This window comes from Colwellia marinimaniae, from assembly GCF_002207865.1.
In the GTDB taxonomy this organism is placed as follows: Bacteria; Pseudomonadota; Gammaproteobacteria; order Enterobacterales; family Alteromonadaceae; genus Colwellia; species Colwellia marinimaniae.
In genome coordinates this window covers 1-115,343 of record NZ_BDQM01000006.1, presented here as the reverse complement: position 1 = coordinate 115,343, position 115,343 = coordinate 1, and the positions used below count along the sequence as shown (strand labels likewise).

At 37.5% G+C, this 115,343-nt stretch carries 100 protein-coding genes and 1 tRNA gene (1 of these 101 running past the window's edge); 42 read left to right on the top strand and 59 right to left on the bottom strand.

Annotation, left to right across the window (positions count from 1 at the left end; translation table 11 throughout):
• Nucleotides 1-234, top strand: the 3' portion of a protein-coding gene (locus MTCD1_RS05790; RefSeq protein WP_057183402.1) for a DUF4399 domain-containing protein. It extends 207 nt beyond the left edge of the window; only the last 234 of its 441 coding nucleotides appear in the window; its start codon lies off the left edge, out of view; it ends in the stop codon at nucleotides 232-234.
• Nucleotides 235-479: 245 nt separating this feature from the next.
• A complete protein-coding gene (locus MTCD1_RS05785) occupies nucleotides 480-1,241 on the top strand; it encodes a hypothetical protein (RefSeq protein ID WP_057183404.1) in 762 nt (253 codons plus the stop codon).
• Between the two features lie 130 nt (nucleotides 1,242-1,371).
• Here MTCD1_RS05785 and gorA read toward each other — a convergent pair whose 3' ends face one another.
• A complete protein-coding gene (gorA, locus tag MTCD1_RS05780; protein ID WP_057183597.1) occupies nucleotides 1,372-2,739 on the bottom strand; it encodes a glutathione-disulfide reductase in 1,368 nt (455 codons plus the stop codon).
• A 172-nt stretch (nucleotides 2,740-2,911) separates the two neighbouring features.
• Nucleotides 2,912-7,486: an EAL domain-containing protein gene (locus tag MTCD1_RS05775; protein WP_057183406.1), complete on the bottom strand. Its 4,575-nt coding sequence runs from the start codon at nucleotides 7,484-7,486 to the stop codon at nucleotides 2,912-2,914.
• A 249-nt stretch (nucleotides 7,487-7,735) separates the two neighbouring features.
• Between MTCD1_RS05775 and prlC the strand changes: the two genes are divergently transcribed.
• Nucleotides 7,736-9,787, top strand: a complete 2,052-nt coding sequence (prlC, locus tag MTCD1_RS05770) for an oligopeptidase A (RefSeq protein WP_057183408.1) — start codon at nucleotides 7,736-7,738, stop codon at nucleotides 9,785-9,787.
• 194 nt (nucleotides 9,788-9,981) lie between these two features.
• Nucleotides 9,982-10,710: a DNA-3-methyladenine glycosylase I gene (locus MTCD1_RS05765; RefSeq protein WP_057183410.1), complete on the top strand. Its 729-nt coding sequence runs from the start codon at nucleotides 9,982-9,984 to the stop codon at nucleotides 10,708-10,710.
• A gap of 91 nt (nucleotides 10,711-10,801) precedes the next feature.
• Here MTCD1_RS05765 and MTCD1_RS05760 read toward each other — a convergent pair whose 3' ends face one another.
• From MTCD1_RS05760 to MTCD1_RS05730, 7 genes are all read right to left on the bottom strand, one after another.
• Complete coding sequence (locus tag MTCD1_RS05760) at nucleotides 10,802-11,803, bottom strand: HipA domain-containing protein (protein WP_057183412.1); 1,002 nt, start codon at nucleotides 11,801-11,803, stop codon at nucleotides 10,802-10,804.
• Nucleotides 11,800-12,150, bottom strand: coding sequence for a HipA N-terminal domain-containing protein (locus tag MTCD1_RS05755; RefSeq protein ID WP_057183414.1), 351 nt, complete (start codon nucleotides 12,148-12,150; stop codon nucleotides 11,800-11,802). Before MTCD1_RS05755 ends, MTCD1_RS05760 begins: the two co-directional genes overlap by 4 nt.
• A complete protein-coding gene (locus tag MTCD1_RS05750; protein WP_057183416.1) occupies nucleotides 12,143-12,445 on the bottom strand; it encodes a hypothetical protein in 303 nt (100 codons plus the stop codon). Before MTCD1_RS05750 ends, MTCD1_RS05755 begins: the two co-directional genes overlap by 8 nt.
• A gap of 673 nt (nucleotides 12,446-13,118) precedes the next feature.
• Nucleotides 13,119-13,535, bottom strand: a complete 417-nt coding sequence (locus tag MTCD1_RS05745; protein WP_057183418.1) for a helix-turn-helix domain-containing protein — start codon at nucleotides 13,533-13,535, stop codon at nucleotides 13,119-13,121.
• Nucleotides 13,532-13,843 carry a type II toxin-antitoxin system HigB family toxin gene (locus tag MTCD1_RS05740; RefSeq protein ID WP_057183420.1) on the bottom strand — a complete coding sequence of 104 codons (312 nt, stop codon included), beginning with the start codon at nucleotides 13,841-13,843 and terminating at the stop codon, nucleotides 13,532-13,534. Before MTCD1_RS05740 ends, MTCD1_RS05745 begins: the two co-directional genes overlap by 4 nt.
• 141 nt (nucleotides 13,844-13,984) lie before the next feature.
• Nucleotides 13,985-15,415, bottom strand: a complete 1,431-nt coding sequence (locus MTCD1_RS05735) for a mannose-1-phosphate guanylyltransferase/mannose-6-phosphate isomerase (RefSeq protein WP_057183422.1) — start codon at nucleotides 15,413-15,415, stop codon at nucleotides 13,985-13,987.
• A gap of 167 nt (nucleotides 15,416-15,582) precedes the next feature.
• A complete protein-coding gene (locus MTCD1_RS05730) occupies nucleotides 15,583-16,719 on the bottom strand; it encodes a GNAT family N-acetyltransferase (protein WP_057183424.1) in 1,137 nt (378 codons plus the stop codon).
• Between the two features lie 269 nt (nucleotides 16,720-16,988).
• Here MTCD1_RS05730 and MTCD1_RS21165 point away from each other — a divergent pair, with 269 nt between their 5' ends.
• Nucleotides 16,989-17,129, top strand: a complete 141-nt coding sequence (locus tag MTCD1_RS21165) for a hypothetical protein (protein WP_159459900.1) — start codon at nucleotides 16,989-16,991, stop codon at nucleotides 17,127-17,129.
• Nucleotides 17,130-17,215: 86 nt separating this feature from the next.
• Here the strand turns inward: MTCD1_RS21165 and MTCD1_RS05725 are convergent, their stop codons facing one another.
• Nucleotides 17,216-18,118, bottom strand: coding sequence for a glycosyltransferase family 2 protein (locus MTCD1_RS05725; protein WP_057183426.1), 903 nt, complete (start codon nucleotides 18,116-18,118; stop codon nucleotides 17,216-17,218).
• A gap of 509 nt (nucleotides 18,119-18,627) precedes the next feature.
• Here MTCD1_RS05725 and MTCD1_RS05720 point away from each other — a divergent pair.
• The gene (locus tag MTCD1_RS05720; RefSeq protein WP_082606615.1) at nucleotides 18,628-19,599 is read left to right on the top strand and encodes a glycosyltransferase family 2 protein; all 972 of its coding nucleotides are present in this window, start codon (nucleotides 18,628-18,630) and stop codon (nucleotides 19,597-19,599) included.
• Between the two features lie 110 nt (nucleotides 19,600-19,709).
• Here MTCD1_RS05720 and MTCD1_RS05715 read toward each other — a convergent pair whose 3' ends face one another.
• The 4 genes from MTCD1_RS05715 to MTCD1_RS05700 form a co-directional block, all read right to left on the bottom strand.
• Nucleotides 19,710-20,456: a sulfotransferase family protein gene (locus MTCD1_RS05715; protein ID WP_057183429.1), complete on the bottom strand. Its 747-nt coding sequence runs from the start codon at nucleotides 20,454-20,456 to the stop codon at nucleotides 19,710-19,712.
• 89 nt (nucleotides 20,457-20,545) lie between these two features.
• The gene (locus tag MTCD1_RS05710) at nucleotides 20,546-21,130 is read right to left on the bottom strand and encodes an acyltransferase (protein WP_057183431.1); all 585 of its coding nucleotides are present in this window, start codon (nucleotides 21,128-21,130) and stop codon (nucleotides 20,546-20,548) included.
• A 98-nt stretch (nucleotides 21,131-21,228) separates the two neighbouring features.
• Nucleotides 21,229-22,437 carry a TIGR03087 family PEP-CTERM/XrtA system glycosyltransferase gene (locus MTCD1_RS05705; RefSeq protein WP_057183433.1) on the bottom strand — a complete coding sequence of 403 codons (1,209 nt, stop codon included), beginning with the start codon at nucleotides 22,435-22,437 and terminating at the stop codon, nucleotides 21,229-21,231.
• A 273-nt stretch (nucleotides 22,438-22,710) separates the two neighbouring features.
• Nucleotides 22,711-22,980 (bottom strand): hypothetical protein, encoded by a 270-nt coding sequence (locus tag MTCD1_RS05700; protein WP_057183435.1) that lies wholly within the window; start codon nucleotides 22,978-22,980, stop codon nucleotides 22,711-22,713.
• Here MTCD1_RS05700 and MTCD1_RS05695 point away from each other — a divergent pair.
• The 3 genes from MTCD1_RS05695 (at nucleotide 22,979) to MTCD1_RS05685 (ending at nucleotide 28,838) form a co-directional block, all read left to right on the top strand.
• Nucleotides 22,979-25,285, top strand: a complete 2,307-nt coding sequence (locus tag MTCD1_RS05695) for a PKD domain-containing protein (protein ID WP_057183437.1) — start codon at nucleotides 22,979-22,981, stop codon at nucleotides 25,283-25,285. The genes MTCD1_RS05700 and MTCD1_RS05695 overlap by 2 nt on opposite strands.
• Nucleotides 25,286-26,178: 893 nt before the next feature.
• The gene (locus tag MTCD1_RS05690; protein WP_057183440.1) at nucleotides 26,179-27,291 is read left to right on the top strand and encodes a glycosyltransferase family 4 protein; all 1,113 of its coding nucleotides are present in this window, start codon (nucleotides 26,179-26,181) and stop codon (nucleotides 27,289-27,291) included.
• Nucleotides 27,292-27,626: 335 nt separating this feature from the next.
• Nucleotides 27,627-28,838 carry a CDP-glycerol glycerophosphotransferase family protein gene (locus MTCD1_RS05685; RefSeq protein WP_057183442.1) on the top strand — a complete coding sequence of 404 codons (1,212 nt, stop codon included), beginning with the start codon at nucleotides 27,627-27,629 and terminating at the stop codon, nucleotides 28,836-28,838.
• Between the two features lie 89 nt (nucleotides 28,839-28,927).
• Here MTCD1_RS05685 and MTCD1_RS05680 read toward each other — a convergent pair whose 3' ends face one another.
• The 18 genes from MTCD1_RS05680 to MTCD1_RS05600 form a co-directional block, all read right to left on the bottom strand.
• The gene (locus MTCD1_RS05680) at nucleotides 28,928-29,443 is read right to left on the bottom strand and encodes a sulfotransferase family 2 domain-containing protein (RefSeq protein ID WP_057183444.1); all 516 of its coding nucleotides are present in this window, start codon (nucleotides 29,441-29,443) and stop codon (nucleotides 28,928-28,930) included.
• Nucleotides 29,444-29,603: 160 nt separating this feature from the next.
• A complete protein-coding gene (locus MTCD1_RS05675; protein WP_057183446.1) occupies nucleotides 29,604-29,849 on the bottom strand; it encodes a hypothetical protein in 246 nt (81 codons plus the stop codon).
• Nucleotides 29,850-29,901: 52 nt separating this feature from the next.
• On the bottom strand, nucleotides 29,902-30,288 hold the full coding sequence (locus MTCD1_RS05670) for a hypothetical protein (RefSeq protein WP_057183449.1): 387 nt from the start codon (nucleotides 30,286-30,288) through the stop codon (nucleotides 29,902-29,904).
• Nucleotides 30,289-30,377: 89 nt separating this feature from the next.
• Nucleotides 30,378-31,367, bottom strand: coding sequence for a glycosyltransferase family 2 protein (locus MTCD1_RS05665; RefSeq protein ID WP_082606617.1), 990 nt, complete (start codon nucleotides 31,365-31,367; stop codon nucleotides 30,378-30,380).
• Nucleotides 31,357-31,524: a hypothetical protein gene (locus MTCD1_RS21160; protein ID WP_157447823.1), complete on the bottom strand. Its 168-nt coding sequence runs from the start codon at nucleotides 31,522-31,524 to the stop codon at nucleotides 31,357-31,359. Before MTCD1_RS21160 ends, MTCD1_RS05665 begins: the two co-directional genes overlap by 11 nt.
• A gap of 80 nt (nucleotides 31,525-31,604) precedes the next feature.
• Nucleotides 31,605-33,080, bottom strand: a complete 1,476-nt coding sequence (locus MTCD1_RS05660) for an oligosaccharide flippase family protein (protein WP_057183450.1) — start codon at nucleotides 33,078-33,080, stop codon at nucleotides 31,605-31,607.
• Nucleotides 33,081-33,097: 17 nt separating this feature from the next.
• Nucleotides 33,098-33,946 (bottom strand): glycosyltransferase family 2 protein, encoded by an 849-nt coding sequence (locus MTCD1_RS05655; RefSeq protein ID WP_057183452.1) that lies wholly within the window; start codon nucleotides 33,944-33,946, stop codon nucleotides 33,098-33,100.
• Nucleotides 33,936-35,267 carry an O-antigen ligase family protein gene (locus tag MTCD1_RS05650; protein WP_057183454.1) on the bottom strand — a complete coding sequence of 444 codons (1,332 nt, stop codon included), beginning with the start codon at nucleotides 35,265-35,267 and terminating at the stop codon, nucleotides 33,936-33,938. The genes MTCD1_RS05655 and MTCD1_RS05650 overlap by 11 nt, the downstream gene beginning before the upstream one ends.
• Before the next feature lie 54 nt (nucleotides 35,268-35,321).
• The gene (locus tag MTCD1_RS05645; protein WP_057183456.1) at nucleotides 35,322-36,470 is read right to left on the bottom strand and encodes a glycosyltransferase family 4 protein; all 1,149 of its coding nucleotides are present in this window, start codon (nucleotides 36,468-36,470) and stop codon (nucleotides 35,322-35,324) included.
• On the bottom strand, nucleotides 36,467-37,708 hold the full coding sequence (locus MTCD1_RS05640) for a glycosyltransferase (protein WP_057183459.1): 1,242 nt from the start codon (nucleotides 37,706-37,708) through the stop codon (nucleotides 36,467-36,469). The genes MTCD1_RS05645 and MTCD1_RS05640 overlap by 4 nt, the downstream gene beginning before the upstream one ends.
• Before the next feature lie 4 nt (nucleotides 37,709-37,712).
• Entirely contained in the window at nucleotides 37,713-39,617 is a 1,905-nt protein-coding gene (gene asnB, locus MTCD1_RS05635) for an asparagine synthase (glutamine-hydrolyzing) (RefSeq protein WP_057183461.1), read from the bottom strand.
• A 55-nt stretch (nucleotides 39,618-39,672) separates the two neighbouring features.
• Nucleotides 39,673-40,722: a FemAB family XrtA/PEP-CTERM system-associated protein gene (locus MTCD1_RS05630; protein ID WP_057183463.1), complete on the bottom strand. Its 1,050-nt coding sequence runs from the start codon at nucleotides 40,720-40,722 to the stop codon at nucleotides 39,673-39,675.
• Nucleotides 40,722-41,726 (bottom strand): polysaccharide deacetylase family protein, encoded by a 1,005-nt coding sequence (locus MTCD1_RS05625; RefSeq protein WP_057183465.1) that lies wholly within the window; start codon nucleotides 41,724-41,726, stop codon nucleotides 40,722-40,724. Before MTCD1_RS05625 ends, MTCD1_RS05630 begins: the two co-directional genes overlap by 1 nt.
• A gap of 5 nt (nucleotides 41,727-41,731) precedes the next feature.
• Complete coding sequence (locus tag MTCD1_RS05620) at nucleotides 41,732-42,850, bottom strand: glycosyltransferase (protein WP_057183468.1); 1,119 nt, start codon at nucleotides 42,848-42,850, stop codon at nucleotides 41,732-41,734.
• The gene (locus MTCD1_RS05615) at nucleotides 42,851-45,445 is read right to left on the bottom strand and encodes an RIFT barrel domain-containing protein (RefSeq protein WP_057183470.1); all 2,595 of its coding nucleotides are present in this window, start codon (nucleotides 45,443-45,445) and stop codon (nucleotides 42,851-42,853) included.
• Nucleotides 45,446-45,450: 5 nt separating this feature from the next.
• Complete coding sequence (xrtA, locus tag MTCD1_RS05610; protein WP_057183472.1) at nucleotides 45,451-46,938, bottom strand: exosortase A; 1,488 nt, start codon at nucleotides 46,936-46,938, stop codon at nucleotides 45,451-45,453.
• Nucleotides 46,939-46,940: 2 nt separating this feature from the next.
• Nucleotides 46,941-47,795, bottom strand: coding sequence for an XrtA system polysaccharide deacetylase (locus MTCD1_RS05605; RefSeq protein ID WP_057183474.1), 855 nt, complete (start codon nucleotides 47,793-47,795; stop codon nucleotides 46,941-46,943).
• Nucleotides 47,796-47,800: 5 nt separating this feature from the next.
• Complete coding sequence (locus MTCD1_RS05600) at nucleotides 47,801-49,204, bottom strand: TIGR03013 family XrtA/PEP-CTERM system glycosyltransferase (protein ID WP_057183476.1); 1,404 nt, start codon at nucleotides 49,202-49,204, stop codon at nucleotides 47,801-47,803.
• Nucleotides 49,205-49,402: 198 nt separating this feature from the next.
• Between MTCD1_RS05600 and MTCD1_RS05595 the strand changes: the two genes are divergently transcribed.
• The 5 genes from MTCD1_RS05595 to MTCD1_RS05575 are packed head-to-tail and all read left to right on the top strand — an operon-like array spanning nucleotide 49,403 to nucleotide 55,190.
• The gene (locus MTCD1_RS05595; protein ID WP_057183479.1) at nucleotides 49,403-50,038 is read left to right on the top strand and encodes an XrtA/PEP-CTERM system exopolysaccharide export protein; all 636 of its coding nucleotides are present in this window, start codon (nucleotides 49,403-49,405) and stop codon (nucleotides 50,036-50,038) included.
• Between the two features lie 51 nt (nucleotides 50,039-50,089).
• A complete protein-coding gene (locus MTCD1_RS05590) occupies nucleotides 50,090-51,676 on the top strand; it encodes an XrtA system polysaccharide chain length determinant (RefSeq protein WP_057183481.1) in 1,587 nt (528 codons plus the stop codon).
• Between the two features lie 2 nt (nucleotides 51,677-51,678).
• On the top strand, nucleotides 51,679-52,575 hold the full coding sequence (locus MTCD1_RS05585; RefSeq protein WP_057183483.1) for an XrtA-associated tyrosine autokinase: 897 nt from the start codon (nucleotides 51,679-51,681) through the stop codon (nucleotides 52,573-52,575).
• On the top strand, nucleotides 52,535-54,148 hold the full coding sequence (locus MTCD1_RS05580) for a TIGR03016 family PEP-CTERM system-associated outer membrane protein (protein WP_088568914.1): 1,614 nt from the start codon (nucleotides 52,535-52,537) through the stop codon (nucleotides 54,146-54,148). Before MTCD1_RS05585 ends, MTCD1_RS05580 begins: the two co-directional genes overlap by 41 nt.
• Before the next feature lies 1 nt (nucleotide 54,149).
• On the top strand, nucleotides 54,150-55,190 hold the full coding sequence (locus MTCD1_RS05575) for an XrtA/PEP-CTERM system-associated ATPase (RefSeq protein WP_057183487.1): 1,041 nt from the start codon (nucleotides 54,150-54,152) through the stop codon (nucleotides 55,188-55,190).
• 37 nt (nucleotides 55,191-55,227) lie between these two features.
• Here the strand turns inward: MTCD1_RS05575 and prsR are convergent, their stop codons facing one another.
• The 4 genes from prsR to MTCD1_RS05555 form a co-directional block, all read right to left on the bottom strand.
• Nucleotides 55,228-56,577, bottom strand: coding sequence for a PEP-CTERM-box response regulator transcription factor (gene prsR, locus MTCD1_RS05570; RefSeq protein ID WP_057183489.1), 1,350 nt, complete (start codon nucleotides 56,575-56,577; stop codon nucleotides 55,228-55,230).
• 60 nt (nucleotides 56,578-56,637) lie between these two features.
• Entirely contained in the window at nucleotides 56,638-58,668 is a 2,031-nt protein-coding gene (prsK, locus tag MTCD1_RS05565; RefSeq protein WP_057183491.1) for an XrtA/PEP-CTERM system histidine kinase PrsK, read from the bottom strand.
• A 112-nt stretch (nucleotides 58,669-58,780) separates the two neighbouring features.
• Nucleotides 58,781-61,855: an efflux RND transporter permease subunit gene (locus tag MTCD1_RS05560; RefSeq protein WP_057183493.1), complete on the bottom strand. Its 3,075-nt coding sequence runs from the start codon at nucleotides 61,853-61,855 to the stop codon at nucleotides 58,781-58,783.
• 13 nt (nucleotides 61,856-61,868) lie between these two features.
• Nucleotides 61,869-62,933, bottom strand: a complete 1,065-nt coding sequence (locus MTCD1_RS05555) for an efflux RND transporter periplasmic adaptor subunit (protein WP_057183494.1) — start codon at nucleotides 62,931-62,933, stop codon at nucleotides 61,869-61,871.
• 227 nt (nucleotides 62,934-63,160) lie between these two features.
• Here MTCD1_RS05555 and MTCD1_RS05550 point away from each other — a divergent pair.
• The 6 genes from MTCD1_RS05550 to MTCD1_RS05525 all read left to right on the top strand — a co-directional run bounded on the left by MTCD1_RS05550 (nucleotide 63,161) and on the right by MTCD1_RS05525 (nucleotide 67,230).
• Nucleotides 63,161-63,237: transfer RNA gene (locus MTCD1_RS05550), tRNA-Arg, on the top strand.
• 183 nt (nucleotides 63,238-63,420) lie between these two features.
• Nucleotides 63,421-64,665: an integrase domain-containing protein gene (locus MTCD1_RS05545; protein WP_057183496.1), complete on the top strand. Its 1,245-nt coding sequence runs from the start codon at nucleotides 63,421-63,423 to the stop codon at nucleotides 64,663-64,665.
• A complete protein-coding gene (locus MTCD1_RS05540) occupies nucleotides 64,662-65,591 on the top strand; it encodes a RuvA C-terminal domain-containing protein (RefSeq protein WP_057183498.1) in 930 nt (309 codons plus the stop codon). Before MTCD1_RS05545 ends, MTCD1_RS05540 begins: the two co-directional genes overlap by 4 nt.
• Nucleotides 65,592-65,663: 72 nt before the next feature.
• A complete protein-coding gene (locus tag MTCD1_RS05535) occupies nucleotides 65,664-65,918 on the top strand; it encodes a helix-turn-helix transcriptional regulator (protein ID WP_057183500.1) in 255 nt (84 codons plus the stop codon).
• An 8-nt stretch (nucleotides 65,919-65,926) separates the two neighbouring features.
• A complete protein-coding gene (locus tag MTCD1_RS05530) occupies nucleotides 65,927-66,361 on the top strand; it encodes a hypothetical protein (RefSeq protein WP_231733109.1) in 435 nt (144 codons plus the stop codon).
• A 302-nt stretch (nucleotides 66,362-66,663) separates the two neighbouring features.
• On the top strand, nucleotides 66,664-67,230 hold the full coding sequence (locus MTCD1_RS05525) for a YagK/YfjJ domain-containing protein (protein WP_057183503.1): 567 nt from the start codon (nucleotides 66,664-66,666) through the stop codon (nucleotides 67,228-67,230).
• Nucleotides 67,231-67,261: 31 nt separating this feature from the next.
• On the opposite strand, the gene MTCD1_RS05520 is transcribed toward MTCD1_RS05525, so the two are convergent.
• Nucleotides 67,262-68,122 carry a DUF3037 domain-containing protein gene (locus MTCD1_RS05520; protein WP_057183505.1) on the bottom strand — a complete coding sequence of 287 codons (861 nt, stop codon included), beginning with the start codon at nucleotides 68,120-68,122 and terminating at the stop codon, nucleotides 67,262-67,264.
• Nucleotides 68,119-68,838, bottom strand: coding sequence for a HipA family kinase (locus tag MTCD1_RS05515; protein ID WP_057183506.1), 720 nt, complete (start codon nucleotides 68,836-68,838; stop codon nucleotides 68,119-68,121). Before MTCD1_RS05515 ends, MTCD1_RS05520 begins: the two co-directional genes overlap by 4 nt.
• Before the next feature lie 377 nt (nucleotides 68,839-69,215).
• On the opposite strand from MTCD1_RS05515, the gene MTCD1_RS05510 reads away from it, so the two are divergent.
• The 3 genes from MTCD1_RS05510 to MTCD1_RS05500 all read left to right on the top strand — a co-directional run bounded on the left by MTCD1_RS05510 (nucleotide 69,216) and on the right by MTCD1_RS05500 (nucleotide 70,715).
• Nucleotides 69,216-69,452, top strand: a complete 237-nt coding sequence (locus tag MTCD1_RS05510; RefSeq protein WP_057183508.1) for a hypothetical protein — start codon at nucleotides 69,216-69,218, stop codon at nucleotides 69,450-69,452.
• A 24-nt stretch (nucleotides 69,453-69,476) separates the two neighbouring features.
• Complete coding sequence (locus tag MTCD1_RS05505) at nucleotides 69,477-70,097, top strand: hypothetical protein (RefSeq protein ID WP_057183510.1); 621 nt, start codon at nucleotides 69,477-69,479, stop codon at nucleotides 70,095-70,097.
• 432 nt (nucleotides 70,098-70,529) lie between these two features.
• Nucleotides 70,530-70,715, top strand: a complete 186-nt coding sequence (locus tag MTCD1_RS05500) for a hypothetical protein (protein WP_057183511.1) — start codon at nucleotides 70,530-70,532, stop codon at nucleotides 70,713-70,715.
• Nucleotides 70,716-70,848: 133 nt separating this feature from the next.
• Here MTCD1_RS05500 and MTCD1_RS05495 read toward each other — a convergent pair whose 3' ends face one another.
• From MTCD1_RS05495 to MTCD1_RS05470, 6 genes are all read right to left on the bottom strand, one after another.
• Nucleotides 70,849-71,028 (bottom strand): hypothetical protein, encoded by a 180-nt coding sequence (locus tag MTCD1_RS05495; RefSeq protein WP_057183513.1) that lies wholly within the window; start codon nucleotides 71,026-71,028, stop codon nucleotides 70,849-70,851.
• A gap of 576 nt (nucleotides 71,029-71,604) precedes the next feature.
• On the bottom strand, nucleotides 71,605-72,501 hold the full coding sequence (locus MTCD1_RS05490; protein WP_057183514.1) for a ParB/RepB/Spo0J family partition protein: 897 nt from the start codon (nucleotides 72,499-72,501) through the stop codon (nucleotides 71,605-71,607).
• Nucleotides 72,502-72,515: 14 nt separating this feature from the next.
• A complete protein-coding gene (locus tag MTCD1_RS05485; RefSeq protein WP_057183515.1) occupies nucleotides 72,516-73,322 on the bottom strand; it encodes a ParA family protein in 807 nt (268 codons plus the stop codon).
• Between the two features lie 28 nt (nucleotides 73,323-73,350).
• Nucleotides 73,351-73,980: a 16S rRNA (guanine(527)-N(7))-methyltransferase RsmG gene (gene rsmG / locus MTCD1_RS05480; protein ID WP_057183516.1), complete on the bottom strand. Its 630-nt coding sequence runs from the start codon at nucleotides 73,978-73,980 to the stop codon at nucleotides 73,351-73,353.
• A 58-nt stretch (nucleotides 73,981-74,038) separates the two neighbouring features.
• Nucleotides 74,039-75,928 (bottom strand): tRNA uridine-5-carboxymethylaminomethyl(34) synthesis enzyme MnmG, encoded by a 1,890-nt coding sequence (gene mnmG, locus MTCD1_RS05475; protein WP_057183518.1) that lies wholly within the window; start codon nucleotides 75,926-75,928, stop codon nucleotides 74,039-74,041.
• A gap of 454 nt (nucleotides 75,929-76,382) precedes the next feature.
• The gene (locus tag MTCD1_RS05470; RefSeq protein WP_057183520.1) at nucleotides 76,383-76,874 is read right to left on the bottom strand and encodes a flavodoxin domain-containing protein; all 492 of its coding nucleotides are present in this window, start codon (nucleotides 76,872-76,874) and stop codon (nucleotides 76,383-76,385) included.
• A 166-nt stretch (nucleotides 76,875-77,040) separates the two neighbouring features.
• Between MTCD1_RS05470 and MTCD1_RS05465 the strand changes: the two genes are divergently transcribed.
• Complete coding sequence (locus MTCD1_RS05465; RefSeq protein ID WP_057183525.1) at nucleotides 77,041-77,223, top strand: hypothetical protein; 183 nt, start codon at nucleotides 77,041-77,043, stop codon at nucleotides 77,221-77,223.
• Nucleotides 77,224-77,340: 117 nt separating this feature from the next.
• Here MTCD1_RS05465 and mnmE read toward each other — a convergent pair whose 3' ends face one another.
• From mnmE to rpmH, 5 genes are all read right to left on the bottom strand, one after another.
• Nucleotides 77,341-78,756, bottom strand: coding sequence for a tRNA uridine-5-carboxymethylaminomethyl(34) synthesis GTPase MnmE (gene mnmE / locus MTCD1_RS05460; RefSeq protein WP_057183526.1), 1,416 nt, complete (start codon nucleotides 78,754-78,756; stop codon nucleotides 77,341-77,343).
• A gap of 173 nt (nucleotides 78,757-78,929) precedes the next feature.
• Nucleotides 78,930-80,561 (bottom strand): membrane protein insertase YidC, encoded by a 1,632-nt coding sequence (gene yidC / locus MTCD1_RS05455; RefSeq protein WP_057183528.1) that lies wholly within the window; start codon nucleotides 80,559-80,561, stop codon nucleotides 78,930-78,932.
• Between the two features lie 127 nt (nucleotides 80,562-80,688).
• Nucleotides 80,689-80,931: a membrane protein insertion efficiency factor YidD gene (gene yidD / locus MTCD1_RS05450; RefSeq protein ID WP_057183530.1), complete on the bottom strand. Its 243-nt coding sequence runs from the start codon at nucleotides 80,929-80,931 to the stop codon at nucleotides 80,689-80,691.
• Nucleotides 80,898-81,284, bottom strand: coding sequence for a ribonuclease P protein component (gene rnpA / locus MTCD1_RS05445; protein WP_057183532.1), 387 nt, complete (start codon nucleotides 81,282-81,284; stop codon nucleotides 80,898-80,900). The genes yidD and rnpA overlap by 34 nt, the downstream gene beginning before the upstream one ends.
• Before the next feature lie 43 nt (nucleotides 81,285-81,327).
• A complete protein-coding gene (gene rpmH / locus MTCD1_RS05440; RefSeq protein ID WP_057183533.1) occupies nucleotides 81,328-81,462 on the bottom strand; it encodes a 50S ribosomal protein L34 in 135 nt (44 codons plus the stop codon).
• Nucleotides 81,463-81,904: 442 nt separating this feature from the next.
• Here rpmH and dnaA point away from each other — a divergent pair, with 442 nt between their 5' ends.
• The 7 genes from dnaA to MTCD1_RS05405 all read left to right on the top strand — a co-directional run bounded on the left by dnaA (nucleotide 81,905) and on the right by MTCD1_RS05405 (nucleotide 91,691).
• A complete protein-coding gene (gene dnaA, locus MTCD1_RS05435; protein ID WP_057183534.1) occupies nucleotides 81,905-83,287 on the top strand; it encodes a chromosomal replication initiator protein DnaA in 1,383 nt (460 codons plus the stop codon).
• 43 nt (nucleotides 83,288-83,330) lie between these two features.
• Nucleotides 83,331-84,434 (top strand): DNA polymerase III subunit beta, encoded by a 1,104-nt coding sequence (gene dnaN, locus MTCD1_RS05430; RefSeq protein ID WP_057183536.1) that lies wholly within the window; start codon nucleotides 83,331-83,333, stop codon nucleotides 84,432-84,434.
• Nucleotides 84,435-84,461: 27 nt separating this feature from the next.
• Nucleotides 84,462-85,595, top strand: a complete 1,134-nt coding sequence (recF, locus tag MTCD1_RS05425) for a DNA replication/repair protein RecF (protein ID WP_057183538.1) — start codon at nucleotides 84,462-84,464, stop codon at nucleotides 85,593-85,595.
• Between the two features lie 9 nt (nucleotides 85,596-85,604).
• Nucleotides 85,605-88,049 (top strand): DNA topoisomerase (ATP-hydrolyzing) subunit B, encoded by a 2,445-nt coding sequence (gene gyrB, locus MTCD1_RS05420; RefSeq protein WP_057183540.1) that lies wholly within the window; start codon nucleotides 85,605-85,607, stop codon nucleotides 88,047-88,049.
• 151 nt (nucleotides 88,050-88,200) lie between these two features.
• Nucleotides 88,201-89,157, top strand: a complete 957-nt coding sequence (gene glyQ, locus MTCD1_RS05415) for a glycine--tRNA ligase subunit alpha (protein WP_057183542.1) — start codon at nucleotides 88,201-88,203, stop codon at nucleotides 89,155-89,157.
• On the top strand, nucleotides 89,157-91,223 hold the full coding sequence (gene glyS / locus MTCD1_RS05410) for a glycine--tRNA ligase subunit beta (RefSeq protein WP_057183544.1): 2,067 nt from the start codon (nucleotides 89,157-89,159) through the stop codon (nucleotides 91,221-91,223). The genes glyQ and glyS overlap by 1 nt, the downstream gene beginning before the upstream one ends.
• A gap of 153 nt (nucleotides 91,224-91,376) precedes the next feature.
• Nucleotides 91,377-91,691 carry a TraR/DksA family transcriptional regulator gene (locus MTCD1_RS05405; protein ID WP_057183546.1) on the top strand — a complete coding sequence of 105 codons (315 nt, stop codon included), beginning with the start codon at nucleotides 91,377-91,379 and terminating at the stop codon, nucleotides 91,689-91,691.
• A 466-nt stretch (nucleotides 91,692-92,157) separates the two neighbouring features.
• On the opposite strand, the gene lepB is transcribed toward MTCD1_RS05405, so the two are convergent.
• Nucleotides 92,158-92,850: a signal peptidase I gene (gene lepB / locus MTCD1_RS05395; RefSeq protein WP_057183548.1), complete on the bottom strand. Its 693-nt coding sequence runs from the start codon at nucleotides 92,848-92,850 to the stop codon at nucleotides 92,158-92,160.
• Nucleotides 92,851-93,195: 345 nt separating this feature from the next.
• Nucleotides 93,196-93,441 (bottom strand): sulfurtransferase TusA, encoded by a 246-nt coding sequence (gene tusA / locus MTCD1_RS05390; protein ID WP_057183550.1) that lies wholly within the window; start codon nucleotides 93,439-93,441, stop codon nucleotides 93,196-93,198.
• Between the two features lie 266 nt (nucleotides 93,442-93,707).
• On the opposite strand from tusA, the gene MTCD1_RS05385 reads away from it, so the two are divergent.
• From MTCD1_RS05385 to MTCD1_RS05370, 4 genes are all read left to right on the top strand, one after another.
• Nucleotides 93,708-95,552 carry a lytic transglycosylase domain-containing protein gene (locus MTCD1_RS05385; RefSeq protein WP_235013360.1) on the top strand — a complete coding sequence of 615 codons (1,845 nt, stop codon included), beginning with the start codon at nucleotides 93,708-93,710 and terminating at the stop codon, nucleotides 95,550-95,552.
• Between the two features lie 143 nt (nucleotides 95,553-95,695).
• Nucleotides 95,696-97,027, top strand: coding sequence for a Xaa-Pro dipeptidase (gene pepQ, locus MTCD1_RS05380; protein WP_057183554.1), 1,332 nt, complete (start codon nucleotides 95,696-95,698; stop codon nucleotides 97,025-97,027).
• A gap of 43 nt (nucleotides 97,028-97,070) precedes the next feature.
• On the top strand, nucleotides 97,071-97,688 hold the full coding sequence (locus MTCD1_RS05375; protein WP_057183556.1) for a YigZ family protein: 618 nt from the start codon (nucleotides 97,071-97,073) through the stop codon (nucleotides 97,686-97,688).
• Between the two features lie 21 nt (nucleotides 97,689-97,709).
• The gene (locus MTCD1_RS05370; RefSeq protein ID WP_057183559.1) at nucleotides 97,710-99,161 is read left to right on the top strand and encodes a TrkH family potassium uptake protein; all 1,452 of its coding nucleotides are present in this window, start codon (nucleotides 97,710-97,712) and stop codon (nucleotides 99,159-99,161) included.
• A gap of 84 nt (nucleotides 99,162-99,245) precedes the next feature.
• On the opposite strand, the gene MTCD1_RS05365 is transcribed toward MTCD1_RS05370, so the two are convergent.
• From MTCD1_RS05365 to def, 5 genes are all read right to left on the bottom strand, one after another.
• Nucleotides 99,246-102,185 carry a TolB family protein gene (locus tag MTCD1_RS05365; protein WP_057183561.1) on the bottom strand — a complete coding sequence of 980 codons (2,940 nt, stop codon included), beginning with the start codon at nucleotides 102,183-102,185 and terminating at the stop codon, nucleotides 99,246-99,248.
• Nucleotides 102,186-102,293: 108 nt separating this feature from the next.
• Entirely contained in the window at nucleotides 102,294-103,670 is a 1,377-nt protein-coding gene (gene trkA, locus MTCD1_RS05360) for a Trk system potassium transporter TrkA (protein ID WP_088568913.1), read from the bottom strand.
• Nucleotides 103,671-103,708: 38 nt separating this feature from the next.
• Entirely contained in the window at nucleotides 103,709-105,031 is a 1,323-nt protein-coding gene (gene rsmB / locus MTCD1_RS05355; protein ID WP_057183565.1) for a 16S rRNA (cytosine(967)-C(5))-methyltransferase RsmB, read from the bottom strand.
• A gap of 8 nt (nucleotides 105,032-105,039) precedes the next feature.
• Nucleotides 105,040-106,035, bottom strand: coding sequence for a methionyl-tRNA formyltransferase (gene fmt, locus MTCD1_RS05350; RefSeq protein WP_057183567.1), 996 nt, complete (start codon nucleotides 106,033-106,035; stop codon nucleotides 105,040-105,042).
• A 43-nt stretch (nucleotides 106,036-106,078) separates the two neighbouring features.
• The gene (gene def / locus MTCD1_RS05345; RefSeq protein WP_057183569.1) at nucleotides 106,079-106,585 is read right to left on the bottom strand and encodes a peptide deformylase; all 507 of its coding nucleotides are present in this window, start codon (nucleotides 106,583-106,585) and stop codon (nucleotides 106,079-106,081) included.
• A gap of 155 nt (nucleotides 106,586-106,740) precedes the next feature.
• Between def and MTCD1_RS05340 the strand changes: the two genes are divergently transcribed.
• The 4 genes from MTCD1_RS05340 to MTCD1_RS05325 all read left to right on the top strand — a co-directional run bounded on the left by MTCD1_RS05340 (nucleotide 106,741) and on the right by MTCD1_RS05325 (nucleotide 110,233).
• The gene (locus tag MTCD1_RS05340; protein ID WP_057183571.1) at nucleotides 106,741-107,829 is read left to right on the top strand and encodes a LysM peptidoglycan-binding domain-containing protein; all 1,089 of its coding nucleotides are present in this window, start codon (nucleotides 106,741-106,743) and stop codon (nucleotides 107,827-107,829) included.
• Between the two features lie 75 nt (nucleotides 107,830-107,904).
• A complete protein-coding gene (dprA, locus tag MTCD1_RS05335; protein WP_057183573.1) occupies nucleotides 107,905-109,056 on the top strand; it encodes a DNA-processing protein DprA in 1,152 nt (383 codons plus the stop codon).
• A gap of 19 nt (nucleotides 109,057-109,075) precedes the next feature.
• Nucleotides 109,076-109,549: a DUF494 family protein gene (locus MTCD1_RS05330; protein ID WP_057183575.1), complete on the top strand. Its 474-nt coding sequence runs from the start codon at nucleotides 109,076-109,078 to the stop codon at nucleotides 109,547-109,549.
• A gap of 123 nt (nucleotides 109,550-109,672) precedes the next feature.
• Nucleotides 109,673-110,233, top strand: coding sequence for a DNA topoisomerase family protein (locus MTCD1_RS05325; protein ID WP_057183601.1), 561 nt, complete (start codon nucleotides 109,673-109,675; stop codon nucleotides 110,231-110,233).
• A gap of 70 nt (nucleotides 110,234-110,303) precedes the next feature.
• Here MTCD1_RS05325 and MTCD1_RS05320 read toward each other — a convergent pair whose 3' ends face one another.
• Nucleotides 110,304-111,464, bottom strand: coding sequence for a 5-(carboxyamino)imidazole ribonucleotide synthase (locus MTCD1_RS05320; protein ID WP_057183577.1), 1,161 nt, complete (start codon nucleotides 111,462-111,464; stop codon nucleotides 110,304-110,306).
• Between the two features lie 10 nt (nucleotides 111,465-111,474).
• Nucleotides 111,475-111,957 (bottom strand): 5-(carboxyamino)imidazole ribonucleotide mutase, encoded by a 483-nt coding sequence (gene purE, locus MTCD1_RS05315; protein WP_057183579.1) that lies wholly within the window; start codon nucleotides 111,955-111,957, stop codon nucleotides 111,475-111,477.
• 194 nt (nucleotides 111,958-112,151) lie between these two features.
• Here purE and tsaC point away from each other — a divergent pair, with 194 nt between their 5' ends.
• The 3 genes from tsaC (at nucleotide 112,152) to MTCD1_RS05300 (ending at nucleotide 113,962) form a co-directional block, all read left to right on the top strand.
• Nucleotides 112,152-112,703: an L-threonylcarbamoyladenylate synthase type 1 TsaC gene (gene tsaC / locus MTCD1_RS05310; RefSeq protein ID WP_057183581.1), complete on the top strand. Its 552-nt coding sequence runs from the start codon at nucleotides 112,152-112,154 to the stop codon at nucleotides 112,701-112,703.
• Nucleotides 112,704-112,887: 184 nt separating this feature from the next.
• On the top strand, nucleotides 112,888-113,715 hold the full coding sequence (gene aroE, locus MTCD1_RS05305; RefSeq protein WP_057183583.1) for a shikimate dehydrogenase: 828 nt from the start codon (nucleotides 112,888-112,890) through the stop codon (nucleotides 113,713-113,715).
• 13 nt (nucleotides 113,716-113,728) lie between these two features.
• Nucleotides 113,729-113,962 (top strand): hypothetical protein, encoded by a 234-nt coding sequence (locus tag MTCD1_RS05300; protein WP_057183585.1) that lies wholly within the window; start codon nucleotides 113,729-113,731, stop codon nucleotides 113,960-113,962.
• A gap of 21 nt (nucleotides 113,963-113,983) precedes the next feature.
• On the opposite strand, the gene MTCD1_RS05295 is transcribed toward MTCD1_RS05300, so the two are convergent.
• Nucleotides 113,984-114,523, bottom strand: coding sequence for a gamma carbonic anhydrase family protein (locus MTCD1_RS05295; protein WP_057183587.1), 540 nt, complete (start codon nucleotides 114,521-114,523; stop codon nucleotides 113,984-113,986).
• Nucleotides 114,524-115,343 lie beyond the last annotated feature (820 nt).

Genomic DNA, 115,343 nt, shown 5'->3' with positions numbered 1-115,343 from the left:
GGTATGGAGAAAAAAAACACCGGTCATCATCACTTATTAATCGATAAAGACTCGCTGCCAGCCTTTGATATGCCTATGGGTGGTGACGTGAAACACTTCGGTGGCGGACAAACACAAACGACTTTAACTTTACCTAAAGGCAAACATACGCTACAGCTGATTTTAGGCGACCATCACCATATCCCTCATAAACCCGCGGTTGTTTCTAAAAAGATAACCATTACTGTTGAGTAAACTAGCTTTAAGTAAAAACCGTTAGAGATACAAAAGCCCCTAATACCTATGTTCAAATAAGTATTAGGGGCTTTTTCTTAAGCAAGATTAACTGGCTTTTATGGTATAAAATCAACAGCTTTATTTTATCTTAAATAAGAATTATTTGACTTGATAACATGTTAAATAATTGTTAACTTAGCCACGTTAAAATAAATACCCTGCGCCAATTCTCTTCACTTAGGCTCAGTTTAAAAGGAGGTTTTATGATTAGGATTAATACAGCTATGACACTGTTAATGGTGCTATTTTTAGCTGGCTGTTCTAATGGTGGTGTGTATGTATCTTTATCTAATACACGTTTAGATAACCCTGAGGTGAGCAGTAAACCATTACAAGTAAACCTTGCTTGGAGTAATGGCAATCGAAAATACTTAATGATAGAAAAAATTGCTGAGGGTGACTATGGTAATGAAGGCACGGGTTTTGTACGTGCTAGTATCACCACAATACCTGGATTAGCGTTATCCGTAAATGATGGCGCAGGCTCGGTATTACACTTTGCTGCTAAATATCAATTTTATGGCCAATATAGTGACCAATCAAAAACAGGTAATATTTCCCAAGCAATTACCTTAGGTTACGAGAAGAAAAAAACCAAGGGCACTAGTACTACTGGGATAGAAAGTGACTATGGCTATACTTATGATGATGATAGCTCTTGGCAGCATAACACTGGTATTTACGATGTTGCTTGGATTGTCGGTTATAAATTATCACCACACAACATTATTTACGGCGGCCCATTTTATCAATGGGGTACTTTAAAAGGCAGTAAAAACTTCTCTAGTGGTGTTAGCAAAAACCTCAATAGTAACGGCAGCAGTATCGGCGCGAATATAGCCATTGAACATCGATTTACTTACGGCTTGGGTGTCGGCGCCGAACTGCTTTATTCAAGTAGCAATTGGGCTGGTTATCACTCATCGGATAGCGCTTTTAACTTTAAAGTTGATTTTCAGTTTTAACCGTTAATACGGCGAGAAGTTATCCCACTTAGTAGCGAATGTTAACTGCATTCACTAAGACCATAATAGCTCAGCTCATGGATATATTTTCAGCATAAAGGCGAGCAAGCTTACCTTTATGCTCTGTTACTTAATTCAAGGTAACAAACTCTTCCGCACTGGTAGGATGTATGGCAACTGTGTTATCAAAATCAGCCTTGGTGGCGCCCATTTTCATCGCTACCGCAAAACCTTGTAATAATTCATCGCTACCAAAGCCAATACTATGCAAACCCACTACTTTTTCTTCACTGCCAGCACAAATTAATTTCATCCGAGTAGGATCACGATAATCCTCGGTAATAGCTTGATAAAGCGCGGTGAACTGTGAGTTATATACGGTAATATTTTCTTCACCGTACTCAGCAATAGCCTCATCTTCAGTTAAACCGACGGTAGCTATAACCGGATGACTAAATACCACGGTAGCGATGCCAGAATAATCTAGATGTTCATCGGGTTTATTATTGAATAAACGTTCACATAAACGGCGACCCGCAGCAACAGCTACCGGTGTTAACTGCGCACGGCCAGTGTTATCTCCGACCGCATAGATACCGGCAACATTAGTGTTTTGATATTTGTCAGTGATGATAAAGCCACGCTCGTCGAGTTCGACCCCGGCCGCTGCAAGGTTAATATTATTGGTAGCTGGCTCACGGCCTATGGCCCAGACTAAAGTGTCTACCGGCTCTAATGACTTACCATTAGTAAAATGAATAACTAAACGACCATCACTCATTTTTTCAATGCGCTCTGGTGTGCTGTGATTGTGTAGTCTAGGACCATGTTTAGCCATGTGCTCAACCAAGGTATCACTCAACATGTCATCAAAACCACGTAATGGTTTTTCTTTACGTACCACTAGGTGAGACTCTGTGCCCAACGCTTGAAAGACACCGGCTAATTCAACGGCAATATAACCAGCGCCAATAACAGCAACACTTTTAGGTTGCTCTGTTAAGGCAAAAAAGCCATCGGAATCGATACCATACTCGGCACCTTCGATATTAGGAATAGCAGGACGACCACCAGTGGCAATAGTAATGTGATCAGCGGTGATTAACTCACCATTGACTTCCACGGTGTTTTTATCAATAAACTTGGCAAAACCTTTAATGACAGTGACATTATTAGCATCAAAACCACGCTGATAGGCCGCATGAATTCGTTTTATATATGCTTCGCGATTTACAACCAACTTGGCCCAATCAAACTGAGATTCACCTTGATTTAGCTGCTGACCGAAACCGTAATCTTTGGCATATTTTAAGGCATCGGCTATCTGTCCGGCATACCACATGGCTTTTTTCGGCACACAACCAACATTTACACAGGTACCGCCAATGTGTTTTGCTTCGATAACGGCTGCTTTTTTACCTAATTTTGCTGCTCGGTTAGCCGATGCTATACCGCCACTGCCACCGCCAATGGCAAGGTAATCAAAATGTTGTGTCATGGTATTACTCATTAGTTAGTGTATTATTTAAATTAGTTAATGTATTACTTAAGTAGGATGTGGGCGCAAAAAAGACTTTATTCAAGGAGAAAAGCATAATATTTATAGCCGCTCTCAGTACTGGGCTGCTAACGTTTGTAAATTAACTAGGGATATTAGTTGTATCGAACGCTCAAAAACCCCGAGTAGTAGAGATAATTTCTGTTTTATTTAACAACAGATTTTGCATAATTTTCTCCGGCGGTATTGGCTTACTATATAAATACCCTTGTATATAATGGCATTGTTTGGCAACTAGATAGTGCAACTGCTCAACCGTTTCCACACCCTCAGCAATGCAGTACATGTTAAGCCTTTTGGCTAAAACTAACGTGGTATCAACAATCGCTTCATCGGCTTCATTAATGCCAATACCAGCAACAAAACTGCGATCTATTTTTATGATATCTAAGGGTAATTGTTTTAAATAAGATAATGACGAGAAGCCTGTGCCAAAATCATCTAGCGCTAAAATCACGCCAAGTTCCGATAATTTACGCATAGTGGTTATGGCATTTTCAGGTTGTAAAATTAACGTACTTTCTGTTATTTCAACGCGTAAACTTTTGGCTGGCAATTGGTAATCGGCCAATAATTCACGAATATATGAAACAATGTCCGCTTCAACAAAGTGTTGTACCGAAAGGTTTATCGACACGTAAAAATCTGCTCGTATGGCATGCCACTCTTTTAGATGTTTACAAGCCTGTTGAAGTGCAGACTCTGTCATAGTGATAATTAAATTTAGCTCCTCTGATAAAGGAATAAAGTCATTAGGTGGCACTAAACCCGTCGGTGTTTGCCAACGCATTAACATCTCTACACCTACCGCCTTACCGGTATGTGCATCAATTATTGGTTGGTAGTGATTAATGAACTCCTTATTTTTTACCGCTAATTTTAACGCCGACTCCTTACTTAAGCGCTCCATGGCATCAATGTTCATTTGTGCAGTATAAAACTTAAAGTTATTTTTCCCTGCTTGCTTGGCATGATACATAGCAACATCAGCATGGCGTAACAGCTCGTCTGAGTTATGACCATCATTAGGATATAAAGCAATACCAATACTGGCGCCAACACTGACAATATTCTTATCTAAATCTACGGGGTTACCAATGACACCAATAATTTTTTCAGCTATGCTGCCCAGTTGATTATTATTAGCAAAGCTCTCCAATAGAACAACAAATTCATCACCACCAATACGTGCCACCGTATCATCTATTCGTAAGACACCTTCTAAACGCTTAGTAATTTCTTGCAACAACAAATCACCTTTATCATGCCCTAAGGAATCATTCACTTGTTTAAAGCGATCTAAATCGATAAAAAACAGTGCCAATGATTTTGTTTTTCGGTGGGAAAAGTCTATTGCATGTTTAATACGTTCAAGCAATAAAGTACGATTAGGCAATCCCGTTAAATGATCATAATTTGCTAATAACCTTAATTCATTTTCAGCACTTTTTTGTGCACTAATATCAGTTAATACAAACAAATAATGCAAAGCGTTACTCACTGAGTTTCGGCCTACCGTCACATTGATAATAACGTGGTACTCGCCCTTATTAGGGGTCTCGATTAACTCCTCGCCACGCCAATGTTCACCTTCATTTAAAGACAGCATTAATTTATGGTAGAAACTGCGGCGTTTTTGACTAATACCTAATAATTTCGCATTAAAATCAAACTCTTCTTCGGGCCAATCAAAAACAACTCGCATTGATTTGTTTGCCGTTACTTTCGATATTTTTTCATCAATAATAAATACCCAGTCTTGAGTTTGCTGAAATGCATCACCGTAATATTGCGCGCGCTCTTCGTTAGCACGAGACTTGGTAATATTAGTATAAGAACCCGTAACTCTAATGGGGTTATTATTAGCATCTACCGCGACTGTTTTTCCTAAGTCTTTGTACCAAAGCCACTGACCATCTGCTGTTTTCAAACGATAGGTACAAGAAAAGTTATCCTCTAAACTGGCGCTGCTAATAAATAATTGCCAGCTACGAAGAAAATCATCATGATCCTCAGGATGAATAAGGGCAATATGCTTTGAAAAACTATAAAATAACGCTTCTTCTTTGTAGCCTAAATCTAACACAATGCGTTTACCGAACATTAGATTTTCATCAGCTTGCCAGTCCCAAACCTCACTATTACTACCCGTTAAGGCTAGTTGTAAACGATTTTCTCGATACTTAACTTGCTCATGCGCATCAAGCAACAACTGTTGCTGGCCTTTACGATAACGATACCAAGTTAGCGTCATTAGTAGGAACACCATGAAATAAAAAGCCAATGCCAAAGGTGAACGCCAAGGAGCAAAGCTGACGTTAAAGTTAATATGTACGGGCGTTGAATATTCTCCCGAGTAGGGTGACTTAGCCTGAATAGATAAGGTATGTTTGCCTGATGCTAGGCTAGGAAAGGTAATATGGCCTTCTCTAGTTGCGGGGTAGTCAATATTATTTATCCCCGTCACATGATACTTATAACTGATGTTTTTCTCATTGCCATAAGAAAAGGTGGAAAAATCAATGCGAATACCTACATCATCATAGTGAAGGTTAATAACGGCATTATCTTCAATGGTCAAAGGTAGGGCTAACTTGCGGGATAACAATGCTACAGCGGTCACTTTGACGTTAAAGTTTTCGCTATGGTGTACTTTTTTTAGTTTTAACGGCTCGAAAATACTAATACCTTCCATTGAACCATAGACAAAACGACCATTGGGTAATTTTGCATAAGCCCTACCATTAAATTCAGTTGCGCCAAGGCCATCTTTACGGGTGAAATGACTGATATTTTGACTATTGGAGTCCAACATAAATAAACCATTATGGCTAGAGAACCAGATATCTCCTGCCTCATCGGCCATTACACCGTAAATATTATTACCAATAATAGAATTGCCTTTATGGTAGAAATATTGCTCTTTAAAGTCAGGCAAGGTTAAACCAACCAGACCTTTACCACTAAAACTCAACCATAATATTTGATTTTTATCTATGGCCCAGTTATCGATAGAGGTATATTCTCCGGTTAATATGCCTGACAACTTATAAAGCTGTACAAACTCTCGTGTATTCGCATTAAAACCCCATAAACCATCATTGCTTGTTAGTAAAAACCAATCACTATCAGGTAAGGAACCTAATAAAGACAATAATTTTTCAGGAGGGAACTGTTCGGAAATTTCACTTAAAGTATCTATTTCATTGGTGCTTAAATTTATTTTAAAGAGTCCTTTTTCATTTACTAACCAAATAAATTCGTCTTCTTTTAATATGTCATACTGCTCCACTGCAAGCAGTTGATTAATTTCATTATTAAAGGGTAATGCTAATTCTATCCCTTGCTTTTTATCAAATAAATACACACCTTTAGCAGTAGAAATAAGTAGTTGCTCAGCTGTCAAAGCTAACAGGCTATAAATATGACTTTTGGTGTATATACTTTTAGAGTCATTATTCACTAAGTATCGGGTAACACGCTGTTTTGCCAAATCAATTAGATTCAAACCATTAGACGTTGCAACCCAGAGAAAATCATCATTTAAGTCATCAGGTAAAGTATGCCAAACTTCGTTATAACTTAAACTAGCTGCATTATTTTTTTTATAACCGTAATTTTTAACTAATTCTCTTCTGGGATTCCATTGATAGGCACCCATAGCCCTTGAACCTAACCAAAAAACACCTTGATTATCTTTAATCAAGGTTGGTATGTTGTCATCACTGATATTGTCAAAATAATCACTAAAACCAAACAAAAATTCACTGCTATTATCGACTGTATTGATCGAATACAAACCTTTATCAGCAGCTATATAAAGAGTATTGCCATCAGACAATGTTTGCCATGCCGCCATATTTTCAATAAGTCGTTGGTAGTTAGGTAATGATGATTCGCCGGTAATATATGCTTTAATATCAGTGACATTGATAGCAAAAAATCCATCGTTAGAGCCTAGGTATAAGGTCTGATTAATATCCGCGTGTACGGTATATATTTTGTTGAGCTCTTCAGTGTTCGACTGTGCAGTGATATCAGCGGGTATTTGAGGTAATTTTTTCCAGTGATTTTTCTCAATGTTATAGGCAAAAATGCCTATCTTTGAGCCTATATACATCACACCATCATGCAATGACATTTTAAATAATGCAAGGTCACCGGCTAATTCTGTTGCCAAGTCTATTACTTGCTGGTATTCATTGGTAACTTGATTATAAAACCCGAGTGTTTTAGAGGTTAATAGCCATATTTTATTGTCATTACTGTTAAGCAGATCGGCAATATAATAGTTTGAATTGGACGAGCTTTTTATTGGTATATGCCGATAGATATTAGTTTTAGGGTTATAGCTATAAAGTTTTCGACCATCAACATTTAACCAAATCAAACCATTTTTATCTTCAAGTAACGTATAGATAGCAACATCTTCAAAACTATTATTTGGCCCAGGCAATTGCCTAACTTTATTACCATCATAGATATTGACGCCATTTTCTGTGGCTAGCCATATGAAACCGGTTTTATCTTGGATAATTGCATGAATACTACCCTGTGATAAACCATCATCAACAGATAGGTGGTCTAAGGAGAGATTTTTTATTGCGGCATAACTGGTTGGCACCATGAAAATGGTAAGTAATACACTTAATATTAATAACAGGGTAATAAGTAACTTCTTAAACATAATCACTCAACAACAAACTTAACCAAAAAAACCCAACGATGCTACAAACTATAACGTCTTTGTGTTTTTGTGCAAATGAAAAGTTAACTAAAAAGCGGCTGTTAACAACAAGTTAACTTACTCAATAAAATAAAATGATAACAAGAGGTAATCGAGTAATAAATATTTTATAACTATTGCTGCAATTGCCTTGAATAAAGCCTCCCTCAGTCTTACATCACTAATAACATAAACTAATTTTTAAGTATCATGACCAATCCATTATTAGTATCTAGCGAACTGCCTGCCTTTGCAAAAATAAAACCTGAGCACGTAAAACCTGCTGTAGAACAAGCCATTAACGATTGTAAAAAAGTTATCGAGCAGGTTCTCGCTGACAATGAGCTATTTACCTGGCAAAACCTAGTGTTGCCCATTGATGAGGTAGACGATGTGTTAGCTAAGTTATGGTCACCGGTTTCCCATATGAACTCAGTGGTGAGTAGTGATGAATTGCGTGCAGCTTATGAGTCTTGTCTGCCACTTTTATCTGCATATGGTACTTTTGTTGGTCAACATGAAGGTTTATATCAAGCCTACCTTAGCGTTAAAAACAGTCAGCATTTTAAACAGCTAGATACCGCCCAGAAAAAAGTAATCACCAATGCTCTGCGCGACTTTAAATTATCGGGCATAGCGCTAAATGATAAAGATAAAAAACGTTATGGTGAAATAAAGACGCGTTTATCTGAACTCAGTTCAAGTTTTAGCAATAACGTACTCGACGCCACCCAGGCTTTTAGCATAACCATTGAAAATAAAGCGCAGCTAACCGGCTTACCTGAAAGCGCCTTAGCAGCAGCGCAAGAGTTAGCTAAAAGTAAAGATAAAACCGGTTACAGTTTCACCCTAGATATTCCAAGCTACCTACCAGTGATGATGTATTGTGATAATACTGACTTACGTGAACAGCTTTATACTGCCTTTGTTACCCGTGCCTCAGATCAAGGTCCTAACGCCGGTGAGTTTGATAACAGCAGCATTATGAATGAATTACTAAGCTTGAGACATGAGCTAGCGACTTTGCTCGATTTTGACAACTATGCCCAACACTCATTGGCAACAAAAATGGCAAAATCTACCAGTGAAGTGATGGCCTTCCTGGAGAACTTAGCCCTTAAATCACAACAGCAAGGTAAGCAAGATTTTAAAGAACTAAGCGACTTTGCTGCCAGTGAATTTAAGCAAGATAACTTACAGGCTTGGGATTTGCCTTATTACAGCGAGAAATTAAAACAAAGTCGCTATGCCATTTCAGACGAGCAATTACGGCCATACTTCCCGAAAGATAAAGTTGTCTCGGGTTTATTTGCCGTAGTGCATAAATTATTTGGCCTAACGATCAAACACCGAGCGGGTGTTGATGTCTGGCATGACGATGTTAACTTCTATGATGTATTTGATAAAGCCGGAGAAAAACGTGGTAGCTTTTATTTAGATCTGTATGCGCGCGAGAAAAAACGCGGTGGCGCTTGGATGGATGACTGTGTTGGTCGCAGCCAGAAAGCTGATGGTTCGATTCAATATCCGGTTGCCTATTTAACCTGTAACTTTAATGGTCCTGTCGGTGATAAGCCGGCGTTATTTACTCATGATGAAGTAGTTACCCTATTCCACGAGTTTGGTCACGGTCTTCACCATATGTTAAGCCAAATAAATGCCAGCAGTGTTGCCGGTATTAATGGTGTGCCTTGGGATGCGGTTGAGTTGCCGAGCCAATTTTTAGAAAACTGGTGCTGGCAACCCGAAGCACTAGCCTTTATTTCTGGCCATTATGAAAGTGGCGAGGCATTACCTCAGGAAATGTTAGATAAAATGTTAGCCGCCAAAAATTTCCAATCGGCTATGCAAATGTTACGTCAACTCGAGTTTAGTATCTTCGATTTTACTATGCATGAAAGTTATGACGCCAAAGCACCGAACAATGAACAACACATTCAACAAACCCTCAACAGTGTTAGAAGCCAATATTCGGTAGTACAAGCACCTGAATTTAATCGTTTCCAACATGGCTTTAGCCATATCTTTGGTGGTGGTTATTCCGCCGGCTATTACAGCTACAAGTGGGCAGAAGTATTATCCGCTGATGCCTTTAGCTTATTTGAAGAGCAAGGTATCTTCAATGAGCAAACCGGCCAGTCATTCTTAACGAATATCCTCGAGAAAGGTGGCAGTGAAGAGCCTAGTGCATTATTCCAAAAGTTCCGCGGTCGAGCACCTGAGATTGATGCCTTGTTACGTCATTGTGGTATTGAAGCGTAATAAAGACCTAGAGCCAGTATTTGTGGCATAAAATTCGTCATCTCCGAAGTGTTTTGTTGGAGACCCATGCATGATTGAAATCCAAACCATGCGCGATTAAAATCCCGCCTACGACATTCACTCGTAGGCGGGAACTTGTTCGCGCTTACTTATCTTTGCAATGGCAGAAAACTACTCATTTTAATTAAGAAACTATGACTCACGAATCATTTAAATCATTATTTAAACGCGCTGCCGAACGAAAAGGTGGTGTTCCGGCACTTAAAACTTTATTAGGGAAAAAAATCCTTGGTAAAAAGTTGCTCGATGATACCGCAGCACAACAAAGTATCGCCGAGTTAAGCGATGACCGTATCCTTGCCGCTTTTACCAAACAAATTTTCAAATCAGGTTTTGTCTGGCGGGTGGTCGAAAAAAAATGGCCTGACTTTGAAGAACATTTTTTCAATTTCAACCTAGAAAAAATAATGATGATGCCAGAAGAAATGTGGGAACGAAAAGCGGCTGATCCTAAAATAATTCGTAACTTTAATAAAGTTAAAACCATTCAAGCCAACGCACAAATGATGTTCGATCACCACATTGATACAAATACCAGTTTTGCTCAGTTTATCAACGACTGGCCAAGTACCGACATTATTGGTTTATGGGCTTACCTGAAAAAGCACGGTCAACGCTTAGGCGGTAATACCGGTCCTTATGCCTTGCGCTTATTAGGTAAAGATACTTTTATTTTAAGTAGCGATGTTGAAGCTTATTTAAGAGCCCAAGAAATTATTGATGGTGGTTTACAAAGTAAAAAAAGCTTAACCGCTATACAAGCACACTTTAATAAATTACAAAGTGAAAGCGGCTATAGCTTAACGCAACTGAGCCGCTTGATTGCTTTTTCTTGTGGTGATAATTATGTGCAGGTAGGTTAAACCGTAAAGCGTAGTGACTAGAACAGAAAGTCTTTATATTCTAGTCACCGCTATGGTAAATCTACATACTCTCTCTACTTTAGATCTCTGCCTACTCAATTATTTTTCTTTCCATTACCTTACACCGCTCGATGATACGATTCATAATGGTGTCCTGCATGTCACCACTTAGGCTTGAAAGTGTTAACACGTTAGGGGATACTTTTCTGATCCTAGCTACAAAATCTAAAATCACCTGCTCTGCAATAATTGAATCTACTCCTAACGAGGTTAACAATAAGATAAAGTCATGTTTGGTATAGTCGCTGTATATTTCATAACGGGAGCTGAATACACCATCAGTTTCAGATTCTAACAGCGATAATGAAAGGTATTCTGTGTCATATTTAGGGTACGGAGCCACACTTAACACATCATATAAAGGCGTAAAACCATCCATCATAGGCGATTTACTGGTTGGTTTTCGTTGCAGTGAAAAGTTTTTCAGGTGCAAGTCATTATTGCCAACAATATAAGAAAAGAGTACCAACCTTGTTGCATATACCGAGAGTGCAATTGCCCCGCCACAGGCATCAACCATTGTTTTTATACACCTTTCGTACGAAAGCGCATCACTGCCTTTATTCATAGGGTGTACATCACAAATACTGGCGCCATCTTCTACAAATATCTTTACGCCTTTCTTACTGGTTAAATCGAATCGTTTAGTGACATAGACCAGCTCACCATCTTCAAAGGGGGCAATAGAGCATTTAGCAACCTTAAAACCAAGCCTTGCTGCTATCTTCATGATGGCATGTTCATTTTCAGATAATTGTGAAAAATCTTTAGGTGTGGGTTTTACAATATACTCGCCTTGATTGCTCGGCACTAAAATTCCTTTTTCAAGGGTCATGAACATTTTGCGTTGCACACCTGAGATCGACATCCCTTGTGTATGGTCTATCACCATGTCGTTAAACGACTCCGACGTACCTTTTACGGTTACTGGCTTCGTTAACCCGTACATAGACTTAAGGTGTGCAGTTGAAAAGCCTTGTTGGAGATTTTTTTCAAGGGTAAGTTTTAAACTGCCTTTGCATCCCAAGTTCATACTTGCTCCTCTGTTCTGCTTGTTAATACAGAAATGGCACCAATCAACTCTTTACCGTTCGCCAAGAGCAAGCCAAATGAGTCTGTTATATCGAGTCTGGCTTTTTTTGCCTGATGAGTGCGTAACCATCCCTCAGAAATGAGGTTGGCAAAAAAAGTAGGGAAAGCATCAAACGCAAAGGGTTGCTCGCTTAATGGCAAGTGGTGCCCAATTGGTGCGCCATTTTTTAGATAAGCCGCATCATATTTGAAAAGGTAGCTCACTGTTTTTAAATCGTTAAATTCTTGCAACACGCCAGCAAAAGAGCCATTACAATAAATATATCCTTCGCGGCTTGGTTTAGACATTTTTACGTCCTATAAATAATTCAAAGCCAACAACCGCACCGATTGATACAATTGTGGTCATAGACGCTTTTTCAGGTTTTTTAAGTGCACTTGTCAGTGTCGTTGAGGAGATATTGGCCAGCAGACAGATATCGCTTTTCTTTATGCTATTATCGATACAAAAGCGATCTACATACTCACCTAACTCAGACAGCGTAAATAATTCTTTTGATTTATCCATGTCTGCTGCAATGTCTTTGAGCATACTTTTAACGGTGTCCAGTGCATTAACTGCTGACGCTATATTTTGCTTCACTATGAACTCCAAGAAAATCATGTTTCTGTCATTAAATATTAGAGTAATCTAAAATATCTTTGATGACAATATTGAATTCAAATATATGTGATTATTTTTGTATTTTTCTTTCTAAAATCAAAGATTATTATTAATAACCTAAGTAATTCAATTAATAGTATGAATAGTGAATGTTTGACCACTGAAATCTAAGTATTTTAGCATTAGATATTTAAAGAGGTTTTTTACGTGCTCGCCGTCCAAACCTTTTCATGTAATACCAGTTCCATTCATTAGGTGATCTATTTTATACGTAGAAAGAATTGCCAAATACAAGGCATTTACTTTAATAACTAGTTGTTCTAATTATTAAATAAATAACGAAGTAGTTGGTCATTTTAGCAAGTAGAAATGATCACATAGTTAGTGAGATTGGTATAAGGATCGATAGTGAGTCGGCCGCAACAACTTGATAGCAGTGAGCTAGTAAGTTGCTTATTGGGTCTTTGCGATATTTACTGTTAGTTTTAGTTACGCTGAGAAAGCGGTATTAGGTGATCGCGATGCATGAGAATAGCAATAGTTATGCCTACGGCAATGATAAATAGCCCTGTAGAGCCGCTTTTAGGCCATGTTCAATAATCCATGATTTCATTTCCTTATTATTGGATATTTGCAAAAGGGCTATTTCCCCTTAGATGAAAGTTTGTGGAGGAACGTTAAAACGTTCTGATAACTTACGAATATGATTAAGATTCAATGGACGTTTTTCATTTAATATCAGAGAAACAAGACTTTTTTTACCGATTTCATTTTCAAAATCAGTCGTATTAAGTTTGTGCTGATCCATTAAAACCGATAAAGCCGCAACGCCTGAATTAAGTTGCTTCAATCTATCATTAAATCCTTTAAATTCTTCGGCTGAATCTTCATATTTATCAATGCTAATACATAACATATCAATCAACGGCTCATGCTGATCATAATCTTCAATAAGCTGCTCCATTAGCTCTAATGCTTTAGCATGCTCAACTTCGTTGTTAATCCTTAAAATGAAACTCGCTTCTGCTGCAATGTGGCTTAATCCCTGCTCAATACGTTGTAAATTCATAAATCACCTCTTGCATATTTTTCACATAATTTATCGTAATCCGGGTGGTTAACAACATGCTTAACAAACATCTTCCCAGCCCTAAATTCAATGAATGCCATCAATCGAATGTTATTACCTGAAATATCGATCACGTACCATTTATCTTTATATTTGAAGTTATCTAAACTACTAAAATAAGCTTTTAAATCTTCTGGTGTCTTGCATTCCACCTTCCTTAATAGATCATAAGCTTGCATTATTGCCTTTGCATATTTTGGGTATTTATTCGCAGCATCTTTAAACGGTTTTTTTGAAATAACGTGCATTAAAATTCTTACTAAGTTTACAATATGCAAACTATAACGCACCTAATTTCGGTTTACAATATGTAAACCGAAATTGTTTACAAAGAGTTCCTGAGTTAACTACATAGTCATATAAATTTATATGACGCACCATTAGTTTGACTAAACTCGACCATACCTATCTTCAAAACGAACGATGTCATCTTCGCCTAAATAGCTACCCGATTGCACTTCAATCATTTCTAACGGTAATATTCCAGGATTTTCTAATGCATGCACAGCACCAACGGGGATATACGCCGATTGATTCTCTGTTAATAGCACTGTTTTATCATCTATGGTTACTTTTGCGGTGCCCGAAACAATAATCCAATGCTCAGCTCTATGATGATGCATTTGCACCGATAACTTAGCGCCAGGTTTTACCGTAATACGTTTTACTTGAAAACGCTCACCACTATCAACGCTATCGTATTTACCCCAAGGGCGATAAACTTCTCGGTGAATAACCGCTTCAGAACGTTGCTCTTTTTTCAGTTGTTCAACAATTTTTTTAACTTCTTGTACTTTATCTTTATTGGCAACCAAAATAGCATCAGGTGTATCGATTATCACTAAATTATCAACACCTATGGTAGCAATAAGCTTGTTTTGACTATGGATATAACTATTAGTGGTGGTCTGTGCAATAACATCGCCTTTAAGGACATTATTATCGTCATCTTTAGGACAAACTTCCCATAAGGCAGAATAAGAGCCGACATCACTCCAACCGGCATCAAGAGGAATAACTACGGCAGCATCAGTTTTCTCCATCACGGCATAATCAATGGATTCACTGGCACAAGCAAGAAAAGCATCCTTATCAGGACGTAAGAAGTCTAAATCTAGCTCAACATTTGCCATGGCTTTTTGACAGTTTTCTAAAATATCTGCACGATACTTAGCTAATTCCTCCAAATAACGTGAGGCTTTAAACAAAAACATGCCGCTATTCCATAAGTATTCACCTGAGGCTAAATACTCATCAGCTATATCCTGATTAGGTTTTTCGACAAATTGTGCAACATCAAAAACACCTGAACTTTGCTCAGCCCCTTTTTTAATATAACCGTAACCTGTTTCAGCATGCGTCGGTACAATACCAAAGGTAACTAACTTACCTTGCTGTGCTGCAATAGTTGCTTGCTCAACCGCTTGATGAAAAGCGACCTTGTCTTGAATAACATGATCGGCGGCTAATACCAGCAATAAGGCATCTTTATCTTTTTCTAAGGCATGAATAGCTGCTAAGGCTACAGCAGGGGCAGTATTTCGCCCTTCTGGTTCAAGTAAAATAGTACCTTGGCTTTGTGATAATTGCCTGACTTGCTCAGCTACTAAAAATCGATGTTCTTCATTACAAATGAAGACAGGATCACAGCTATTTTTAGGCAAGCGCAACAAGGTATCTTGTAGCATGCTGGTATCGTTTACTAGGGGCAGAAATTGCTTAGGGTAAAGCGCACGAGAAAGTGGCCAAAGGCGTGTACCACTACCGCCACACATTATTGCTGGGTAAATGGCTGCAAGAGAAGTTATTTTTGTACTCATATTTATTCCGTTGATGAGATTGAAGTTTAATAGAAAATAATGCGGATATAGTAAACGATACTAATGAATAGTAACACCGCTAGTATATACAGTGCTTTCTTCACGGTGATTTATAAGTTACAAAAAAGCGATAATGCATCATGATTGAAATCGTGTAGACAAAAATGTTATGACTTCAAATACTTAGAGAACATTTGAATTGATCTCATTTTAAAATCTTTTAACTGACGTTCAAGACGCAAAAGAAAATCATCTCGATAATAGCACTTCATTTCTAATCCATATTTTTTATTAGACAATGATTTTTTGTATCGGGCATCACCACCAAGAAAATCATAAGACTCAATCCCTTGTTCAGCATAATACCGAATCGCTTCTGAGTGTAAAGTCAGCCCTATTTTAATTTTATTGTCTGAATTTTGTTGTAAAGCAGACAAGTAAAAATAAACTTTATTGTTATAAACAAAATTGACTAAATAACCCAGCTCTACCTCATCTAAAGTTAACACGGAAATTTGCACCAAATTGTTGGTATTATTAATGGCCATTGATTGATGAAATCCTGCAAATATTGGATTTGAAAAACCACTACCTTCTTTGCTCGCTTGCCATTTATCAATATGAATACTGGCAATTTTAGGATATAGCTCAGCAAGTTTTTGAGGATTTGAAAACACCTCAAACCTTAACTGCCCTTGGCTCTGTAATATTTTTTTACTTCTGGATATTTGCAGGCGGGTATTTTTAGAGAGAACCTTATTTAAATAATCACCTTTAAAGCACGATAAAGAAACAAGATAACCGTTAGTTTGAACGATACTATCCTCTAAAAAATTTAATTTCGCAAAAGAGTTAGTAAAAAAATCAAGTTTTTCAAAGGCGGACAAACCTATAATGACTTCTTTAACAGACGGGTCAAAATCAGCTATAGCCTTAACCATTTCTTCTCTAACAGTTACAGAACAAGACTCATCTAACAGAAAATCATTATACTCAACCCATATTTGATCTTGTTGTTGAATGCCCGTTCGATGTAACCACCATTGTTTTATTGAAAAGCAGCCAAAAACTTTACGCGTTTTTTCAACAAAAAATCCTAAACCGACAACTTTGTCATCATGGTATGCTTCAATAAGAAATAATTTGTCAGTAACTAAATCAAGCCAATTGCCTATCCAATGCCAAGATAAAAAAACACTACAATCAGAATCCCTTTCTAATACCAGCCATTTCTCACCAAGCTTTTCTTTTTGGGATAGTTCAAATGGTTTGACTGTTGTGATATATGTTTTTTTTATAGACATCAATACTCTGTATGGTTAATTTTTTTACTAAATTTTAAAACTTTTTTTACATTTGAATACAATTAATGCAGAATATCACATCATTGATAAATGTTATGAACGTTTAATTCAAAACTAATAATATATCGTTAAGTGCGGTAATAATAAAAGAAAAAACAACCGATAATCTCCTTTATTATTCCTGCGTTTAATGAAAACACAGTGAAATAATAGGTTATCCTATCTGACAGTTACAAATTTCACATCGCACACTATACTAGGACACTAAATTGACTAAGAATAAACACGTCTCTTTTATTATCCCCCACAAAGGGCGAGAAGAGTTGCTTATACAGACAGTTACCTCAATTCTCAATCAAAGTGACGAACAAGCGACTTATGATATTATCGTAGTAAGTCAGAATAAGTAGCTAATGTTAAAAACCGCATTTCAAATTGAAATTTTCTAGTTAATAAAGCTTGAGTTATCCCCCTGTGTCAGGGTTGTTGTATTGTGTTATTGTTTTTTCCATTTACCGAATTGACTAAATATACCGTGCAATATGCCCGTTACTATCGATTTAGACTCTTTAATATGTCCATAACTTTTTAACTCTTTCATTAAATCAACGCTTCTGGTTATGTGCCAATATATTGCTTTGTATTTTTTCAATCCCTTAGTGCATTTTTTCCAAAATAATATTTCATTTCTAGCCATATAATAATAAAAATAGCCTGATCTTACTGTATTACCATCTTTGTTTCGTGATGAGGGGTGGTAAGCTATGGCATTACTTACGGTCCGACAATCATACCCCTCTACTAAAAGGCGTTGACATAGTTCAGTATCTTCCCAATAAGCAAAAAAGTCATCATCGAAACCGCCAACATTCGTTAATTTTTGGACAGAGCCCATTAACACAGTACCATGAATAATTAGCCCTTGCTTTTCTGTAGTATTTATTTGGCTAAGATTATCAATAGTTAAAGGTTCTAATTTAAGTTCTTCTAATCGTGGTTTCATTCCACAAAAATAGGGGACTCGTGAAATAGTATCGTGTAATACTGGAGAAACTAGTGCAGCATTGTATAAATCTAGTTCGGTCTTCATTTTATCAATAGTATCAGTTTCTAACTCTGCGTCTGTATTCAAAAATAAAACTTTATTGAAACCATTATGGTGTGCAAATTTAATTCCAATATTACATGCACCGCTAAAGCCTGTATTTTTTTCTTTACTTTCAAAATAATCAAAAAATTCATTATGCTTTAATAATGCTTCTTTGGAATTTGTAGTACTCTGGTTATCAATTAAAAATACAGAGTCGTTTTTACTTCGTAAAGGAAAAAGGTCCTTAAGACAGGATATTGTTTCATCTTCCCTACGCCAATTAATGACAATAATAAGTAGATCATTCATTATGTGTTCTCGTTTATCTGTTTATTTTCTGTTAGTTAAATACCCCCCCTGTGTCAGGATTGTTGTCGCCTCAATTAATTTTATAAATAAACAGGAGCGGTAAATTAACGTTAGTAGATTATCAAAGGTATTCAAGTCAGTTATAAAGTTTGCAGAGCAAAAAGGTATTAATCTTTCAACCCTGTATAGTTGGCAAAAACAATTCAACACCTAGGTTTAAAAGTGTTATAACAGACAAAAAGAAATGAACATCCTGAGCGATGGTCGAAAGAAGAACGACACTGGCAGCCAATAGGAGTTGTGGAGTTAAATCCAGAACAACATAAAGAAGCGGCTTAACAATTTAGACGACAACTATCTTGAAAAACACAGTTAACTTCCCTCTAATTTTAGTTGTTGATAATAACTACTCGACAATACGGTTGGAATTGTAATAATGAGGTGAAATAATAGGTTATTCTATCTGACAGTTACAAATTTAACATCGCACACTATACTAGGACACTAAATTGACTAAGAATAAACACGTCTCTTTTATTATCCCCCACAAAGGGCGAGAAGAGTTGCTTATACAGACAGTTACCTCAATTCTCAATCAAAGTGACGAACAAGCGACTTATGATATTATCGTAGTAAGTCAGAATAAGTCCCTAATTGAGTTATCAAAACTTGCTGAACAACACAGTAACGTAATCATATCCTTTCAGGAAGATAGCTTGACAATTTCGGCATTAAGAAATGTTGGTGCCGCCAAATCTACGGGTGAGTACCTTGCTTTTTTAGATGCTGACGTAGAACTATCCTCCAATTGGTTAAACGCCATGTTATCAACAATTGATGAGCAAAATAACTGTGTATTAGCTAGTGCCGCACAAGCTAATAGCAAAAATGCCCCTGCCTTAGAAAAAATAAGAACAGCATTGAGTAATGCAGATTTAGACTGCAACGTTAGTTTTTTGCCTGGGAGAAATTTATTTTTATCTCGGAAAATATTTGAAAAGGTCAACGGGTTTCCTGAGCACCTAATAACTTGTGAAGATTATTATTTCACCGACCAAGTAAATCAACTTGGTAACCTTTATTACACATCTGCAGCAACTTATGTACATTTAGGTGAAGATAAGAAATATAAAGAAATGTACAAAAAAGAAATTTGGCGGGGTCAGTCAAACTTACAATCAATTAGTGGGCGTGATATTCCTTTAAGAGAAATCCCGAGTTTCATTATTCCTATTTCTCTGCCTATCCTATTGATTATTTTTTTAGGTGCAATATTTATCAGCAATATGGAACTTGCACTTCTAGCTCTATTTTCCTTTCTGTTGCCGTTCGCACTATATAGCCTAAGGTTATATAAATTGGTTCGAAAAGAAATCAGTTTTTGGCGAGTACTTCAATTCTATGTTACTTACTTTCCAGCAAGAGTCATTGGCACATTAGCAGGTTTATTCAAGTCCTTCTCAAGTTCAAATGTTAAATAGAACCAAACCCTACTGTTTTTAATGTCTTTCTACAAAATTTAGTTAATATTTCGTAAACGTCTGGGTTTCAATGAGTTAAGGTAAAACGTTAAAATCCAGCCCTGAGATAACTACCGACTTTTCCAGGAATTAAAGTTATAGTTTTTTATATAAATTAAAATTGCCTTAATAAAGTTTTTCTTACTAAAGGTTTTACCCCCTATTTTACCTTTATATAAATCACGAAACATCTTTAACGTATAATTAGAATTTAGAAAATTATTTAGTCTGTGAATCTCAGTTTTTGGCTGTTCAACTAATTTATCATAATTCATAGTTATGCTAGGAAAATCACAATCACTCAAATAGCGAATTATTCTATCGTGTGAATCTCTTTCAGATACTTTAAGTTTTGAGTAACTCACAATTTGTCTTTTGTTTATCAAAGAAACCCATAAAGAAATGGGCTGCCGTGAAACAACAATATATTTAATATCACAACATTGGAGTAACTCCCCCCAAAAGCCCATGGTTATCCATAGCCTAGGGTCTTTCCATATCCACCTGCCATGTTGTTGGCAATAATTAATAAATTCAACAAATTTTTTAGTGTCTACTTCGTTGTTGCTTTTTCGAATACGCTCAAATAAATTTATGTCATACCATGATGATTCATTAAGCTCTACACCCAACGTAGCAAGCAATTCATTATTCAATTCAACTAATTTCTCATTTTCATATGTTTCATAATGTCCAGAGGCATTTGACTTAAAAATTGTTTTATCACCTAGCCAATAATCTTTTTGTGCAATAAACCCTGTAACTACCGAGCTACCACTTAGCCCTGTTGTTAAAACTACAATGTTACTTGTTGCCATGCTTTTCCTTTCAATGTTCAAGGGGGTTTTTATAAAAATGTTGCCTAAATGCAAAGAAAACAGATTAAAAATAAGAAAATAATATGCATTTATTCATCTAGCTTCTTAATAACCTTGGCAGGATTACCTGCGACAATAGAATAATCTTCTACATCATTAATAACAACAGCACCTGCAGCTACCACACAATGATTACCCACATTAGCCATAATGAGTGAACCATTACCAAGCCAAGAGCCACTGCCTATTGTTATTTTTTCGAATGAGCCGCCTTGATCTTTAATAGGTTTTGATAAATCTGAAAAATTATGCTGTCCTTTGCCACTCATAATATGTACACCACTACCAAGCAGGGTATCTTGGCCAATTTTACATTTACCAATATTACATTGAGGACCAATATAAACACCAGATTCAATTTGAGTATCGCGCTGAGAAAATAAAACGAGAAAAGATATTACAGCATCGGGGGCACATGTAGTAAGTGTAAATCGATAAAACCCAGCTCTAAGGTACACACCAAGTTTGCCCGGAATAAGGCATAAGAATTGACTAAAACCTGATAACAAGGCATCACCTTTCAAAACCATATTAAAAATAAAGTAAAGCAATGTTATTGGAGACATAGCAACAGCAGCAATAGTAAATAGAATTTTCTTAATTAATATTCTCAAAATAACTTGCGCCTTAATCTATAAATTCATGGTCAATTAATCTGAATGTAGGTCGTACTTTAGTGCGACAAATGTAATTTGTTAGCATAAATTCTAACCTACAACCGACCATTCAACACATCATCTAAAACTTGTAACTTACCTTGCCAAGAGTAATGTTGATGAATTAACGATAATGCATTTTTTTTAATTGTGGCACGAAACACTTGATCGTTTTCTAATTTTTCCACAGCGCTTAAAAACTCAACTTTATTATTAGCAATTAGTATATGTTCATCTTGAACACAATCTATACCTTCAGCACCCATAGACGTTGAAATTACCGGTAAGCCGCACGCAAACGCTTGTAACACTTTATTTTGCACACCACGAGCTAACCTAAACGGAGCAACAAAATAATCTGACTGATGATAATAAGGCAATATATCATCAACAAAACCGGTAACTTCAATACCGGTAATATTTGTTAATTCATTAACCGCCGAAGATGGATTCATTCCGGCAATAATAAACCGCGCTTTTTTATATTTAGACAAAATACTTGGCCAAACCGTTTCAATAAACCAAACCACAGCATCGATATTAGGTTTATAATCCATGACGCCGGTGAACAAAAATACAGGGTCTTCATTTTCAGGGGGGGTCTTTGCTGGAACAAAGGCAGTAGTATCCATACCGTTACCCATTGTTAGTACTTTTCCAACGTTGCTGCAGCGAGAGTTGAATAAGTCAACTTCTGCATCTGCGATGAAAAAACAAGTATCAAAGTCATGGGTTATTTGCTGTTCATATTTTGCTAAAATTCTAGCCTCTCGTTGATAAATCCATTTCATTGGCCAACTTGATGTTTGTGCATATTGACGCCATTTATCAGAATCTAAATCCATAAAGTCCATTAACAAGAGTGGTTTCTTTTCCAATTTTTGAATAGACTTACTTTGGTAGATATATTCTGCCATGGCAGAGCTGGTACAAATAACAACATCAAAACATTCTTGTTGTAATAAACAATCAAATTTATTTTGTAACTCGTTAACATAAAAGTTGGCGACGCTTAATGCTTGTCCTTTTAATAGCCCTTTAAGTAATCTAAGAGGTTTTACCGTTAATGCATGGTTCGTGATATTCTCACAATATTTATCCGCTAACTCTTTAAAATAATTAACATCTTCATGTTGCTCTAAAGGAGCACAAATACTTATTTTATGTTTCTGTTCCGCAAGGTGTTTTAATTGGTTAAAGGTACGGATTTTTTCGCCTTTATTTGGCGGAAAAGGAACGCGTTGAGCGAGAAAAAGAATATTCACGGTTTTTATTACCTAATTTTTCTTATGAACTATATATTTGTAATAAATGATATATTGTTTTTCATTAAAAAAGCAGGATAATTTTTCGTGTTATTGAAATATATTATCCACTCATTAGTCTCGATTTATATTTATTAGCGTATATAATGCATACTGAATCAAATTTGAATGAGCGCTTAGTTTATCGGATGAACTGCTCATATCATGATGTATTGAAAATAAATTAATAAAAGGACTTTTTATTATGTATAAAGGCTTAAACGTTAATATTTCTTATTGTTTATCTAGCTTTCTTTGTTTCATTTTACTTGGCTGTGGAGCCTCCGAAAGTGAAAGTGATGATGTAACACCTGTACCTGTAACACCTGTACCTGTAACACCTGTACCTGTAATACCTGTACCTGTAATACCTGTACCTGTAATACCTGTACCTGTAATACCTGTACCTGTAACACCTGTACCTGTAATACCTGTACCTGTAATACCTGTACCTGTAATACCTGTACCTGTAATACCTGTAACAGATGTTAATGCTCCTCCCATGGTTAGTGCGGGAGTAGATGCTGTTTACAATGAAAAAGATAATATTTTCCTTTACGGAGAAGCTAGTGATATTGATGGAACTGTTGTTTCAACATCTTGGTCTCAGTTAGAAGGTCCGAATGTCACTATTACTAATGATACATCTCTTAAAGCTGAGTTTGTTGCCCCTATTACGCAAGAAACGAAAGTTTTAGCCTTTAAATTATCTGTCACTGACAATTTAGGCGCTAAAAGTTCGTCAACTGTTAACATCACCGTTAATCCCGAGAACCCCGTGAATGAACCTCCTTTAGTGAGTGTAGGTTCTGATTTTGAAGTGAATGAGGAAAGCACTGTAACTCTTTCTGGCGAGGTAAGTGATACGGATGGGGAAGTATTATCAACTTATTGGAAGCAACTTGAAGGTATGAGTGTAGAACTAGATGATGCTTCCTCAGTTAATACAACTTTTATTGCGCCTGTATTATCGTTAGAAGAAGGAGCTCAAATATTAGTTTTTGAATTAACGGTTACAGATAATTTAGACGCGGTAAATACAGATTCAATTTCCATTACTATAAACCCAATTAATGAACCTCCTTCAGTTAGTGCTGGCTCAGATTTTGAAGATAATGAAGGAAACGTTGTAATACTTTATGGGGAGGTAAGTGATACGGATGGGGAAATAGTATCAACTTCCTGGAAGCAACTTGAAGGTCCAAGTGTTGAATTATATTATGCTTTATCAGTTAATCCAACTTTTCTTGCTCCTCCATTACCGTTAAAAGAAGCTCAAATATTGGTTTTTGAATTAACGGCCACAGACAATTTAGGAGCTGTAAATACAGATTCAATTTCCATAATTATAAATCCACTGAATGAAGCCCCCATCGCAAACGCCGGTATGGATAAGATACAAGAACCTAATACAGAAGTAACCCTAGATTGTAGTGAAAGTTATGATCCTGAAGGATTTGAACTGAGTGTCTCTTGGCTACAAATTTCTGGTAGTTATATTACACTTGGTGATAACTCTAGTTGCTTGATCACCTTTGATTTACCGAATACGGAAGACGATTTTGAGTTTTATCTAACTGTTACCGATGACAAAGGGGAAAGTAGCAGTGACACTATAAGCATTACATCAACTATTCTCCCATTATTAACACTCGATAATTTTGAATATCAAGGTGGCTTTCGCTTGTCAGCAGCTAGGTACGGTGTTTCGAATTACTCCAAGTTAGATTATTCTCCCGCAGTTATAGCACTCAGCGAGAGCAAAACATCTCTCTTTGTTGTCAGTCATGACTATGAGCAGGGAATAGCTGAATTTGAAATACCAGAAATAGTCAACACTACAGTCATTAGCGAAATGAATGTTGGTAGTAATGTACTCCAAAGCTTTGAAGCATTCTACGGTAATGCTAGGGACGTTACAGGTATTGATGAGAACTTCAGGCTTACAGGGATGCAGCTTATCAACTCAAAGTTAGTAGTGAACTACATAAATTGGTATGACGGTGACATGAGTGAAACCGACACCACCGTAGTTTTCCAAGATCCGTCTAACTTGGCAACTTCTCCGATAGTAGGCCCATTCCAGTTAGGGGGCGCGGCTCATACAGCAGGGTGGATGACTCCTATTCCTGAACATTGGAAAGACAAGCTAAACGGCAGTTACATTAGTGGCTGGTCGGGAGGTTCAATTAATGGGCGATTATCTATAGGCCCACCTGCATTTTTACTTAACCCTGAAACAGACTTAGTAAACAAAACATCAGGCGGTGCAGTGCCAACTATCCCTGTTTTAGATTTTAACATAGAGCATAAGTTGTATGACACCTCTGTATACACTTATGAAGAAAGCTTACTCCAACCTGTTTTCAATAATACTTATGACGGTAAAAACAACCTCTGGACTGTGCTTTCGGAGGCTACTTACGGGTTTATAGTACCCAATACAAACACCTACGTAACGCTAGGCCACAGCGCAGGACATGAATCGGGGATAGGCTATAAAATAACGCAGGATACAGGGCGGGTGTGCGGAGGCTATTGCCCCCCTATCGCAGCCGATAAATACAACTATGTTTGGTTTTGGAAAGTTAGTGATTTAGTCAAGGTTCAAAATGGTGAAATGCTTTCGTATGACGTAAGACCTTACAGCCATGCAGTATTTGGCACTATCGGTTCAAATGGCGAATTAATGGGCGGTGCTTTTGATCCTGAAAGTATGACCTTGTATGTTGCATTGAAGAAAGGTGATAACATAGCTCCATACGCTAGGCCACCGTTATTTTTAAAATATAAGATTAATGTTGAGTGACATTTTATTTTTGTGGCACCTAAGCAATGTGTAATTATCTAATTCATTTCGATTAAGTCATTACACATTTTCTATAATCAACAACATCAGAGTGGAAAAGTACTTCTGACGGAGTTACAAAAATTTTCACAAGGTTAACTATAAACGTCCGCTAAACCGCACATCTTAATAGTTAACATTCAATTATAAGGTTGCTCCTCATTTATACTGGAGCAACTTAGAACACTTGATGATTAGAAAACCCTTGTACAAGAGCAGATAACCAGTGGGTTATCTGTCTAATATTTTGTGCGTAACACAAGCTAAGAATGACATACTTTTACCGGCGAAAACCACAATGACTGCACAACAGCGCAAGCACTAATTTTATTCAAGCCTCAATTACTCAACAGTGCACGACAGTTACTTAAAAGCAACAACCAGCAACGTTCACTATCAAAACATCGAAGGCTGAATTATCCTTGCCTTCTGAGTAAGCACTTTACCAACTGCCATATTCCCTCACCAATAACATTCCCCTATGATCACTTTACTTATTTAAGGAGATCATCATGCGACGAACACCACAGCAATGGCTTACACTTTTTGAAACCCAAAGAGAAGGTGAGTTATCCGTGAAAAAGTTTTACCTTAGCAAGGCATAGCGACTTCCACCTTTTACAAATATAAAGCTACCTTCACATCTGAAAGTTCGTCTTATAATAATCTTGCCGTGGCTTGCACTGGTAATTTTTTAAAAAACACATACCTTGGGATACCGTTCCTGTTTATTAACGCTAAAATAGGTGACATTCTAATTAGCACGTTTATACTTAGCCCATAATACAGGAATGCATTCCTGAGTGACTCAGTATATATTAGTTAACGACCATACTTAACATAAAGGATTTTTTGTGATAAATGTCGCATATGTAGCCGTAGCACCATTTATTAGTGGTTCTGAACGTTGTTTACAGCTTATTTTAACTCATTGTCAAACGGTTGACATTAGCCCTATATTAATTACACCACATAGTTCTCCAATGAAACAATGGGCGAAAGATAATAATATTATCCATTATAGTTGCGACCTAAGCCCTTTCAGTATTAAAAGCTCGTTGCGTTGGTTATTAACGCAATTCAAGTTTTATAAAATATTAAAAAAAAATAAAATCAATGTTATTCACAGTAATCAAATCTGGAGCTATCAGGTAATAGCACCCATTGCTCAGTTACTAAAAATTAAGCGTGTTTGCCATTTTAGAGATCCTATTAATTCAGGCAGTAAATGGTGGTTAAAAGAGCCCCTTACCGTTGCTATTTGTATAAGCAAGCATATTCGTGCCGAATACGAAGCCATTTTCTCTAAAGGGCATGCAAAAAAAGTAACAACTTTGATTGATCCGGTAAGCTTTCATCCGCCATTGTTAGCCGCAGAACGAAAAGCCTACAAAATAATAGCGAAACAAAAAATGAACATCGATGAGAAATTATTCACTTTTGCTTTTATTGGACAAATAGCACCGATTAAAGGTCTATTGGAATTAATTGTTTTTTTAGCTAAATTACCTAATAAAGATTGGCAATTAATTGTTGCAGGTAAAGACCCTTCAATAGAACAAACGTATATAAACTTATGCACAGATAAAGTCGCAGAACTTAAGTTAGAAAAACATGTGAAATTTATTGGTTTTGTTGATGACACCCGTGATTTTTATCATGCGGTTGATATTATTACTATGTTTTCAATAGAAGAGCCCCTAGGGTTGATCCCATTAGAAGCTGCGGTTCATTACACCCCAACAATAGCAACCAACGTGGGCGGTTTACCTGAAACTATTATTGATGGAAAAACTGGGTGGTTAGTCGATGTTAATAATGAGGCGGATGTTATTGAAAAACTAACATCAGCAATGTCAGCAAATTTATTTGATTATGGTACGGCCGCAAGAACATGGGTTGAGTCTGTTTCGTTACCCGAAGTTCACTGCCAAGCGTTAAAAAAGTTATATATTGATAACCTTTAAGCATAAATAAAAAGTTCCGATTGAAAAATATTACCAATAAAAGCAATAGTTCAATAGAACAAGAAGTCACACGTTCACCATAAATATTGGCTCATAAACCATTACAGCTGTTAGCTGTGGCCTTACTCTGGGGACAGGTTTATGGTTTTAACATTCGCAATTGGTTTTGTTTTTTAAGTATATTTAAAAGCCTACGAAAACTTTTATGAATAATAATGGGTAAAAATATAGAATAGATGAATAAAGCGTTGTTAAGTCAAAGCTCTTAATGTAACTATCCGGTGATTTTATCATTATTTCATTAGATAGACCTTTTAATTTTAGAGATTCTAAAAATGAAAAAAGTATTATTAAATTGTGTACGTGCTTTAGATAATAGTATTTCCAATTCGTTTGGTGAAATACGTATACTCTTTATCGTTCGAAATACGATAGGTATGGCTTCTTTGTCGCCTTTAATTAAAGAATTTTTGAACCGGGGCAATACTCACCTTGCTATTACAGAGGAGTATTCCGGCTGCTACCAGTGGCCGGATGAGGGAGAGGTTAGTGAATGGAAGGAAAAGTATTTTATTAATTCAAAAGCAAGTACTTTCAAAAAGTGGCATTACGTTTTTATCAGTGATATTAGTTTATTATGGTTTATAAGAGATACAACAAAAGTTAAAATTTCACATGGCTGGGCTCATGGTACTTCAGACAAAAAAAGCTCAAAAAAAGGAGAGTTTCATTATTTAAAAAGTCTTATTGAAGACAACCCTGCAGATATATATTTTCATAACTCAGAATGTGACTATCAATTTTTAAAGCCTTTTTTTAAAGGCGAAAACTCCAAGGCACACTTTATAAGTGGCTATGCCAAAATCGATTCGTTAATAGCAGCTTTGGACTCTTCTTCAGAATCACAAATAGAAATTTTAGGTTTAGACTCTAGCAAACCTACCATCGTTATTTGTTCTCACTTTAATCCCAAGTCACTCTATAATACCTTTAATTATCATATTATAGAGTCAGTGCTTGCCAGTAATAATTATAATGTTTTAGCTTTAGGACATTGTAATTTATGGCGAGAGGGAAAAAACACTTTATATAATAATATAGAAAAACTATCTGAAAAATATACCAATTTTCGTTTCATCCCCAACTTAGACGATAATTCACCGATATTAAAGAGCGCTGATTTATTTATTGGTGATACTAGTTCTATTTTCTTTGAATTTTGCGTAGTGGATAAACCGATTTTGTTTTTTAAACATCCTGAATTTGAATTTGAAAGTGAAGATATAGCTAACTTTTATACCCAGGCAGCACTACCATTTTCTAAGATAGAAGACATTGACGAACTAATTAAGAAAGGGCTTTCTGAACCTCAAAAACAACAGCAAGAAAGGAGCCGCCTTATTAAAACATTCATACCAAGAAGAGGGGGTGTTTCTAAATATATTGTTGACACCATAGTGGAAATAGGGAGATTAAGTGGTCCTAATACCAAAAAATGGAATAAGGCTATTAGCTTGTCAGAAAAATCGGTTGTCGTTCAAATTTAACTGCATTGTGTGATTCATTACCTCCTTTTCTATACTTGATGAATCACGCCATTATGTGTACGCATTTACTTCAAAGTATATAGCAGCAATCATTCTCCGAAAACATAGCCAAACGTAGCAATATCTTTTGCATATAGGTCGCTTACGATGGCTAAAGTATCGTTATCATAATACTCTGTGTAATGGCGAGGTTTGTCTTGTTTTTTAAAAGACCATAGCTTCTTTATTTTTTCTATTATAGTTGGGCTATTATTTGATGAGTTAATGTGCGGGAGTTTGGACTCCTGAATATTGATTTTAGAACAGACATGATCAAACCCTTCCTGTAACGATTCGAATTTACCCACAAAATCAACAAGAAGAACACCCGACTTATCGTGTAGAAAATTATACTGAGGCTCTATATGACGATAAGCGTCAGTATAAGGGCTCTTTGGCAGCAATCCATTCAAGACAAAATCTCTGAAAGACATTCGGCGATGGAGCCCCTTAAATTTATATTCAGAAACTAGCCGCGCCCAAGAATTTCTTACAAATGTAAATTTGAAATAGCGATTAAACCGTTGTTGTTCAATATGTCCGTAACTCACATACTCGCTAGCCAAGAGATGCGCCAATCGCTCTGGGCCTTTATCTTTGTCTGAATTGTAGCTTTAGTAAAAGTGGAGCTCTGTCGTCCCAAGATAGACCATGCAAGCTTAAAAAAAGTGCTCAATGCTCTGTCCTGCAACTTTAGGAATATGTACGAATATGCAACTATATTTATCAGATATCATATTGTTCCACTTTAATTTCCAACACTACCGAGAACTTATTTGCTGAAGACCACTGCTCAGCATTCTTTCCATCGCCTGGCACTAGATGCCCCTTATTAATTGCTTGTTTACGCCAATTATACAAGGTTGATTCACCAATACCCATCTCGATAGATAATTGGGTGATCGATATATTACTCGGTGGCATCATCTTCTGAAGTGCCGATTCTTTTCTTTGTACTGAATAATGTTTCACAATTAGTCCACGCCCTCTACTTAATTTAATGATTAAATATTAAGCGCGACAACTAGCCTGACAGAAAGGGCAATTCAGACAAATCCTTAGCACCATGGTCCTGGAACATTGTATCTCTAGGCCAATCAGTGGAAAAGCATCTAATTTGATCAGAAAGAGTCTGAATGATATTCGCTCGATGTATAGGCTCACCCCATATCATTCTATCACCAGAAGTCATAATCATTCGCTGAAGAAGCGTTGAACCCGATCGCCACCCCGCAGATAATATAAAAACAGGAGCGTCATCACTCCCCACATTAGCACTTGGAAACCTTTGGCCTAATGATTTTATAGATTGCGGTAAGTTGTCATTTAAAACAAGCTGTTGATTTTTATCTTGCCGGGCAACTAAAGTACCTAAAAAAGCTGTGATTAACATTGAAAAATTATCAAGCATAAAATAGTCACCTTATGAAATTATAGTGAATTAATGCCCCAAGAAATCCATTTAATTATTAACGAGTTGATACGATAAGTATTTACTTATTACCTAAATATATTTAGCCAACTGATTAGAAATGTTTTCCAGTATTTTTTATTGAAAGGCTGGTACGAGATCCCTTTAAAGAACCATTGGTATGCCCTTAAATAACGACCACTTTTAAGATAGCATCCGTAACCGATCACCCAAAAACACAAATTACTAAGCCGGGAGTTATAGGCATTTCGCTCTTGCTTATTAAACATGCTTTTATGTTTATTTAACGTGGCGAGAGCTTGGTATGAGTTTAAATGGGCCTTAAGCTTATGAAGTTCACCTTGATTACTCTTTAATTCTCGAACAACCGTTCTATCATTGTGGTCAAATACCTCTAAATGGATATCCTCAATATAGCCAAATATCATTTTATGCATTAAAGCGTCTATCCAAAAAACGGTATCTTCGTGCATTCGGGCGTTGGGAAAAGCAACAACTTCAAATACTTTTTTTCTAAAGACTGATGAACCTAATGGCGCCATATGGCCATGAAGGATAGACGTTTGTATTAATAAAGGATCAACAACGACCTTAATACCCTTTAGGTTGGTCTGCTTAAGCTTTAACTCAGGGCGAGCACCATGTGAATTGAAACCATTTTCAATAAACACTTCGTTAGTGTCTAATTCAATAAAACGGTAATTTGCCGAAATCCAATCAATTGATGGGGTTACTTTTAAAATATCGATACACTTTTGTAGATGGAACGTTAACCAGCGATCGTCACTATCAAGAAAAGCAATATAATCACCTTTTGCTTTATTTATACCTGCATTTCTAGCACAGCCAACCCCTTGATTAATTTTTGCTTCGACAAAAATAACAGACTGGGTAACAGATTTAGAAAATTCATCAACAATTGCTTTTGTATTATCGGTGCTACCATCATCAGATACAATTATTTCCCAATCAGTATAAGTTTGTTGTGCGATAGAATCTAATGCAAACTGTAAAACATGCTCACGATTGAATACGGGGATTATTATACTAACTAGCATGATTTTCTTTCCCTGTAATAATTGTTGTTAGGGCTTTCTTTATTGGATATTTTTTAGTTTCACACCAATAGCCAATAATGATAACCGCTAGGATTCCTGCCATAAAAAATGGATTTTTGAGACTGATATTTTCTTTAATTACGCTTAATTTTCTCACTTCAGTAATCCTTAGCTGCTTTTTACAATTTGGAAATATCTACGGCGTACCCTATTTCTACGTCGCTGACTAGCTAATCATTATCTCTTTAAGACAATACTTTGTAATTGAGTTAACTGCTTTATTAATAGATGAGATATATGCCTTCCTTCCTCTGTTTTGTTGTAAAAAACTAGGTAGGAGCCAACAAGTGAGAGGATATAAGCAACAACGAATAGTCCCCCTCTTATGATTATTTCCAAAATCAAATGAGTTTCTACCAACAGAAAAAAGCCACTTAAAAAAGTTGCAATAAATACCGAGGCTAATAAAGGAAAGATGAGTGTTAGTAAATACCATAGCTGTTTCTTTAAAATGTAATAAGCAACAGCTAAAAATAACACTATGCAAAAACAGTTCTCCATTAAAACCCTTACCATGGTAAAGGTGTTTATATCTTCAATGCCAATACTGAGTAATGTTCCGTAAAGGCTTATAAAAGCGACCAATTCGTAATAAAAAACTAACTTTGTTTTTTCGAAAACAATTAATACACGTATACTTTGATGGAGTAAAACAACCGCTATTCCAAGTAATGCCATGTAGCCAAACAAGTTAGAATAAGGTAACCATTGATCACCAAGTAAGAGGCCAACAACTAAGTAATCAAATTGGAATAAAAAAATGGCCATTGGCAATGCCACGGCTAAAGTCACTAAAAAGCTAAGATTAAATTGATACCTAAAATCTTTGATATTATTTCTACTTTTAGCTAGCTCAGCCAAAAGTGGGCTAGTAGCGGGGGCAATTAATTCTGAGGATGGCATAAAAGCGATGTACTTCATTATATGGTATGAACCTAATTGCTTTTCGCCGTAAAAATTACTGACCAAAAACGTATCAAGTTGCGTTCTTAAGTACCCCAAACAAGCTTGCGGCATCATCCATGCTGAAAACCGCCACTGCTCTTTTATTTTAGTAAAACATAATCGAGGTCTATGGTTGTGAATAAAATAAGTACCAATAATCCTCGTTGATACAGAAACTAAATGACCAATGATGAGTGCCCAGTAGTTTTGATAAACAACGGCAATTGTAATTGTTACGATGACAGAAATAACTTTTGAAATAAGCGATATCTTAAAAATCGCTTTGTATTTTTGTTCTCTTTTAAATAAAAGTATTCCTGGATTACCCAGTGCGCCTAAAATAACTAAAAAGGATATTGCACGTATAATTCCCGTTAATTCTTCTTTTTGATAAAAATCGGCAACATAAGGCGCCGATACTAATAAAATAATAAACACTCCAGCCTTTAACAATAAATCTAAAGTCCAAGCTGAGTTTAAAATATCATCATTAACTGTATCTTTTTGAAGGATGTACTGCTCTGAGCCAGTGACGGATAAAACACTCGCAAAGCCAATGACTATCATTGCGATAGCGATAAGCCCAAAATCTTCAGGTGCTAGTATTCTAGCTAAAATTAAGGTGCTAATTAGGCCGATCAATCGTTTTAAAATGGCATCAGCAACAAGTGTTATTGCTCCTAGTAATGTCTTTGTGGCTTTACTCACACTATTCCCTGTATTAATTATAATTGTTTTTGTAAGCGTTTTAAAATACGACTTTTTAAATAGAATGGAATTCTTATTTTTCCATGTTGTATGGCTTCTAATATTTTTTGATTTATTTGGTTTAAATCTAATGGCCAGTCTTTAAAATCAAGTAGCTCTAAGTGCTTTTCTTGTAACTTCCCTGTGGCATACCGAGCTATTCGGCTAAAATAAAGATTTCTATCATCTTTTTTAAATGGGTTAAGGCTTTTAAATTTATAACCACATTCTACATCGTAAGTGACTCGTCCTGGAATGTTTTTATTTTGATGTTGAACGTCGCCATTAACGGCTTTTGTGATTGCCGAATCTATCCAACAGAGTCCTTTAGGTAATCTAAAGTTGTTCTTTTTTACTAAGTCTAGGAATTCTTTTTTTACTCCGTAACAATTACCAAACAAACAGCTTCGTTTAGTAACTAAACTGCGATAATATTTTTTGTTACGCCCAGAAAAAGGAAGGCCTGCAATAGCATTAGCTTGTGGTGTGGCAATCAGTTTTTTGAACAGCTTTGGAAAGACTTGTTCGGTAAACTGAACATCTGCATCTATAAAAAAATGTACATCACAATTTTTTGCAATATTGTGTGTGTATTCATTCCAAGCGTTACATTTATCACCAATACTTAATTCAACCACGCTTAGTTTTTTATGCTTTTCTTTAAGTATTTTTAACTTACCAATAGTATTATCGGTACAACCATTAGCAATCACAATTAAGTGAGTTAGTTTATCATCTATATTATCAAAAACACTGTTTACAGAGTTTTCAATGTTTTTCTCTTCGTTATAGGCAAACATAACGATAGAGTATGTTTTATTGGGCATATATTTTCTTCTTAGTGTTTTTTAGGCAATCTTTTTGTTCGGCTAGTAGCTTCTGCTCAAATACAGTTTGCTTTACTAATATCATTACAAGTAAGTAATAAAATGGTTCGAAAATTGCTAAGTTCAGAAATATTGAACAAATGAAAAAGCCAGCGAGCGAAGTAATTGTTGCTTTATTTACATAATCGATTAACGGGTATTTGCTTACATTATTGTTCACACAAAACCTATACTTTTTATAAGTTAACCAAAAAAGATAAAGATATACAAGGCCAACTAATACCCCTGATTCTGCAGCCAATGAAATAAAAGTATTATGTGCTACATGAGGTATAGATTCTGGAAAATACACCCTTGTAGCATGTGAGAATCGTTGTACGCCAACGCCAAGAATAGGATGGTTCTTCATGTGGCTTAAACCATGTAGCCATGAAGTGATACGTGGGTTGATTGGCTCTTCAATGGAACTGTCCTGGCTTATTTCGACAGTTTCGCTGGAGCGATTAAGCATCGAACCACCTTGAGTTATTAAGGCAACAACAAAACCTACAATCAATAGTTTATTAAATATTTTTGATTTTATAAGGCGAGAGGCAATGAATGTGGCAATAATTGAAGCCAGCATCGCGCCTCTTGAACCTGTTAAAAACAAACTGTGCCAAAGTAGCGGGATAATAATAATAGCAGAATATTTTAAAAGTATATTTTTGACATAAAAAAAGCTATAAAGAATAAAGGGCATTCCTACAATGAATACTGTCGCAAAAACATTTTCATCTTTATAGATACTTCCACTTGGTCCCATTAATCGTCCTTGGCTAAACTGATACCACCTACTGCTGAAATACTGATCATTCGACCAATATACGTAATAGACTATAGGAACAATAAGCCCTATGGATAAATATTTCAATGCTGTTTCTGACACCAGAAGTCCGATTGAAACAAAATATAAAATCATGATTGTATTAAGTACACTCAATACTATATCGGCGGGTATACTAGTTGAATATATAGGGAAAGGGCTGAAAATGTCGGATAGGTGAACCATGGCCCATATGAAAAGCAAAATAAAATTTTGTTTGTTTTTGTATATAGAAAAATCTACTTTTTTATTTAGTGCTGCAATGCACCAAGCCATTATTGTTAATATAGCAAGTATTTTCGATGGTGATACTGGCAGACTGCTAAAGTGCCAAAACCAAATATATTGTGGTTGCATTACTCCAAAAGCTAAATAAGCGACTGCAGCAACCCAAGGGGTTTTGAACATTGTTATAAAAATGTATGCTGCTATCAAGTAAACTAATATTGCGCCCAATGAATTTTTGCCTTTATTTTATGGTTAAGTATTGTATGTGTTTTTTTGAATCAATTACGAGAATAACTTTTCCGCTTTATTTTTATGAGCTTGCCAATCGAGAGTTTTAACAACGTGTTTTCGTCCATTATTACCCAGTTGCTCAATAATATCCGGGTGCTTAAATAGTTCAATTATTTTATTTGCAATAGGTTGTGGTTCGGTACAGTCGACGATAAATCCGGTCTTACCAATAACCATAGTTTCAGCGGTGCCACCAGAGTCACCTGCAATAACAGGTATACCACAAGATTGAGCTTCTACTAATACCATGCCAAAACCTTCAATATCTTTTCCTACGGTACGATTCGGTAATACAAACAGATCACATTGCTGGTAAGCTTGAATCATTTCTTCGTCACTAACTTCTGACATAAACATTACGTTATCTTGTAAATTAAGTTCATTCACTAGTTGTTCAAGCTTTAGTTTCTCTTCACCACCACCAATAATGGCGTACAATATATTTGGGGTAAACTGTTTAATTGCAGGGATGGCCCTTATTAACATGTCTTGGCCTTTACGCTCTTGTAAGCGACCGACTGTTAATATAACTTTTTTATTATGCCAACCTAATTTACTTTTAATATGCTCATTTGGCTCTGCAGGGATAAACTTATTAGTGTCACAACCAGGGTTTAGTATCTTTATTATTCTAGAGTCGGCTTGCCAATTATTTAATAATAAGTTAGCTGTATTTTGACTGTTACAAATAAGTGTTGTAGCACTTGCTAATACTTTCTTTACGATCCAGCTTAATTCACGACTGGTTGATGCTGCTTCTACGTCTTCACCATGTATGTAGCAAATATAAGGGATATTGAACATTTTATAAAAAAGGTAACCGATAAAACCTTCAGGTAAACAACGGCCGCAGTGAATAGTTGATATTTTTTCCTGTTTAATTAACTTTCTAACTTGATTGAATACTCGCCAATAAAACTTTAAGCCAGATAGGCTTTTTATACCCCAACTTGGAGAAGATAACTCTAACCGATGAATATTCAGGTCATGTGTCTTATCAAAAGCTTTGTCTCCTTCAGTTTTACCCACCGCAATAACATACTCACTACTTGGTAAACGGGTATAAAGTTCCCAGAACCAACGACCACTACCACCATTTATTGGCGGGAATATTTCTGAAATCAATAATGATTTATTCATTTATTTAACTTATCCAAGTAGAGTTGTTGGTATTTTTTATTCATAGATCGCTCTGAGAATAATGTGTCAAAACGATCTTTTGAAGCATGGCCTAAACCGTTTCCATTTTCGAGAGAATTGATAACTTGTATTACTCCTGCCGCAAACTCACTTGCAATACCATTTGTTGTAACAAATCCATTTTCTTTATCTGTTACTATTTCAGGATTACCACCGGCATTTGTTACCACGCAAGGTTTACTTAGCGACATGGCTTCGAGTAAAGTCATTGAAGTACCTTCGCTTAACGATGATAGCAAGTATATATCCATCAATGCTAAATAGTTGTGAGGTTTGTGCTGATAACCAATCAATAGGACATTATTTTGAATATTTAATTGATTTACACAAGTTTCAATGTTTTTACGTTCTTCGCCATCACCTACCATGATTAGTGTCGTTTTAGGTTGTTGCTCCAGTACTAATGCAAACGCTTTTAACATCATAGTATGGTTTTTTATTGGGTCGAAGCGAGCAATAGTACCGAGAACTATATGATTCTCTGGTATAGATAATTCTATTCTTAGTTTTTCTACATCAGATTGAATTACTTGCAAAGGAGATATACCGTTATAGACAACGTCTATCGATTTTTCTGGGATGCTTTCAAATTCAACTAGAGCTTGTTTAGTTGCCTTTGAAATTGCTGTTACCTGATCGGTGAACAAATTAAGTATTGGGTTTATTAGTTTACGTTTCCATGTGCTTGAGTCAGGGTAAAACCGGCCATGTTCGGTGAATATTACTTTGGTTTTGGTAAACGCTGCGGCAATAACACCATATACCCAAGGTGTATATTGATGGCAATGAATAATATCAACCGCGTTGTCTTTAATTGTTCGACGAATTTGTTTAATTAAATTTATGTCGAAGCCAGGTTGACGGTTCAATTCAAAAAATTCAATGCCGTTATTTTGTAATTCTTCTGCGAATGGCCCTAAAGGTGATTCGATGCAAAGCACAGACATTTTGAAATTTTCATCCCCATTGTGATTTAGCTGGGGGTCAAGTGATTCTGAATTCCCGACAAAATGATCTCGAGAATGACGGCTGGCGGAATCATGGTCGGTGTCATTTTCAGAATGGTGATTGGTATCACTTTTAGGTTGAGTTAGACCATCAATGATATTTTTAATCACCATTTCAGTGCCACCAATACGCATATCATAAGTGATGTGCATTACGTGAATTTTGCGCATAATATTAAGCTTGCTCTTCAGTCATATATTTATCCCACCACATTTGAAACATCAACATGCTCCACAATACTGTAGAATGATCGTTAACTTTTTCGATATGCTCTGTCCACAACTTATTGATTTCCGATGTTTTGAATATTTTTTTTAATCCTGATGGATTTTCGACAAGCTTAGCTTCAGTTAACTCCTTTAGTTCATTACGCAACCACGAAGCTAACGGCACAGAAAACCCCATTTTCTTTCGGTATAAAATGTCATCCGGTAGATATTTTTTAAATGCTTCTTTCAGTAAGTACTTCTTTTCACCTTTATTAAATTTATATTTTGAAGGCACAGTTGCGGCAAACTCTATCAATTTATAATCTAAAAGAGGCGCTCGAACTTCAAGTGAGTTAGCCATACTCATACGATCTACTTTCACCAAAATCCCCCCAGGCAAATAGGTTTTCATATCGGTATATAAAATACGCGACAAATGATCTTTGCCATCACATTTATGATAAAAATCTGTCGTTAATTTTGAAGGATGATAATCGCCAAGTTCAACTTTAGTTTTATCATTTATCAGTGTCTGCCAAGTAGTATCTTTAATAAATGAATTGGAGATATAAAATCCCATGGCAGGTTCAACACTTAAACTGGTTAATAAGGAACTGGCTCGTTGGCAGGCATTAATATTTATTGAACGAGCTACATTTGCCAGAGCAGGGAAAATATTTGTTCTTATCCAAGAGGGTATTTTATTACGTAAGTTGTTTTCCATATGATCGGCTGAATATTTTTCATAGCCAGCAAAAACCTCATCGCCACCGTCACCCGAGATTGCAACAGTCACTTTTTGTCTGGCAAGCTGTGAAACAAAATAAGTAGGTACTAAAGAAGGATCAGCAAAAGGTTCATCAAAAAACGAGACAATATGCTCCAGATTATCCTCTACATTCTCTTGTACGGTTAGTTTATGATGATTTGTGCCGTACTGCTTTGCGACGATAGCGGCATATTTGGTTTCATCAAACTTTTCCTCATCAAAGCCAATCGAGCAAGTAGTAATTGCTTCGCCATTTGTTTTCTCTGCTTGTTCTGCCATTAATGCGACAATACCGCTTGAGTCAACACCACCACTAAGAAATGCGCCTAAAGGCACATCTGATACCATTCTTTTAGCCGTACAGTCTCCCACTAATTGTTGTAGTTCTTTAATAAGCTCAGGTTCTGATTGTTCAGTTTGCTTTGAAAATGAAATATCCCAATACTGCTTGTTTTTAATGCCGTTTTTATTGACTGTAAGATAATGGCCAGGTTCAAGCTTATAAATGCCTTGAAAAATTGTTTTTGGATCGGGGATATATTGATAGGCAAAAAAATCATGCACCGCGTCTAAGCGAATATCTTTAGGTATAGATGGTAGGACCAACATAGCTTTTAGTTCTGAAGCAAAAACAAGATCATTATTAAAAAAACTGTAATACAATGGTTTTTTGCCAATTCTGTCACGAGCAAGAAATAATTCTTGTTTAATATTGTCCCAAATAGCAAAAGCAAACATGCCATTGATTTTATCTAGTAGTTTAATACCTATCGACTGATATAAAGCTATTATAACTTCTGTATCAGTATCAGTTTTAAACTCAATGCCTTTTGCTATAAGTTCTTCACGTAACTCTAAAAAGTTATAAATTTCACCATTAAACGAGATTATGACTTGCTCATCGGAAGAATGCATTGGCTGAATTCCTGCGTCCGATAAATCAATAATAGCTAAACGTCGGTGACACAACCCTACACTCTCGGTTAAGTATTCACTACCTGCATCAGGTCCTCTATGAAAGATTTGGTTCCCCATTGTTTTCAGCGTATCAATAGAGCCTTGCTGCTGATGAAACTGGGTAAAACCCGCTATGCCACACATGATGATTACTTCCTTATTAACCTGTATTTATATTTCAAGCCATTTATAATGCTTGTTATAAGCTGATATAACGCCTTAATTTTGGACCAATAGTATTTGCTACCGCTAGTGGTAATTTTTTCCAAATCTTTTCCACTAAAGATTTAATTCTACTATTTCCTGAAGCGACTTCTGGTTGAGCTGCTGTTTGGATATCTTCACGCCAATCCAATAGAACAGGTTGAGCTCCCCACTGTTGTTTAAAGCGATAGGTACCTTCATTAAACGTAGATCGGCCAAAATCAAACTCTGTACATCCTTGCTCGGTAACAAATTTCAACAATGCCCAGTACAACATCATATTGGGAGATAAACGGTTATATTCTGCGCGAGTAGAAGCCCATGGAATACAGGCTTTATCATTGGAAAAAAGCACGATTCCAGCACCTACAGCTACACCATCTAATTTAATAACCGCAATAACACATTGCTCTTTATATTGCTCACAGATAGATTCAATCCATTTTTTACTGTGAACTGGTGAGCCCAGTCTGAGCATGTTTTCACTAAAAACGGCATAAAACTCATCAATAAACTGTTGGTTTGTTCCTAACTCATAGGTCAAACCGTTTTTTTCAGCTTTACGAATTTGACTTCTTAATTTAGATTTAAAACCCGAAAACAACTCGTCACTCGTGGCAGGTAAAGGTAAAAGCATACTGACTTTTTTCCCTTCAAACTGGGCATTATTATTAATTTTAGTGCGCTCACGATATTCAATTGATTTAGCTTTTAATGTCAACTTTAGAGCAGAAGCCTTTATCTCCAGCAATTTTTTTATTTCATTATCATCAGCTAAACATCCGCCAACATCACAAAAAGGTAGTGAGCATAATGAGCTTCCTTTAAACGGAATACGAATATTTACTAATGGTAAAACGCCCACTATTTTTGAGTTTTTCTTTGCCACGAAATAATACACTTGATGAGCATAAGCGGTTTCAATTGCCGTTAAATAAGCAAACAAATGATAAGGGCTATGGCCTTTATGCTGTTGAACGTATTGGTCCCACAAAATAGACTCTGAAGCAGTTATTGTTGTAATAGCTAACTTAGAATTTGTCATTATTGAATACCCTGATGCTGAGTTAATATTTCTTTAGCTTCACTAAGCGTACAAAACGTCACGTTTGCATGTTCCTGTAAATAACTAACAGTCTGTTTCATATTTTCCAGCATCTGCTCTCGAGTAAATGGATGATTGTTATAAGGTAAGCTTATTAAACTCGAACTATGCAGGTTCATATGGATAATAGGTGCTTTTCGTTTAAGTAATACTTTAATCAATGTTTGCATGTCAGTTGCTGATGACAACTCAGGACTTAAATATATCTTTCTTAACAGTTTTAGCTGCCACATAATTCCAGGCATCCGTAAAAAAGATAAAAGTCGAGTATTAGATAAATTATTAACTTTGTCACATAAGGTAAAGTGAGCATGGTTAAAACCCGCAGAAACTGGTATCTCAAATATAGACGATTGTTGATTTTGTAACTGAGCCTTTAGTGGATTTGATAAATCTGGCCAATATGGTTCAACTGGCGCACCGTCGCAATTAAAATAGTTATTACGATAAAATGGATAAATGCTGGAGTCGATCGTAATACCATGCTTAATTAACAACCCCATAACTGCAGAATTAATTCCCCAACGGCCTGTTCGAAATGAACAAATATCCTTTTCAAATGAGGTCCTTAATTTCCCTAGTAAATTAACCAACTTTTGCTCAACCAAATCTATAGGTAAATTGACAACATGAGAAGCAAACTCATCATTTTCAGCCGTCATTGGCGGATTACACCAAGGGTGTAAATGAGCACCGATTTCACATTGCCCTGCTTGATCAATAAATTTTAATACTTCTACGCTTTGTGAGTTATTCACAACTGGGTAATCTACAAAGTAAGTGGGACGGATTCCTATGCTGTTACACTCTCGTTGAAAGCCCTCTATTGCTTGAATATTTTCAACTTGTACATTGTGCTGAGGAAATTCAGTTTTCCAATCCCACTCTTCTTCCGTGTCTACCGACAAGACAAACAAAACAGAGGGTTTATTTTGTTTTGTCATCTGATTTAACCTTTCACTAAATCTTGAAAAAGTGTCTCGTACTCACTAGCCATGCGTTTACCTGAATAGTTAGCGTTTACAAAATCACACGCTGCATTAGATAATTGTTCTGCTTTTTCTTGATTAAAAAGTAACGTTTCCCAATAACTAGATAAAAGCTCTTTTTCACCATAAGGCGCAAGTAGTCCCGTTTTTTCGTGTTCGATTAATTGATCAACTCCCGCAATATCATATGCGGCTACAGGGATTCCCATTGCGGTAGCTTCCATTAAACAACGAGGTATTCCTTCTAAACTCGATGTCATCACAAATAAATCAAAGCTTTGTAAAAGCTCTAATCGGTCATCTCTAAACCCTAAAAACTCAATACGACCTTTATGAGCAAGTGATTTTGTATATTCTTCAAGTTCAGGACGAGAATCGCCATCACCGAGTAAACTCAAGGTTATATTTGGGTATTTCCCCGCTAATGATTCAAATATATCGAGAATATCTTTGATATTCTTACGGCTAATCATCTGACCGACAAAGCCAATCCTTTTATTATCGCCAACAGACTTTAAAGCATTTTCTTTTATTTTTTGTTCTTCAACTTCGGATAAATCGACACCATTTTGTACATATACTAAGCGCTCTTCTTTTACACCGAAGCCACGAACATCATCACAAAGCGCTTTAGAAAGTGGAGCCACAATATCTGCAAATCTAAAAGACTGACAGCCTAACCAAATAAACAATCTTAATTTAAAATCAAGACTATTTTCAAATCCATGAGGTGTAATTACAATTCTAATCCCAGCTTTCTTTGCAGCCAACAAACCTAAAATATCAGACTTGTACCCATGAGTATGAATGATATCAATATCATTCCTTTTTATTACTTCAACAAGTCTATCAACTACTTTAAGGTCGAACCTATTACTCATAGGTAATTGAAAGACACTGCCATCAAGTTTATTGAATTCATCTACTACTTTTAACTCATCATTATTTGATTCAAGAGTAACGGCAAGGTGGCAAGTGACTTTTTGTGGATTCAAATATTTTGCTAGTGCTAACACCCAACGCTCTGCGCCATAAAATCCTGTCGAGCATAAAAATTGTAATACATTAAGCTTTTTCATTTAGCCTTTATTCCCTAATAACTTTGCAACTTTGGCAGAGCGTAAACTTAGCCATTTCAATTCATTCTTTATTGATAAACGTGATAATTCTTTAAACAATAAAATACAAATCTTCATGCCTTTATTTACCTTAACTGGCTTGGCGTACTTTCTAATATTTTCAAAATCATTTTGGCTAGAACTATATTGATAAAAATTTGCAAAACCAATGTTTTGCATCAGTAACACCAAAATTCTCGTATAATCATTGTTAGTATCATTTTGCAGCGTGTTCACTATATGCTGATGAAAGTAAGCCGCTTTCTCTAGCAACAGCTCATTCTTAATCGGTGAATAATAATTCGCCATATAAAAAATGCCGACCCTACGCAAATCTTGCCCAGCCCATGTGGTATTTGGAAACTCTAATTTATCGCTCTGCTCTAAATAAGGTAACTCATTATTCAACATCCAATCAGCGTAATGAAGCATGGCATCACGGGCATAATAAAAGTCATCATCTAATTGCTTTATTCGTTCTTTTACCAGCAAGAACCGGCCAACTGACTGTAAAAATACTGTGTAAAACCAGGTAGCTTCTATATTGTCAAAATCCCGTAAACTAATATCATCATTAGGATGAAAGGTATTACTAATTACCTTAAAGGCTCTGGCTAAATAATTTTGCTGTTGAGTTAGGTCATAAGCATCTAATAATGCAATGATATAATGTCCTGTCCCCCTATCCATCGGGTACTTTTCTGATATATGGTCTTTAACATCAGGGTTACCACTTTGTTTTATTGCAAATAGTTTCGCCAGCAAGCTATTTGAGCCTTCAAAACTATAAGTAATCCAATCTGTTAACTGTAATACTGCCTTCTTAGCCTTTTCGTTGCCCGTTAATAGATAATAAGATTTTAAACCCGTGGTATAGCAATGCTGTACACCCGGACCGCCTCCTGAGGTATATCCCTCATAAGCTGCTTGATGATTTTTTGAAAAAGTTCGATGTGTACAGGTTGAGGCATCTAAATAATGATCTGTGTGCCAAAAAAGCCCTCCGTTATATTCATCTTTATCATTGACCGTATGATAAATATCAATATCTGCAACATGTTTGGTTAGATCATCTGCCAACTCAAAATAGTTTGCATGACCACTCGCTAAATATTGGTAGACAAAACCATAAATGGGATCGTATTGGTTATTGTAATGGGAAACAAAAATGTCATTTCCTGCGTAACCTTGTGTTTCATGATCCGCATATAGGTCGCCAAAATTTCGCCAGCCATACTCATCAACAGCTTCACGTTTTTCAAAAAAATTGCTGGGGCCATGAATACCTTTTTCAATAATAGCGGATAATTCATTCTGCTTAAAAGACGATTTAAAGAAATCAAACGCCCCTGTTTGTTCAATATACTGCGGTTCTATAATTACCGTTAACGGTTTATCAAGCCAATTAAAACTTTGAGTCGGTGATTTAAAATCAATCCATAGCGCGTGTGACTTTTTTTCTCCGCCTTGTAATTCAAAGTTACCTTCAGGAAATAATTCGACAGTTAATGATTCATTTTGCTTTGATATGGCTTTAGGAAAGTTCTGCCAAAATTTTTCTATATAAACACTGACTGTGTCTTCTTTATTTTTAACACTAAAAGCAGGAGAAATACGCATGCCTTCGTGTTCATCACTATCAGAGTTAATAACAAAGCCATTTTTTTCAATCTCTACCTTTCCTGCTGCATTTTTATGAACAGGGCTATTCCAATTCACTCCCCCGCTAGAGAACTGCTTGAGAAAGGTGTTTTTTCCACATGCGATTGCTTTATTTGCAACATGATCATAAATATTAACCGAGGCATTACTATCAACAGGGATATTTACAGATAGAGACTCAAAAGAAATAGAACCCTCGTCACCTAAATCCCATAACGCTCCTGGGTGCTTCGCTGCTTGTGGGTTATGTAGGGTAAAATCTACTTTTATATAACTTGTATTGGCAAAAAAGGTAAGTGTAGATTCAAATAGAAGCTTACTCTGCTTTTTATTTGCATCGACGAAACACCCGTTAATGGTTAAACTTTTTCGATGAGTTGACGCTTCAATAAGGTCAACACAAACGTTATCAATAACAGCCTTGTACTTTTCATTTTTTGAATTGGTGAGTTGAATATAAAAATTTTCACTTTTACTTTCATTTTGACTCAGTGCAGAGCTAACGATAGATAACAGTTCACCTTGAGATGTTCCTATGGTGAATGTCTCTAATCCGGTATTAATTTCGAGTTGCTTATTATTTTCTAATAATTTTATTTGCCCTTGATCTGATGATAACTCCTGGTCAGAAAAATCATCAGTCAGGTTAAGTAATAATGTTTCATTGCTGCTAATATCAACGACAAAGTCAATCATTGCCCACTTAACACTGCCATCATGCCAAAAAGTTAACGGGGATATTTGGCATGAGACAAGCTGACCATCCTTAGATTGAATAGCTAGCTTGGTATCAGTAGATACTGTACCTAGTACAAAAGGAAAGCCTATACTTACCGGTTGAGAGCTACGAGCAATAGTATTACTCTCTACCAGAGAAAACGGAACAGATATCACTGTGATTAATCCTTAATGCTATCTTGTATAATATTAACTTGGGGTTGTAGCATAGCGATAACAGCTGCCATTTCCTGTTCACTTTCAATAGACAATGCGATAATAACTGACTGTTGTCTTTGACCTAACATTGCCCTCCAAGTTTGGTAAAGTTTTAATTTAACCTTGTTGGTGAATACTTCACTGGAGAACTGATACCAGTATAAAATATATCTATACTGCCCTGATGGCGATACAATTTTTATCAACTGAATGTCCTTTTCTTCATCAATACTAACTTTTGTATTTTTAATTAATGTCCAACGGTCAGCACTATACAATTTATTACCTGAAGAAATGAGCTCACCTTCCCCACCGAAATAAGTGGCAATAAAAAACTCTATGCTATCTGGGCTATTAGGGCGTTTAATAACTCCTTGCTGAATATTTGATGCTTTGGAAAAATCAGGTCGCCATTTTTTTAATTTTTCTTCTTTTACCATAAGAGGTAATGTCATTAAATCTACTATTAATGCATCATCTACTAAGGTGGACTTACTGCTGACTACAGTAGATAACCAAAAATTTTGGCTGATAAATAACAAAATAATAACAACAGATGTCATCACCGGTTTATTATTTACACTGATAGTTTTTACGCTATTACCTTCTTTAGCAATAGATTTTTGAGGCTCAGTTATTTCAGTTTTATCTCTTAAACTCTCTCCTATCATTATCAATAAGAACAATACTAGCGCGAAAAAAACACCGCCATATATAAGATGATCTGCCCCTGCCGCATACTCCATATCGGTTAAGTGTGCAATCAAGACGATACCGTATACCCTTATAGCATTTGCAAGAATGGGTATTATTACGGAGATGCAAATAAAGAATAATCTTTTAGGTAATGTTCTAAATGATATATATGCGTACAAATTACCAAAAACTATTGATGTGATTAGAAAGCTAATGCCAGAACAAGCTTCTGCAACTAAAAAACGTCCTTCAGGGATCTCTAAATAAAGGCCATTTCTATAGACTGGTATACCTGTCAATTCTAATAAAGGCACGGCTAAATCAGTAGTAAGTTCTTGTAGATAAGGTACTAACTGCTCACCGAAAGGAATAGAGAACAGCATAAAAAATAAAGGAAATGCGATAACTTTAGCCGCTTGATTACCAATCACAAACCAAATAAGTAATGGTAATGAGGCAAAGGTGGCTATGTGCATAAATAAACGAATATCACCCACATGCCCAAAAGTATATAAAATTAAGGTCCCCATTAAAGGCAGTAGTAACCAATAATTAGTAATAAAAGGTTGTTGAAAAAGCGGAATTCTCTTTTGATAAATAAGAAAAAAAGCACCAGGAATTACGAAAAAACAGTGATTGAATATTTCGGAGACGGCCCAAATATTTACCGCTGTTATTATTCCTTGATAATAGGTGTAAAACCAAGCTATAAAGATGGCAGCAATAGGCCCTATTTTAACGATTAGGCTAATCATAGTTATTTAATATCTCCATCCAAATAAACACTTTTCATGGTGTGCCATTGGTAATCCTCTAACAAACGCACTACCTTCGCTTCCATAGTGGATAAGTTTAAGTAATGGCGAAGTTTTGATTTAATCGAGGCACCCGCCACACGAGGCTGATCAGGGTCTATTTCCCAAGGGTGAAAGTAAAAACTATAAGGCTGCTGCTCGGTACTTAAGTAACTATCAATACGCCGTTTTGATAAGAAATAAGGATAAAGACGGAAATAACCGCCGCCACCTATACCAGTATTACGATTGTTTTTGCGTACCGTCGGCACAGGAATTTCTATAATCCCTTCCGGTCGTTGATATTTGAAGCGCGGCCAATTAGGTACTCCGTATAAATCATGCTCTATCGGATAGGTACTCGAACTATAGTCAAAACCCAACTCAACCAATATTTCATAAACCCAGGTATTACTATCATTAAAGGAGAAACTTGGTGCGCGATAACCAATAACAGCTTGTCCTGAAATATCTTCAAGCACCTGTTTACTTTTACTGACATCAGCACGAAATTCATCGGGTGTCATTCTTGTCGCCCGTTGGTGATCAAAGCCATGGCTAGCAAGCTCGTGTCCTTGCTCAACAATGGCTTTAATTAAGTTAGGACAACGCTCAGCCACCCAACCTAAAGTAAAAAAAGTACACTTGGCTTGTTTCTGCTCAAATAACTCTAATAAACGGTAAGTATTACGCTCTACTCGCATCTCCAAGTTTTGCCAATCAGACTTAGCAATAGCTTTTTCAAATGCTGAGACATGAAAGTAATCTTCTACATCTACCGTTAACGCTTGTTTATCTGGTATTTTACTTTTTTGCATGCTAATTAACGACCTTTACCAAACAAAACAATTTCAACGGTTCTAATTAATATCAACAAATCCAATAAGAAACTACGATGTTTAATGTAATAAAGATCATACTTTAACTTTTCCAGTGAATCCGCTTCTGTTGCGCCATAAGGATATTTCAATTGCGCCCATCCCGTTAAGCCCGGCTTAACATTATGACGTTCGTTATAATAAGGCAGATTTTTAATTAACCCTTGCACGAATTGTGGACGTTCAGGTCTTGGTCCAACAAAGCCCATATCACCATGAAGTATATTCCATATTTGTGGCAGTTCATCAATACGGTATTTACGTAAATATTGGCCCACCTTGGTAATGCGGCTATCATTTTCACTGGCCATTTGTGCGCCATTTTTTTCAGCATCTAAGCGCATACTGCGAAACTTGATAATATTAAAGGGTTCGCCGTCTAGACCAACCCGCTCTTGCTTATAAAATATCGGTGCACTAAATCCTTCGTTTATCTTCATACATATCACAGCAATAAGCATAATAGGCCAAGTAATTAACAATAAAAACACTGCCATTACCGCATTAAAAATCCAATCTAAGGTATTGCGCAAGTGATTATTAGAGGCAAAACCGTTGGAATAAATGACCCAGCTTGGGTAAATAAGATTTACGGCTATTTGGCCGGTTTCACGTTCGATAAAATCTAATATGTCGGTTATTTCAACACCACGGATTTTACAAGCAAATAGTTCATCTACCGGTAAGTTATTACGACGTTCATCATTGGCAACAACAATTTCGTCAATTTCATGGGCTAAAGAGTAGTCAACCAATGACTCTTCTAAATTGATACGTGTTTCGTATTGAATTCCGCCTGGTGTGTCTCCCACCATGACGACAAAACCATGGACAGAAAAGTCTTGCCTATCAACATCACGGCGCATACGTTTTTCAATGATTGATGCTCGTTCACCTGAACCCAACACTAAAATTTTACGTTTACCAAAGCCAAAAAAATCAACCTTAAAGGTAAAATAACGGAAACAGCTAATAAGAAAAACACTGATCAATGAGGCGATAGCCAATAATTCAATCGGTAGGTGATAAGGCCCATAAAAAGGGTTAATAATGGTGGCAGCAAAAAAGGCCACTGAAACACACATTAACATGCGACGGAAAATGCCTCGAAAGCTTTCCCTCAGTTTTGAGTTATATAAACCTAAGGCTAAAGCGCTTAATTGATTAAGCAAAGCAAAGATGACAGCAGAGAGTAACAAGAAACCATCGGGAATCAACTGAGATTCAATGACTTTAAATAACTCATTCAAGTGCACCGCTAATAACAAAGCACCGGCAAATAATATTTGCTCTATAATAATTAAAGACTTACTTCCTGCTGATAAGTCACGAAACTTCGCACTAGACATAACCGACTAGATTCCCTTTAATTGATAATTGCTAAACTGCAAGTACCTTCCGATAAAACAGCGTCAATTCTAACAAAAAACGCACTAAAGTTAACATTTAATTTACCTTTGTTAATTTACATTGTTAAAAGAAGGTAAAATGCCCTACAATTGATCATTGTTTTTTTAAATCCAATGTATTTTAAAAAGGTGTAAATTATGGATAATCACTTTGTCAGCAAGTTTAAAGTGGTATTGCTGGTAGTAGCAACACTTCTTTCAGGCTGTAGCTCAAACAGTACCCTACCAAGTGCAACCTTACACTCATCAAATACTATTAATATAAATTCATATAAATATTTAATCGGCTCTGGTGATGTACTCAATATTTTTGTTTGGCGAAACCCTGAGGTATCAGGCTCTTTTGTCGTGCGACCCGACGGTATGATCACCACTTCCTTGGTAGAGGATATCAAGGTTGCAGGTAAAACCCCAACCGAATTAGCCCGTTCAATTGAAGAAATCTTAGCCACTTACCTGCGTGACCCTATTGTTACTGTTACCGTAGAAAATTTTGTTGGGCCTTTTAGTGAGCAAATTCGTGTTATTGGTGAAGCCGCTCAACCACGAGCCATTAATTACACTCAGCATATGACTTTACTGGATGTTATGATTCAAGTCGGTGGCTTAACTGAGTTTGCTGATGGCAATGATGCGGTGTTAATACGTATTGAAAATGGTCAGCAAAAACAATATCAAGTCCTGATAGATAAATTGCTTAAAGATGGCGAAATTAGTGCCAATGTAGATATGTTACCCGGGGATATTATCATTATTCCTGAGGCATGGTTTTAAGACTGTCATCACTAATAACATCTGAAATTAGCGCACAATTAAAGGGTAGTAATGCAAGAAATATTTGAAGAGATAATTGATTATCTAAAGGGAATTTGGTTAAAACGTCGTTATATCATCATAGCAACTTGGCTTATTTGTCCGCTGGGTTGGTATTTTGTTGCCTCGTTACCCAATATTTACAAATCAGAAGCTAGAGTGTATGTTGATACGCAATCGTTATTGCGGCCATTACTAAAAGGAATAACCGTTGAAACTAATCCCGACATTCAAATTCGCCTTATGGTTAAAACATTATTAAGTCGCCCTAATTTAGAGCGTATCTCACGTATGACTGACCTAGATATACAAGCCAGTAATAGTGAAGAGTATGAACAAATAATTAAATCACTAAAAGATAACATCAAAATATCAGGGGTTGGTCGAGAGAATATTTACACCCTAAGTATTGAAGATAAAGATCCAGAAATGGCCAGAAATATTGTTCGCTCTGCTTTAACCGTTTTTATTGAAAACACCTTGGGGAAAACACGTAACGATTCAGATAGTGCACAAAGATTTTTAAGTACTCAAATTAAAGAATATGAAAATCGTTTAGGTAACTCTGAAGCTAGGCTCACTAGTTTTAAACAAAAATATAGTGGTATTTTACCTGAGCAGTCGGGTGGCTATTATATCAAGCTTAATAACATCAGAGATGAATTAAGAGGCATTGATTTAAATATATTGGAAAACAAAACCCGTTTAGCCTCTGCTAAACAACAACTTGTCCAATCGATAATTACCGGTACCCATAGTGATAATAAAATTAAAAATGATAGCGCCATTCAAACCACTTACGATGACAGAATTACTGAACTCGAAGTACAACTTGATACCTTAAAACTACGTTATACCGACAGACATCCAGATGTTATCGAAATAAGCCGAAATATTACCCATTTAAATAAATTACGCAGTACTGAAATTGACAAGTATCTCGCACAAAATAGTGAAAATAGCGGTAGCTTAAAACGATTAAGTACTAATCCTGTTATTCAAGAAGTGCAAATTCAAGTTAATCAACTGGAAAACTTAATTGCCTCGCTCAATGTCAGAGCTGACAATTACCGCCAGCGTATTATTGAACTTGAAAATAGAGTACATATCTTGCCTGAAATAGAGGCTGAGTTGGTCGCCCTAAACCGTGGTTACGCCATTACCAAAGAAAAGTACGAACAGTTATTATCACGTAAGGAAACCGCACAACTAGCACAACAAGCGGATGAAACCACCGATAAAATTCAATTTCGTACCTTAGATCCACCGCGTATAGCAACCAAGCCTTCAGGGCCAAAACGCTATGTTTTATTTGCTGTAGTCACTTTCTTAGGTTTTGGTGTTGGCATTGGTTTATCTTTTTTAATGAGCCAATTAAACCCAGTAGCCACCTCTACGGTGCAATTATCAAAAGCCACGGGAGTGCCTATATTTGGTGTGGTATCAGCCAATGAAAACTTAGGCTTGCATAGCTGGCATAGAAAGAAAACCATGATTTTTATTGGCTCAAATCTGATGTTACTCGGTTTATTAGTGCTATTTATTAGTTATTTTGTATTTCCTGAGCTAGTCCCAACGCCATTGAAAAGGATCTTTTAGCCATGAGTACCATTGAAAAAGCCCTAGCTAAACAAAAATTAGCCCAGCAAGAAAAAACAGCTCAGAGCGCTGAGCATGAAGTTATTACTGCGGCAACTACTGCAGAGGCAACTAATAGCTCAGTAGCTGGAGCACCAGAGCACAACAGCACAAGTAATAAAGATAAGATTATTTTAAATGGTGATAGATTAAATGAGCGAGGCTTTATTTATAGCCCAGATAGCGCTCATCATATCCAAGAAGAATTTCGCCATATAAAACGCAAACTATTAAATAATGCTTTTGGCTTAGCATCAAAAACCCTACATAATAGTAACTTGATTATGGTGACCAGCTCTCACCCTAATGAAGGCAAAACCTATGTCGCCATAAACCTAGCATTAAGTATCGCCTTAGAGCAGGATAAAACAGTACTGCTAATTGATGCCGATGTACTTAGGCCTAGTTTGCATAGAGAATTAGAGTTTGATAGCAAAAAGGGCTTACTCGAATATTTATTAGCTGAAGTGACATCGCTTTCCGATATTATTTATAGTACTAATATTGAAAACTTAAAACTAATTCCTGCCGGTAAACCACACCATTTAACCAATGAGTTATTGGCCAGTGAACGGATGGAAAATTTAGCGAAAGAGCTAGCCGAACGTTACCCAGACCGTATCGTTATTTTTGACTGCCCACCAATACTCGGTGTTACCGAAACGCCTGTATTATCCGATCTTGTCGGCCAAGCGATCGTAGTGGTAGAAGAGTCAAAAACTAAAATAGAGGACGTTAAAGCAGCAGTAAGTCAGTTAAATAGTGATATTGCTTTAGGCTTAGTCATGAATAAAACCATTCGATCAAAAAAGGATATCTATGGCTATTATGGATATGGCTATGGCAGAAAAACCCAATAATTTTCTGTCAAAAGTACCTTGCTTGGCAATAGTTGGCTTATTTATATCTGCCAACTCATTAGCGGGTGAGTGGCGCTTTGAGCCGAGTTTAGGGCTAACTGAAACCTACACTAATAATATTGAGCTGAGTCAATTAGATAAAAAATCGAGTCTAGTGAGCCAGTTCATTATTGGCGCTGGTATTAATTTTAGCTCCAGAAAATTACAGTTTTCATTTGCCGGCACTGAAACACTAGCAGCCTACAGCCATGATAGTGGACTTAATGATGATTACCAAACGCTAGTGGCTAATGCCTCATATTCACTGTGGCAAGATAATCTAACCGCCATTGCTAGCTCTTCAATAACCAATGTCAGTAAAAATGATAGCGGCAATAGTTTAGCCGACCTAATTACTGCCGATACGGTTCAGCAACGAGACCTATCAGCCGGCTTACAATATGACAGTGCCAACAGTGATTATTCACTATTTTCCTCATTCATTTCTAGCGCAGTAGATACAGAAGATGGTATCGGTGAAAGTCATGGTTACACGGTACTAATTAATAGTAAGAGTGGTAATGCTGCCCGCACTGTTTTTTGGCAAATCGACGGTTCATTTGCTAACCGGGCAAGTGGTGGTTTCAGTGGTATCGACGGTGGTTTCACCAGTGAAAATTATCAATTTGAAGCCAAACTTGGTGTTATTACCCCTTATAAGATTAACCCGTTTTTTCGTTTATACCATGAGAGAGTGACCGGTACCTTAGCCGGCAGTAATCCGGAGGCCATTCCTTCTTGGGGGCCAGGTTTGCGCTATCAGGTGGCTAAGCACTTTATCATCGATTTATCATATAATAACGTTATTAATGATAGCCATGATCACTATATTTCTACCTCTATTGATTGGCAACCCTCAGCAAGAACATCACTTAGCGCTAGCTATTCAAACCGTTTTTTTGGTGACTCTTATGAGCTAGACTTTTCCCATAGAACTAGGCGGCTAACTAATAGCCTTTCTTATCATGAAACTATTGAAGTATTTGACCGAAATAATTACCAAGAAGTAAATGGTGATGTTTGGTGTCCCAACAATAGCTTTAATGTTAGTGATTGTTTACCTTTTGGGCAGGTACCTGATGATACTAGTGACTTTCAAAGTGTCCCTGTTAGTTCGCTTGAACTAGTTGAGGATAATAAGTTTTCCTTGAATAAGCGACTAGCATGGCAATCTCAGTTAGCGCTAGCACGTACTACCTTTACCCTAGATCTATCTAACCGCGAACGCGAAAGTTTAAGTAGCGGTATAATAGATGAGTATCTTGAGGCACGTTTTAGCGTTACTCGTCGTATGACTAGTAAAAGTGAGGTGATTGTTTATATTGATTACAGTAACAATATTTTTGACAAATATAGACCTGATGGTCCTCGACAAGAAGATACTTATAAAACATTCTCAGCCAGTTATAATAAAAGCTTAGCGTCATCTCTCAAGGCCTTTATTACGCTACAATATCTTGATAGACAATCAAATGTTGAGCGTTACACTTACACTGAAGCCCGAGCTTCCATTAATTTAACAAAAGATTTCTAATATGTATGAAAGTTACTATGGCTTTAGTGAACGACCTTTCCAGTTAAGCCCTGATCCTCGATTTTTCTTTGCCTCAAGCCATCATCAACGTGCTTTATCTTATTTACAATACGGCTTAGATCAAGGTGAAGGCTTTATTGTTATTACTGGTCCTGTTGGCACAGGAAAAACAACAATTGCCCGTAATTTATTAGCCAATATTGCCGATGAAAATATTGTCGCAGCTCAATTAGTTACCACAAATTTATCTCCTGATGAATTACTTGAGCTTGTAGCAGCTGAGTTTAAAATTACCGTCACTGGTAACAGTAAGGCGGATAAATTACAAGCCATTGAACAGTTTTTAATCGGCTTAAATAAACAGGGTAAACGTGCTTTGCTGATTGTTGATGAAGCACAAAATCTACCGGCAGAAACCGTAGAAGAATTACGAATGCTCTCTAACTTTCAGCTCGATAATAAGCCTCTTATTCAAAGTTTCTTATTAGGTCAAGAAGAGTTAAAAACCATTATTTCTGCACCCGATATGGAACAATTTAGGCAACGTATTATTGCTTCCGCTCATTTAAAACCCCTTAATGAACAAGAAGTTAAAGGTTATATTAATCACAGGCTAGCCCAGGCGAATTACACTAAAGAGGACTTATTTAGCGATGATGCTTTTCAACTGATTTTTGAAAAAACGCTCGGGGTACCGAGAAAAATAAATATCTTTGTTGATCGGCTATTATTGTTTGGTTTCCTCGAAGAACTCAGTAACATAAATTGTAAAGTCATTAATGAAGTTGCTCAGGAAATGTCTGAAGAACTAACGGGATCCCTTAATAGCACAAGCCTAGAAAATAACCGTAAATCTCAGCCACTTTTGCCCAACTCAACTGAAAATGTTGAGAATATAAAGAATGTTTTACGAGAAGTGGAAGAAATATTAGAAGGTTCGATTCAACAAAAAGTTAAAATGACCCGCTATATTGATAAGCTTTTAAAGCAAAAAAGTCGCGAGTTAGCTGAACTACAAAGTAATAGCACTGAGGATAAATAATTATCCGTGCTATTACTTATCCTCAAATATGAAGCTGTTAAATATTAATGGCAATTTTATACTTTTCTATTAATGAATAAAGCGTCGGTCTGGTGATACCCAATAATTCCGACGTTTTTGACATGTTTCCTTCCGTCAAGGCATAGGCTTTTTGAATCGCAATAGTTTCGGCTTGTTCACGCACCGCACGTAAATTTAACGACAACTCATACTCGGCATTTTCCTTATCAAAAAAGCCTAAATCAAAAGCACTAATTTGACTACCGGTACACATAATTACCGACGATTTAACTTTATTTTGTAATTCACGAATATTACCCGGCCACTTATGGTGTCTTAAACCATATAACGCATCATCGGCAAACGATTTGACATTGCGCTTATACTCGCCAGCATATTGCTGTAAAAAGAAGTTAGCTAAAATAAGTACATCTTCATCTCGATCACGTAATGGTGGAATATTAATGGTTATTTCAGTAATACGGTAAAAAAGATCTTCTCGGAATGTTTTCTGCGCGACCATACTTTCTAGATCTTGGTTGGTGGCACAAATAATACGAACATCAACCGCTATCTCTTTACGGCCACCTAAGCGCTCAATTACTTTTTCTTGTAAGAAGCGTAATAATTTGGCTTGTAAGTGATAAGGCATATCACCTATTTCATCTAAAAATAGTGTGCCGCCTTGAGCACATTCTATTTTTCCCAACGTGGTTTTGTGAGCCCCGGTAAAAGCACCTTTTTCAAAACCAAATAATTCACTCTCTAATAAATTTTCCGGGATAGAAGCACAATTAATGGCAATAAAAGGTTTATCACTACGATCACTCACTTTATGAATGGCTTTGGCAGTGACTTCTTTACCGGTACCACTTTCACCGAGTAATAACGTGGTGATTAGAGTAGGAGCAATACGTTGCACCATAAGGCGTAGTTTATCAATACTTTCACTACTACCAATAATACCTGTGTCACAACCCACCACAGACTTCATATTGCGGTTATCTTTTTCTATCTTTGCCAAACTAAAAGCGCGAGAAACAATGACATTAATAACATCGGCATCAACGGGCTTTTGGTAAAAATCATAAGCGCCCATTTCTATGGCTTTTAAGGCATTACTTCGATCATCATTACCGGTTATAACAATAACCTTGGTATGAGGGGCAAGCTCCAGTATTTGTTTTAACGTGGCTAAGCCTTCGCTAGCATTAGTGGCATCTGGCGGTAAACCTAAATCTAAAGTGACTACATTAGGCTCATGGCGTCTCACTGCGGCAATAGCACTCTCTCGGGTATCCGCTAAGACCACGTCGTAATCAGCTAAGCTCCATTTCAATTGTTTTTGTATACCGAGATCATCATCAACAATCAGTAACTTTTCCATCGCAATGCTATTTCCTTTATATTATTTTTTAATATTTATACTTTTTAAAGCGCTTTACTTTTAAATACTTTTACCGGGTATAACTATTTTAAAATGACTGCCTTCATTTACCTGGCTGGTTACCTGCATGGTGCCATCTACGCTCTCAATGAATTGTTTAGCTTCATAAACACCAATACCCATACCCGCATTACCTTTTGTAGTATCAAAGGGTTTAAATAGGCGATTAGCGATAAAATCTGCTGACATTCCGCAGCCGTTATCAATAATTTCGATATGCAGCTCATCGTTTATCATCTCAGCAATTATCTTAACCCAGCCATTATCGTTTGTCGCTTCTTGTGCATTTTGTAGAAGATGATTTAGCACGGCAGAAAATGTCTCTTCATCAATACAAATCCTACTAGCAAGTGCTAACTGTACACTGATATGCGGCATGTCTACGTTACGCTGTTTAACTACCGCCATGATTAACGCCTGCACATCGGTATTTTTTTTGCTTGACTCAACCAGTTGTTTATTGCGCAACTGTGTCAGTACTTTATCAAGCCGCCCAGTTGCCGAAGCCACAGTTTCAAAGACATCATCAATAAAATCTGGATTATCTCTATGGCGTTTCGCGTTACTACTAATAAGCGCCAATTGCGCTTGAATATTTTTTAAGTCATGAACTAAAAAAGCAGACATGCGATTAAAAGCATCAAACTGCTTAGACTCAGCTAGACTCTCATTCGCTTCATTAAGGGACAAATAGTTACTGAGTTGCCTAGAGATAGAAAAAAGTAAGTCCCGGTCCTCCCAGTTTAATAAGCCTTGCTCTGGCGGCATAGCCAATAAGAAAAAGCCATACACAGATTTTTTCATAAAAATGGGAATAATAATATCTATGTGTTTTTGTCGACAGGCTTGCGCATCTAACGATAAATTAGGGTAACTGTTCTCAACAATAGCCAGTTCTCGGACATCAATAATCCAACCATGTTGTTGGCAAAAGTCATCAACTGTGGTTAAACAACGTAAGTCATCGGCTTCAAGACGATAATTTTGTTGGTAAAGGCACTGATAATTGCCACTAGAGACTTTTTTAACTAATGCCCCTTGCTGGATATTTAAAGATGAACAAATAATATGAGTCGCGGTATGATAGTAATCATCACTTGCGCCAATTTCGAGCTGCTCTATCGATTTAAGCCACTCAATGCGATAATCATATTTATTGGCAAAAAAGTGTTTGGTGATAAAGACCTTAACTTCTCGACGTAATCTTTCGGTCATTAATAGTGCCGCTAAAACACTACCGCCTAAAAGAATAAAAGCGATACTAATTACATCCCCCCAAGTACCACCAAAAAAATTAATCGCATAGCCGGCTATGGCTAATAACAATAAGTAGACACCTGAAATTAATAACATCGAGCTATAAAAAACCATTTCACGAGAGACAAAAACATCAACTGACCAGTCTTTTATCCGCCGAGTGCTGATCAATATTAATGGCATACCTATAGCCGTAATAAAACCACGGGCATACCAGTAAGAAAAATCTAATTGGTTAACCATGGCCGCCTGAGCAAAAAGCACAAAATCAAATACGGTTGCCATACCTAGGGCGATGATCAATGACCATACCGCCCATTTTACTTTGATATCAGCATTTCTATATAACTGCTCAAGTAACACCAATAGCCACAAATTAAGCAATAAAAACAAAGAGAATAACAGCTTCACGCTACCCGGAATAAAGAGTACTGCGCCCCAGCACATTACTGATAAACCAGCCCAAATTTGTAGATATTGCTTAATTTTTGGGTGGCTAACAAAGGCTTTTACCGAGGTAATATTGGCTTGGGTGCAAATAATTAGCAGCGACCAGGCAGCTAACTTTAAAGTCTCGATGGCGAGAACAATGAGCAAGGAAAAACCTTGCTTAGTTTGTAAGGCAGCGCTAAGGCTAGAGGCAAAAACTAAAATGGCCGCTAACAAGACTAAAGCACCGGCAAGGGTTTTATTTCGTGCCGCTAACAGTAATAAAATAAAAACTGCGTAAGCACAAGCGGCTAAAAAATAACCTGAGCTACCAATGACTTCCATTTATAGTTATCCTGAAAACGTACAACTAGACGTGGTTACATATTGAAAAGAATTGACACCATTATATATTAATTCATTATTTTGTCTTGGCTTTATTAAAGAATATAATGGTTTAACTGGGGGCTTTTACACTTGCCTTAGGGGTAAATAACTCAGTTAAAATAGGCACCAACAAGAAACTAGAAATAGCAGATATACATAATCCAGAAATTAACACCACGCCAAGTGGTTGCCATAAACCACCTCCAAATAAGGTTAATGGAATTAAACCGCCTATGGTGGTTAACGTGGTTAGTAATATAGGGGTAAAACGAACAGCACTGGCCTTTAATATTGCCGAGTGCAGCTCTAACCCGGCTCGTAAATTAGCATTGGTGCTATCAATCAAAATAATGGCATTATTTACCACAATACCAAATAAACTGATCAGGCCGACAAAAGCCATCATAGAAAAAGATAAACCGGTTAAATATAAACCTATAATAGAGCCAGCCATAGCAAACGGTATTGAACTGAAAATTATCATCGGCTGTAAAATAGATTTAAACTGTAATACTAATACCGCAAATATCCCCATCGCAGTAATTAACATTATTTGAGTTAAACCGGCAAACGTTTTTTGTCGTGATTCTTCTTCACCACCTAAGGTAAAATACATCCCCTTAGGCAAGTCATACTGCTCAAGATAAGCCACTAATTGTTTAGTAATGTCGCCCACTGAATAACCGGTTTCAACATCGGCAGATACTTTGGCCATACGTAATTTTTGATAATGAAAAAAGTCACTGCCGCCTTTTTTTAACTCCATGGTCGCTAGTTGTGCCAGCGGAATAGCCACACCTTGGTTATTGCTCACCTCGATTGCCGATAAACTATCAAGGCTAGGGTTACTTCGACGCACTATAATAGGATAGTCTTCACCGTTAGTATCATTAAACTGACCAATGTTAGTGCCAGATAATATGGTACTAATGGTTTTATCTAATCGTTCAATACTAACACCACTAAGAGAAGCTTGCTGATAATCAATAGTAAGCACTAACTCAGTATTTGCCATGCCGATAGGATTATCAATATTTACCACACCTGATAATTGTCGCATTTTCGCCGCTAAATCATTAGCAACTTGCTCTAAATCAGTTAAGGATTCACTTAACAACCGAATGGCAATAACCTGATCGGTCACGGGTCCTTGAGTAAACTCTTTAACGCTTATGTCAGCCTGTGGCCAGTGATTAAAATCATCACGTAGGTTTTTTACCAAAGCGGTTACTTCATCCGCTTGATAGGCCTTTAATACTAACAATGCTTGACCAAAACGAATCATGCCCCGTTTAGGCACTTCATTATAATAAATACGTGGGTTGGCATTACCTATATTCAGTGCGACTTTATCAACTAAAGTATATTGCTTAACATGCTGGCGTACTTGCTGAAGAATTTTGTCGGTATAGGCTAGCGATGAGTTAGCCGGTGTGGTGACATTAATCAATAACATCGGCTTTTCCGCTTTAGGAAATAAGCTCACACCTACTTGCCCAAACAAAGATAACATAGCAACGAGTGCCACCAAGCTAACCAAGATAACGGCTATTTTATGCCGCATAAGTACCTTTAAAATATCGGTATAATTTTTTTCGGCAAATTGATTAGCATAATGTTGTAACGTCTGTATTTTCAACGTTTTCGGTTTATTGTCTGGTGTAATAACAACGAGTAACTTACTGGCTAACAGAGGCGTTAAGGTTAATGCCACTAATAACGAGGCAAGTAGTACTAACACCACAGTTACTGGCATTGAGCGAATAAAATCCCCAGTATTACTTTGGATCATCAGCATAGGTAAAAAAGCCAACATGGTAGTAATTGTGCCACTAGCTATGGCCCAAGCGACTTTACTGGTGCCATCTGCTGCCGCTTGTTTTATGTCTTTACCAAGTTTCTTTTCTCTATGAATACTCTCGGTTACCACAATAGCGTTATCAACCAACAAACCTAAAGCTATAATTAAACCGACGATAGACATTTGCTGTAAACCATAACCACTAAAATCCAACCAACCAATGGCCATCAAAAATGAAATGGGGATAGCAATTATCACCACTAAAGCTTCGCGAAAACCTAAAAACAGCAAGGCCATCAAACCTACAATCACCAGCCCTTGCGTCAAGTTATCAAAAAAACCATTCACACGCACGTTAACACTATCGGCTTGTTGAAATATTTTTTCCAATTTTAGGCCACTAGGTAAGTTCTGCTTAAACAGCTCAAGCTCTTGGTTTATTTGCTCCGTTAAAACAAATATATTGGTTTTTTCTCGTTGTTCTACCGTAATAAATATCGCCGGTATATCATCAAAATACGCTAAATAGCTCGGCTCTGCACTAGCAAAACTAACCTGAGCAATATCTTTAACCTTTAAGATGCCATTAGCCTTGGCTATATTGCTGCTACTAATAATAGTATCTTCAATATCAACTAGTTGGGTAAAGTTACCACTGGCTTTGACATTAAAACGCCGAGTACCCGCATCAACAAAACCTGGGGTGATATTCATTGCTCGCCCCTGAAGAATTTGATTAATATCCGTCAGTGCTAAGCCATAGTGTTTCAATAACGCCAAATCAATATCTATGGCGACAATTTGCCGCGGATATCCCCATATACTTGCCTTGCGCACACTGGCTATGGTTTCGAGTCGTTTTTCTAGTAACTTGGCCTGTAATTCCATGATTTTGTAGTCTGTCGGCTCTGACCACAAAGCCAACTGCATTATGGCGACACTGCTCGGCGTTGCTTTTAAGACTAGCAACTCGGCAATACCGGTAGGTAAACTAGGTCTTACGGTTGCTACTGCCTGTTTTACTTTATTAAATGCGGCTTCCGCATCTGTGCCATAAAGAAAATCAATGGTAATTCTAACCGCACCATTGTGTATTTTTGCTTCAATTTTTTTAATATTTTCAATATCGGCAATTTCTTGTTCAAGGGGATCAACCACTAACGTTTCAATATCACTGGGCGAGGCGCCAGGATAAACCACCTCAATTAAGGTTACCGGTAAGTCAAACTGTGGATCTTCTGAGCGAGGCATATTAAAATAGGACAGCACACCAACCAAAACTAATAACAAAAAAACAGTTAGGGTGAATTGGGCATTATCTATGGCTAATCGAGGGAGTTTCATCTGCTATTAGCCTTTATTGAGCTGCATCTAACGGCGGCTCTTTAGCCAAAACCAGTTGCTGCCAGCCTAGCGTGACTACGGTTAAGGGTAGGGCGCTTTTTTTAGCTGATAAATAGATATATGTATTTGAGAGCTGCTTAATCACAAACGCCTGTTGCTGGTAATGTTCAGCTTCAGTCGAATGGCTGACGAGCACCATAATTAAGGCTCGACCTTGGCTATCAACACTATTAAGCGCCTCAATAGGCAAGCGATAAGCCAAGATATCAGTAGTAATGTCGGTTGTTATCCGGGCCAACTGGCCAACAACCACTTGATTTAATTTTATATTTTTTAAAAATATCTCAATGGTAAATAAGTGACTTTGTTGATCGGCAATAGCTGGAATTTTACTGACAGTGCCAGATATAGCAGAAAACCCAGTTAAATTTACCGAAATTTTTTGCTGTAATTTAACTAATTTTACTTCTGCTGCCGTTAACGCGACACGCACCACTAAGTTGTTTTCTATGGCAGCTAATTGCAATGCACCTTGATTAGGGCTCTGCAACTCACCCAATTCGGTAAATCGCTTTACTAGCACACCATCAAAAGGCGCGCGTAATTGCGCTTTACTAAGATTATATAAAGCCACTTTATAACTGGCACGCGTCGTTAACAATAAGGTTTTACCATCATCAAGAGCTTGTTGTGAGCTTAAATTTTTACTGAGCAGGGTTTTAATACGCTTAACATCTCGCTTTGCTTGTAATAAATGCGCATAACTGGCATTTTTTTCCGCTATTAGCTCAGTTGAGTCAAGTTGGGCAAGCAATTGCCCTTTAGTAAAACTTTCGCCTTCATCAATGTTAAGCTGGCTAAGGTAACCACTGCTTTTAAATGACAACGTTAAAGTCCGCTTAAAAGCTAGCTTACCTGTACGGTTAATCTGTTTAACAATAAGCTCAGCCTTAAGGGTTTTCGTTGCAAGCGCTTGTCCATAAACCGGTGTAATTAACGACATACTGACAATAAAAAAACTGCACAGTAAAATTGCTGTTATTTGTGCTGAAAGTAACCGGTAAAGACGTGGTTTCATTTTGAGAATACAACCGAAAATTTAATAGGGTATTCATAACATTAGGCAGTTTTTTCACGAAAGTACATAAATTGGATAAATATGCTAAAGATAAGAGCTCAATACAAATATAGCGAGTAACTAATGTGATATTTTCGATAACTTAACTAGACAATTATATTGATAAATTATAGTATTTGCCGCGCATTCCTTAAGGTAAGATTAATCTTAAGACATTGTCTAAAAAACCACCCGTAGCTCAGCTGGATAGAGCGCGCCCCTCCGGAGGGCGAGGTCACAGGTTCGACTCCTGTCGGGTGGACCATTTACAGCGTTAATAATAAACATTAATGCTCTAAACCCCACGTAAACCCTATTAAAACCTTACCTTTAGCTATCAATAACGATTAATAGCGATTTATTAAAACCAATCTTTATAGTAACATTCATAGTAACACTGGCGAGTCCAGCTCCTAATTCACCCTATATTTTAAATACTGGTGTTACTATGGCTAAGATAATATCCCCTCTAACAAGCACAGAAGTTAAGCACGCTAAGCCAAAAGAAAAAGAGTACAACTTGGCTGATGGTAATGGTTTGATGCTTAGAATTAAGCCCAGTGGCTCTAAAATATGGCTATTCAATTACTATCGACCGTTCACCAAAAAAAGAGCTAACTTAGGTTTTGGTCAATATCCTGATGTTACTTTAGCTAAAGCCAGAGAAAAACGAGCCGAAGCAAGAGCCTTACTTGCGGATGATATAGATCCCAAAGATCATAAAAACCAACACGCACAAGCTGAAAAAGAGCGGTTAACCAATACATTACAAACCCTATATTTAACGTGGTTCAATGTAAAAAAAAGCGAAATAAAAGAAAATACAGCAAATGAAATTAAACGTATGCTCGATTTACACGTTATGCCAAAACTTGGCAGTATTGCTATTTCAAAGCTAACCGCTCCTATGGTTATTGATATTATTAAGCCGATTTCAGAAAAAGGTAAATTAGAAACCGTTAAAAGAATCTGTCAGCGACTTAATAACATTATGATCTTTGCTTTAAATACTGGCGTTATTAATAACAATCCATTATCTGGTATAAACCACGCTTTTGAAGCGCCCAAAGTAAGAAATATGCCCACGTTAAAACCTGATGAACTACCGAAGTTTATGGAGGATTTAAAGTACGCCAGCATTAAACTCACCACACTTTTATTAATCGAATGGCAACTACATACCATAACAAGGGCAGGTGAGGCCGCAGGCGCAAAATGGGCTGAAATAGACTTTACTGAAAACGTTTGGGTTATTCCTGCCGAACGAATGAAGATGAAACGTGAACATTTGATACCGTTAACTGATAAAACATTAGACATATTAGCGCGTATGAAACCGTTAAGTGGGCATAAAGACTATATATTCCCTTCATACAACAACCCGCTAACACATACCAATCCAAGCACAGTAAATATGGCTATTAAGCGCATGGGTTATAAAGACAAGTTAGTCGGGCATGGTTTACGTTCTCTCGCCAGCACTACACTAAATGAACAAGGTTTTGATGCTGATGTTATCGAAGCCGCTTTAGCCCATGCTGATAAAAACGAAGTGAGGCGAATATATAACCGCGCTGATTATTTAGAGCGTAGAAGAAAGTTAATGTATTGGTGGTCTGAGCATATTGAACAAGCTCAAATAGGGAAAACAACTCAAAAAAATAATATTATAAATTTAAAGGTTCAAGGATGAGTAATGTAAATGATAGAACACATGATGAAGATTTAGAGTGGGCGGAAAGTGAAAACCTAATTGAGGAATCAACAGTTCTCGAGTTGATAAGTAAAACCGGTATAGAACCTAATTTTTTCAATACTATGGATTGGATAAATAATTTTTACGAAAGAACTCAAGATCCAACAACAGAATTACTTTCTGAAACACTGGCTAATTTATCATATATTATCTCTGAATACAGAGGTAAAGATTTTACTACTGATATAGATAGTGTAGGTCTAGAGCAAATAGATAGACTTGAAAAACTTTACAAAAAAATAGCAGGGAGAATACCTGAACTTTTACCCTATAAGGAACATTTTAGGTTCAACAACCCTTTAGAGCTTTTTTTAAATGATATTAGTTGCGGTAGTTACCCCCCTCCAGAAATATTAATGATGTTAGCAAAATGCTTTAACCTATATTTTATTGCGGAGGGAAAATTATCTTTAGAAGAAGTATTTTTTGGTCAGGTCGTGAAAAGATCTGGTAATTACTCAATGCGTAAAGTTAGTAGTACTAATTTTAAGGAATTTCATTACCACGTAATAAGAGAAAAGCAATGTGTCGTTAATACTAATATAAAATTTAATCTTGAAGAATTTACATTGTCATATTTGAAGAGTTGTGAAGAATCTGAAACAGACTGCCCAATAATTAATGTGACTGAAGATAATATAGAAAGTTTTATAGTTGCTTATTATAGGTGGAAAAAAAACTTTAATAAGCAAACATCTTTAATTGATAAAGCAGAAATAAAGGTCGATTCCATCAATGCCTTACTTAGCCTTGGTTATCCTAAACCATTGGTCGAACAAGTAATTTTAAAGGTTTTTAATAACAAGCTTACAGCAGAAGAAACCATCAAAAAAGCTCTCTTAGCTTTAATGAATAACAAATAAGTGGTTTATTTGTTTTAGTCGTAAAAAATCACATACCACATAATAGACATAATCAACCACAGAGGAACTGATATGACTATTAACACACATTACCAACTGATCCGCCGCCCTGAAGTACTAGCATTAACAGCTAGATCAAAATCCGCATTACAACTTGACGAAAAAGCAGGCCTATTCTGTCCATCTATTTCGATCGGTGATCGTGCCGTTGCTTACATCAAATATGAAGTAGAAGCTGTTATTCAAGCTCGTATTGAAGAACAATATCCAGAACAAATCAAACAGCTTGTATCTGAGCTAATCCAACAACGCAAGAAAGCAGCATAGGGGGCAACATGGATAATTTATTATTTACCGCCCCTGATGGCGCTTTACCCGAGTTAAGCAGTACTGCTTATGAATTTTTATCAATACTAAACGACCGCAATAAACACGCTAGAGATCATTTATGTAATGAGCTTGGTGGAGGTTTTCGTGCTTATCTACAGCAGCTAACGGGTGAGTATTATCAGCACTGGCTTATCCATACAGAACAAGGTGAGTTTAACGGTAAAAAGCAAACATTCTATTGGCTTGATGAAAGGCACTTTTCATGCGATTGGGAACAGGATAAAGATGCTAGAACCATTGCTAGGAAGCAATATAAAGACCGATCATATTATGGCACTAAAAACGCTGTTAAACGCCTTGAACAAGCGAGGCAAGAAAAAGCCGATGCTGATAAAGAATATGAGCAACGAATAGAAAGTAAAAAGCCCACTCAGGACTAACCAAGTAGGCATTCGTTTAATCTGGCTAGACGGTGAAGTTTGACGGCAAAACCGCTAGCCAACAACCAGAGTATAACCAAGTTAACAGCTTTAAAAAAGTTAGCAGTTACAAACCTGTTAAGTACTACCTTATAAGCATTGATTGTTATTAACCGCTATTTACAGGTTTTTTACCCCTTGGATTAATATTATTCCCTGAGTAACCCTTATATAGCCCATATTACAACAGGTAAGTAATAACTAACTTTGAACTAGGTAATTAATAATATCCTTTAGCGTTATCTTAGTTATTAAACTATCTAATGGCATACATAACACACAACATAGCAATACCGGTAAACGGTCAAACTTGGCGAGTAAACTCAAAAGGAAGTGGCTTAATATCACACGCGATAAAAGCAATGATTAACCAGGTTGATGCCATGTTAAGTCATCATAGTAAAATACACATAATACGGTTTGACCTGAGAGTTTATGAATACACCGCAAATAACGGCATTATTACGGCCTTTAATCGCAGATTACATAAATGGCTCAAACGTAAATACAATTTAAAGCGTGTCGGTTTTATATGGTGTAGAGAGTTAGAAACAGCGAAACAACAGCACTATCACTATGCGTTAATGATAGATGGTCATAAGGTTAATTATCCTCATGAAATAACAAACAAGGTTAAAGAGCTATGGCAGCAATTAGACGGCTCTGAATTCTTTCCTGACAACTGCTATTACAATGTTAAAAGAGATGATTACGAGACGATACAGGCGGCTATCTGGCGCATATCTTACTTAGCTAAAGCCCGTGGTAAAGGTTATAAACCAGATCAAACTAAGAATTATGGTACGAGTAGGATTATAACAACCACGTAGATATTAACGATCTATCTACGTGGTGATTAAATTAATCATGCCACTTCAATCCACTGAAGTTATCTTCGACAGATTCAGGTGTTAAATCAGAAGCAGCAAACTTAATGATATTTTTAATATCTTCAAATTGCTCTACTTTAGCGCCTAAATCGAGCATTTGTGAAGTAACATCATGATAGGCTCTAGTAAAAGCTATGCTAATTTTTTCTGGTTTTTCAACAGCAAATAATATTTTCTCAGGTACTAAAGATTTAGCTTTTATTAACCTCGATAACCTATAAATCCATTTCTCTCCATGCTCAATTAAAGCTAATGGATTATTTTGTTGAAATGCCAAAGGTTTTATCACTCTTATTTCTTTACCAATAGTAGTTACCAATGGCAACTTCACAGTTAAATAATCAGCATCTAATGATTTTTCAATATACCTTAAATTACCTTTAGAATTAAGTATCTGTTTTAAAGATTTATTCATAATGGTTTCTCTGTATTCTTTAGTGGCAAAAGAGCGCCCCACATAAAGGTTATACAAATCTATTAAAGTATTATTATAATCATCGCTTAAAATAGTACTTGTTTCACTAAAGCTAATAACAGATTCTCTTTTACGAACTAACTCTTCAAAGAAAACTGAACTACCTTCTGATGAAAACTGTTTTGAAACCTCTTCAACTCTTTCTAATTCTTCTCTAAAATATTTTAATGAGTTCTTATAGATCACGCCATCAAGGTCATCATAAAAATTTGTCACTCTCGCAAATTGCGTTGAGGCGAGTTTGAAAGTAAAAATACCTTTTTTAGGCATAAATAATACAACGCCAACATTTGCGAATTCTTGAGTTTCAGTAAAGGGCATAAACCTAACAACTGCGTATTTACATAGTATTTTCATTTTATATCCTCCCAAAACTCATCTTCTGTATATGTAACTAATAATAGCTTAATCGAGCTTATTAATCCGTCAAAATCTGTAGCATCCTGTTTTATATCTTCAGGTATTTTTTCAATTATCAAATCAAGCTCACTAAATGCCTGATGAATTTTATTATAAAACTCATCTCTTATTAGTAAATCTAAATTATCATCAAATGAACATATACTGACATGAATCCTTTGAAATGAACTCATATCAAAATTAAGCTCAAATGCTAAATTATGATCCAAAACAACAATATTTCTGTTGTGTTGATTGATGAATAAATTTGGATTACCCCCTAACTCAGTTAGAGTTCTATCATCATTTTTAATCCAATAATCAAAAACATATATATTCTTTAATAAATCACTATCCATATTTAAAAGGTCTGAATATGATATTTCTTGAAGGCTTGGTACGTATTCAGAGGCGAATGCGGAACCAGCACCTAATTCAAACCGCAGATCACTATCAAGCTCTATAAGGGATTCATCAACCCAAACAAATGTAAAATCAGGTATAGGTAAACCTAGCTTTTTACCTAAAGAACCAGCAATCCACTCTTTGATTAGACCAGCAGGAGTTGCGCTATTACCTTTAACTACATACAGCTTTCCATTGTCGCCTCTACAAAGAAAAGGCTTTGTTTGCCCTTGCTTCATTTTCCTTATGACTTCAACAATATTGATCATATTTACAAAAATCCTTTGAGTAATATCAAGCTACACACAGGATAGGTTGTAATTAATCTAAATAATAAAAGATTAACAAATACCTGCCTGTAACTTATTACAAAACATAAGCTATTTATGCGCTATTAATATCACGTTCTAATTAATATAACGAGAAAAAGACGGGTAAATTGAATTTTAGGCAAGTTTAATATTATAACGGTGAAAATAACGTTTATGCTAAATTTAAGGCATTTATAAGGCAAATAAATGTTTTTCAGTGGGTACAGTAGGCGCATCATTTATGCTAAATGAATCATAGTTATAACCTGTTTTTCGGACAAGATAAAAATGATACACTGTAATTAATCCCAGTACATATTGAGGTTTAATTTAGTATGACAACAAATAAGAAAGCTCCTGCCAGTAAATATATGGCTGGCGATATAAGGCATTTAATTAATAATGCTATTCAACAAGAATTAGTAAACTTGCCAGTAACACTCGCAGAAATTAAAGACCCTGTTCAAAGGTTAAACTTCCTAACAAAGCTTATGCCTTTTGTTTGTGCTCCTATTAAACAAGTCGGGGTTTTGACAGCACGTAGGGAAATAGGCGAAGACAATATATCTTAACTTTAGTTTTCAGAGTAAATGACAATGCCTAAAGGTCATCATTACGGTAGAACACAAACAAGGGCTTACACTGGTGAGTATCACCGCATAAACGCCAACGTGTTTAAACCTTTGCTTACTACACCACTAGGTAGTTATTCAATCAACTCTGAATATCTAAGTGATAATCACCGTAAGCTAGTCTTAAAAGAAAATGAAAATGGCGTTCGTTATGTAACATTCACCATAAACAAAACCCCACACCAAATAGCCTTAAAGCTCGATAATAGCAGCGCAAGTAACAAACTATACATCACTTGCCCCTACTGCCAAAAACAACGCCAGCACCTTTACGCTATCAAACATGCTTATGCTTGTCGGCAATGTATTGGCTTACATTACGCCAGCCAAAGTGAAAGACCACAAGAAAGACTTATGAGGCGCATTAGAAAGCTAAGAAAAGAACTATGGGGCTTTGATTGGCCTGAAGTAAACAATATGTTTGAACAAATAGCTTATTGGCCCAAACCTAAATGGATGCGCTGGAAAACATTTGAGCAGAAGCGGAACAATATTATCCTGCTAGAAAAGAAGTATTGGCCTATGGCCATTACTCAAATGAAAACAACTTTTGGTGATCGCTTTATGGCTGAAAAGAGTAATTAATGGATTTTCGCTAATAAGAGCTGTTAAATATTGTTAAGGTTATAGCAGTATACCAAGTCAATTTCAGTGTAAGTAACACTCAAGGTAACACTGAACTCAACAAACCTAATAAAACCCTAATATTAAAGGCCCACAGAACACAACTCAACTCCTGTCGGGACCATTTACACTGTTATCCCCATCAATAACACCCTACTTAGTTATCAGTAGCTATTTGTTAAAACCAACCTTTGTAGTAACTTTCTAGTAACACTGACTCAGGCAGTCATGAATTCAAGTAATATTTTTAATGCTGGTGTTACTATGGAAAAATAATATCCCCGCTAGTTACTGTGCCTAGGCTTCATACTTATATGATGACTATAAAACATCGTCTTATATTTTCGATTTACTACTACACTTGGCTTATCAACACAGCAAGGAACGCCACAAATGAAATTACCTATTCCCTTAGTTAAGGCTTGGTTAGAACTAGCAAGCACTGACGACCCCAAATTACCCGAGGCGCGCGACCGCGCAATAAACAAAATACTTCACCATTTTGGTAAAAACTACCAACCAGAGCAGATAAAAAATACTGGTGCTAGCCGCATAAAAGCTAATAACCCACCTAGTTGAAGCCTATTTTTATACAAGAAAAAAATGACACACTATCCGAAATATCCCCTGAAAAAAGCTTAAATTTATTCACAAAACTCATACCTTTATTTGGGCTCCCTTTAAACAAGTAGCAGTTATGATAGCTGTGTAGCTAGGACACTCTGTGGTAATAATCATTATTTTCTTCGACATAACTTTGTGCTTGGGCAATAGAGCCAAAATAATAGCTAAGTAATTTGCTGCGTTTATCGCGAATAGTGATGGGAATATCGAGTTGTTGGACAACATCAAGCCAGGTTTTGACTAGGGTTAACGGCGGTAGTTCTTGCATAGTTTCATCCTTGAAATTCAGAAGTACCGACACCTTACGTCAAATAATGCTGCAAATCAAAAGCTACCACAGATATTTGTTGGTTTTTTATATGCCTTTATTAGCTAAACTTCCTAAAAATAACAGCTTAAACTGGCATAAACACTTAAGGGATAGCCACCAAAAATATCGAACTATCACTGATATTATAAAAACGCTACCTATGACAGAAAGCAAAGGTGAATACATAAAAGTTAGCGTGGGATGAAGTAACATGGATATATACCCGCCAGCGTTCTGAGAGGGTGCTTGAGTAGTAAGTTTGAAGTAATCCTCTGTGTTATTACTGCTTCACCATTATAGTGGTACTCGATCATCACAATAATATCTGCCTTTACTGCAAAATGTAAATTGCAGAATCTAAGCCAATAGCAAAATGTCAATAATGAGCCTTATAGGCAGTAACCGCGACAAGGGCAGGGTTTCAGTAAAAAATTTATAACTTGGCATTCATCAGGTCTACTAAATATATCTGACTAGATAAAAAAAACCAGCACTAAGCTGGTTTCTAATGTTGGTAAGTTTATCGATAAAATATTAGTTAATTTTTGCTAATATCTCGGTAAGCTTTTCTAAATTAGCGTAAGAAATAACCAGCTTACCTTTACCTTTTTTATTGTGGCTAATCGCAACTTTAGCGCCAAGCTTGTCTGCTAAACCTTGTTCCATTGCTACGGTTTCACTGGCTTTTTCAACTTTTTCTTTTGCCGCAAGCGGATTTTGAATATTGTTAATTAGGCTCTCAGTTTCTCTTACCGTTAACTCTTTAGTTGCCACGGTTTGTGCCGCTGACGTTTGTGCTTCACCATCTAGTGCTAATAAAGCACGGGCATGGCCCATCTCAATATCACCATTTTCTAAAAAAGTTTTTACTTCTGGATTTAAGTTATTTAAACGTAATAAGTTACTCACTGTGGTGCGTGACTTGCCAATGGCTATGGCGACTTCTTGGTGGGTTAAATCGAATTCCGTTAATAAACGCTCTAATGCGATCGCTTCTTCCATGGCATTAAGATCTTCACGCTGAATATTCTCAATTAATGAGATAGCTACGGCTGATTCATCCGGTACATTTTTAATGATACAAGGAATAACATCAAGTTTTGCCAGTTTTGCCGCGCGCCAGCGACGTTCACCGGCAATAATTTCATACTGATCACCCGCGACTAAACGCACCACAATGGGCTGAATAATACCTTGCGCTTGAATGGATAATGATAATTCTTCTAGGGCAGTATCCGACATATCACGGCGCGGTTGATATTTACCCGGAACAAGCGAAGCGATAGCAATTTTTTGAAACTCTTTATCGCGAGTTATTTCCGTAGCACTTTCTTGCGCGCTATCCATTGGAGTTGGTGGAATCATTGGTGATAATAAGGCATCAAGTCCGCGACCTAAGCGACTAACGCCTTTACGTTTTGCTGTACTCATAATTTTCCTTTGCGCTAATTGGCGACACTGGCGGTAGCTTTCTGGGCTTTTTTCGCGGTATTATTTTTACGTAACACTTCACCAGCAAGGGCTAAATAGGCTTTAGCGCCAGTTGATGATTTATCATAATACATGACTGGTGTACCAAAACTCGGTGCTTCAGCTAAACGAACATTGCGAGGGATGACAGTACGATAAACCTTATCACCAAAATGTCGTTTTAGTTGCTCAGATACATCATTAGCTAAGCGGTTACGAGGGTCATACATAGTACGAAGTATGCCTTCAATATGTAGTTTATCATTCACCACTGACGTTAACTTAGTGATGGTATCCATAAGTGCTGTTAAGCCTTCTAACGCATAGTATTCACATTGCATTGGCACTAAAACAGAATCAGCTGCCGTCATGGCATTAACGGTCAACATATTGAGTGATGGTGGGCAATCGATAATAATAAAGTCATAGAAGTCTTTTACCGGCGCTAAGGCGTTTTTTAAACGCTGTTCACGGGCGTATACTTCCATCAACTTGATTTCTGCTGCGGTAACATCGGCATTGGCTGAAATTAGATGATAAAGACCTGAGGTTTCTTTAATGACCACTTGTTCAACGCTCTGTTCTTCCACCAGTAATTCATAACAGGTGGCATGAACATTGTATTTATCAACACCACTGGCCATGGTGGCATTGCCTTGCGGATCTAAATCAATTAATAAAACTTTGCGTTTTGTTGCCGCCAACGAGGCCGCCAAATTAACCGCGGTTGTAGTTTTACCTACACCACCTTTTTGGTTTGCAATTGCTATTATTTTTCCCACAAGCGCCTCTATTGTAATTTTTTTGCTTCTAGTGCAACTTCTTCAAAACCAGAACGTGACGTTCACCAACCAAGCCAGGTACGATAATTTTATGACTGTCTACTAAAATAATATTTTCAGGTAATTGTGAAATTTCACTCTGAGGGTATTGCCCTTTCAGTGCAAAAAATCGTCCTTGTTCAGTGGTTATTAAATGCTGACACCAGCTTACCATATCATTAAGGGAAGAAAATGCGCGACTTAGCACACCATCAAAAGGTTGCTCGCCTTGATAGTCTTCAACTCTTGCCTTCACTGGCGTAACATTAGTGAGTTTTAATTTAAAAATCGCTTGTCTAAGGAAGGTAATCCGTTTACCTAAACTGTCTAATAAGACAAAATTTCTTTCTGGGTATAAAATAGCCAGTGGTATACCGGGTAAACCAGGACCCGTGCCTACATCAATAAAATTTTTACCAATAAGTACTTCACCTACCATTAAACTATCCATAATATGTTTAATTAACATATCACTAGGATTCCGAACTGAAGTAAGGTTATAGGTTTTATTCCATTTGTTGAGTAGTTCAACGTATTGAATAAGTAAATCGATTTGCTGCTGAGATACGACAAGCTGGGTTTTACTGATCAGTGTCGTTAATTCTTGTGTTAAAGTCATTTTTATTTAGACCAGCTGCTAACTTGTTAAGTTAGCAGCTCGCCCCTAGCTATTGCTTTTAGCCTAATTTGCGTAAAAGACCGTGTTTTTTTAAGTAGACTAATAATAACGAAATTGCCGCCGGAGTAATACCAGAAATTCGTGAAGCTTTACCAATAGTTTCCGGACGAGCATCTTTTAACTTAGCGACAACTTCATTCGAGAGCCCTGAAATTTGCTGATAATTAAGATCCATTGGGATCAAAGTATTTTCATTACGCTTTTTCTTGGCTATTTCATCTAGCTGTCGATCAATATAGCCAGCGTATTTGGTTTGAATTTCAATCTGTTGAGAAGCCTCTTTATCAGCCGCTGCTGGCCCTAAACCTTCAATTTTCATCAGATCATCATATTTTACTTCTGGGCGACGGATCAAATCTTCTAAACTGGCTTCTTTACTCAAAGGCGATTTTAGCAAGGCATTAATCTGATCAATATTGTGATGATCCTTTTGAACCCAGGTTGAGCGTAACCGCTGACGCTCGAGTTCAATATTTTCCATTTTTTCATTAAATCGTTGCCAGCGAGCATCATCAACTAAGCCAACTTTACGACCTAGTTCGGTTAAACGAATATCGGCGTTATCTTCCCGCAATAACAAACGGTATTCAGCACGCGAAGTAAACATACGATACGGTTCTTTAGTTCCTAATGTCGCTAAATCATCAATTAGCACACCGACATAAGCTTGGTCACGACCGAGAATAAACTCATCGCGCTCTTTTACTCTATTGGCAGCATTAGTTGCGGCAATGAGGCCTTGCGCGGCAGCTTCTTCATAGCCGGTAGTACCATTAATTTGACCGGCAAAATATAAGTTTTGCACAAATTTACTTTCTAAACTCTGCTTTAAATCACGAGGATCGAAGTAGTCATACTCAATGGCATAGCCTGGACGAGTAATAAAAGCATTTTCAAAACCTTTAATTGAACGTACTAAATCAATTTGTACATCAAAAGGTAAACTGGTTGAAATGCCATTAGGGTACACTTCATTGGTAGTTAAGCCTTCAGGCTCAACGAATATTTGATGTGAATTTTTATCGGCAAAACGAGTGATCTTGTCTTCAATAGATGGACAGTATCTTGGGCCTACGCCTTCAATGACCCCCGTATACATGGGAGATCTATCTAAACCATCTCGAATAATCTGATGGGTTTTCTCATTGGTGTGAGTGATATAACAAGATATTTGTTTTGGATGATCAGCACGAGAGCCCATAAAAGAAAATACCGGACGCGGTGTATCTCCTGGTTGCTCTTCCATTACCGAAAAATCTATTGATCTTCCATCAAGCCTTGGTGGTGTTCCTGTTTTTAAACGACCCATTCTAAAAGGCATATCACGCATTTTTTCGGCTAGAGTGATACTGGCAGGATCACCTGCACGGCCGCCTTGATAATTATTTAGACCAATGTGAATTTGTCCTGCAAGGAAAGTTCCAACGGTAAGTACCACTGTTTTGCCTTTAAATTTAAGGCCCATTTGTGTTGATATGCCAACTACGCGATCGTTTTCAAGGATCAAGTCATCACAAGGTTGTTGGAAAATAGTTAAGTTTTCTTGGTTTTCCAAGACGTTTCGTACGTAAGATCGATATAATACGCGATCCGCTTGGGCACGAGTCGCTCTTACGGCTGGACCCTTGCTTGAATTTAATGTTCTAAATTGAATGGCACTATGATCAATGGCCGTTGCCATCAAGCCACCAAGTGCATCAATTTCTTTAACAAGATGACCCTTGCCAATGCCACCAATGGCAGGATTACAAGACATTTGGCCTAGAGTGTCAATGTTATGAGTTAACAACAACGTTTTGCAGCCCATACGTGCTGCTGCAAGTGAGGCCTCGGTTCCCGCATGACCACCACCAACAACAATTACGTCATAAGACTCTTGATACCACATAAATTTACAATCCTGCTTGGTTAAAGTTTTTATTTTAAAACGCAGTGCAAAATTTGCAATGCTTAAAATTAGGAAACGTATTTTAGCGCTTTTTTCTCCTCAGGGATACGATCAAATGCGTAAAAAAGATCTGGGCTGATCTCTAATATATATTAAGAGATCTTTATAAAGATCTTATTACTATTACTTATTAAGATCCTTATTTTCTGTGGGTAAGTACTTTTTCTTTATAAATATTAGTGACTAATAGTAATGATAACCTTGTGATCAAGCCTTGATCAATCTGCTAATAAGCTTTGATCAAAACAGCGACTTATCCACAGGCAGATTAAATCCCAATTTAATCCACTGAATAATAATAGCAAAATAACCGGTTATTCACTGTTTTATCCACAATGTAAAAAATATAGATCAATAACTGTTAATAACTTATGGGTAACTGATCGTGCTAGATCTAAAGTAGATCTTTATTTAAGCTGATCCACTGCTGAGCAAGCTCTTCTGGATCAATATCTTCAGACATATCCAAAGTTTTCAATGGTACTATTTCAGTACAACCCATTGTAATCAATAGTTTTGTTATGTCTTTGGCTGCTTTACAGAAAGTATCATAGCTAGAATCTCCGATCCCTATGGTTAAAAAACTAACCGTGGATAGATCTTGTTCACAATGAGATAGATCACTGGCAAATTGCTTGATGCTGTCTGGGTAGTCTCCAGCACCATGTGTTGAGGTACAAATGATCCAAAGAGGCTTTTTAGGGAGATCACTGTGCTTTTTTTGTTCATTATTGCTCAGAAAAGTATTACTGAGGATGTTATTAAGATCCGGTTTTAAGTGAATATCAACCTTAAAATCAAGTTCAGTTAGGGTTTCTTCACAGGCTTCTGCAACATATTCCGTGCCACCAAGCATACTACCAACAATGATTTGAATTGAGCTCATAGAGGGTCTCTTTTTAATAAAATGGAGTTATATAACGATAATAAGCGGGGAGTTATTGTATTACTTAAGCTAAGTTCGGATAAACAATTACTTTGCATACTTTGTTATATGATGGTTGTATTTTAAACAATAAAAATATAACCAGCACTGTAAGTTGCACATTGTTATGTTGGCCATTAAAGGGCATAAACCGATATATAAAACAGCTGAGGCTGAAAATACCAACAAAATTATTGGCTATATTGTTGCTGCAGAGCAGATAAATAAAAATATCCAAATCGCTGCTTGTATTCAGAGTGGAGGTTCGACTGGCGCTGCTGGGTTATTTAGTAGCCAATATAACGGCTAACATGGTTATCAAAAGATATTGTCGCGTTCGATGAAAAGATTTTAGAGCTAGGTTAATAGTAGCGGAATAATATTCTACGCAGCATAGATTTTAGCTATGCTGCGTTTTTCTTGGTAGTTACTTACCAATACAAAAAGAACTGAAGATCTTACCTAACAGATCATCACTGGTGAACTCGCCAGTTATTTGATCCAATTCCTGCTGACAAATACGTAACTCTTCTGCCAATATCTCACCTGCCACGTAAGACTCAAGTTGCTCTAATCCGATGAGTAAATGCTGATGGGTATTCTCTAGCGCCACTAAATGCCGCCTTCTTGCCATAAATCCACCTTCAGTACTACTTTGATAACCCATAATACTTTTTAAGTGCTCTTTTAGGCTGTCAACGCCTGCACCTGTTTTTGCTGATAAAGTAATGATAGTGTGTTGTGTGCCGTCGGTGTCAGTAAACTCGCTAAAACCGGTTTTAGCATTAGTTACATCGGCTTTATTTCTGATCAGCGTAAGGCCAATATTTGCTGGTAGCTTGGCAAAAAATTCTGGGTAGTAATCTTTAATATCTTGCTCATCTGTTAACACGCTGTGATCTTCACTGCCATCAACCATTAATAAAACCCGATCTGCTTTTTCTATTTCTTGCCAAGCACGCTCAATGCCAATTTTTTCAACCACATCATCGCTATCGCGTAATCCTGCGGTATCAATAATATGTAATGGCATGCCATCGATATGAATTTGTTCGGCCAGTACATCACGGGTAGTACCGGCAATATCGGTAACTATGGCGGTTTGTTTACCACTTAAGGAATTTAATAAACTGGATTTTCCGGCATTTGGGCGACCAGCTATGACGACACGCATTCCTTCACGGATAATACAGCCTTGCTGTGCTTGTTTACGTACATCTTCTACTTTACTGATAATAGTTTTTAAATCAGTAACTATTTTTTTATCAGCGAGAAAGTCAATTTCTTCTTCAGGAAAGTCTATGGCCGCTTCAACATACATGCGTAGGTGAATAATACTTTCGACCATTTCATGCACCAGCTTTGAGAAGTCGCCTTGTAAAGAGTGCATGGCAGAGCGAGCAGCTTGCTCTGAACTAGAGTTAATTAAATCAGCGATGGCTTCTGCTTGGGTTAAATCGAGTTTGTCATTTAAAAAAGCTTGTTCACTAAATTCACCTGGTTTAGCCATTATTACTTTCGGTAGCGCAAGAATTGTCTTCAGCAGCATATCTAAAATTACCGGGCCGCCATGGCCTTGAAACTCAATAACATCTTCGCCAGTAAATGAGTTAGGCCCTTTAAAAAATAGTGCTATACCTTGATCTAATACCTGATTTTTATCCGGTAAGGTCTTATCTAAAAAAGGCAGATATTCTGCTTTTCTTACTTCAGGAATTTTACCTAATATAGCTTGAGCAACATTGGTTGCTTCTGGGCCTGATACTCTAATAATACCGACGCCACCACGTCCTGGTGCGGTTGCTTGGGCGGCGATTGTCGTTGTGTGAGAAATTGATGTCATGGCTAGGTAATTAATTTTAACGGTTGAATGCTGGTATTTTACTGTATTTATAAATTAATACCAATTCTGCTGAGGCTATAGTTGTCATTAATGTCGACAATAAAAAAGGCGATTACTGTTAAACAGTAATCGCCTTTTACTTTATTCATTTTATTGTTAACTCAAGACCGATTTTAAGCTGCTTGTGCTGCTTTTTTCTTAGCAATACCCGCAAATATAATCTTCATTTGGGTAATTGAAATCAAGTTACTGATAAACCAATAAAGTACTAAACCTGACGGGAACCAAGCCATAAATATTGAGAATACTACTGGCATATACTGCATAATTTTTTGTTGCATTGGATCTTGAATGGTCATAGGTTGCATTCTTTGCATAACATACATACTTGCACCCATTAATACGGGTAAGACAAAGTAAGGGTCCATTGTCGATAAATCTTGAATCCAGAAGAAGAATGGTGCATGACGTAATTCAACACTTTCTAAGAATACCCAGTAAAGCGCTAAGAAAATGGGCATTTGCAGTAATAATGGTAAACAACCGCCAGCAGGATTTACTTTTTCTTTACGATACATTTCCATGGTGGCTTGTGACATTTTTTGTCTGTCATCGCCAAAACGTTCTTTTAGCTGGGCTATTTTTGGTGCTAAGTCACGCATTTTAGCCATTGAGGTGTATTGCACTTTAGTTAATGGGTACATACCACCTTTGACAATTAAGGTGATGATAATAATAGCCACACCCCAGTTAGTGACAAAGCTTTGGATAGTTAGCAGTAACCAGAATAAGGGTTTACTGATCATCCATAAGAAACCGTAATCAATCGTTAAACCTAAACCGTCAGAAATTTCGTCTAGTACGTATTGATCTTTAGGACCGACATAAAAAATTGCCGATGTAGTGCCTTGTTGACCAGCATCAATAATAATCGCGGGAGCTTTGAAACCTATTACCGCTTCAAAATTATTACTGTAGCTAGTATATAGCTGGTTACTATCTTCAGCGTTTGGTATCCAAGCTGATACGAAGTAATGCTCAAGCATAGCAACCCAACCACCAACGGTTACTTTAGCTAAGTTAGCATCTTGTATATCATCAAAATCATATTTTTCGTAACGATCTTCTGTGGTTGAATAAGCAGTACCACGATAAGTTGGCAACATACCACCGCCTGTGTCTACCAAGGTAGACTGCTTAAGTTGGCCATACATTTGTACAGATACGCTATTCGCTGTGTTGTTATCTATTATGTATTCAACATTAATGCTGTAGCTATTTTTCTTAAAGGTAAAACGTTTAGTGACCGTCATACCACTGACATCGTTAAAAACTAAATCAATGATTAAGCTATCATTGATTAATTCATAATTGCTTTGCACGCTGGAATAGATTGGGCGACCTTTAATGATACGGTCAATACCGTTAGCACCGGTTAAACCACTTTGAGCAATATATTTTTGATTGCCATTTTGCATGATGGTAAAGGGAATACCATTGCCTTGCTCTGTATCGAAGTTAAGTAATTTTACTTCTACGATATCACCACCTTGACTATTAATTTTTAAGGTGAAGGTGTCAGTGGTCACGTTTATTAACTTTGCCGAAGTCACGTTTGATTTTACCGAGCTTATTTGTGCATCTGATGATTCAGGCACGAAGTCAGCGTTAGCAATTTCACCAGACTGATTTTGGCTAATACTTGTTTGTTGCGTAATAGGTGCATTTTGCTGCTGCCATTGACTAAACAGTAAGTAGGTAACAACCATAAGCGCAATAAAAAGTAGACTGCGTTGGGATTCCATAAAATTTACTTCTCTTCTTTGTTGGCAGGGGAGTATTTTCCCGAGCATAATTTAAATGTGATAAGTGCGTGGCATTTTAATATACGTTTGCTTGATAACCAACACTCTTTTAGTCTAGGTAGGTTATTTATTCTTTTTTTTGTGGCACTGGATCGTCACCACCTTCATTGAGAGGGTGACATCTTAATATACGTTTGCTTGCTAACCAACCACCTTTTATGACACCAAAGCGATTAATTGCTTCGGTTGCATAGCTAGAGCAGCTTGGTTGAAATCGACAATTAGAACCTAGTAATGGGCTAATAAAGCGTTGATAGCCTTTAATACCCGTTATAACTAGTTTTTGTGGCGTTGAATTATTTTGCGCCATATTTTCTCTAATTCTTGATTTATTGTCTTGTTATCAAGTTGATCAATACCAGACTTTACCATAACGACTATATCGATAGCAGGTAAATTATGTTGGTTTAAGCGGAAGCTTTCTCTTATTTGCCTTTTAATACGGTTGCGTTGCACAGCAAGTTTAACTCGTTTTTTGGCTATAGCTAAGCCTAAACGGTTTTTGGCAACTGAATTATGTTTATCAGAGACGAGAGTATGAGGTTTTTGTGTTACTAATAAAGTAAAGTGGCGAGAGCCAAAACGGATAGGTTTAGAAAAAACCGCTTGAAAATGACCGGGAGTCAACAAACGTGACTCCCGATTAAATTTGTAAGTAACCATAGCTAGGTTACCTTATATCAAAAATTGTAAACAAGGTTTGATATTATGCGCTAAGGCTTTTACGGCCTTTGGCACGGCGACGAGCTATAACAGCACGGCCGCTTTTAGTTGCCATACGAGCACGGAATCCGTGGTTACGCTTACGCTTTAGTATGCTAGGTTGAAATGTTCTTTTCATTATGCTAATCCGTCGGTTGTTGTTGCCCTGGCAAAACAGCCTTTTGAGCACACTGGTCTAAAAAAAGAGGCGGAATATTAAATCTTATTAGGGTAATTGTCAATCTTTTATGTTAGCTATTTTACTATGATCCTTTGGTATTTATCCTAGGATCATGGTGATCTTTATGGTGTTCACTAACTATATTCACAGTTTTACCACATTGCTGTTGGACCATCTGGATAACTAATTTGGTAAATTGCTTGTTTAAAGCTTAAATCATCAATAATAAGTAGAGTTATTTTTGTGATAAATATTATAGTATTTTTATTATTAACAAAGACTTAACATTAGTTAATCAAAAAAAATGTAGAATAGTTAAAAGTCAATATTGCACTTGTGGATAACTCCATAGATAATAGCCCTCAGAAAAATATTAACCTAGTAATTACTGGAGTTTTGGTTGGATCATTCCCCTTGGCAACGATGCCTATCTGTTCTACAAGAAGAATTGCCTGCTCAGCAATTTAGTATGTGGATCCGACCTTTGCAGGCCGTTGTCAATGACAATGTTATGACGTTATATGCACCTAACCGTTTTGTACTTGATTGGGTTAGAGATAAATACGTCAATCGGATTAATGAACTTTTAAGCATTAATGAAGCAAATAATCCATTGTTGCTGCGTTTTGATGTTGGCAGTAAACCTATTGTTAATACAACAACTAATATTTCAACACCGGCGAATGTTCGTGGTAATGAAAATATGTTTGCTCGCTCAACTCCTGCTGTCAAAATTTCCCAGCCGGTAAGTAATATTCCTAAAAAATCCAACATACGACTAAATTACACTTTCGATAACTTTGTTGAAGGTAAATCTAATCAACTTGCCCGTGCTGCGGCCTCGCAAGTTGCAGATAACCCAGGCACTGCTTACAACCCTTTATTTATCTATGGGGGCACAGGTTTAGGTAAAACGCATTTATTACACGCGGTTGGCAATGCTATATTACTTAAAAACCCCAATGCTAAAATTGCCTATATGCATTCAGAGCGATTTGTCCAAGATATGGTTAGAGCATTACAAAATAATGCCATGGAACAATTTAAACAATATTACCGGTCAGTTGATGCATTACTTATTGATGATATTCAATTTTTTGCTGGTAAAGAGCGTACTCAAGAAGAGTTTTTTCATACGTTTAATGCTTTACTTGAAGGAAATCAACAGGTTATATTAACTAGTGATCGTTATCCTAAAGAAATTGTTGGTGTAGATGACCGGTTAAAATCTCGATTTGGTTGGGGATTAACTCTTGCCATTGAACCGCCCGAACTTGAAACTCGTGTTGCCATTTTAAAACGTAAGGCGCAAGAGAGTCAGATCAACCTAGCAGATGAAGTTGCTTTCTTTATTGCCAAGCGCCTGCGTTCTAATGTTCGAGAATTGGAAGGGGCATTAAATCGTGTTATTGCTAATGCTAATTTTACCGGTCGTGCCATAACCATTGATTTTGTCCGTGAAGCATTACGTGATTTATTAGCACTGCAAGACAAGCTGGTTACTATAGATAATATTCAGCGCACCGTTGCCGAATATTATAAAATTAAGATTTCCGATTTATTATCGAAACGCCGCAACCGTTCTGTCGCTAGGCCTAGGCAAATAGCCATGGCATTATCTAAGGAATTAACCAATCATAGTTTACCTGAGATTGGCGATGCCTTTGGTGGCCGAGATCACACCACTGTTTTACATGCTTGTCGCAAGGTTAAATCTTTACGTGAAGAAACGCATGATATTAAAGAAGATTATTCTAATTTAATCAGAACACTTTCGTCTTAGTTTTTATAAAATAAAAATACTAGCCATTCAAGCAGGTAAAAAAATGAAGTTTTCACTGAATAGGGAATTATTACTTAAGCCACTATTATTGGTTTCTGGTGCAGTAGAACGAAAAAGCACCTTGCCCATTCTAAGTAATGTACTTTTTGAAGTAAGTGGTCAATCACTTACTCTGACCGCTACAGATTTAGAGTTAGAAATGGTTGCTTATGCACAAATTGATAATCAAGGTGAAGATGGAAAAATTACTATTCCAGCGCGGAAATTATTAGATATTTGTAAAAGTTTACCTGATAATTCTTTGATATCTTTTGAGGTCATTAATGAGACGATTAAGTTATCATCTGGTCGTAGTCGCTATTCTCTGTCAACGTTACCAGCAGCAGATTTTCCTAATATTGAAGAATGGCAGGGCGATGTTGAATTTAAGCTGTTAAAGTCTGAATTTTTGCGCCTAATTGAAAGTACTCATTTTTCCATGGCCAACCAAGATGTTCGTTACTATTTGAATGGCATGTCCATTGAAAGCGACGGTAATGAAATCCGTTCTGTCGCTACCGATGGTCATCGTCTGGCTATCTGTAAAATTTCAAACGACTCGCTCGATTTACCGGTTAGACAAGTTATTGTGCCGCGGAAAGGTATTTTAGAGATTATACGTCTACTGGCACCCGTTGATGAGTTGGTGCAGATTTTTTTAGGCTCTAATCATATTCGCATTATAGACACAGAGTTTTCTTTTACTAGTAAATTAGTTGATGGTCGCTTTCCTGATTACCGTCGAGTATTACCTCGTAATGGTGATAAAGTTTTTGAAACAAATAAAGATGAACTTCGTCAAGTGCTTTCACGAGCATCAATATTATCGAATGAAAAGTTTAAGGGTGTACGTTTAAACTTCTCTAAGACTAATTTAAAAATAACAGCGAATAATCCTGAGCAAGAGCAAGCGGAAGAAGAAATTGAAATCGATTTTCCTTACGATGATTTAGAAATTGGTTTTAACGTAAGTTATGTGCTTGATGTGTTAAACGCTATTAAAGATGAGAACGTTAAATTTACTTTGGCGGATGCAAATAGTAGTGTTGTTATTGAAGGCAGTAGTAATAGCGAAGCGCTTTACGTTGTCATGCCTATGCGTTTATAGTTTTCAATAAAATTATTATATCTACAGATGAGTGTTGCAAAACTAACTACTTATAACTTTAGAAATTTATCATCGGTAACTATAGATTTTCACCCTAAGCTTAACTTCTTTGTTGGCGATAATGGCAGTGGTAAAAGTAGTTTACTTGAAGCTATTTTTTTTATTGGACACGGAAAATCTTTTCGTACCTCTAAGGTAGAACATCTAGCAAGTTATGATACTGATAATTTTGTTGTTAGTATAAAAGATGATAATGATTTACAACTAGGTCTTAGTAAAAATACAGCTTCAGGGGTAACGTTAATAAAGATAAATGGTGAGCGGCATGCTCGATTATCTGAACTCGCCAAGAATATTGCCGTACAAATAGTTACGCCCGAAAGTTTTAAGCTTTTTTTTGGTGGACCCAAAGAACGTCGACGCTTTATCGATTTAGGTATGTTTCACGTGAAACATGATTTTTCTAAACAGTGGCGGGAATTTAATCGGGTACTTAAGCAGCGTAATGCTTGCATCAGAAATGCTTTAGATAAATCGAGTTTAGATTACTGGACTAAAATATTTTGTCAGTTATCAGAAAATGTTGCCGAGACCAGATCACAATATGTTGCCGACCTAGTGACAGAATTGCCTTTCTGGTTGGCTATATTATTACCTAATATAGCGGCAAAGGTTAGTGTGCAATATTTACAGGGCTGGCCACAAAAAAAGAATTTAATGGCAGCGCTACAGGATAGTCATGAAAGAGAGCAAGGTTTTGGTTATAGTATCTATGGCGCGCATAAATTTGATGTTAAATTTCTTATCGCTAAGCAGCCATTAGAAAGTCAACTTTCAAGGGGACAACAGAAGTTGTTTTTATTGGCATTAACATTTGCACAAGCTAAATTAATTGCAAGAGTTAATCGAGTAAAACCAATTTTACTTATTGATGATGTAGGTGCTGAGTTAGATAGTAATTCAAGGCAGGCTTTATCAAATGCAACGAGTAAATTAGATTGCCAAGTTGTTATTACGGCAATTGAAGAAAGTGTTCTGCAACCTTTTTTTAATGACAGCCAAGTTATTAATAATGAGGGTAGCGAAAAGAATAATTATCATATGTTTCACGTGAAACATGGTGTTATATTACCTGTGAATAATTCAGTAATGATTGAGTAGGCTAAAACTATGACAGTAGAAAATGAATATGGTTCGTCCAGTATTAAGGTACTAAAAGGACTTGATGCAGTACGAAAAAGACCTGGTATGTATATAGGTGACACGGATGATGGCACTGGTTTACATCATATGGTTTTTGAGGTTCTAGATAACTCAATCGATGAAGCATTAGCAGGGCATTGCTCTGAAATTGTGGTAACCATTCATTTAGATGGCTCGGTATCGGTAAAAGATGATGGCCGTGGTATCCCGACTGACATACATCCAGAAGAAGGTATATCTGCTGCTGAAGTTATTATGACTGTTTTACACGCCGGTGGTAAATTTGGTGGTGAAGATTCGGGTTATAAAGTTTCCGGTGGTCTTCATGGCGTGGGCATTTCAGTGGTAAATGCTTTAAGTGCAAAGCTTAAGTTGAATATTCGTCGCGATGGTAAATTGTTTGAACAGTTTTATTATGTAGGTGTAGCGGAAGCGCCACTTGCCGAAGTGGGTGTAAGTGATGAAACGGGTACTGAAGTACGCTTCTGGCCAAGTACCGATACCTTTACGGATGTGCTATTTCATTACGACCTATTAGTTAAACGTATTCGTGAATTATCTTTCTTAAATTCAGGCGTATCAATACATTTAATTGATGAACGTGAAGAAGGTAAAGAAGAACTTTTTTGCTATAAAGGTGGTATTCAAGCCTTTGTTGATTATTTAAATACCAATAAAACACCTGTTAATGAAGAGATATTTTATTTCGATTTAGAGCGTGACGACGGGATTATTGTCGAAGTAGCCATGCAATGGAATGATGGTTTTCAAGAAAGTATTCACTGTTTTACCAATAATATTCCACAACGTGATGGTGGTTCGCATTTAAGTGGTTTTAGAACTGCGCTTACCAGAACACTGAATTCTTATATGAACAGAGAGGGCCTGAATAAGACCAAAAAAGGTGGTAGTACTGAAACTAGTGCTACCGGTGATGATGCCCGTGAAGGTTTAACTGCGGTAATATCCGTTAAAGTACCAGATCCTAAGTTCTCATCACAAACCAAAGATAAACTTGTTTCATCTGAAGTAAAAACTGCCGTTGAACAAGCCATGGGTGAAAAGTTAGGTGAATATCTATTAGAGAATCCTTCTATTGCCCGCACCATCATTATGAAGATAGTTGATGCTGCTCGAGCTCGTGAAGCTGCCCGCAAAGCACGTGAAATGACACGTCGTAAAGGTGCTTTAGATATTGCTGGTTTACCAGGTAAGTTGGCAGATTGTCAGGAAAAAGATCCGGCCTTATCTGAAATATATATTGTGGAAGGGGACTCTGCTGGTGGTTCAGCCAAGCAGGGCCGTAATCGTAAAAACCAAGCAATTTTACCGTTAAAAGGTAAAATTCTTAACGTAGAAAAAGCACGTTTTGATAAAATGATTTCTTCGCAAGAAGTAGGTACCTTAATTACCGCATTAGGTTGTGGTATAGGTCGCGACGAATATAATCCAGACAAATTACGTTATCACAGCATTATCATCATGACCGATGCCGATGTCGATGGTTCTCATATTCGTACCTTATTACTGACATTCTTTTATCGTCAAATGCCTGAAATTATGGAACGTGGCCATATTTTTATTGCCCAGCCACCGCTTTATAAAGTGAAAAAAGGTAAGCAAGAACGCTACATTAAAGATGATGAAGGTTTAACCGAGTACTTAACAACATTAGCACTTGATAACGCCTCTGTTCATGTTAATGAAGATGCACCGGGAATATCGGGTACTAGCTTAGAACAGTTAGTAAATCAATATCGTAAAACCATGGATATAGTTAAACGTCTATCTAGACAGATGCCTGCTGATATTTTAGAGAAGATGATTTATAGCAGAACTATCACCACTGAAGACTTTTCCGATGAAAGTAAAGTGCAAGACTGGACCAAAGATATTATTACTCAACTAGAAAATCAAGATGGTAACGGTTCAATCTATCAAGTTGAAGTGAAGCATAACCAAGAGCGTAATATATATTACCCGAACTTTATTGTTAGAAAACATGGTATCGATAAAGAATATCATTGCAGTTATGAGCTTTTACAATCAAAAGAGTTTGCCGCAATTATGTCATTAAACACAGAAATTAATGGCTTGATGGAAGATGGCGCTTACGTTAAACGTGGTGATAAAGTTAAGTCAGTAGATACCTTTGATGAAGCTTTGGAATGGTTAATGACAGAATCGAAACGTGGTCTATACATCCAGCGTTATAAAGGGCTAGGAGAAATGAACCCTGAGCAGCTTTGGGAAACTACCATGGATCCTGACACACGACGTATGTTACAGGTAACTATCGAAGATGCCATTGCTGCGGATCAACTGTTTACCACCTTGATGGGTGATCATGTAGAACCGCGCAGGAAATTTATCGAAGAAAATGCCTTACGAGTTTCAAACTTAGATATATAGTTCTTATTAAAGCTTAAATAAGATGCCCGGTCTTCATGTCTGGGCATTTTTGTAGCATAAACATTATAATCGTCAGATGTAAAAAGCGCATGATAATTCCCAGCAAAGACCCTTTGCTCAGTTAACTAAGACAAAAGTGAATTTGAACACCATGACAACTTACCAAAGTAAAACTTTTCAAGGCTTAATTTTACAGTTGCAAGATTACTGGTCACGTCAAGGTTGTGCAATCGTACAACCTCTTGATTTAGAAGTTGGGGCAGGTACCTTCCATCCCATGACTTTTTTACGCTCAATTGGCCCTGAGCCGATCAGCAGTGCCTATGTACAACCTTGCCGACGTCCCACCGATGGTCGTTATGGTGAAAATCCAAATCGCTTACAGCACTATTATCAATTTCAAGTGATGCTAAAACCATCGCCAAAAAATATTCAGCAGCTTTACCTCAACTCGCTAAAAGAGTTAGGTATCGATCCTCTGGTGCATGATATTCGGTTTGTTGAAGATAACTGGGAATCACCTACCTTAGGTGCTTGGGGTTTAGGTTGGGAAATTTGGTTGAACGGCATGGAAATATCTCAATTTACCTACTTCCAACAAGTGGGTGGTTTAGAGTGTAAGCCAGTTACCGGTGAGATTACTTACGGCTTAGAGCGCTTAGCAATGTATATTCAAAATGTGGATAGCATTTATGATCTAGTGTGGACTGATGGCCCATTAGGAACTATCTATTACCGTGATATTTTTCACCAAAATGAAGTCGAGCAATCAACCTATAACTTTGAATACGCGGATGTTGACGCACTATTTAAGCAATTTGACCAATGTGAAAAAGAGAGTAAAAAACTGATTGAGGTAAACTTACCATTACCCGCTTATGAGCAAGTAATGAAAGCATCCCATGCCTTTAATATGCTTGATGCTCGCCATGCGATATCAGTAACTGAACGTCAGCGATATATTTTACGTGTCCGTACCTTATCTAAAGCCGTAGCAGAATCATATTACCAAAAACGTAAAGAGCTTGGCTTTCCCTTATGTAAAAATAGTGAAGGTAAAAATAATGATGCCAGTACGAAGCAAGCTTCAGCTAAAGGAGATAAATAATGACTACTGAGACACTCCTTATTGAGCTTGGTACAGAAGAGTTACCACCAAAATCATTAAAAACATTAGCGATAGCTTTTTATGACAATATTAAAAGCCAACTCGATAGCCATAATTTAACTTATAGCGATATTAAGTGGTTTGCTACTCCGCGCCGTTTAGCTGTACAAGTTTTTGATTTAGTTGATAAACAACCAGATAAAATTGTAGAAAAGCGTGGCCCAGCAGTTAATGTTGCTTTTGATGATGCCGGTAATGCCAGCAGAGCAGCGCAAGGGTGGGCAAGATCCAATGGTATCGATGTTGAGCAAGCCGAGCGTCTAGTAACCGATAAAGGTGAGTGGTTACTGTACCGTGCGACAGTTGCGGGGAAATATGTTACTGAATTAGTGCCGGATATGGTAACAAGCGCATTAAGTAAGTTACCCATTGCTAAACCAATGCGTTGGGGCGCTGAACGTATTCAGTTTATTCGTCCTGTGCACACGTTAACTATGCTTTATGGTAGCGAAATAATTGCTGGTGAAGCCCTTGGCGTCAGTTCAAGTAACCAAGTGCAAGGTCATCGCTTTCATCATGAAGGTTTAGTGACCATTAATCATGCTAACGATTACCAAGCCGAATTAATCAAAGCTTATGTAGAAGTCGACTTTAACGTAAGACAAAGTAAAATTGTTGCGCAAATAAAACAAGTCGCTAAAGATATTGACGCTGTCGCTCTAATTGATGAAGAGTTACTAAACGAAGTCACGGCATTAGTTGAATGGCCGGTAACCTTAGTAGGTACCTTTGATGAAAAATTCTTAAATGTTCCCGCTGAGCCATTAATATACTCGATGAAAGATCATCAGAAGTATTTTCCGGTAACCGATCATCAAGGCCGATTGGTTAACAAATTTATTTTTGTTGCCAATATCGAATCTAAAGATCCAAATACCGTTATTTTTGGTAATGAGAAGGTGATTCGCCCACGTTTGGCTGACGCTGAATTTTTCTTTAAAACAGATAAAAAACAGACTTTGGCATCAAGACTAGCCAGCCTTGAATCAGTATTATTTCAAAAGCAACTGGGTACACTGAAAGCAAAGTCTGAGCGAATCGCCACTTTATCTCAGTTCATTGCCGAACAGTTAAACGAGAATGCACAAGATGCGTACCGTGCTGGCTTACTGAGTAAAACCGACTTGATGACAGAAATGGTACTAGAGTTTCCCCAAGTGCAAGGCACTATGGGTAAGTACTATGCATTGCATGATGGTGAAAATGAAAATATTGCCCAAGCACTGGAAGATCAATACCGGCCACGTTTTGCTGGTGATAGTCTACCTGAAGCCAATATTGGCTGTGCAGTCGCTATCAGTGATAAAATTGATACTTTAGTCGGTATCTTTGGTATTAATCAGGCTCCTAAGGGCGATAAAGACCCCTTTGCGCTACGAAGAGCAGCCATTGGTAGTATTCGTATCATCATTGAAAAACAGCTCGATTTAGACCTTGCCGTGTTAATTAACAAAAGTATCGAGTTATTTGGCGATAAATTAGTTAATAACAATACCGCTAGTGATGTCCTTGAATTTATTATGGGTCGATTCCGTGCCTTCTATCAAGAACAGGGTATTAGGGTTGATGTTATCCAAGCGGTATTGGCTAAAAAGCCCAGCGCACCACTTGATTTTGAAAAGCGTATTAAAGCCGTTACCTTCTTTGGTAAATTGCCGGAAGCAGCGACACTTGCTGCCGCAAATAAGCGTGTTGGTAATATACTGGCTAAATTTGATGGTGAGCTATATCAAGCCTTTAACAAAGATTTAGCAACAGAACAAGCGGAAAACGATTTAGCAAATATCTATCAAGAAATAAGCTTGAAAGTAGCTCCCTTGATGGCTGATAAAAATTACCAAGCCGCACTGACTGAATTAGCACAGCTTAAAACACCTATAGATACTTTCTTTGATAGTGTTATGGTGATGAGTGATGATGAAGCAGTTAAAATTAACCGGTTAACCTTGCTGAATGAAATTAGAAATAGTTTCTTTGCCATAGCGGATATATCAGTGCTGCAGTAATAAACTCAGCGACAAAATAGCGATAAAAGGTCATGGTAACATGGCCTTTTTTTATGGCTGAAATTTGAGCTAGAGCAATAATAACAGTACAAATAGGCGTAAGGTGAATGTAAGAGCTAATATAAAGAGATACCGAGTCATAAGGAGCTGTTTATGCCAAGCAAAGAAATCACAATATTATTGAAAAATAAACAAACACAGCTAACCAAGCGCATTGCCGCCATAGAAGCTGACTTCCATAAAGGTAGATCACAGGATTTTTCTGAGCAAGCTACGGAGACAGAAAATGATGGTGTACTTGATGAAATACATCACGAAGCAAAGTTAGAATTAACCTTAGTTAAATCGGCATTACAACGAATAGCCGAAGGATTATACGGACATTGTGAGGAGTGTGATGAATTGATAAACCCAGACCGTTTATCGGCGTTACCTTATACAAGCAAATGTATTAACTGTGCACTTTAGGCTCTGTTGTTGTTGTTGAGTGTGGGCGAGTAAACAAGCGAGACGCATCCATGGGGCTCTGCACAAGCATCAGGACAGTGTGCTCCTGCACTGTCTAGTAAGGGTATATCCATATACCGTCATGCTTGTGACGCTCGCTTTTATCACACCACCAACACTCACAGTAAAATCAATAGCCTTACTATATTACCAACACCTAACTACAACACCGCTGCTTTAACATGCAAGAAAATCAGCTAGGAGATGAGAATGACAGTAGAGAAACATAACTTACACCGCGAATTCCCACATTTAACCGATGAAATACAGCACTTATAAATGAATGACAACTATTTTTATAGAAGCTTTAATGAGTATCATGAAGTTGATAAATAAATTCACCGAATAGAGTAGGGTGTTGGAAATAGCGGCATAGCTATTACCATAAAATAGGCATTGCCAACCCCCGTTCGGTTTTTTCTATTAGTTAGATACCATAAATATCTTTGAAAAATCGTTTAGCGCGGGGAAGATAAAAATTATTATAATCTACAGAAAATGCGATAGCTGTTGCCTTGCCTCGCAACTCTTGATGTGGCACAAAGCCATAAACACGAGAATCGGCACTATGGCGGCGATTGTCACCTAACACGAGATAATGACCCGCAGGTACCGTTATCGGGCCAAAATTGCTAAGCCTATTACTTGCTGTGTTATAAATGTTTATCTGATGTTTAATATTCGCTAATTTTTCTATTGTTACCGTTACACTCGTTGAATCTGCTGACCAGGTACTTTTACTTGAAGGGCTATAAGATAAGGCTAAACCGTTTATTTCAATAACTTCATTGTTCATCGCGACGACATCACCAGGTAAACCCACAATTCGTTTAATTAATCGAAGAGCAGCCGCTTTAGATTCGAAGACTACAATTTCTCCACGTTGTGGTGTATTAAGGGCAAGTAATATTATATCGGTAAAGGGCAAGCGTAAATCATAGGCCATTTTGCTTACCACTATGCGATCACCTACTTTAATGGTGGGCTGCATTGAACCGCTAGGTACTGAATACCAGTCAGCAACAGCACTACGAACTACCGACATTAGTAAAATAAAAATAAGCAGTTTTTTATTACTTAGTAAAATTGCAATGAGTTTATTATTGCTAGCTTTTAGCATTATGTCTTGCTCCCTATGTAAATACCTACCAGCTATAAGGCAACATAAAAGCATGATAGTTCCACACAGAAATACTTACTTAACCTGAACTCTGGATAATGAGTGCTTGATGGTTTAGTAAAAACAACAATTTACGATTATTAAGAATAACATTTACAAAATCAGTCGCGATATATGTTATCAATGTTTCAATTTATTCGATTATCAAGGCATAACGTTTATGAATAACGAGTTATTTATCGACGTTTTAACGCTGATAATCAGATAAAGGGGAATATTGAGCAAGTGCTGCTTATCCAGAGTTCAGGTTACTTACAACTTGCTAAGAAAAACACTGCGTCAGGGTTAACTTTTTTTTATCACATACAGATAGGGTAGTTTTTCTGTTTGCTTAGCCAGAAGCTCATGCTCCATAAAGCGACAAAAGCTTGGAATATCTCTAGCGGTAGAAGGGTCATCACATTTAATTAATAAGGTCTCACCGCTGGCGATTTTTCGAATATTCATACGAACCATCATCACGGGCTCGGGACAGCGCAATCCTATAGCGTCAAGCATATGATCTGTTTGTTGAAAAATAGTAGTAAGCATAAACGGGTATTTACAGAGTGAGTTAAATAATAATTATACCCTATTAAAACAATTCAACATAAGAAATAAAGCAATTTCAGCTTTAAAAAACAGCTTCAGCTATACTCAAACTATTGTCATTAGTTAGACAAACGATGCACAATTTCAGTCTAAATCTATATAGCTACGTCGAGGTACCAGTGAAAAACATACTTAAATTTATATTATGGTCAGTTTGTATCTTTGCCTCAATAAATCTGTCAAAAGCCAATGAAAGTTTGCAGATAATGACAGATGTCGACCAGCAAAAAAAATTTTTAAAGGCTGAGAAACTATTAGCAATAAGCTATTCTGAGCAGTATAAAAGTCTCTATAACCAACTGTATTACTACCCATTACAGCCCTATTTAGAGCAAGGTCGTTTAATGGCAACGATGCAGTTATCATCGGCAGGTGAAATTTCGGTTTTTTTAGAAAAATATCGGCACTCACCATTAGATTGGCCACTGAGAAAGGCGTGGTTAAAGTACTTAGCAAAAAAAAATAACGGCACACTCTTTCTCGAATTTTATAAAAAATCTAGTAATACGGCGTTGACCTGTCAAAAGCTGAAATTCTCATTAACAGCAGGTATGCCAGCAAGCGTGGTGTTACCGCAAGTGACAAAATTATGGTTAGTGGGTAAGTCGTTAGATAAAGCCTGTGATCCGCTAATTGACCAGTGGCAACAAGCGGGCTATAGAACGAATGAACTAGTTTGGCAACGTATTGTCTTGGCGGCAGAGGGTGGTCAACAGACACTAATCCCTTATTTAACAAGATTTCTTGCTAAAGAACAGCAATACTTGGGCCGGTTATGGCATCAAGTAAGGCGTGACCCTGCAACCGTAGTACGGCAAGATAAATTTATTAAAAAATCGCTAAAAGAGAGTCAAATTTATACTTATGGCATTAAGCGGTTGGTATGGCGTGATGCCGATAAAGCGTTGGCGAGTTATAAAAAGGCGCAGCTAGCTTTCACCTTTTCAAGCAGACAAAACCAACAGATAGCAGAGAAGTTTGCTGTGGCTTTAGCCAGTAAAAATCACGTACAAGCAGGGGCTTGGTTGGAGAAAGTAGATCCAGTAAATATAGATGCTAGTATCATGCAATGGCAGTTAATCGAGGTGTTGAAGCAACAAAATTGGCACTTAGTACTGCAAGCGTTAGCCAAAATGCCGGGGAAATATAAAACCGAGTTACAGTGGCAGTATTGGTATGCTAGGGCACTGATCGCTACTGATAAACTTGAACGAGGTCAAGATGTCATGAGTGAGTTAGCAACTAAACGCCATTACTATGGCTTTCTGGCAGCGAGTTATTTAGAAACACCAGTCAGTTTACAACATAGTCCTTTAGCAATAACTAACCAGGAAAAAAAAGGTGTATTGTTGCACCCCGCTGGGAAGCGGGCATTTGAGTTTTACTACTTGGGACGCTATGTTGAAGCGCGTAGAGAATGGCGCTATTGGCTTAGCCAACTCAATTATCGGGAAAAACTCGTGGCGGCAAAATTAGCCAATGAAAATGGCTGGTTTGATCGCGCTATTTTTACCTTAGCTCAGGTTGGCTATTTAGATGATGTCGAGTTACGTTTCCCAAAAGCATTTGATAAGAAAATTACCCAACATGCACAACAGCAGGAAATAAATCCTGCTTGGGCTTTTGCTATAACTCGACGTGAAAGTTCGTTTATGACCGATGCTCATTCATCGGTAGGGGCGAAGGGTTTGATGCAATTAATGCCTAATACCGCCAAGCAACTGAAACGCGGTCGTGTCAGTCGACAATACCTATACAATGCGGAGAATAATATCCAACTAGGGACAAGGTATTTACGTAAATTACTTGATAAAAACAAGGGTAATCAGCTACTTGCTACAGCATCTTATAATGCCGGACCTTATAGAGTAAAAAAATGGTTAAAAAATGCCAGTGCCATGCCAGCTGATATTTGGATAGAAACCATACCGTTTAAAGAAACACGAAACTATGTAAAAAGTGTCTTAGCGTATCAAGAGATTTATCAGCACCAGCCCGGGCAGATTAGTCGGGTTTTTGAACAAGTTATTAATATGAATATTGGCGATTAGTTAAAACCTCGACATCAGCGAGTAATTGCCAAGTTTAATGCACAGATCTAGCCGCCGCCTTTCTTTTGTCAATAGCGTGCTTTTTGAGGTGTATGCTATCATGAGGCAAATTTCTTGATGGCCGTCTTTCGGAGACATAATATATGACAACACTTAATGCTAAGTTGGCTAGCCAATACCCAGCTCATATTGCCCAATTGCAACAGATGACTAAAGCTGCACTTTCCCGTGAAAACCTAGAAGGTTTAGTTATCCATTCTGGACAAGAAATTAAGGCCTTTCTTGACGATAACTGTTACCCATTTAAAGTTAACCCTCATTTTAAATATTGGCTGCCATTAATTGAACTGCCAAACTCTTGGTTGGTGGTTAATGGCGAAGATAAACCAACCTTAATCTATTATCAGCCAGTGGATTTTTGGCATAAAATTACCCCGTTAAGTGAAAGTTATTGGGGGGAATATATTAATATTAAAATTTTAACGAATGCGAGTGAAGTCGATAAATTACTGCCTTATGATAAAAAGGGTTTTGCCTATATTGGCAGTCATATTGAAGTGGCAAAAGCCTTAGGTTTTGAAGCTATTAATCCTGAATCCTTGCTTAATTATATTCATTACCACCGTGGCTATAAAAGTAAATATGAGCATGAGTGTCTTCGTCAATCTAATACTTTGGCAGTAAAGGCACACCAAGCGGCTCGTAACGCTTTTTTACAAGGTGATAGTGAATATGATATTCAACAGGCTTACCTTAAGTCTATCGGTTATGGTACTAACGATACCCCATACGGTAATATTGTCGCGTTAAATAAAAACTGTTCAATTTTACACTATATGTCTTTGGATAAAGTGCCCCCGCAGGCGCATCGCTCATTTCTTATCGATGCCGGCGCTAACTTTAATGGTTATGCGGCTGACATTACCCGTACCTATTCCTATAAAAATGATAAGTTTGCCGAACTCATTGTTCGTATGGATCAATTGATGCTTAAGGCCGTGGCAGGATTAAAACCTGGTGTCAGTTATGTCGATCTTCATATTGAAACACATAGAGCGATTGGCCAAGTATTACGTGATTTTAACTTTATCAATGTTGACGCTGATATTGCCGTTGAGTCTGGCATTATCTCTACCTTCTTCCCCCATGGTTTGGGTCATCATTTAGGACTACAAGTTCATGATGTTGGTGGTTTTATGGCCGATGAACGTGGCACTCATGTAGATACACCCGCCAGTCATCCATTTTTACGTACCTCTCGACTGATAGAAGCCAATCAGGTCTTTACTATTGAACCTGGCTTATACTTTATTGATTCATTATTGGCAGAGCTAAAAGCATCGCCTAATGCCGACCAAGTTAATTGGAAAAATGTTGATGAAATGCGTTGTTTTGGTGGTATTCGTATTGAAGATAATATTATTGTCCATCAGTCTCATAATGAGAATATGACCAGAGATTTAGGCTTAAACTAAACTTAATTAAAGTAAACCAAGCTTAGAGAAGTAAAAGTATATTGTGACTAAGTCTTTTCCTATCGCGGTTAATAATGTCGAAGATGAGATCATTATTAACCGCAGTCGTTTTATCTGCTATTTACGCCCCTGCGACGATATAGTGGCAGCAAAAGCTATGCTCAAAGAGTTACAGCATCTTCATCCGCAAGCTAGCCATCATTGTCATGCTTTTTTAACCAGAGCAGCCGGAGATAGTCAAGGCTATGGTTTTTCTGATGATGGCGAGCCGAGCGGAACTGCGGGTAAACCTATGTTACTAGCCTTGCAAGGTGGTGGTGTAGGTCAAGTCTGCGCTGTTGTAGTTCGCTACTTTGGCGGTACTAAATTAGGCACAGGCGGTTTGCAAAGAGCATATGGTGGCAGTGTACGCCAAGCCTTAGGCTTTTTGCAGTCAAAAATTAAAATAGCTATGGTACACAAAACCTTAGCATGTCAATATAGCCAAGTAGATGATATTTTGCATTTACTTAAGCAAGTTGAAGGTCATGTTATAGCTCAAGATTATCAACAAACAGTCATTTTCAGGCTTGCCATTCCAAGTCAAAATTTGGCTTTAATGCAAGATCAGTTACACACCTTGTCATCCGGGCAATTACAGTTAACCACTCTCGAACAATAAAGCGAACAAGAAAAATAACACGTGCAATATAAAAATATTATCCGAATTCTAGGTTTGATGGTTGCGTTACTGAGTGTGACCATGCTGCCACCTGCGTTAATTTCATTAATCTATCGCGATGGTGGCGGCTTATCTTTTATTCTGGCTTTTCTCTGGTGTCTTGGCACCGGCTTATTGGCTTGGTATCCTAACCGTTATGAAAAAACAGACCTTAAAGCCAGAGAGGGCTTTTTAATTGTCGTGCTCTTTTGGTTAGTTTTAGCCAGTTTCTCTGCTATTCCGTTGATGTTATTAGATCAACCCAATTTATCGGTCACCGATGCCTTCTTTGAATCTTTCTCCGGGTTAACGACTACCGGGGCAACTATTTTAAATCACATTGACGATTTACCTCATGCGGTCTTATGGTATCGCCAGCAATTACAGTGGTTAGGAGGTATGGGTATAATTGTTTTAGCTGTTGCCGTATTACCTATGCTAGGTATTGGTGGTATGCAGCTATATCGCGCTGAGACACCAGGCCCAGTGAAAGATTCAAAAATGACGCCTCGTATTGCCGATACCGCAAAACACTTGTGGTACATCTATTTAGGGTTAACTATCGCGTGTGCGTTAGCTTATTGGCTTGCCGGTATGTCTGGTTTTGATGCCATTTGTCATGCTTTTTCAACCATTGCTATTGGCGGTTTTTCTACCCACGATGCCAGTATGGGCTACTTTAATAGCCCTGCTATCAATCTGGTTTGTGTCAGCTTCTTACTTATTGCCGGGGTTAACTTTGCCTTGCACTATGCCGCACTACAAAATAAATCGCTGAAAAATTACTTCTTTGACCCAGAATTCAAAGTTTTTATTGGTATCCAAGTGGTGCTGCTTATTATTTGTTTTACCGTGTTAATAAGTACCGGCACATACCAAGATGCTGATCATGCATTTGATCAAGCTCTATTCCAATCGGTTTCAATTAGTACTACGGCGGGGTTTACCACAACATCCTTTGCTGATTGGCCAACCTTATTGCCTATGTTACTTATTTTTTCTAGTTTCATTGGTGGTTGCGCTGGTAGTACTGGCGGCGGCATGAAGGTCGTACGTGTGGTGTTACTCTATTTACAAGGTCTTCGTGAGTTAAATAAACTGGTTCACCCTAGGGCCCTTTTTAGCATCAAGTTCGGCCGGAAAGTTTTACCTGATCGCGTAGTTGAGGCAGTATGGGGCTTCTTTTCTGCTTATGCCGCTGTGTTTGTTATTTGTATGTTATTACTACTTGCCACTGGCATGGATAACATGACCGCCTTCACCGCGGTTGCTGCTTGTATTAATAACCTAGGACCAGGGCTAGGAGAGGTGGCCGCTAATTTCTCATCGATTAATGATATGAGTAAATGGGTATTAATTATGGCAATGCTGTTTGGCCGTTTAGAGATATTTACTCTGTTAGTTTTATTTACACCGGGGTTCTGGCGTACATAAGAGCCATTATTTGTATATTTAGCCGTACCAATCAATATACCTGTTTCAGCGTGCTTGAATGGTACGGCTAGAGCTATCTATAAATTACCACTTGTAACTAAAGGCAACCCAGCCTTGAGTATCAGAGCTATCATTTTCTGGGTTTACCTGTGCTAAGCCATAATTTATCACTAAATTAGTTAAACCAGTAAAACCAAAGTCATTATGTAAACTACCTTTAACACCGTAACTATCGATAACGGCTTGTTCAGCCATTTTATGACGAGTATAAAAAACTTCAACAAAGCCTAAGGGTATATAAGCTTGATATGCTTGATAGTCATTAGCCGTTTGTCGATAAAAGGCTAATTCAGGCGACAATTGCTTATTTAAGTGTGCTTTTTCTTGAATTAATGTTGAAGAGTAACCACCTAAACTGAGTATATCGCCAGCATCCTCTGAGCGGTGCGCCCATAGGTAATTAAAGCCTAAGCCATAATCATGAATATGTGCACTTAAGTTAATCAAGCCATTACTACCGGTATAACTGCCGTCATTACCCTTAACTTCAGCTTGCTCATCTTGACCGGTAATTAACTGGACATTTACTGCTTGTGATATGCCCCAGCTTTGTTGGTCATGCGACCAGCTTTGCTCAATGCCTAGAGCAAAAAAGTGACTGGAAAAATCTACACCTTGGCTATTTTCAAAGCTTGCAGCCTGCACTTGGGCAAATAAATCGACCGTAAGCGTTGCTACGCTATAGGGGTAGAGTGCTTCTAAAAAGAGTCCTTTCTCAGATGTTTTACCTAAGGCTAAGGCATCACTACCTTGTTGGTCAGTTTTTAAATTAAATAGGTAGCTGTGAGCCAATAATTTAACCGGCCAGCCTTGCCATCGTATAGCCGCCGAGGCACCAGAAATAATATGATTAAAAACATCTTGGCTGGCGTTTACTTGCCAATCAAAACGAGACAGTACATCGCCAGACTTATAACCTAGCTCAAGCATACTACTACTCGCTGAATAAGTACTTTCAGCCAGGGTTATTGTGCCTTGTTGCGGACCTATGCCATAGGGCGATTGTTCACCAATGCTTTCATCGATGGCGATACTCGCCTCGGCTAGCTTTAAGTTATCGGACAAGTTTTGGCCAATAGCCGAACTTGTGGTGGTGTTGGTGATTATTTGCTTATTTGCCTTGCTTAAATCAAGCTGATACACATCGGGTCCTTGAGCATTTATGGCTAAATGTAGCAGCTTATTATCGCCGTTAACCATAGGCCAAGTAATGACTTGCTCTCCTGAGGTAATTGCAGATAATTTTTTCTTGGAAAAATCATACTCATATAAGCGAGTAGCACCATTTAAACCGGCGACAAAATACAGCGATTGACCATCTTTTGACCATTCAGGAAAAGACAGAAATTGATAGTGCTGTGGCAGTGGAATTATTTGTTCTTGGCTTCCATGCAACTGGCGAACTTTTAATTGCCATTTATTATTCAAACTTGAACTGACATAAGCAAAGCTTTTCGACGCTGAACCATCAGGTGTTGGCCTAAGTCGAGGAAAGTCATAAACCTGCTCTAGGCTTTGTGGCGTTAATTCCGCGGTTATTTCACCTAAAGATTCAGGTATTAAACTTACTTTAACTAATTGCGAATAGCCGAAACGACTGCGTTCAGCAATGAGGTATTGGCCATTTTTACTAATGTCAAAACGACGAAGGTTAGCATTTTTCGTCAGTTGTTTGACAGTATTGCTCGGTAAATGCCAAGAAAATAGATCTTGGTGGTAGTCGTTTTTGCTCGCTAAACTACGGGCACCATAAATAATAGTATCCTTATTTAACCAGCGAGGGTTGTTTATACCACGATCATTTCTTTGATTTAAGGTGTAGGCAACTTCTCGCTTAAAAACACTTGGCTTTTTATCGGCAATGTCTTCTGGGTCATCAGCTAATAGCTCTTCAACTTGTTTGTTAAACTCTTCGATCTTTTTGGTGTTTTCACTGGTTTTATAGATTTGTAACTTAGTGGTATTACCATCATCGGTTCTTTCGGTTTCAACAATAGCGAGGTAATCACCTTGTGGACTTAAACTCGGCTCACCGACAGAGCCAGATAAATCTAACCATAATGTTGAGCTATTATCTTCGTTACTGTCTGCACGTAATTGTGCTTCATGTTGCATGGCTTTATAGGTATATTCAGCAACAAAACGCTGATAGAGGTGTTGAGCAGTGTCAGGGAATACGCCTTTAAAGGCTTGCTCAAAATCACGTTGTTCCACGGCTGACCAACGCGTCCATACAGCATCAAGGGTGTCTTGACCGTATTTTTCTTCTAACCATTGTAAATATCGAACACCGACCAGATAAGCCATAGCACCAGACATAAAGCTATCATCGGCTTTATTGAGTTGTTTATAGCTGGGTAGGGCACCTTGGCGGGCAAACTGTTCAATGATGGCCTCAACCTGATTGTTAAATAACCGACCACGACCAGTCAGTTTAGATTCGAGTAAGGTGGCATAACCTTCACTGACCCAGCGTTCACCATTAATTTGTGCAGCATCAAAAATATCATACCAATTGGCTAAGTTGTTGCGCCATTTACTCCGGCTCTTTTGCGCCAAATGCACTAGGTGTACATATTCATGTAATACCAGTAACTGTTGCCAACCCGTAGTGTTGGCAATAATGCTGTCTGATTGTGGCGGTGTGGTAAATAAAGCCATATAAGGTCGATGACTTAATGGCAAGGCAAAGCCATTGGCGGCATTATAGGGATCGATAATATAAGCATCGACCTTTTCCGTTAATACTCTACCTTGTTGCTCTTTGATTAATTGACGGACAACTTCCATTTCTCTGGCACTTGATAAAGCCCATTGGCGATACTCAGGAGTGAAATGAACTCGAAAATTTTTCGTTTCAAACGTTTGCCAGTCTTGAGCACTATCAACAAGCTCTGCTTGGCTATTAAAGGTCATACTCGTTAACGCTAATGTTATCGCTGTGAATATTCGGGAAGCTTTCATAAAAATCCTTGTAAATTAGGGCTTGGGTTGCTGTATTCAGGGGGGATTATTACAGCTAATCAATCCAAGGATAAGTGATTAGCTGTAAGTAAAGAGGTCAAAAATGCATTAAAAATAGGTAGCACTGACTTGAAAGAGCTTTTCTATATCATAAATATAGCGTTTGTTAACTAAAAATAAAATCACATGGTCTTCTTCGTGTATTAAGGTGTTTGAGTGAGCGATAAGCACTTCACTACCACGAACAATAGCGCCGATAGTAACGCCTGGTGGTAGCTTAATATTTTTGATGGCACGGCCAACAACTTTAGAGGATTTTTCATCACCCTTAGCAACAATTTCAATGGCTTCAGCAGCACCACCACGTAGGCTATAAACGTTATCGATGGCGCCACGTCTTACATGAGTTAAGAGGGCCGATATGGTTGCTTGTTGTGGTGAAATGGCAATATCAATAGTACTGCCATGTACTAAATCTATATAGGCATCGCGTTGAATAAGTACCATGGTTTTACGAACACCAAGTCGCTTAGCCAGCAGTGATGACATGATATTAGCTTCGTCATCGTTAGTCACCGCAATAAAAAGATCAAATTGGTCAATATTTTCTTCCATAAGCAACTCTTGGTCTGAAGAGTCTCCGACGAAAACTAAGGTATTATTGAGTTCAGAGGTTAATTGCTCTGCGCGTTTTTGTGAGCGCTCAATAAGTTTTACTTGATGGTTTTTTTCTAGAATACGAGCTAAACCAGCACCGATATTACCACCACCGGCAATCATTATACGTTTATAAGCAGGTTCGAGTTTTTGTAACTCATTCATCACCGCACGAATATGAATACTGGCGGCGATAAAAAACACTTCATCATCTGCTTCTATTACTGTCGTGCCAAGAGGACGAATAGGTTTACCATTTCGGTAAATTGCCGCGACTCGAGTATCCACATTAGGAATATGATCTTTTAACGCTGACAGCGCATGGCCAACGAGTAGACCACCGTAGTAGGCTTTTACCGCGACTAGACTTACTTTGCCACTAGCAAACTCTAATACTTGCAGCGCGCCTGGGTAATCAATTAGTCGAGCTATATCTCGGGTCACTAATTGTTCAGGGGCAATGATATGGTCAACAGGTATGTGTTTTTTATGAAAAAGTTGTTCAGCATATTTTAATATTTGATTAGAGCGGATACGGGCAATTTTTTTCGGCGTGTTAAATAATGAGGAGCATATTTGGCAAGTGATCATATTGGTGGCATCGTCATTGGTAACTGCTATCACCATATCAGCATCTTCACCACCCGCTTCTTTTAATACATCTGGATGGCAACCTTGACCAATAACAACTTTCAAATCCATTTTATCTTGTAGCTCGCGCAATTTTTCACCGTCAATATCAACAATACATATTTCATTATTCTCGCCAACAAGGTTTTCAGCTAAGGTGCCGCCAACTTGCCCAGCACCTACTATGATTATTTTCATGTGTTAGTTTCTGCTTAATGTTATACCAATAGGATTAATTATTTGAGTTTTAACAGTTTGGCGTAATAAAAGCCGTCCATATTTTTAGCATCGGGTAATAATTGCCAACCGATAGAATTTTCATCAGTATCAAGGTTATTACCAGTAATGGCAATTAATTGTGCATCTTGGTTTTGTTCCACAAAACGAGCAATCTGTTGGCAGTTTTCTTCGGGTAAAACACTACAGGTAGCATAAAGCAAGGTACCGCCCGGTTTGAGTAAAGACCAAATATTATCAAGAATCTGCTGCTGCAATATCACTAACTTATCAATGTCGTCGGCTTTACGTAACCACTTTATATCAGGGTGACGGCGAATAACGCCAGTACCTGAACAAGGGGCATCCAGTAAAATTCGATCAAATAGTTCACCTGACCACCAATCTTTACTGGCGGCATCAGCAGTAATAACCTTTGCTGTGAGACCTAAGCGAGCCAAATTTTCATGAACCCGAGTCAGGCGACCTTCTTCAATATCTATTGCAGTCATCGAGGCAATATCAGGTGTTAGCTCAATAATATGGCAAGTTTTTCCACCAGGGGCGGCACAACAATCCAATACCACATCATTTGGTTGGCAGTCTAATAAACGTGCCGCTTGCTGTGCTGCACCATCTTGTACTGAAACCCAGCCTTGTTCAAAGCCAGGTAATTTAGCGACATCGATGGGGTGAGCAAGGGCAATGGCTTGAGAATTGACTTCAATATTAGCTATGTCTATCTCTGCTGCAATAAGTAACGCTTGATACTGTTCACTAGTATGGTGTTGTTGGTTGGTACGTAACCACATTGGTGGTCTTTGCTGGTTAGCATCGAGTATGCCTTGCCATTGTTCAGGGTAGCTTTGCTGTATTTTTTTAATAAACCAGCTAGGGTGATTATATTTTATCGAGTCAGGTAGGTTTTTATCTGTTTTATTTTCTAGTTTACTTGCCGCCTCTTGTGTACGAAGAAATCCCCTCAGTACAGCATTAACTAATGCTTTCATATGGCGGTTTTTTAACGTACTTGTTGCCGATACCGTTTCACTAACCGCAGCATGATCAGGTATACGCATATATCTTATTTGATAAACACCTACTAACAGTAAAAAGTGAAAGACTCTTTGTTTGCCCTTTAGCGGTTTCTGCATTAAATGACGGACATCGTTTTCTAATTCTGGTAGGTAGCGCAGTACGCCATAACAAATTTCTTGCAGCAAGCCCTTATCTTTACCAAGCAACTTATCTTGCTGTTTAGGCAGTTCATCACTTAAGCTTCGCCCTTTATCTATAACGGCGTAACAACATTTTGCTGCCAGGGCTCTAATATTAATTGTCATAATTTCTCTTAACCAAGCTTATTTATAGGGCTGCCAACAGTGAACCAATCGCTGCGACCATTAAGAATATCTTGCACAGGTAAGGCTTTTTTACCGGGCAATTGCATTATTTCTAAGCGTAATGAACCGTCGCCTGTTGCTACTTCTATACCTTGTTTATCTACTTTTATTATGGTGCCTGGAGCCGCACTGCCTTGATATTCTTGAACGGATGCTTGCCATACCCGTAATCTATGTTGCTTACTTTCTGATTCCGACTCTAATTCAGTGAAGGTGAATTGAGAGACAGGCCAGGGGATATATGCACGGATCTTTCTATGCAGTTCGTTTGCACTGAGTTGCCAATTAAGCTCAGCTTCTGCTTTGTCTAGTTTATGCGCGTAAGTGGCTAGTGTATTATCTTGGGCAATATTGTGCTCCATTGCTTGATAATTAGTTTGCGCCATCAGTGCCAGTGTTTCTAGCAAAGCCGCTGGCCCCAAATCGGCAAGTTTTTCATAAAGGCTGGCACTAGTATCGGTATTTTCAATGGCACATTCAGCCGTTAATATCATATCGCCAGTATCGAGACCTTTATCCATTTGCATTATGGTGACACCTGTTTTCTTATCTCCCGCTTCAAGTGAACGTTGAATTGGCGCTGCACCACGCCATTTAGGCAAAATTGAGCCATGGACATTTATACAGCCTAACCGTGGCGAGTTTAAAATGACTTCAGGTAAAATCAGACCATAAGCAACCACCACCATAATATCAGCGTCATATTGAGCCAATTTTTGTTGGTCTTCGTCACTTTTAAAGTTTATCGGTTGTTCAACAATAATGTTGTGTTCTAGCGCTAGCAATTTGGTCGCACAAGCGGTTAGCTTTTTACCACGACCTGCGGGTTTATCTGGCGGACAATAAACAGCAACTACATTATGTTCAGAGTTAATTAATGCCGCTAAATGTTTAGCGGCAAAGTCAGGAGTGCCAGCAAAAATGATATTTAATGGGGGAGCCAAGGGAGTATCCTATAATGGTAAATAATTACTTACTTAGTGGTTGCTATTTATCTAAACGAGCTTCTTTTTCAAGTTTCTTTTGAATTCGTTGGCGCTTTAATGGCGATAAATAATCAACAAATAAAATGCCATTTAAATGGTCAATCTCATGTTGAATACAAATGCTTTGTAAGCCGGTGGCGCTTAAAGTGAATTCTTTACCCTGGCGGTCAAGTGCTGTTACCGTGCAAGTATCATGGCGATTTACTTTGGCATAAGTTCCGGGTACGGATAAACAGCCTTCTTCATTAATCGACTTTTCATCACTGCTAGCAATAATTTCAGGGTTGATAAGTACCATAGGCTGATTGCTATCTTCAGAGGTATCCATTACAACGATACGTTGATGAATATCGACTTGTGTAGCGGCAAGACCTATGCCTTTCTCTTCGTACATAGTTGCCAGCATATCGTCTATAATTGTTGCTGTTGCACTAGTAACATCAGTAATCGGCTGCGCTTTTGTTCTTAAACGCGGATCAGGAAAACGTAAAACAGTTAGAATAGTCATATTTTGTTAAAAGAATTAGCGATAATTCATCTAGAATGTTATGTTTTAATTATATACTCAAGTAACTGTAACTGAAACCTGCATTTTAAAGTCACTCGATATAACTAATCATTATAGTGCGTTACAGCAGTAAGCACGTAAAAGGAATGAGCACCATGCTTAAAAAAATAATACTCTCGCTATCTTTAATGTCTTGTCCATTGATTGCACTTGCTGAGCAAATAAAACTTAATGATGACGCACCTAAAACTCATGTGGTAGTGAAAGGTGATACGTTATGGGATATATCAGCTTTATTTCTTGAGCAACCTTGGTTATGGCCTAAATTATGGCGTTTAAATCCAGAAATTAATAACCCACATTTAATTTACCCCGGTGATATTTTAAAGCTGGTCTTTGATGAATACGGTGAGCCAATGTTAGTGATAGAGCCGGCAAAACCTAGTTATAAATGGTCGCCTAAGATTCGTCAAAAGAAGAAAAAAGACTCGGCTATTACCTTATTACCCCTTGAGGTTATTGCACCTTTCCTTAGGTACGAGCACTTATTTACCGAAGATGAGCTAGCAGCCTTACCTTATATTATAGGTAGTGATGAAGGTTATAGAATGTCGACCAAAGATTTTAAAGTGTATGTTAATGCGGATCTAGATGTGGCACAAAGTTATGCAATTTATGATAAAGGGCAGGAGATTTTTGATCCTGAAACAGACGACTCATTAGGCTTTTATGTCAACTTAGTCGGCACAGGGCAGGTATTGAGGCGTGGTGATATTGACAACGATGTACCATCTACTCTGAATGTGGGCTCGGCAAAAAGAGAAATTCATGTCGGTAACTATGTCGTACCGGTTAATGACGGGCAATTATTGCCCGCAGTTTTTTCAATGAAAGCTGCTAAGGAGTCGCTTCGCGGTGCAATTGTTAAAGCGAGTAGTAATGGCCGTGAATTTGCCAAGTTGGAAGTTGTTATGATTAACCGTGGTCTTGAACATGATGTGACCGTAGGTGATGTTATGGCCATAAAACGCATCAGTCCAGCAGTAGTTGATACCGGTGATGGCCCCGCTTATGTGGCCGAAACATCACTTTGGCACCAAATTACTGGCGGTGATTATAATATGCCAGCAGAGACATTAGGTGAGTTAATGGTCTTTAAAGTTTATCAAAAAGCAAGTATGGCACTGATTCTTCATACGGATAAACCTGCCAGAATCAGTGATTTGATTACGGCACCAGACTAGCCAGCTGTTAAAGGTTTTATTTTTTATCTAAAAGGAAAGTAAACCTAGCACTTGCTCTTAGGGAGAAGACAAGTAATGAGCAATAGCAGTAAAAATAATATTGAATATTGGTTAGCTTTAAAGCTTGTTCCTCGGTTAGCCATTCACCAAAAAATAGCGCTGGTTGAAACCTTTGGTTTAACCGCGCTTTTTTCATTTAACGATAAGTCATCGGTGCTTACCTCAGCCAATGGTTTAAGTGTTAAACAACTGCACGCTTTTTACCAGCCGAACTGGCAACAAATAGCGAAAATTATGCTAGCCAGTAAAGCATGTCATAGTGATATTATTTGCTTTGATGATGTTTGTTACCCACAAATATTAAAGCAAATTTATGATCCACCTTTACTGATATTTATTCAGGGTAATCCTCTATTACTCAATGCGCCACAGTTAGCTGTAGTAGGTAGTCGTTCAGCTAGCGCAGGAGGTAGAGATACCGCCTTTTCATTATGCCAACAACTGGCCAAAAAAAACCTTGTTATTACTAGTGGCTTAGCACTTGGTATTGATGCTGCGGCTCATCGTGGCGCCCTTAGTGAGTCAACCGGTACTATAGCGGTAGTTGCTACTGGCTTAGATCAAGTATACCCCGCAAGACACCGTACTTTAGCGGCACAAATAATTAACTCTGGTGGAGCTATTATTAGTGAGTTTATTCCTGGTACACCAGCGAGAGCCGGGCACTTCCCCAAAAGAAACCGACTTATTAGTGGCTTGAGCTTAGGCGTTTTAGTGGTAGAGGCTGAATTGAAAAGTGGCTCTTTGATTACCGCGCGTTGTGCACTAGAGCAAAACAGAGACGTTTTTGCTATACCAAATTCTATTAAAAATCCGCACGCAAAAGGTTGCCATTGGTTAATTAAACAAGGCGCTAAACTAGTAGAGCATTGTGCCGATATAATAGATGAGTTCGCTTTTGCCGATAAAGCTAGGCTACACTTAAAGAGTGATGCACAGCCATTAAAGCCTGTTAAACAAGGCACTAACAAAGGAGTCACGGAAATAAAACAAAAAGACTTGTGTAACGATGCATTGTTGGCTAGTGTGGGATTTGAAATTACTCCCGTTGATAAAGTGGTTTTACGAAGCGAACTTCCCGTAGAGGAAGTGTTAACTCGATTAACAATGCTTGAGCTAAGTGGTCTGGTAACTGCGGTACCAGGTGGCTACATTAGAACGCAATAAAGTATATAAGGGGCTAATTATGTTCGATATCTTAATGTATCTTTTTGAAACCTATATCCAAAATGAAGCAGAAGCCATGGTGGATCATGAGCTGTTAACCGATGAGTTAACACGAGCGGGCTTTCATCAGGATGAAATATATAAAGCATTAAATTGGTTAGAAAAACTTACCGCGTTACAAGACACAGAGGCTTATCCTTATCTAACCCGTGAGGGTAGTAAGTCGGTACGTATTTATACCAGCGAAGAAATGCTGTTGCTTGATACACCTAGCCGCGGTTTTATTTTGTTTTTAGAGCAAGTGAATGTACTTGATTTTACTACGCGTGAAATGGTAATTGATAGGGTGATGGAGCTTGATACAAAATATTTCTCTATGGATGATCTTAAATGGGTAATTCTTATGGTGTTATTTAATGTACCAGGCAAAGAGTCGGCTTACTCCCAATTAGAAGATTTAATCTTTGAAGAACAAGAAGGTCCATTACACTAATAATACCTCCCAAGCCGAGTAATAAGTAGTAGCGCATTATATAGTCAGCAGTTGCTTAGCATAGGGTTTAGTCAATTTTTGTGGCATAATAGTGCCACACTTGTTTTACCCGCAATTTCAATAATGTCTGAATCTGATAAAGCTCTCTTTACTCATCACGAACATGCTTTAGATAAAGCGCAGCAAGTGTGTCCTGAATGTGGTGCTGAATTGGCTATTAAACGTGGTAAATCAGGCGCCTTTTTAGGCTGTGTCAATTACCCTAATTGTCAATATACCCGCGCAGTAGTAGAACATGAACGTGTTGAAGATAAGATACTATCGGGTAGTGAATGTCCATTGTGCTCACATGAGTTAGCGGTGAAACAAGGTCGATACGGTATGTTTATTGGTTGTAGTAACTTCCCTGCATGTCATCATATCGAGCATGAGGTGCAAGAAACCTTAGATAATGTGGCATGTCCAAGCTGTAAAAGCGGCTCATTGCAAGAAAAGACCAGTCGCTTTGGCAAAAAATTTTACTCCTGTGATGCTTATCCAAAATGTAAGTTTGTTGTGAACCATGAACCTATGGGGGGGCAGTGCGAAAAGTGTCAATTTCCGTTACTATTAAAAAGAAATATGGCCGCTGGGCTTAAATACCAGTGTGCAGATAAAAAATGCTCTCATATGCAGAAGGCATGACAAAGTATCCTCTATAAAAAAAGACGCCTTTCACTATGTGAATAGGCGTCTTTTTTATTGATGGCATTACTTATTTATTTTGTTTGTCTAAATAGTTTTTTGCGAAATCGTTAAGATCAGGGAATGCTTTAGGGCAAAGGATATCAGCTAAACTTTGTAAACGCTGAGCAAGTTGTAATTCATGCTCACCGCTAACATTAATATGGCCCATCTTACGACCTGCACGTTTACCTTTGTTGTACCAATGAACAGATACACTTGCTATAGCAAGCACTTCATCAGGGATAGTATCTTCACCAATAATGTTGACCATCGCTGTTGGGCGAACAAGCGCTGTACTACCTAAAGGCAAATCACAGATTGCTCTTAAGTGATTTTCAAACTGACAGGTGTCAGCACCTTGCTGGGTCCAATGACCTGAATTATGGACTCTGGGTGCAATTTCATTGACCAAGAGCTGATTACCGACTTGGAAAAATTCAATGGCCATAACACCAACATAGTTGAGTTTATCAGATAGCGCTTTAAATACAGTACCAGCTTGCTCTTGTAGTTTAGTATTAATAGGAGCGGCAACGGATACCGTTAAAATACCATTGGTATGGTGATTTTCAGTCAGAGGATATACTGCAACATCACCATTGACTCGGCGTACACCAACAAGAGAAATTTCGCGATCAAAAGGCACCATTTGTTCAGCAACAATGCCCTGCTTTACTGTTGTGGTCGAAGCGTTAAGGAAATCAGCCATTTCTTGCCAAATTGCTTCGGCATCAGCAGCTACTTTTAATCGCCATTGGCCTTTGCCATCATATCCTTCAAGTGCTGTTTTAAAGATAATAGGTAAAGATAAGTAACTAATTGCCTTGTCAAAGTCTTCTTTTGAATTAACAAAATAATGTTTGGCATTGGCAGTATTACAAGATTCAAGCAATGCTTTTTCTAACCGTCTATCACCGCCAATCTTAATAGCTTCACTTTTTGGAAAAAGTTTTCCTGATTGCTGACACTGGTCAAGTATGTCATGAGCTACATGTTCAAACTCGGCGGTAATAACATCAGCATGAATAATGCCAGCTGCTAAATCGCCATATATGTGTTCAGGAGTTATAGGGTGAACCACCTTATTACTTGATACATCGAGTGCTTTGACATCCAAGTTTAAAGGTGTGCCCGCTAATTGCATCATTCGAGCTAATTGGCCTGCGCCAAGTACGAGAACTTTTTTCATCATGCTGTGTTTATTCTGCCGGATTTGGGTTAGCAAGTATGGTTTCGGTCTGTTTTTTACGAAACTGTTCGATGTTTTCTTGGATCTCAGCATTATGAGTGCCGATAATCTGTGCCGCAAGTAAACCGGCGTTAGCAGCACCGGCATTACCTATAGCTAATGTTCCTACTGCGATACCTTTTGGCATTTGTACAATAGATAATAATGAGTCCTGTCCGTTAAGTGCTTTAGATTGCACAGGTACACCCAAAACAGGTAAAGAGGTATAAGCTGCAGCCATACCTGGTAGGTGAGCGGCACCACCAGCACCAGCCACAATGACTTTAATGCCTCTATCTTTTGCACTTTCAGCATATTCGGCAAGTAAGTGCGGGGTGCGATGTGCTGAAATTACTTTTGTTTCGTATTTTACACCCAAAGAATCAAGCATTTCTGCTGTATGTTGCATTGTTGGCCAATCTGATTTTGACCCCATGATGATACCCACTGTCATGAATTTATGCCCTTTAAAAGAATATAGTGTTCTTCGTTTACGAAGAAAGTAAAAATAGAGCTGTAATTATAACCTTGTTTAGCGCAATACGGAATGGAGAACTTTTTTATCGATAAATTAATCCATCACTAGATATTTGTGATGGGGGTTTGGTAATATTGTCATGGATGTAGTTATTAATAGAAGGGTGATTTGTGAACGAAGAAAATGTAGTTGATGCTTTCAACAATGGTGGCATTATCGCTTATCCTACCGAAGCGGTGTTTGGTCTCGGTTGTGATCCAGACAACGAAGAGTCACTTAAACACTTGTTAGCGCTAAAGCAGAGGTCGGCTGAGAAAGGACTCATTTTACTGGCCGGAAATTACTCGCAATTACTGCCTTATATCGATGACAGTAAAATTCCGCAAGATAAGCGTTTTACTATGTTATCGAGATGGCCAGATGGCATTACGCAACTTGTTCCTAAAAATAGTAATATTTCACCGTTATTATCGGGTAAGTTTGACACCATTGCGGTAAGGATTACCAGTCAACCTGACGTTGTTGCTCTGTGTAAACAAACCAATAAACCCATAGTATCGACCAGTGCTAACTTATCTGGGCAAGAGCCAGCTAAAACATGGCAAACATTAGATCCGGTATTATCTAAGCAAGTAGATTTTATTATTGAGGGAGTAACGTTAGGCCATAGCTCACCATCAAAAATAATGCATGCTCTGACCGGCAAGGTGATTAGAACATAACTGCAGCGTAGGTATTGAGCATGTTCCTATGGCATATTCAATTATGCTTGCGGAAAATTCTAAAGGTTTCTTTTAGCATCAAAATAAAAAGCAGTAACTTATTCGAAAGTGTTACTGCTTTTTTGTTTTCATTAATTGTTGATTCAGTTAGGCTGTCGCCATTCGTTAACTTCTTCCTATCGCTATGACACAACCAATTCCAGATCAATATCGCGTTTTTGGCAATCCAATTAAGCAATCACGTTCACCAGATATTCATCATATATTTGCCAGTAAGAGCCAACAAATAATTAATTACCAAAAACAGCTAGTTGATATCGATGGTTTCGCTAATGCGGTTGCCGATCTTATTGATCAAGGCGGAAAAGGCGCAAACGTAACCGCACCTTTTAAAGAACAAGCACTGGCATTAGCCGATGAGCTCACCGAACGTGCATCATTAGCTGGTGCAGTTAACACCCTAACTTTTAAAGAAGGCAAGATACTCGGTGATAACACCGATGGTGAAGGCTTAGTTCAAGACCTAATTATTAATAAAGTGCTGTTAAAGCAAAGGAGAATTTTGCTCTTGGGTGCTGGTGGCGCAGCCAGAGGAGTCTTATTGCCGCTATTGGCGCAAGGTCCTAGCGCTATTGTTATTGCTAATAGAACGGTAAGTAAAGCAAAAGATCTTTGTCAGCATTTTAACGATGAACGACTAAGTGCTTGTAGCTTTGCTGAGACCACAGGTCAAGAGTTTGACCTGATAATTAATGCCACATCTGCAAGTTTAGCTGGAGATTTACCACCAATACCTACTAGCATAATAAACAGTAAAGTGGTTTGTTATGACATGGCATACGGGAAAAATGAAACGCAATTTCTTCAATGGGCAAGAGAGCAAGGAGCGGTAGACGTTATTGATGGTTTAGGTATGTTAGTTGGACAAGCTGCGGTAAGCTTTGCTATTTGGCGAGGGGTAACTCCCCAAGTGCAACCAGTAATTAAAAAATTAAGAGCCGCTCTTAAATAAAATAGGAATAAATATGAATCAAGCCATTTTGTTTAATGATGACTTAGTATTTGATGACGAACAAGACGCTTGGTGTTTTACCGCGCTACTCTCGGCGCAAGTGATGACTATTTACTTTCATTCAATGCAGTTAAAGAGCCTTGCAAAGATAGATAACTGTACTAAGTTCGACTTAGAAGAAATAGTTGAACTCTGGCTCGAAAAAAACGAGCCAGAGGGAGATAGTATTCACATACAAATGCGTTAATTATTATCGCCATAAAGGGGATCATTCACTGAGGTAGTCATTTTTTAATTCGACATAGTTTATCGCTGACTGTTTAAGGAAAGCGGCTTCACTTTCTTTTAATGGCCTAACTTGTTTTACTGGGTTACCAACATATAAATAACCGCTTACCAGTGTTTTATTTGGTGGCACTAAACTGCCGGCGCCAATAAAAACATCATCCTCGACAATTACACCATCCATAATTATCGCACCCATACCAACTAATATGCGGTTGCCAAGCTGACAGCCGTGTAGCATACATTTATGACCTACAGTGACGTCGTCGCCAATAATTAATGGATTTCCTTGTGGATTACTCGAACTTTTACGGGTGACGTGTAAAACACTACCGTCTTGTATATTTGTACGAGCACCAATGGTTATGGTATTAACATCTCCTCGGGCGGCAACGAGCGGCCAAATACTGACATCATCTGATAAGGTAATGTCTCCAACTAAAACGGCTGAGTTATCGATATAGATATCCGAACCAAGGGAGGGGTAAATACCTTTATAAGGACGTACGTTAGTTATACTCATATAGAACCTTTTGCACAGCTGCAATTTAATTTAATGGCAAGTGGTGGTAAAAATAACATAGACAGTCAATAAAACCAGTATTAGAGCAGCTTTGTATTGAAAAAATCTATAAAGATAAAATAAGCAATTGAAATGAAAAACAATAAATACGACTAACTAATGAACGTATCGAGGTAAACTCACACAAGGGCTGTGTGAAAATAGAGCAAGGGAAATATTTATACGTTTTTAACCAAAAAAGGGTTGACCTAATTATAAAAATGTCTAAAATGCGCATCCAGTTCCAAGGGGTATCCTAAAGAACTGTTTTGATAAGTTATCTACTTCCTTTTAAGGTAAATAAGTTAACTTAACGTTTTAAAAGTTAAGCTGAAAAATTAATTTAAATAAAACGTTGACATCAAAACTCGGAAGCGTATTATACGCATCCTGCTTCGGGCAAACGGCAACGTTAGCAAGGAGTTAAAGCGAGTAACGAATGCGATTACTGCTTATTTCTTTAACAATTAGTTATCATGCAATTTGTGTGGACACTCACATTAATGTTGTTTTACATAGTTTTCCTTTCGGGGAGAACAAAAACGCTTAATGAATGATGTTCATGCAAATAAATATAAGTTACTTATTTCTAGCGAGATAGGTAGCGACTATGTAATGCTTCTTTTACTTGTAGGCGGGAACTTGTTCGCGCAGTACTTTTAAAAGGAACGACAGAATTCATTGAGCAGTAACACATCACTTGTGATGAGGTTACACAAACGATTTTTAATTGAAGAGTTTGATCATGGCTCAGATTGAACGCTGGCGGCAGGCTTAACAC

Coding starts and splice junctions, on each gene's coding strand:
- MTCD1_RS05785 (WP_057183404.1), top strand. CDS start 480: ATGATTAGGATTAATACAGCTATGACACTGTTAATGGTGCTATTTTTA.
- gorA (WP_057183597.1), bottom strand. CDS start 2,739: ATGACACAACATTTTGATTACCTTGCCATTGGCGGTGGCAGTGGCGGT.
- MTCD1_RS05775 (WP_057183406.1), bottom strand. CDS start 7,486: ATGTTTAAGAAGTTACTTATTACCCTGTTATTAATATTAAGTGTATTA.
- prlC (WP_057183408.1), top strand. CDS start 7,736: ATGACCAATCCATTATTAGTATCTAGCGAACTGCCTGCCTTTGCAAAA.
- MTCD1_RS05765 (WP_057183410.1), top strand. CDS start 9,982: ATGACTCACGAATCATTTAAATCATTATTTAAACGCGCTGCCGAACGA.
- MTCD1_RS05760 (WP_057183412.1), bottom strand. CDS start 11,803: ATGAACTTGGGATGCAAAGGCAGTTTAAAACTTACCCTTGAAAAAAAT.
- MTCD1_RS05755 (WP_057183414.1), bottom strand. CDS start 12,150: ATGTCTAAACCAAGCCGCGAAGGATATATTTATTGTAATGGCTCTTTT.
- MTCD1_RS05745 (WP_057183418.1), bottom strand. CDS start 13,535: ATGAATTTACAACGTATTGAGCAGGGATTAAGCCACATTGCAGCAGAA.
- MTCD1_RS05740 (WP_057183420.1), bottom strand. CDS start 13,843: ATGCACGTTATTTCAAAAAAACCGTTTAAAGATGCTGCGAATAAATAC.
- MTCD1_RS05735 (WP_057183422.1), bottom strand. CDS start 15,415: ATGAGTACAAAAATAACTTCTCTTGCAGCCATTTACCCAGCAATAATG.
- MTCD1_RS05730 (WP_057183424.1), bottom strand. CDS start 16,719: ATGTCTATAAAAAAAACATATATCACAACAGTCAAACCATTTGAACTA.
- MTCD1_RS05725 (WP_057183426.1), bottom strand. CDS start 18,118: ATGAATGATCTACTTATTATTGTCATTAATTGGCGTAGGGAAGATGAA.
- MTCD1_RS05715 (WP_057183429.1), bottom strand. CDS start 20,456: ATGGCAACAAGTAACATTGTAGTTTTAACAACAGGGCTAAGTGGTAGC.
- MTCD1_RS05695 (WP_057183437.1), top strand. CDS start 22,979: ATGGTTAGTGCGGGAGTAGATGCTGTTTACAATGAAAAAGATAATATT.
- MTCD1_RS05700 (WP_057183435.1), bottom strand. CDS start 22,980: ATGGGAGGAGCATTAACATCTGTTACAGGTATTACAGGTACAGGTATT.
- MTCD1_RS05685 (WP_057183442.1), top strand. CDS start 27,627: ATGAAAAAAGTATTATTAAATTGTGTACGTGCTTTAGATAATAGTATT.
- MTCD1_RS05670 (WP_057183449.1), bottom strand. CDS start 30,288: ATGCTTGATAATTTTTCAATGTTAATCACAGCTTTTTTAGGTACTTTA.
- MTCD1_RS05665 (WP_082606617.1), bottom strand. CDS start 31,367: ATGCTAGTTAGTATAATAATCCCCGTATTCAATCGTGAGCATGTTTTA.
- MTCD1_RS05655 (WP_057183452.1), bottom strand. CDS start 33,946: ATGCCCAATAAAACATACTCTATCGTTATGTTTGCCTATAACGAAGAG.
- MTCD1_RS05645 (WP_057183456.1), bottom strand. CDS start 36,470: ATGAATAAATCATTATTGATTTCAGAAATATTCCCGCCAATAAATGGT.
- MTCD1_RS05640 (WP_057183459.1), bottom strand. CDS start 37,708: ATGCGCAAAATTCACGTAATGCACATCACTTATGATATGCGTATTGGT.
- asnB (WP_057183461.1), bottom strand. CDS start 39,617: ATGTGTGGCATAGCGGGTTTTACCCAGTTTCATCAGCAGCAAGGCTCT.
- MTCD1_RS05630 (WP_057183463.1), bottom strand. CDS start 40,722: ATGACAAATTCTAAGTTAGCTATTACAACAATAACTGCTTCAGAGTCT.
- MTCD1_RS05625 (WP_057183465.1), bottom strand. CDS start 41,726: ATGACAAAACAAAATAAACCCTCTGTTTTGTTTGTCTTGTCGGTAGAC.
- MTCD1_RS05620 (WP_057183468.1), bottom strand. CDS start 42,850: ATGAAAAAGCTTAATGTATTACAATTTTTATGCTCGACAGGATTTTAT.
- xrtA (WP_057183472.1), bottom strand. CDS start 46,938: ATGATTAGCCTAATCGTTAAAATAGGGCCTATTGCTGCCATCTTTATA.
- MTCD1_RS05605 (WP_057183474.1), bottom strand. CDS start 47,795: ATGCAAAAAAGTAAAATACCAGATAAACAAGCGTTAACGGTAGATGTA.
- MTCD1_RS05600 (WP_057183476.1), bottom strand. CDS start 49,204: ATGTCTAGTGCGAAGTTTCGTGACTTATCAGCAGGAAGTAAGTCTTTA.
- MTCD1_RS05595 (WP_057183479.1), top strand. CDS start 49,403: ATGGATAATCACTTTGTCAGCAAGTTTAAAGTGGTATTGCTGGTAGTA.
- MTCD1_RS05590 (WP_057183481.1), top strand. CDS start 50,090: ATGCAAGAAATATTTGAAGAGATAATTGATTATCTAAAGGGAATTTGG.
- MTCD1_RS05585 (WP_057183483.1), top strand. CDS start 51,679: ATGAGTACCATTGAAAAAGCCCTAGCTAAACAAAAATTAGCCCAGCAA.
- MTCD1_RS05580 (WP_088568914.1), top strand. CDS start 52,535: ATGGCTATTATGGATATGGCTATGGCAGAAAAACCCAATAATTTTCTG.
- MTCD1_RS05575 (WP_057183487.1), top strand. CDS start 54,150: ATGTATGAAAGTTACTATGGCTTTAGTGAACGACCTTTCCAGTTAAGC.
- prsR (WP_057183489.1), bottom strand. CDS start 56,577: ATGGAAAAGTTACTGATTGTTGATGATGATCTCGGTATACAAAAACAA.
- prsK (WP_057183491.1), bottom strand. CDS start 58,668: ATGGAAGTCATTGGTAGCTCAGGTTATTTTTTAGCCGCTTGTGCTTAC.
- MTCD1_RS05560 (WP_057183493.1), bottom strand. CDS start 61,855: ATGAAACTCCCTCGATTAGCCATAGATAATGCCCAATTCACCCTAACT.
- MTCD1_RS05555 (WP_057183494.1), bottom strand. CDS start 62,933: ATGAAACCACGTCTTTACCGGTTACTTTCAGCACAAATAACAGCAATT.
- MTCD1_RS05545 (WP_057183496.1), top strand. CDS start 63,421: ATGGCTAAGATAATATCCCCTCTAACAAGCACAGAAGTTAAGCACGCT.
- MTCD1_RS05540 (WP_057183498.1), top strand. CDS start 64,662: ATGAGTAATGTAAATGATAGAACACATGATGAAGATTTAGAGTGGGCG.
- MTCD1_RS05535 (WP_057183500.1), top strand. CDS start 65,664: ATGACTATTAACACACATTACCAACTGATCCGCCGCCCTGAAGTACTA.
- MTCD1_RS05530 (WP_231733109.1), top strand. CDS start 65,927: ATGGATAATTTATTATTTACCGCCCCTGATGGCGCTTTACCCGAGTTA.
- MTCD1_RS05525 (WP_057183503.1), top strand. CDS start 66,664: ATGGCATACATAACACACAACATAGCAATACCGGTAAACGGTCAAACT.
- MTCD1_RS05520 (WP_057183505.1), bottom strand. CDS start 68,122: ATGAAAATACTATGTAAATACGCAGTTGTTAGGTTTATGCCCTTTACT.
- MTCD1_RS05515 (WP_057183506.1), bottom strand. CDS start 68,838: ATGATCAATATTGTTGAAGTCATAAGGAAAATGAAGCAAGGGCAAACA.
- MTCD1_RS05510 (WP_057183508.1), top strand. CDS start 69,216: ATGACAACAAATAAGAAAGCTCCTGCCAGTAAATATATGGCTGGCGAT.
- MTCD1_RS05505 (WP_057183510.1), top strand. CDS start 69,477: ATGCCTAAAGGTCATCATTACGGTAGAACACAAACAAGGGCTTACACT.
- MTCD1_RS05500 (WP_057183511.1), top strand. CDS start 70,530: ATGAAATTACCTATTCCCTTAGTTAAGGCTTGGTTAGAACTAGCAAGC.
- MTCD1_RS05495 (WP_057183513.1), bottom strand. CDS start 71,028: ATGCAAGAACTACCGCCGTTAACCCTAGTCAAAACCTGGCTTGATGTT.
- MTCD1_RS05490 (WP_057183514.1), bottom strand. CDS start 72,501: ATGAGTACAGCAAAACGTAAAGGCGTTAGTCGCTTAGGTCGCGGACTT.
- rsmG (WP_057183516.1), bottom strand. CDS start 73,980: ATGACTTTAACACAAGAATTAACGACACTGATCAGTAAAACCCAGCTT.
- mnmG (WP_057183518.1), bottom strand. CDS start 75,928: ATGTGGTATCAAGAGTCTTATGACGTAATTGTTGTTGGTGGTGGTCAT.
- MTCD1_RS05470 (WP_057183520.1), bottom strand. CDS start 76,874: ATGAGCTCAATTCAAATCATTGTTGGTAGTATGCTTGGTGGCACGGAA.
- MTCD1_RS05465 (WP_057183525.1), top strand. CDS start 77,041: ATGTTGGCCATTAAAGGGCATAAACCGATATATAAAACAGCTGAGGCT.
- mnmE (WP_057183526.1), bottom strand. CDS start 78,756: ATGACATCAATTTCTCACACAACGACAATCGCCGCCCAAGCAACCGCA.
- yidC (WP_057183528.1), bottom strand. CDS start 80,561: ATGGAATCCCAACGCAGTCTACTTTTTATTGCGCTTATGGTTGTTACC.
- yidD (WP_057183530.1), bottom strand. CDS start 80,931: ATGGCGCAAAATAATTCAACGCCACAAAAACTAGTTATAACGGGTATT.
- rnpA (WP_057183532.1), bottom strand. CDS start 81,284: ATGGTTACTTACAAATTTAATCGGGAGTCACGTTTGTTGACTCCCGGT.
- rpmH (WP_057183533.1), bottom strand. CDS start 81,462: ATGAAAAGAACATTTCAACCTAGCATACTAAAGCGTAAGCGTAACCAC.
- dnaN (WP_057183536.1), top strand. CDS start 83,331: ATGAAGTTTTCACTGAATAGGGAATTATTACTTAAGCCACTATTATTG.
- recF (WP_057183538.1), top strand. CDS start 84,462: ATGAGTGTTGCAAAACTAACTACTTATAACTTTAGAAATTTATCATCG.
- gyrB (WP_057183540.1), top strand. CDS start 85,605: ATGACAGTAGAAAATGAATATGGTTCGTCCAGTATTAAGGTACTAAAA.
- glyQ (WP_057183542.1), top strand. CDS start 88,201: ATGACAACTTACCAAAGTAAAACTTTTCAAGGCTTAATTTTACAGTTG.
- glyS (WP_057183544.1), top strand. CDS start 89,157: ATGACTACTGAGACACTCCTTATTGAGCTTGGTACAGAAGAGTTACCA.
- MTCD1_RS05405 (WP_057183546.1), top strand. CDS start 91,377: ATGCCAAGCAAAGAAATCACAATATTATTGAAAAATAAACAAACACAG.
- lepB (WP_057183548.1), bottom strand. CDS start 92,850: ATGCTAAAAGCTAGCAATAATAAACTCATTGCAATTTTACTAAGTAAT.
- tusA (WP_057183550.1), bottom strand. CDS start 93,441: ATGCTTACTACTATTTTTCAACAAACAGATCATATGCTTGACGCTATA.
- MTCD1_RS05385 (WP_235013360.1), top strand. CDS start 93,708: ATGACAGATGTCGACCAGCAAAAAAAATTTTTAAAGGCTGAGAAACTA.
- pepQ (WP_057183554.1), top strand. CDS start 95,696: ATGACAACACTTAATGCTAAGTTGGCTAGCCAATACCCAGCTCATATT.
- MTCD1_RS05365 (WP_057183561.1), bottom strand. CDS start 102,185: ATGAAAGCTTCCCGAATATTCACAGCGATAACATTAGCGTTAACGAGT.
- trkA (WP_088568913.1), bottom strand. CDS start 103,670: ATGAAAATAATCATAGTAGGTGCTGGGCAAGTTGGCGGCACCTTAGCT.
- rsmB (WP_057183565.1), bottom strand. CDS start 105,031: ATGACAATTAATATTAGAGCCCTGGCAGCAAAATGTTGTTACGCCGTT.
- def (WP_057183569.1), bottom strand. CDS start 106,585: ATGACTATTCTAACTGTTTTACGTTTTCCTGATCCGCGTTTAAGAACA.
- MTCD1_RS05340 (WP_057183571.1), top strand. CDS start 106,741: ATGCTTAAAAAAATAATACTCTCGCTATCTTTAATGTCTTGTCCATTG.
- dprA (WP_057183573.1), top strand. CDS start 107,905: ATGAGCAATAGCAGTAAAAATAATATTGAATATTGGTTAGCTTTAAAG.
- MTCD1_RS05330 (WP_057183575.1), top strand. CDS start 109,076: ATGTTCGATATCTTAATGTATCTTTTTGAAACCTATATCCAAAATGAA.
- MTCD1_RS05325 (WP_057183601.1), top strand. CDS start 109,673: ATGTCTGAATCTGATAAAGCTCTCTTTACTCATCACGAACATGCTTTA.
- MTCD1_RS05320 (WP_057183577.1), bottom strand. CDS start 111,464: ATGAAAAAAGTTCTCGTACTTGGCGCAGGCCAATTAGCTCGAATGATG.
- purE (WP_057183579.1), bottom strand. CDS start 111,957: ATGACAGTGGGTATCATCATGGGGTCAAAATCAGATTGGCCAACAATG.
- aroE (WP_057183583.1), top strand. CDS start 112,888: ATGACACAACCAATTCCAGATCAATATCGCGTTTTTGGCAATCCAATT.
- MTCD1_RS05300 (WP_057183585.1), top strand. CDS start 113,729: ATGAATCAAGCCATTTTGTTTAATGATGACTTAGTATTTGATGACGAA.
- MTCD1_RS05295 (WP_057183587.1), bottom strand. CDS start 114,523: ATGAGTATAACTAACGTACGTCCTTATAAAGGTATTTACCCCTCCCTT.